This is a genomic window from Oryzobacter faecalis (assembly GCF_046764005.1).
GTDB lineage: Bacteria > Actinomycetota > Actinomycetes > Actinomycetales > Dermatophilaceae > Oryzobacter > Oryzobacter faecalis.
On the sequence record NZ_JBKOFW010000009.1, the window covers coordinates 1 to 111,936 of the forward strand.

The window sequence follows — 111,936 nt, forward strand, 5'->3', positions numbered from 1 at the left end:
GAGGAGGTCGGCGGCGTCGATCGCGACGTGACCCGGGGCGCGGACGACCTCGGTGATCGTGCCGTCCTCGGCCCACTGCGCCTCGACCGCCGCCAACGCCGCGATCGCGCCGTCCTGCACCCCGGCCGCGGCGTTGGCCACCGCCTGCGCGGCCGCGACGACACCGGTGAGCTCCTCACGGCCGCTCGGGAGGGCGGCGACCGCAGCGAGTCGGCTGGACATCGAGGCGAGGAGCGCGGCCACGTCATCGCCGACGGGTGTGCCCATGACGTCGGCGCCCTGCCCGTGTGGACTGTGCATGGCTCCCCCTTCCCCCGTGGGTCGAGCCTACCCGTTCAATACAGTTCGCACAAGTGTTCGAAGGCACGAATGTGGAAGAACGGCAACGGCTTTCGCGCGGTGACGGAGGCGGTGACCCTGTTCGGGCGACGTCCAGAGGAGGCGACCAGCACCCGACCCGCACCGCGCAACGGTGAAGCCCGCACCCAGCATCCGCAGTGCCCGCCAAGCCGACGCGTCGACAGGCGCTGAGCCGCGCCCTGCGAGCGGCGCGGGCGAGACCGGCTCGACGTGGAAGCCCCTCGGGATGATCGGAAAGACCACCTGGGGCGCAGATCCCCAGGTGGCTGGGACGACCCGTCCCATGGCCCACGACGACGCAGCCGGTGCAAGGGCGGTCGCACCCGCCGGTAGACTCCTCATCCCGTGGCACTCACCATCGGAATCGTCGGGCTCCCCAACGTCGGCAAGTCGACGATGTTCAACGCCCTGACCAAGAACAACGTCCTCGCCGCGAACTACCCGTTCGCGACGATCGACCCCAACGTGGGCGTCGTGCCGCTGCCGGACGAGCGCCTCGGCCGGCTCGCCGAGATCTTCTCCTCCGAGAAGGTGCTGCCCGCGACGGTGTCCTTCGTCGACATCGCGGGCATCGTGCGCGGTGCGTCGGAGGGCGAGGGGCTGGGCAACAAGTTCCTCGCGAACATCCGTGAGGCGGACGCCATCTGCCAGGTCGTCCGCGCCTTCGAGGACGGTGACGTCGTCCACGTCGACGGCGCCGTCTCGCCCGAGTCCGACATGGAGACGATCCACACCGAGCTGATCCTCGCCGACCTGCAGACCCTCGAGAAGGCCGTCGCCCGGCTCGAGAAGGAGGCGAGGATCAAGAAGGAGTCCAAGCCGCTCCTCGACAACGCCCTCGCCGCGCAGAAGGTGCTGGAGGAGGGCCGCACCCTCTACGCCGCCGGTGAGGCCGCGGGCGTCGACCTCTCCCTCGCCGCCGGCCTCGGGCTGCTGACGACCAAGCCGTTCATCTACGTGTTCAACCTCGACGAGGACCAGCTCGCCGACGCAGACCTCCACGCGCGGCTCGCCGCCCTCGTGGCCCCGGCCGACGCGGTCTTCCTCAACGCCAAGCTCGAGATGGACCTGATGGAGATGTCGCCCGAGGACGCCCTCGAGATGCTCCAGTCCTTCGGTGCCGAGGAGTCCGGCCTGGACCAGCTGGCACGCGTCGGTTTCCACACCCTCGGGCTGCAGACCTACCTCACGGCCGGCCCGAAGGAGTCGCGCGCCTGGACGATCCGCCAGGGGTGGACCGCCCCGCAGGCGGCGGGCGTCATCCACACCGACTTCCAGCGCGGCTTCATCAAGGCCGAGATCGTCTCCTTCTCCGATCTCGACGAGCACGGCTCGATGGCCGCCGCCCGGGCCGCCGGCAAGGTGCGCATGGAGGGCAAGGACTACGTCATGCAGGACGGCGACGTCGTCGAGTTCCGCTTCAATGTCTAGCGTCGACGTGATCCGCCAGTAGGCGTTGAGGATTGCTGGTCCTCGGCGTCGAGCTGGTCCGCAGACGGTCCGCACGCCTCGTCGAGGCGCTCGCTCTTCGGCCGGGCACTGCTCGCTCCAGTCGGTGGCACGCTGGTGTCGTGGCCCTTCCCGGGACCGAACACGTCGACATCGTCGAGGTGCGGCCACCGTGGGACGGTGTCGGCGAGCACACCCGGTTTCCGATCGCGCGGCTGCGCTACGCGCCGTCGACAGGCCGATGGGCGACCTACTGGCGGGACCGCAACCTGAAGTTCCATCCGGCGATGCGAGTCGGCCGGAGTAGGTGATGGCGACACGGTGAACGCGACCTGACCACGGGCCTCGTGCCGCGTGTACGAGATCCTCAGCGGACACGGTCGGCTGCGCGCTGGGCTTGTCCGCTTGACCGACAGGCCGGCTGAAGCGTTTGGGACTGCTGAAGGTCTGGTTGTCACTTCCGGTGTGGTGTTTCAGGCCGCGTGAGCGGCACGGTTGATGGTCTCAAACTCGATCGGGGTGAGCTTGCCGAGGGCGCGTTGCCGGCGCCGTCGGTGGTAGGTGCGCTCAGTCCAGGTGACGATCGCGAGGCGAAGCTGGTCGCGGGTCTCCCAGCGGCGGGCGTTGAGGACGTTCTTCTGAAGCAGCGAGAAGAACGACTCCATGGCGGCGTTGTCGGCCGAGGAGGCGACCCGGCCCATCGACCCGCGTAGCCCGTGGCGGTGTAGCGCGGCGACGTAGGGCCGGGAGCGGAACTGCGATCCTCGGTCGGCGTGGACCACGCACCCGGGCACCTGGTCACGGCCGCGGCGGGCGATGGCCATCTCCAGGGCGTCGACCGCGAGGTGGAACCTCGGGTCGTCCCGGTGCACCTCGTACGCGGCGTTGGTGGCGTACGCGTCGACCAGGTCCCGCTCGCTGACCGGGGCGGCGCGCCAGGAGTAGAACGCCTGCCGGGAGAACCCGAGCAGCCCGCAGGTCACCGCGACGGGAATCCCGTCGGCGGCAAGGTCCAGGACCAGCGGGTAGGTCATCTTGGGGACTGACCCAGCCTCAGGTTCGCCTGGGACAGGTACGCCGCGGCCCGGCGCAGCACCTCGTTCTCCTGCTCCAGCAGCCGGATCTTGCGCCGGGCCTCTGTCAGCTCGGCGTTCTCGGCAGCGGTCGTGCCAGGACGGACACCATCCTCGACGTCGGCCTGGCGCAGCCAGTTCCGCAAACACGACTCGGAGATCCCGACGTCATGAGCGACCCGAGCGATCGGAGCCTCGCCCTTACGGGCCACCGCGACCACGTCGTCACGGAACTCCTTGGGGTGGGGTGCGGGCATATCGACATCCTCCCAGCGGGGCCCCTTCGGCCCCACAGATCAGGTGTCAATCGAACCTTCAGCAGTCCCAAACCACGAGTTCTGTGACTTGCTGACTCGTGTCGCGTCGCGCCGGGATACTGATTCCCCCAGGCCCGCATCCTGTGGAGGACGCAGCGGGATGGTCCGAGTGTGCCTCGTGGACACGAGGCGGTCAGGGAGGCAGCCATGACGTACGAGGAGATCGAACGCTCGGTGAGCGGCCACTACGGGTGGTCGGACCTGATGGAGACCATCGAGGACGAGATCCGGCGGCACGGGATCGATCCGCCGGAGGTGACGGTTGCCCAGCTGGCTCCGGTGGACAACTATCACTGGCTTCGGCTCGCCGGCACCCTGGCCCTGGCCGATGCCGCAGCCATCGGTGGTGGGGAGCGCGTGCTGGATGTCGGTGGCGGCATCGGCGGCCCGGCACGTCAGCTGGCGTCACGCGTCGGGTGTCACGTCACGGTGCTGGATCTGACGCCGGAGTACTGCGTCGTGGGTGAACGGCTCACCGAATGGACGGGTCTCACCGAGCTGGTCACCTTCGTGCACGGCAGTGCCCTTGATCTGCCCTTCCCCGATGGAGGCTTCGATGTGCTGTGGACCCAGCACGCCACGATGAACATCCCCGACAAGCCGCGCCTGTACAGCGAGATCGCCCGTGTCGTCCGGCCCGGTGGTCGGTTCGCGATGTTCGACGTCCTGGCCGGGCCCCATCAGCCCATTCACTTTCCCGTGCCGTGGGCGAGTGACCAGACCTGCAGCTTCCTGCTCTCGCCGGAGCAGACCCGAGGCCTGATCTCCGACGTCGGGTTCCGCGAGATCACCTGGGCGACGGATGAGGACCCGGAGCTCCATGCGGCGCTCGCGAAGCCCGATCCGCTCGGCGAGCCGGAGTCGGCTGGCGACGGTCTCAACCCAGGCCTCCTCAACGGGCCCGAAGGGCCTCGGATGGCGGAGAACGTGCAGCGGAACATGGAGGAAGGCCGCATCTGCTTCGCCATGGGCGTCTTCGAGCGTCTGTAGCCGGTCAGGACGGCGCGCCGCAGTTCGTCGATCTCGCGGTGGCGGTGGTCGGCCAGGAGGAGGCTGCCCCTTGTCAGCCAGGCGTTCGATGTCCCTCCCGGCGAAGGGCGGGAAGGTGAGCAGACGCTCTGCCCACCCGGGACGTTCGTCCACGTGCCGCGTGCCACCCCGCACACCTTCAGGGTGGTCTCTCCTGGGCCCGGGAAGAAGCTCAACCTCTTCTCGCCCGCCGCGATGACCGACTTCTTCGAGGCGTCGGCCGACGCGGAGACGACCGGCTCCGCGACCCCGGAACTGCTGGACCAGATCGCGCCTCGACGTCAGATGGAGGTTGTCGGGCCGGTGCCTGACACGTACCTCTGAGTGAGCTGGCTCGTGGGCCGCCCGCTGGGAGGTCCGTCGTCGACCACGTCGTTGGCGCGAGCCCACGTCTGCGGCTCGTCGCGCTGAGGGCTTGACTGCCGAGCCTCGCAGTCACCGGTCGGCCGCCTCCGCGCAGGCTCAGCCGGTGATGTCGCCGGAAGAGCCGTACGTCGTGTCGTGCCAGGTGCCGTTGGTTGCGCTGGTGGCGTGGAACTCCTGCCACGTGCTGTTGACGTTGGTGATGGGCGAGAAGTACATGCCGGGCGATGGCCGCGGCCCGGTGCAGGTGCCGTCCGCCTGGCACTGCCAGTCGAAGTCCGCGACGTGGCCGCTCAGCGGGTACTGCGGGTTGAACTCGCCGGTCAGGCGGAGGATCCGCAGGCCGTGGAACGTGCCGGTGAGTCCAGCGCTGATGGTTCCTGTGCCGCCCGGGCTGACGCCTGCGAAGCTGGTCCACGTGCCGTCGTACTCGATCCGGAAGCAGTAGTGCTTCTGACCGATCTTCCACACCTGGACGTGCTGGAGGTACGTGTCGAGAGCCCAGACGTGGCCGTCGGTGGCGAAGTCCGCCACGTTCCTGTTGCCGATGGTCACGTCGTACAACGTCGGCCGGTCCGTCGGGCACGAGTCCAGCTCGGTGGGCATCGCCGACGCTCGGGGGGTGCCGACGGCCAGCAGGCCGACGCAGAGAGTCAAAGCCGTGAGAATCCGGCGCATGGCGCCACCTCCGCCTTGTGCGTGTGCCACGGCCGACGACGTCGGGTGCCGAGATCGACCGGACAGCCACTGAACAGTATGCGCGTGGGCCCCGCATGCTGTCGATCGTCCCGGGCTGGAGATCGCGCCCGCATCGGCCGCCGCCGAGAGCCATGGTGGGGGGACCTGGCTCAGGGTGCGGGTGTGACGTTCTGGTTCAGGCTGAAGACGTTGTGCGGGTCGTACCGGGCCTTCACGGCGCCGAGCCGCGCAAGGCGGTCGCCGAACGCAGCCGGCACGTAGGCGCCGTCCGCGTCGGGTTCGTAGTTGACGTAGCCCCCGCGCGAGTGCGGCTCGAGTGCGGCGGCGGTGTCGCGAGCCCAGGCAACGCAACGCTCCTGATCGGCCGGGTCGGTCCAGTTGGCCGCGATGAGGATGTCGTACTTCGCGTCGCGATGAGCGAAGGCTCCGTCACCTGCCGCGATCGCGCCACCCATGTGCTCCACGATGAGTTCGAGAGCGGGCGGCGCCTGGATGTCGCTGGCCCGGTCGACCAGGACGTCGATGACGGTTTCGGTGAGGTCGTCGAGGAAGCACGATCGCCAGTAGTGGTACTGACCGCGCGGGTATCCCGCGTCCATCCTGCTCTGCTGCTCGGTGTACGTCAGCGGCCCGAGGCCGTCGAGCAGCGGCTCGCCGATCGCCGCTGTAAGGGGGTCGAGCAGGCGGGCGCCCTCGGCCGGGTCGCCCGCGTAACAGGCGGCCACCGCGGCCACCGGCGTGCCGTCGGGGCCATCCGTCATGGCTGTGTACGTCGTCAGCTCCTCAGGAGCTCCTCGGGTCAGCTCCCGGTAGGCCTCGAGGACGGCGCGCCGGTGCTCGCGAGCGAACATCACGCCCCCTCCGTAGACCGTCGGACCGACCGGATGCAGCCGGTACTCGAACGAGGTGACGATGCCGAAGTTGCCTCCCCCGCCCTTGAGCGCCCAGAAGAGATCCGGGTTCTCGTCCGCGCTCGCGGTGACGAGGCGGCCATCGGCGGTGACCAGCTCGACGGTGAGCAGGTTGTCGCAGGCGAGCCCGTGCTTGCGCATCAGCCACCCGATCCCACCGCCCAGCGTCAGCCCGGCGATCCCGGTCGTGCTCACGACCCCGAGCGTCGTCGCGAGGCCGTGCTCCTGGGTCGCTCGGTCCAGCTCGGCCCCCGTGGCCCCCGGCTCGGCGCGCGCGACACGTGCGTCCGGATCGGCGCTCACCGTGCGCATCAGGCCGAGGTCGATGAGCAGACCGTCGTCGCAGGTCGAGAAGCCGGCGACGCTGTGCCCGCCCCCGCGCACTGCGACCGTGAGGTCGTGGTTCACCGCGAAGCCCAGGGCTCGCTGCACGTCGGCCACGTCGGCGCAGCGGGCGATCAGCGCCGGCCGCCGGTCGACGGTCCCGTTCCACACCCGCCGTGCCTCGTCGAACCCCGTCTCGCCGGGCATCAGCACCTGGCCGCGCATGGCCTCGCGCAGCCCGCGGATGTCCGCGCCGGCAACTCCCCTGGTCTCAGACACGCTCTTGACCACCACGCCACCTCCGGCTCGCTCCTGTGACAACTTCGACGCGCTGCATGCGGTCGAACGGGTAGCCGCCGCGCCGGCTGACCTCGAGCACGTCGTCCTCCTCGCCGGCCTCGACCAGTGTCAGCACGACCTCGTCGGCCGGGACCCAGGTCGAGCTCACCACGCGGATCGGGCTCCCGTCGCGCGTCAGCTCTCCCGCGGCGCGGCACAGGTGCTCCTCCGCCGCCTCGACGTCGGCCCGCCCGACACCGGGCCAGTATCGCTCCATCAGGAAGGTCCTCTGCCGTGCGGGATCCATGTGGAGACGGTAGGCGGGGGAGGGCGCGCCGTAATCCGGCAACTCCCTCGATGCTCACGGTCCGGCTGCGCTCGGGGCCGAGGCCGGCCCACGCCGGACCGACAGCCTTGCCACCAGCTCCGCGCGGGAGCGGACGTCCAGCTTCCGGTAGGAACGAGAGAGGTTCGCCTCGACCGTCTTCCTGCTCAGGGACAGCGAGGCGGCGATCTCCCGGTTGGTGCATCCCTGCGCGACCAGCTGCGCTATCCGCTGCTCGACCGGGGTGAGGTCCAGCTGGGCTGCCGACCGCACCCCGAGGCGCGCGATCTCCGAGCGCGCCCGCTCGGCCCACAGGGTGGCACCGCGGTCCTCGAAGAGGGCCAGCGCCTCCTCGAGGGTCTCGCGGGCGACCCCTCGGCGTCTCATCCTGCGCTGGACGACGCCGCGGGTCAGGAGCGTCCGGCCCAGCTCGAGGGGCATCCGCAGCCGCTCATGTGCGGCCAGCGCCCGTTCGAGGGTCGCGTCCGCCTCGTCGAGGTCGTTCCTCGCCGCCTGGACCAGCGCCCGGCACCGGGCGCCGGTGGCCGTCGTCCAGGCTCGTTGGGTCGCTCGGGCGACCGCGTCCATCCACTCCGCGAGGTCCTCGGCCCGGGCCAGCTCCCCCAGTGCGACGAGGACCTCGATCTCGTCGGGGACCACGTGGCAGTCACCGAACTCCCGGTTCCAGCGGGGCCGCATCAGATCGGTCGCCTCGCCCAGAAGGCTCTGGGCGGCTTCGTGGTTGCCGAGCGACAGTTCGGCGAACCCGAGGACGTGCAGGTTCTGCATCCGGAAGACCACGTCCTCCGCGCGCCGCGCTTCCGCCAGACCGGCCTCAGCCAGGGTCCGGGCATGGTCGAGGTCGCCGAGGCATGCGCGCGCCATCGCCTCGACGTACAGAGGCGCGCGCGGTTGGTCGAGGTGCTGTCGTAGCTGGAGGCTCTTCTGGGCGTGCTCGATCGCGGCGGTCCACTCTCCTGCCCACAGATCGAGCTCGGCCAGATGGAACTGGTGCGTCGATGCCGAGTGGAGGTCGCCGGTCTCCATGGTGTCGTCGAGCAGGAGGGTGAGGAGCGCCCGGGCCTCGTCATGTCCGTCGTTGTCCATGACGACCTTGGCCAGGTGGCTGCGCGGGGAGGACGCCCCGGCCGAGCCGTCGAGTGAGATCGCGCGCTCGAACAGGTCGCGGCGTAGGCCGCCGCCGCCGCAGTACGTCCAGTGGGCCAGCTCTGCGAGGGCCATGCCCAGTACCTGGTCGTCGCCGCTGCGTTCCGCGAGCTCGACGCCGAGTCCGGCATGGTGCTCGGCCGCTGGAACGTCGCCGAGGAAGTAGGAGATCGCGCCTCTGGTCCGGTGGATTCGGCTGGCAACGGCCGCATCCGTGCCGGCATCCTGGAGCGCTCGGTCGCACAGCGCGATGCCTTGGCCCAGCGGCGTGGAGAGCTCTGCCAGCCACCGCAGAGCTTCGGCCCGTCCCGGGCCGGCGGGCGCATCGACGAGCGCGCGTTCGAAGAGGGTCCGGGCGCGCGCGCGGTCACCTGCGGCCATCGCGTACGCGCCAGCCGCCGTCGCCCGGCGGAAGGACGCCTCGAGATCGCCTGCGGGGGTGAACTCCAGGGCACGCTGCGCAAAGGTGGCCGCCACGTCCGTGGCGCCCCTGCTGGCCGCGCGGGCGGACGCGTCGTCGAGTGCAGCGGCCAGTGCCTCGTCGGGTTCGGGTGAGGTGAGGGCGAGGTGCCGGGCCCGCTCCTCGGGGTCACGGACAGCATCGGCCAGCTCCCGATGCACCATCCGCCGCTCCGCGGCCGTGGCCGCGTCGTACACCGTGGCAGCCATCAGCGGATGGCTGAACCGCACCGTCCCGTCGCTGGAGTCGATGACTCCGGCCAGCTCCGCCCGGGCGAGGTGGCGCTCGACCGGGCGGCCCAACGCCTGCTGCAGCTCCTGAACGCTCGGCGCCGCCATCGCCGCCGTGAGGAGCAGCACCTGCCGAGTGCCCTCGGGCAGGTCTTCCAGGCGGCTGCGGATCAGGTCACCCAAGCGCTGCGGCACAGGGAGGTGCCCCACATCCCCGACCCTGCCGCGATCGACCAACGCTCGCGCGAGCTCGAGGCTGAAGAGCGGGTTGCCCCCCGACGTCTCATAGACCCGCATCAGTACCGGCCGCGCGAGCGTGACGCCGAGCCGAGCGTGCACGAGCTGGTACGTCGCGCCCAGCGACATCGGCGGGACCGCGAGCCGAGTGACCAGGAGGTGCTCGAGGAGCACGTCAGCCAGCCGGTCCCGACGTCGGGTGACGATGACCGTGATCGGCTCGGAGGTGAGGCGCCGAAGCGCGAAGGCGAGTGCCTCCCTGCTTGGTACGTCGAGCCAGTGAGAATCATCGATGGCGATGAGTGTGGGTGCCGCGCGAGCGAGCTGGCGGAGGACGGCCAACAGGGCGACGGCGACGGCTCCGTGACCGACCGCCGCGTCGGACGACCTGCGCATCAGGGCAGCTTCGAGCGCCCAACGCTGGGGTTCCGGCAGGTCAGCCGGGATCTCGTCCGCCCACGAGTCCAGGAGGTCGATCAGGCCCCCGAAGCCGATCGCGGCCTCACTCTCGGTGGGCTGGCAGGTCAGCACCCGGTACCCACGGTCCTCGGCCGCACGTACGGCCTCGCGCCATAGCCAGGACTTGCCGATGCCGGCCTCGCCCTCGATGAGGAGAGCGGTCGCACGATCACCGGCCGCGTCCAGGAACGCGCTGATGGACGCGAGTTCCGACTCGCGCCCCACCGTGCCCTGCGCGGAAGCCATGACACCGCCGATTGTGGTCGTCCCGAACGGGTTGGAGCAACCGTCCTCAGGGCCGGGACCGGCGGCGCGGCCTCCACGCCGCCGCCATCATGGGGCCAGGTCAGCCGCTAGCCTCACGGGATGATCGCGGACGAGGACACGAGACAAGCGGTCGTCGAGCTGGTCGCTCTCACCTACCGGGCGATGTCGACACCGGGCTCCGACGTCGCCACCCTGTTCGGTGCGGCGGACATCGCCATCGCCGGGTCCGGGCAGGGCGAGCTGTGGACCGGGCCGGAAGAGGTCGTGGGCGCTGCGACGGTGGTCTCCTCCTGGGGCCTGCAGTGGACGCCCGAACGCACGACGGTGTGGCGGCGAGGTGAGGTCGCGTGGGCCCAGATCCTCGGGACGGTCCACGTCGTTCGGGACGACACCGACGAGGTCGTCCCCTACTGGACCACCGGGGTCTTCGGCCTCGGTGACGACGGCTGGCACTGGCTCTACTGGGGAGGTTCGGAGCCGCAGGAGCACGCCAAGGTCTGACCGACCTCTCCGCCCAGGCGGAAACTCGTCGCCAAGGCCGTCGTCCTCCGCCGGGGCGAGCCCCACCCGGGTCGTTGACGCCGACGTCGGCGCCGGAGGATGCTGAGGGGCTGCAAGGGGTTGCTCCGGGTGAGAGCAGGATCTGATGGCTGATGTCACTGTCGTCGTGTCGACCACGGAGGCCGCGGTGCCGACGATGCCGCGTCGCACGGTGGAGGTGACGTACACCCGGACGGTCAAGGACAGCGAGGGAGCCAGCCGGCAGCCCACGACGGTCCTCGATGTCGCCCTCGCCGACCTCGACGAGAAGGCGGCGGCCACGGTCGTCCTCGAGGAGGCCGACACCAAGAGCCCCCTCGCCGTTCGGATCCTCACCGGGACCGGCGCGGTCCGGCTCCTGCGCACCGTCGACCCGACGCTGCCCGACAAGGTCGAGGTCGCCCTGACGAAGGAGGACCTCAAGCTCCTCACCCAGCCCGAGATGGTCGCCGACGTGCAGGACCAGCCGGTCCTGCGCAGGGCCCGGCTCGTGCCGGTGAGCGCGGTCCCCGTGCGCTTCGCGACCTCCGAGCTTCGCGTGGCGACCTTCCCGAAGGCCGACTGGACCGCCCTGGGGCTGGCCGCCCTCTTCTCCCTCCAACAGCCGCAGACCACCTCGGTCGAGGCCGCCCCCGCCGCCGTCCCCGGGCTCGCCGGCCTCACCTGGGCTCCCGTCGTCGTCGGCGTCGACGGCGGCTTCGTCACGGCGCTGCCGCGGGACGCCGGGAACCACTGGCTGTGGTGGCTCACCGACGGTTCGAACGTCGCGCTCGGGGCGGTCGCCGACGACCTCGGCACGGACCGGGCGGACGAGCTCGCCCTCCCGCTGCCGCCCTTCGCCGCGGCGCCGACCGGCGACCCCGGGCCCGGGCGCACACCGTTCGCCACGGGTGACCGCGAGCTCGCTGACAACCCGGACGTGTACGGGGAGGACCCCGGCGCCTTCTGCTCCCCGTTCTCCAGCCCCGAGCGCATCCTCGGCGAGCGCGCCTTCAACGTCATCCTGCGGGCCGAGCAGCCGGCCATCAGCTCGGAGCCGACGCGCCGCTTCCCGTCGTTCCCGGTGATCGACTACGACCCGACGGTGCTCGACGCCCGCGAGGGGCGCGAGAAGCCCACCATCGCCCGGCGCAGCATCGTCGACGCCGCATCGCGGATCCCGCTCGAGCAGCTGGCCGACCTCGGCAACGCCCTCGCGCGCCCGTCCCTCCCCGCGGCCTACCTCGACCTCGTGAAGAAGACGCCGCGCGGGCGACGGGTCGTCGACGCCGACAACCCGCTCGACTGGGAGGGCGACTCCTCGCGCTACCAGGCGGCCACCGTCGCGCGTGGCCACATCCTCGAGTACCGGATGCGGTGGCGGTCCAACGGGTACTCGTTGGGCACCGTGGCGCACACCCTCACCCTCGCTCCGCGCCAGGTGCGACGGATCCAGAAGATCGAGTTCGAGCGCCTCGAGCGCACGCGCCGGGCGGAGTCGACCCAGCTCGTCGACGAGGTCGCCGACGAGGTCTCGCGCAACCGCACCTACCAGGACACCGTCGAGGCGAGCCTGTCCGAGTGGGCGAAGGGCGAGTCGTCGTCGAGGACGTCGGCGGGCGCCGGGGGCTTCGGGTTCGCCGTCCCGGGCTTCGTCGCTGGCGGTGGCGGCGGGCACTCGCGGGCCTCGAGCTCGTCGTCGCAGTCGGGGGGACGGGAGACGAGGGCGGCCGAGGAGCAGCGCCTGCGCGACACCATCCGCCGCTTCGCCGACTCGCGGCGCCGGCTCGACAGCGTCGTCGTCACCGAGGTGAGCCAGGAGGAGACGGTCACCGGCACGGTCGAGGTCGTCCGCAACGCCAACTACGCGCACTCGCTGACCGTCATCTACTACCAGATCCTGCGCCACCTCAAGCTGGAGACCGCGTTCGCCGGCGTGCGCGAGTGCGTCTTCGTGCCGTTCGCGATCAAGCCCTTCACGCTCGCGCGCGCCTACCGCTGGCGCGAGTCGATCCGCAAGGGGCTGCGCGACCGGCAGTACTCCACGGCGCTGACCTACCTGCGCGACGTCTGGACCAACTTCACCGACTCGCCCATCCCGGCTGGGTCGCGGGCCGACCAGCGGGTGCGTGCCGTCAGGGGGTCGATGACGATCCAGCTGGGGATCGAGCGACCCCAGGTCGCCTTCGACGTCTTCGACGACGTGCCGTGGGCGCCGCTGCGCCCCTTCCTCGGCTCGCCGGCCCTGTCGATCTTCTCGCGGCTGCGCGAGCTCGCCGACAACGCCCGGGACGCGTGGTTCCAGGCCGAGCAGGCCCCCCGCATCGCCGCCGGCTGGGTCGACACGCTCACCCTCACCGCCGGCACCGAGCCGCTCGCGGCCGACTTCACCATCGCCTCGCGCTACCGGTTCAACAGCTCGGTCCGCGTCGACTTCAGCGCGCGGATCCCCGCCGGGACGGTGCTCACCCGGCGCAAGCTCAGCGACCTGCGGGTCGTCGCCACGCGCCGGCTCACACCCGGCTCCGTGGCGAACGTGACCTCGCTCAGCTACACCTACGACACCGACCACTTCCGCCGCAGCGTCACCGTGCCCACCGGCGTCCAAGACCTCGTCTCGGCCGAGACGGGGGCGGTCGACCCCGGCGGCGCCACCGCCTCCCAGCCGCCCGACGAGTGGGAGCTCAAGGACGAGCGCGCCGAGATGGTCAAGGCCGTCCAGGCGCTCCTCGGCCACCTCAACGAGCACGTCGAGTACTACGACAAGTGGGTCCTGTGGGACATGGACCGCGACCGCGTCTTCATGATCATCGACGGCGCCGTCATCCCCGGCACCAACGGCCTGAGCGTGGCGTCGGTCGTCGAGCGCGACCCCGTCGCGATCATCGGCAACTCGATGGTGTTCCAGGTGTCGGCCGGCGCCTTCCTCGGGCTCGACGGGCTCGACGACCCGCAGAAGCTCTACGCCTGGTACGCCGACCGGAACGCGCGCAGCGAGCCGATGCACGTGGCGCTGCCCACCGACGGGCTCTACGCCCAGACGATCATGGACCCCTGCGTCGCGCTCGAGGAGCACTACGGCGACCTCGACTGGGTCCTCTCCGACACCGAGCCCGAGCTCGGCGAGCTCGACCCCTCGCTCCTCATGTCGCGCCGCAGCGAGCCGATGGCGACCGCGCCGACGGCGTTCCCGCAGACCATCATCAGCCTCCAGAACGCCCCCGACGCCCCGGCACCGTCGGGGCTCGCCGGCGCGCTTGGCGCGGTCCAGAACGCCGGGGCCTTCCGCGACATGGCCGGCCTCGCCGGGACCCAGGCCAACGCGGCCGCGGGGCTGCAGACGGCAGCCAGCCTCGCGACCTCCTTCGGGCAGCAGGCGGCCGCGCTCAAGCTGGCCGAGATGCAGGCCAACACCCAGAAGACCAAGGAGGCCAACCAGAAGCTGGCGACCGTCAAGAAGGCCGCCGACGGCAAGCTCGTCGAGCCCGCGAAGGCCAAGGAGGAGGCCGGCAAGATCCTCGAGGACCTCACCGCGACGTCCTCGATGCCGGTCTTCGGCGGAGGCCCGGGCGGCGGGTTCGGCGGGATCCTCGACATGATCAAGGCCGCCGCCGTGACGCCGGGGAGCGACCTGACCGCCACGCCCGACGGCCTCAAGGTCGCCCTCGGCGGAGGCGGCGGCACCCAGGCGGCGGCCGGGGCCGCCCAGCTGCTGTCCTTCGGGACCCTCCCGAGCAGCGCCGCCGGGCTGCTCCCGGGTGGGGTCGGGGCACTCGCCGGGCTCATCCCCGGGGTCGGCGACGTCCTCGACCTGGTCCAGGACTGGATGGCGAAGGTCGAGACGTTCAAGCGCGAGGTCGCGGCGGTCGCCCGCCAGGAGCTGGCGGCCTGGAACGGGCGGCCCGAGAGCGACCCGGCGGTCCTGGCCTTCCTCGAGGCCTACGGCCGGGCCGGCAACACCGCCAACCCCCAGTCGTGGGCGGCCAGTGCCGCGGCCGACACGACGGCCTGGAGCGCCGGGTTCATCTCGTTCTGCGTCCAGCAGGCAGCCCTCACCGCCGGGATCCCCGGGGACCCGTTCCGGCGCAACACCCTCCACGCCGTCTACGTGCACGCGGCGAAGCAGAACCGCGTCGCCAGGGCGTTCGCGAACCCGTTCTGGCTGTACCGGATCGGTGAGGTCAAGCCCGAGGTCGGCGACCTCCTCTGCAAGAACCGGCCGGGGAGCAACGCCGTGACGTTCGAGAACCTCCAGGGCAACGAGGCCAGCCACGTCGACGTCGTCACCGAGGTCGTCAGCGACCAGCAGCTGCTCTCGTGCGGCGGGAACCGGGGCGGCGGCGGGCTGACGGTCGTCGAGGCCCCGGTCGCCCTCGTCGACGGCTTCGTGACCGCGGCGTCCGCCAACCAGGCGGCCGGTCCCTACTTCGGGATCCTGCGCGTGCGGACCAGCCCGCTCGAAGGGCTGACCCTGCCGTGACCGACCCTGCCGTGACCGCACGATGAGGACGCCGTGCTCGACGCCGAGCTGACCATCGTCGGGCCCGACGGGCCGATCCGCGGCGGTCCCGGGGCGCGGTCGGCGACCGGCGCCATCCCCGTCATCGAGGTGCGGCACACCCTCGTGTCACCTCGGGACGTCCAGACCGGGCAGGCCACCGGCAAGCGCCGGCACGAGCCGATCACCGTCGTCAAGGAGGTCGACCGGTCCAGCCCGGTCCTCATCCACGCGTGGGTGCGCAACGACGTGCTGCCCACGTGGAAGCTCGACGTCCTCGCCACCGACCAGTTCGGCCGTCGCCGACCCGCCTACACGATCGAGCTGCGCGGCGCGGCGGTGTCGCAGGTCGCCCTCACCACGCCGGACGCCCCGGGCCTCCCGCACGAGGCGGTGTCCTTCGTCTACCAGGCCATCACGTGGACGTTCCACGACGGGAGGACGTCGGCGACCGACGACTGGATGACGCCGGTCTGAGCCGCGCGGAGGGCGTGGGAACGGCGCGGGGACGGCTCAGTGGAGCTGACCGCGGATCTCACCACCCGGGAGGTCGCCCGGTCCGGGGGGTGTCGACGGGTTGCCGTCGTTCGTGTGCACGTTGACGTAGGCGTTTCCCGCGTCGATCGCGTCGACGAGGGACTGCAGCGGCTGGCCGGCCAGCGGGCCGACGAGGTTCGCGGCGGTGATGGTCCCGGTGGCGATGACGCCGTTGCTGGTCCCCCCGCCGGGCGCCGCGGGGCCGAACAGGAACGCGACGACGGGTCCGTTGACGCCGGCGGGCGCGAGGTGGATGTGGGCGGCGACGACGTTGTCGACGTTGGCGACGACGAGCCGGTGGCTGATCGCGGTGCCGTCGGCGGACAGCTGGAAGACGGCCGAGCCCCTCCCCGGCGACGGCTGGGCGGGCACCTCCTGGGAGCCGGACAGCTGGGCAGTCCAGGTGTCTGCGGCCTGCGCCGGGGCCGCGGTGACCACGGCGAGCAGGCCGGCCACGAGGGCCGTGAGGGCGGTTCTGGGCGTCATGGCGTTCCTCCGATCCCGGGCCGGGGCGACCCTCTCGCCATGGTGCGCCCGCTCCTCGGAGGCCGTCAACGAACGCCTCCGGGAACGCTCAGCCCGGTCGCGCCCGGGGGTCGCCGGCGTCGCGTGCGGTTCGCCCGTGAGGGACGACATGGTGACGGCGGGATACCCCAGGAGGATGATGGGGGCATGGCCGACAACGTGGTCACCACCTCACCCGAGACCGCCACCGGCACCGAGGTGCAAGGGTCCGAGTGGTCGGCGGGGCCCCGCGGTGCGGACGGCGCGGTCGTCGCCGCGCTCCACGGCTCGCCGGCCGACGAGCCGGTCACCGACTGGGCGGCGGACGAGGCCGTCCGCCTGGGTGCGCCCCTGCGCCTGCTCTCGGTCGTCGACCCCGGCTTCCAGCTCATGCCGTACGAGGCCCTCGTCACCGCGACGCCCAGCCTCGCGCACCAGATCGAGGAAGGGGCGCGCGTCCTCCTCGACCGGGCCGCCGCCCGCGCCCGCGAACGCCACCCCGCGCTCGACGTCGCCGTCGCGGTGGTCTGGGGGTCGCCGGCCGCGTCGGTGCTCGACGCGGCGAGGGGGGCGGCGCGCGTCGTCGTCGGCGCCCCGCACAAGAACCAGCTCGAGCGGGTGCTGCTGGGGTCGGTCGCGCTCCCCGTGGTGGCGCACGCCGAGTGCACCGCGGTCGTCGTGCCGGCCGGCACGACGGTGCGCCCGGTGCGGCGGCTCGTCGTCGGCGTCGACGGGAGCGAGCGGAGCGCACGGGCCGTCGAGGTGGCCCTCGAGACCGCTGCCGCGTGCGGGGCCGAGGTCACCTGCGTCGTCGGTTGGCACGTCGAGGTCCAGGACGGCGTGGTCGTCACCGAGCGCGGCTCGGACCGGTGGGCCGCCGTGGAGAAACGTCACCTCGCGCGCGGTCGCGCGGTCGTCGACCCTGCTGCCGCCCGTCACCCGGACGTCGCGGTCGACGTCGTCGTGCGGCAGGGGGCGCCCTCGCGCGTCCTGCTCGACGCGTGTTCCGAGCTGGGTGCCGACGCGCTCGTCGTCGCCAGTCGCGGGGTGGGTGGGTTCCGGGGGCTGCTCCTGGGATCGGTGTCGCGCCGCGTGATCGAGAAGGCGAACAGGGTCGTCATCGTCGCCCGCTGAGCCGTACGGCGGCCCCCGTCACGAGGAGAAGGGCCACCCCTGCACCATGCCCGGCGCGCGGCCCGGCTCGATGTAGTACTCGCGGCCGAACATCGCCGCGAACGCCTCGTCGGGCATGGCGAGCATCATCCCCACGTCGCTCGTCTGGCTCGCGTGCGCCTCGAGGGCCTTGCGCTTGGTGCCGAGCCACGGCGCGACGTCGACGTCCCAGTGGATGGCGGCCTCCGGTTCGCCGAGCGGGTTGCCGTCGTCCATGGGGCTGTCGGGGTCCCAGTCCTCGGCGCCGGGTGCGCCGGCCGCCCGGGCGGCCTCGTTGGACCGGCGCAACGCGTCACGGTTCATCGTCGACTCGAGGACACGAGGCCGCCGGGCCGCCAGCTCGGCACCGCGGTGGAGGACGTGGTGCACCTTGACATGGTCGGGATGGCCGTAGCCGCCGTGCCAGTCGTAGCCGACGACGACGTCGGCGTCCTCCTCGTCGACGACCCTCGCGAACCGGGCGGCCGCCTCGTCGAGATCGGCTGCGGTGAAGGCGCTCTCGGCCGTGTTCTGCTCCCAGCCGGACATGCCGGAGTCGGCGTAGCCGAGCCAGGCGACGCGGTGCGTGCCGATGACCTCGGCGGAGCGTGCCGCCTCGGCGCGGCGCCGGTCGACCGTCGTCTCGCCCTCGGCGAGGTCGTCGGGGGCCTCTCCGTGGTCGCCGTTGGTGGCGAAGACGGCGACGACGCGGTGGCCCTCCTCGACGAGCCGGGTCATCGAGCCGGAGGTCTGCGAGGCCTCGTCGTCGGGGTGGGCGTGCAGGAAGACGATGGTCGACACGGGCCCCATCATGCCCACCGGCTCCGACACCGGCGCCGGCGCGGGACCCCGCGAGAACCCGTGCGCCGCGAGACCCCACACGGGCGGGCGCGGTCCCTACGGTGTTCCGTGGCCCGGCAGGCGTCGGGGTGCAGGGGCAGAACAGGGAGGAACACGCCATGGGTCTCCACGACGTCGTGGACCAGGGAACCGTCGACCACGACACGGTCCCACCCGCCCGCAAGGGTCTGCTCGTCGCCGCGGGGGTGCTCCTCGCCATCCCCGTCGTCGCGCTCATGTGGGTCGACAGCTACAGCCGGGTCGAGCCGAGGCTCGGGGCCTTCCCGTTCTTCATCTGGTACCAGTTCCTGTGGGTGTTCCTGTGCTCGGCGATGACGTACGCGGCCTACCGCCTCGTCCTCGCGGCACGGCCCCACCGGCCGATGACCGGTGATGACGGCGGTGCCGACGGCGCCTCCGCCCGCGCGGACGGTCGCACCGGGGGTGAGCGCTGATGGGCGGCATCAACGGCGTCGCCCTCGCCGTCCTCGTCCTGCTGTTCGCGCTCGTCACCGTCATGGGTTTCCTCGCCACCCGCTGGCGGCGCCCGGCGAGCATGGAGTCGCTCGACGAATGGGGCCTCGGCGGACGGTCGTTCGGCACCTGGGTGACCTGGTTCCTCCTCGGCGGTGACCTGTACACGGCGTACACGTTCGTCGCCGTCCCCGCGGCGATGTTCGCCCTCGGGTCGGTGTCCGGCTTCTTCGCCGTGCCCTACACGATCGTGCTCTACCCCATCATCTTCGTCTTCATGGGCCGGCTCTGGTCGGTCAGCCACCGGCACGGGTACGTGACGACCGCCGACTTCGTGCGGGGCCGGTTCGGTTCTCGCTCACTGTCGCTCGCAGTGGCGGTCACCGGCTTCCTCGCGACGATGCCGTACATCGCGCTCCAGCTCGTCGGCATCCAGGCGGTCCTCGAGGTCGTCGGGCTCGGCGGCGGCGACAACATCATCGCCAAGGACCTCCCGCTCTTCATCGCCTTCGCCCTGCTCGCGGCGTACACGTACTCGAGCGGCCTGCGCGCGCCGGCGGTCATCGCGTTCGTCAAGGACACGCTGATCTACCTCGTCATCATCGTCGCGATCATCTACCTGCCGGCGAAGGTCGGTGGCTGGGACGCGGTCTTCGGTGCGGCCGAGCAGAAGATGGCGACCCCGAACCCCGTGGACGGCAAGCCGACCGGCGCGTTCGTCCCCGGGGAGATGCAGCACTGGGCCTACGCGACGCTCGGTCTCGGGTCCGCCCTCGCGCTGTTCATGTACCCGCATTCGATCACGGCCAGCCTGTCCGCCTCGACGCGGAACACGGTGCGGCGCAACGCCGCCATCCTCCCCGCGTACAGCTTCATCCTCGGGCTGCTCGCCCTCCTCGGGTGGGTCGCGATCGCCGCGGGCACCAAGCCGATCGGCCTCGACGGCAAGCCGAACCCGCAGCTCGTCATCCCCCAGCTGTTCGAGGACGCGTTCCCCTCGTGGTTCGCCGGGGTGGCGTTCGCGGCCATCGCCATCGGTGCGCTCGTCCCTGCGGCGATCATGTCGATCGCGGCGGCGAACACCTTCACCCGCAACATCTACAAGGAGTGGATCAAGCCGGAGGCCACCCCGAAGGAGGAGGCGAGGGTCTCCAAGCTCGTCTCGCTCGTCGTCAAGGCGTTCGCGCTCGTGTTCGTCCTCGCACTCGACAAGCAGAACGCGATCAACTTCCAGCTCCTCGGCGGCATCTGGATCCTGCAGACCTTCCCCGCCGTGGTCCTCGGCCTCTACACGCGCTGGCTGCACCGGTGGGCGCTGCTCGCCGGCTGGGCCGTCGGCATGGTCTACGGCACCTGGGAGGCGTGGAACGTCGCGAACCCGCGGGCCGGCATCAACCACTTCGGCGGTTCGCTCGCGCAGCTGCCGGTCATCGGGCAGCTCGGCTACATCGCCATGACGGCCTTCGTCGTCAACCTCGTCGTCGCCGTCGCGCTGACGTTCGTGCTCCGCGCGACGAGGACCCCGGAGGGCGAGGACGAGACGATCCGTGGCGACTACTTCGCCGACGCCGGCGACCCGCGGGTCGAGAAGGTGCCCGAGCCGGTGCACCAGGGGACGCCGAACCCCTAGGCCCGACCGCGACGACGCCGGGGTGGCGGAGGTTGGCAGGATGGCCCCATGACCTCCGCCGCACCGCCGCCCCGGCTCGTCGAGCTCGCTCATGCCCACGGCGTCGCGACGGAGTATTGGGACTGGCTGGGGGAGCACGTCACGGTCTCGGCCGACGCCATCCGCGCGGTCCTCACGGCCCTCGGCGTGGAGGCTGGTGACGACGCGGCCGTCGAGACCGCCCTCGAGGGGGTCGACCTCGCCCCCTGGCGGCGCACCCTGCCGCCCACGGTCGTCACGCGCGAGGGGTGGACGCCGTGGGTCCACGTGCACGTCGCGGCGGGGTCCGCGGTCGCGCTCGAGGTCGTCCTCGAGGACGGCTCGAGCCGCCGCGTGCCGCAGGTCGAGCACCTGGTCGAGCCGCGCGAGGTCGACGGACGGCTCGTGGGGGAGGCGACCTTCGCGCTGCCGGGCGACCTGCCGCTCGGGTGGCACCGGCTCCTCGCCACCGCGGACGACCCCGTCGACGCGGCGACCACCGAGGCCGTGCTCGTCGTCACCCCGCAGCGGCTCGAGCCTCCGCAGGCGATCGCCCACGGACGCGTCGTGGGCCTGCAGACCCAGCTGTACCAGGTGCGCTCGGCGGAGTCGTGGGGCATCGGCGACCTGCGCGACCTCACCGACCTCGCGACGTGGGCGGCGTCCGAGCACGGCGCCGACTTCGTCCTCATCAACCCGCTGCACGCCGCCGCGCCCGTGCTGCCGGTCGAGCCCTCGCCCTACCTGCCGACCACCCGCCGCTTCGTCAGTCCCCTGTACCTGCGGGTGGAGGACGTCCCCGAGCTCGCGCGCCTCGGCGACACCGCCCGCGCTCGCGTGGCCGCGCTGGGGGAGCAGGCGCATGCGCTGGACGCCGCCGACTACATCGACCGCGACACCGCGTGGACCCTGAAGAAGGAGGCGCTGCGGCTCGTCTTCGACGCCGGGCTCGCACCCCAGCGTGCCGCGTCCTTCGAGGAGTTCTGCACGCGCGAGGGGGACGGCCTCACGACGTTCGCCACGTGGTGCGCCCTCGCCGAGGCGGAGGGCCTGCCGTGGACCGAGTGGCCCACCGGGCTCCAGGACCCCTCGAGCGCCGACGTGGCGGCGTTCCGCGAGGCGCACGCCGAGGACGTCGGCTTCCACCGGTGGCTGCAGTGGCTGCTCGAGCAGCAGCTGGGCGCGACCCAGCACGAGGCGCGGGCCGCCGGGATGGCCCTGGGCATCGTCCACGACCTCGCCGTGGGGGTGCACCCGCTCGGTGCCGACGCGTGGGGGCTGGGGGACGCCCTCGCCCGCGGGGTCACCGTGGGCGCGCCGCCCGACCAGTTCAACCAGCTCGGTCAGGACTGGAGCCAGCCGCCGTGGCGCCCCGACCGGCTCGCCGAGCTCGGCTACGGGCCGTTCCGGGACATGGTCCGCACGGTCCTGCGCGACTCCGGCGGCATCCGGGTCGACCACATCATCGGGCTGTTCCGCCTCTGGTGGATCCCGGCCGGGGGCACGCCCGCCGACGGCACCTACGTCCACTACGACCACGAGGCGCTGCTCGGCATCCTCGCCCTCGAGGCACAGCGGGCCGGCGCCGTCGTCATCGGCGAGGACCTCGGCGTCGTCGCCCCGCACGTGCGCGAGGACATGCGCGAGCGCGGGCTCGTCGGCACCTCCATCCTGTGGTTCGAGTGGGAGGACGACCGCCCCAAGCCGCCGGAGCACTACCGCGAGCTGTGCCTGTCGACCGTGACCACCCACGACCTGCCGCCGTCGGCCGGATACCTCTCGCTCGAGCACGTCGCCGTCCGCGAGCAGCTGGGCCTGCTGACCCGGTCGGTCGAGGAGGAGCGGGCGCACGAGCTGGCCTCCATCGGCAAGCTGCGCTCCGCGTGCGTCGAGCGCGGGCTGCTCGACCCGGACACCGCGGACGCCGGGGGCACCGACGCGGTCGTCGAGGCGCTGCACCGCTGGATGGCGCTGACGCCGAGCCGGATGCTCGCGGTGTCGCTGGCCGACGTCGTCGGTGACCTGCGCGCGGTCAACCAGCCGGGCACGCACGAGGAGTACCCGAACTGGCGGGTCCCGCTGTCGGGCCCCGACGGCTCGGTCGTGTCACTGGAGGACGTCAAGCGGGCGCCCCTCGCGGGCCGCCTCTTCGCCGCCCTGCGCGGTGACCCCCCGCCGGCCCCCTGAGCTCCGGGCCGTGGGGAGCCCGGTCAGGCGGATGGCACGGGCAACCGTCCCCGCGAGCGGCTCCCACCGGTGACGACGGCGGCGAAGCGCTCGGCGAGGGTGCGCCAGCCCCGGAGCGGCTCCCGGGCGGCGGTGACCTCGGCGAGCAGGACCTCCTGGTCGGGGGTCAGGCCGTCGGGGGAGTCCCAGCGCAGCCAGGCACCGAACACCTCGGGCGAGGTCTCCGGGTGGAACTGCACGCCCCACGCCCTCGGGCCGAACCGCAGCGCCTGTGGCCGTCCGTCGGGCAGCGTCGCGAGGACGACGGCCCCCGGCGGCGGCTGCGCCACGACGTCGTCGTTGTAGTGCACCGCGCCCCGCCCGTCGAAGCCCGACAGGAGGGGGTCCTCGTGCCCGGCCGCGGTCAGCGCCACCGGGACGACCCCGACGGTGCGCCCCGACGGGTTCCGCTCGACCCGTCCCCCGAGCGCCACCGCCGACAGCTGGTGCCCGAGGCAGACCCCCAGCGTCGGGAGCTCCCGGGAGACGGCCTCAGCGACGAGGGCGCGGGTCGCGGCGAGCCACGGCGCGACGGCGTCGTCGCAGGCGCCCATCGCCCCACCGAGGACGACGAGCCCGTGGTGCCGGGCCTCGTCCAGCCGCGGGGGGAGGGCCTCGCCGAGGTCGCCCCGGACGATGTCGAGGGTGAGGCCGAGGTCGGTCCACCACTCGCCGAGCCACGCCACGGGGGCGTCGGGTTCGTGCTGGACGACGAGGAGTCGCGACGCGGTCATGCGCCCATGGTGCCTCAGCCGACCTGGGTGCCGACGAGGGCGCCGATGCCGTAGGTGACCACCATCGCGATGAAGCCGCCGGCGACGACCCGCACGGTCGCCCGCCGCGCGTCGGCCTCGCCGAGGCGCGCGCTGAGCCAGCCGGTCGCGGCGAGGGCGAGGACGACGGCGACGACCGTCACCGGCACCCGCCACGACAGGGGCGGCAGGACGATGGCGAGCAGCGGCAGCAGCGCCCCCACGGTGAACGAGGCCATCGACGCCCAGGCGGCGTGCCACGGGTTCGTCAGGTGCTCGGGGTCGATGCCGAGCTCGGCCTCGGCGTGCGCGGCGAGGGCGTCGTGCGCGGTGAGCTCGACCGCGACGCGCTGGGCGAGGTCGGGGGAGAGGCCCTTCTCCGCGTAGATCGCCGCGAGCTCGGCGAGCTCGGCCTCCGGCTCCTCGGCGAGCTCGCGGACCTCCTTGGCGATGAGGGCGCGCTCGGAGTCGCGCTGGGTGCTCACCGACACGTACTCGCCGACGCCCATGCTCAGCGCGCCCGCCGCCAGGCCCGCGACCCCGGCGGCGAGCACCGGGCCCCGCGAGGGCGTGGCCGCCGCGACGCCGACGACGAGGCCGGCCGTCGAGACGATGCCGTCGTTCGCGCCGAGCACGGCGGCGCGCAGCCAGTTGAGGCGGCTCGCGAAGCCCTGCTCGTGGGCCTCGCCGTGGTCCGGGACCGTGGCCGGGGCGGCAGCAGTCGGGTCAGCCACCGGGGGTGGCTCCCTCGGCCCGTGCGGCTGCGGAGATGCGGTGCGCCAGCTCGATGTCGAGCTGGGTGATGCCGCCCGCGTCATGGGTCGTGAGCAGCCACGACGTCGTCCGCCACCGGATGTCGATGTCGGGGTGGTGGTTCATCTGCTCGGCCTCGTCGGCGGCGGCGACCACGAGGCGGACCGCGGCCGGGAAGTCGGGCGCCTCGAGCGTGGCGACGATCGCGTCGCCCTCGCGCCGCCAGCCCGGCAGCCCCTCGAGCTGGGTGGTGACCTCGTCGTCGGTGAGGAGTCGGCTCATGCGCGCCATCATCCTCCACGGGCTCCGGCCGCGGCACCTGAGGCGAACCTCACCACCGCGGCCCCACCCGCGGGCGCGGGCCTACAGCGCCTCGGTGACCGAGGCCGGCCCCATGAGGGAGTCGCCGTCACCCGTGGTGTCGACCTGCTCGACCGCCACCGCCTCGACGTCGTGCGGCGTCAGCTCGCCGCGCTCGATCTGCTCCGCCCAGTGGCAGGCGACCCGGTGGCCGGCCGGCATCCCCGGCAGGTCGAGGACGCGCAGCTGCGGCCGCTCGTCGTCGCACCGCGTCGGCTGCCGCCACGGGCAGCGGGTGTGGAAGCGGCACCCGGGCGGCGGGTTCGACGGCGAGGGGAGGTCGCCGGTGAGCAGGATCTGCTCACGCGTGTCCTCGACGGCCGGGTCGGGGACCGGCACGGCCGACAGCAGGGCCCGCGTGTACGGGTGCAGCGGCTGGGCGTAGAGGTCGTCGGCCGTGGCCTCCTCGACGAGCCCGCCGAGGTACATGACACCGATGCGGTCGCTGATGTGGCGGACCACCGCGAGGTCGTGGGCGACGACGAGGTAGGTGAGGGCGAACTCGTCCTGCAGCTCCTCGAGCAGGTTGATGACCTGCGCCTGGACCGAGACGTCGAGGGCGGAGACCGGTTCGTCGGCGACGATGAGCTTCGGCTCGACCGCCAGGGCCCGGGCGATGCCGATGCGCTGGCGCTGGCCGCCGGAGAACTCGTGCGGGTACTTCGTGAGGGCGGCGGCGGGCAGCCCGACCGCCGCGAGCAGCTCGCGCAGCCGCTTCTTCGTGGCGGCGTCGTCGTCGGCCAGACCGTGCGCCCGCATGCCCTCGACGAGGAGCGACTCGACCGACTGGCGCGGGTCGAGGCTGCTCATCGGGTCCTGGAAGACCATCTGGAAGTCCTTGCGCCGGGTGCGCAGCTCCTCGCCCTTGAGCGAGGCGATGTCGGTGCCGTCGATCGTCACCGAGCCCTCGGTCGGGGGCTCGAGGTTGAGGATCGCCTTGCCGAGGGTCGACTTGCCGCAGCCGGACTCGCCGACGAGGCCGTAGGTCTCCCCGCGCCGGATCTGCAGGTCGACGCCGTCGACCGCGTAGACGTGCCCGACGACCTTGTCGAAGATGACGCCGCGCTTGATCGGGAAGTGCACCTTGACGCCGCGGACGTCGACGAGGACGTCCGGGTCCTGCTCGGGCGCCGGGGCCTCGGCCGGGGCGGTGGTCTCGGTCATCGGGTCGCCTCCACGGGGTTGAAGCAGCGCAGGGCGCGGCGGTAGGACTCCTCCAGCTCGGGCGTTCGCTGCGTGCAGGTCTCGATGCGGTTGAAGCACCGTGGCGCGAACGCACACGCGTCGGCCCACGGCAGGTTGTCGGCGACCGAGCCCGGGATGGGCGTGAGCCGTTCACCGCGGGGTGCGTCGAGCCGCGGGATGGAGCCGAGCAGGCCCGCGGTGTACGGGTGTCGCGGGTCGGCGAACAGCTCGTGGCGGTCGCCGCGCTCGACGATCCGTCCGCCGTAGAGGACGTTGACCTCGTCGCACAGCCCCGCGACGACGCCGAGGTCGTGCGTGATCATCACGAGCGCGGTCCCGGTCTCGACGACGAGCTCCTTGAGCAGGGCGAGGATCTGGGCCTGGATCGTCACGTCGAGGGCCGTCGTCGGCTCGTCGGCGATGAGGAGGCGCGGGGCGCAGGCCAGCGCCATCGCGATGAGGGCGCGCTGGCGCATGCCCCCCGACATCTGGTGCGGGTAGTCCTTGAGCCGGCGGTCGGGGTCGGGGATGCCGACCCGCTGGAGCAGGTCGCGCGCGACCGGCCGGGCCGCCTTGCGCGACATCCCGCGGTGCCGCTCGAGCACCTCGGTGACCTGCAGCCCCACCGGGACCACGGGGTTCAGCGACGACAGGGGGTCCTGGAAGATCATCGCGATGTCGCGGCCGCGGCGGTCGCGCATGTCGTCCTGGCCGAGCGAGAGCAGGTTGGTGCCCTCGAAGGACGCCTCGCCCTCGACGGTGTTGCCGCGCCGGGGCAGCAGCCCCATGATCGCGAGCGAGGTGACCGACTTGCCGCAGCCGGACTCGCCGACGAGGCCGACGGTCTGGCCGGGGCGGACGTCGAAGCTGACGCCGTCGACCGCGCGGAAGGGCTGCTCGCCGCGCCGCTGGAAGGTGACCCGGAGGTCGCGGACGGACAGCAGCGGCTCGTCGCCGCGGGACGTGCCGGGGGGTGTGGTCGCCGTGGCGGTCATCGGTGCGTCACCTCCTGCTCTTGGGGTCGAGGGCCTCGCGCAGCGACTCGCCCATGAGGGTGAAGCCGAGCGCGACGACGATGATGCACAGCGCCGGGTAGTAGGCGAGGTGCGGGTGGTCGTAGATGAACTGCTGCGAGGCGCCGAGCATCTGGCCCCACTCGGGGTCGCGGTCGTCGGGGTTGCCGAGGCCGAGGAAGGACAGCGCGGCGGCGTCGATGATGGCCGTCGCGAGGACGAGGGTCGCCTGGACGATGACCGGCCCGAGCGAGTTCGGCAGCATGTGCCGGAACACGATGGCGCGGGGCCTGACCCCGAGGGCACGGGCCGCGAGCACGTGGTCGCTGTAGCGCTGGGCCAGCATCGACCCGCGCAGGAGCCGGGCGAAGATCGGTACCTGCACCACCGAGACGGCGATGATGACCGTCCACTGGCTCGGCCGGCTCGCGAGGGCCGCGAGCGAGAAGGCCAGGAGCAGCGAGGGGATGGAGAGCAGGACGTCGACGACGCGCATCACGAGCGAGTCGACCCAGCCGCCGAAGGCGCCCGACAGGATGCCGAGGACGAGGCCGCCGGCGAGGCCGAGCAGGGTCGCGAGCACACCGACGATGAGCGTCTGGCGGCTGCCGACGAGGAGCCGGGAGAACAGGTCGCGCCCCTTGTTGTCGGCCCCGAGCGGGAAGCCCGGCTCCGGCCCGGGGACCGGGTTGCTCTGCTGGCGGACCTTCTCGATGAGCAGGCCCTCGCTCGGGTCGTGCGGGGCGATGAACGGCGAGACCACCGCGAGGATCACGAAGGCCACGGTGATCGCGAGCCCGAGGAGGAACACGGGGTTGCGGCGCAGCCGCTGCCACGCGCTGGCGATGAGGGAGACGCCGGGGGCCTCGTCGATGGTGCCGGCGTCGGCGACCGCGACGCCGCCGGCGGTGGCCGCGAGGTCGTCGATGCGCTGCTTGCGCCGGTTCATGGGGTTCGCGGGGCTCATCGGGTCCTCACCCTCGGGTCGATGACGGCGTAGGAGATGTCGACGAGCAGGTTGACGACGACGTAGATGCCGGCCGAGGCCAGGATCAGGACCTGGAGCACCGGGAAGTCCTTGTTGGAGAACGACTGGTACATGGCGCTGCCGAGGCCGGGGAAGTTGAACACCGACTCGGTGAGCACCGCCCCCGCCAGGAGACCGCCGACCTGGAGGCCGATCGTCGTGACGACCGGGAGGAGGGCGTTGCGCATGACGTGGCGGGCCCGGATGACGCGCGCGGTGAGGCCCTTGGCCTCGGCGGTGCGCACGTAGTCCTCGTCGAGGACGTCGAGGACGGACGCCCGGGCGATGCGGAAGATCACCGCGAACGGGATCGTCGCCAGCGTCACCGCGGGCAGGACGAGGTGCTTGAGGGCGTCCGCGGAGCAGTCGAGCTCGCGGGTCAGCAGCCCGTCGAGGACGAAGAAGTTCGTGACACGCGTGCAGTTCAGCCCGGGGTCCTGTCGGCCCGAGACGGGGAAGATGTTGTGCTCGACGGCGAGCTGGTACTTCAGCACGAAGGCGAGGAAGAAGACGGGGACGGCGACGCCGATGAGGGAGAGGATGACGAGGCCGCTGTCCCACGCCGAGTTGCGCCGCTTCGCGGCGAGGTAGCCGAGCGGGATCGCGAGGACGAGCGCGATGAGGAGGGCGCCGACGCTCAGCTCGATCGTCGCCGGCAGCCGCGTCAGGAAGATCTCGAAGGCGTCGCGGCCGGGGAGCACGGCGGTCGAGGCGCCGAACTCGCCATTGGCGGCCCGCTGCACGAACTTCGCGTACTGGACCCAGATCGGCTGGTCCAGGCCGAGCGCCCTCGTGAGCGCCTCGCGGTTGGCCGGGGTGGCCCGCTCCCCGAGCAGTGCCGAGACGGTGCCGCCGGGGAGGGCCTTGAGCCAGAGGAAGAGGAGCAGGGACAGCACGACCACCACTCCCACCATCTGGAAGAGGCGTCTGATGATGAATCTCGCCACGGTGTGGGTGCTCCTGGTTCGGGGCTGGACGGCGATGGCCGCCTCGGACCCTAACGGTCCGAGGCGGCCACCGGGAACTTCGCTGACTGTGACCGGTCGAGGCGTGAGCCTCAGGTGGTCACTTGCCGCTGACCGTCACCTGGTCGAACATCTCGGCGGTCAGCGGGCTGGCCACGAGGCCCTGCACGCCACCGCTGGTGACGAGCGCCGGCGGGGAGTGGCTGACCGGGATGCCCGGCAGGTACTCCTCGGCGATCTGCTGGTTGATCTTCTGGTACGCGGCCTCACGCTCGCCCTCGTCGACGATCGCGTCGGCCTTCTTCAGCTCCTCCGAGAGGGTCTTGCCCCACGGGTAGAGCTTGGTGCCGAAGTCGTTGGCCTCGAGGTTGCTGAAGAACGTGCCGAGGAAGTTGTCGGCAGCGTTGTAGTCACCGGTCCAGCCGAGCAGCCACGCGTCGAACTTGCCGGCGCTGGCGTCGTCGAGGTAGCCACCGTTCCACGGCTTGCTGACGACCTCGACCTTGATGCCGGCGGCCTCGAGGTCCTTCTTGAAGGCCTCGTGGATCTTCTGGGGGTCCGGCATGTACGGACGCGACACCTCGGTCGGGAACGCGAACTGCAGGGTCATCCCCTCGGCGCCGGCCTCCTTGAGGAGCGACTTGGCCTTCTCCACGTCGTACGGGTACGGCTGGAGCGAGGTGTTGTAGCCGGCGACGGCCTCGGGCATGAACTGCGAGGCCACCTTGGCGCCCTCGGGCAGCTGGGTCTTGACCATCTGCTCGCGGTTGGTCGCGTGGGCGATCGCCTGGCGGACCCGGAGGTCCTTGAGCTTGTCGTTCTTCGACGCGTTCAGGCCCAGGTAGAGGATGTTGAAGGCGGGCCGGATCTCGACCTTGTTGCCGGCGTCCTCGAGGCCCTTCCAGTCGACCGGGTTCGGCAGGTCGTAGCCGTCGATGGAGCCCGCCTGGAGCTCCTGGCGACGGGTCGACTCGTCGGGGATGATCTTGAAGACGAGCTTGGCCGTCTTCGGCTTCTCGCCGTAGTACTGGTCGTTCGCGACGAGCGTGACCGTCTTGTTGGCCTCGTCGTACTTGTCGAGCTTGTACGGGCCGATGCCGACCGGGGCGGTCGAGTACGCCGGGTAGGTGAAGCCCTCGCCGGCGGCCTGGACGTTGTTGGCGTCCCCGGCCTCGAGCGCCTTGGGGGACTGCATCGAGAAGGAGTCGAGCGAGAGGATCGTCGGGAAGCTCGAGGTCGCGCGCGTGATCGTGATCGTCGCGGTCGACTCGTCCTTGGCCTGGCAGCTCTTGTAGAGCGAGTCCGCCGGCTTGTCGCTGAAGCTGCCGAAGAAGTAGCCCCAGTACTCGGCGGCCGTCTGGCCGGCGCCCTTCTGCTCGAACATGCGCGTCATGTTGTAGCAGACGGCCTCGGCGTTGAACGGCTCGCCGTCGGAGAACTTCACGCCCTGGCGGAGCTTGAAGTCCCACGTGAGGCCGTCCTCGGACGGGGTCCAGCTCTCGGCGAGCTCCGGCTGCACGTCGGCGGTGCCGGGCTTGACGCCGAGCAGGCCCTGGTGGATCTGCCGCGTGACGCGGAAGGTCTCACCGTCCGTGGCGTAGAAGGGGTCGAACAGCTTGGGGGCGCCTGCGGCGCCGAAGGTGAACGTGTCCTTGGTCGTGCCGGCCGAGCCGGACGCGCCGCTGCCGGAGTCGCGATCGGACTGCGCGCAGGCCGTCACGGTGAGGGCGGCGGCCGCCATGAGGGCGACCGGCACCTTCCGCTGGAGCTTCATCGATAAACCTCGCTTGGGTGTGCGAACGCTCGAGACGACCGGGTCGGACGCCCGAGGACTGGTGCCGAGTCGGCGCGGGCGAGCCGCACCATCCACCGACAAGGCGGGACCATAACGGCAAAACTGCGCCGGTTGCCGCTCCGAACAGCATGGTTATGCAGTTGAGACCCGCCGTCGCCGAACGCCCGGCGGCCGGCACCCGTTACACCGGATTCGGTCGTGGGCGCAAGACCTGAGAGACTGGTGGGCATGTCTGCCTCCCGCCGCGACGACCTCCGCAACGTCGCCATCGTCGCCCACGTCGACCACGGAAAGACCACCCTCGTCGACAAGATGCTGTGGCAGTCGGGGGCGTTCGGTGAGCACCAGCACGTCGACGAGCGGGCCATGGACAGCGGCGACCTCGAGCGCGAGAAGGGCATCACCATCCTCGCGAAGAACACCGCCGTCCGGTACGCCGGCAAGGCCGCGACCGACGCCGGGCTCGCCGACGGCATGACGATCAACATCATCGACACCCCCGGTCACGCCGACTTCGGCGGCGAGGTCGAGCGCGGCCTGTCGATGGTCGACGGCGTCGTGCTCCTCGTCGACGCGAGCGAGGGGCCGCTCCCGCAGACCCGGTTCGTGCTCCGCAAGGCGCTCGCCGCCCAGATGCCCGTCGTGCTCTGCATCAACAAGGTCGACCGCCCCGACGCCCGCATCAGCGAGGTCGTCGACGAGGTCTACGAGCTGTTCATGGACCTCCTCGTCGACGCCGAGCACCACCAGGACCAGCTCGAGTTCCCGATCGTCTACGCGTCGGCCAAGGCGGGCATCGCCTCGCTGACCCGCCCGGCCGACGGTGCCCTGCCCGACGGCACCGACCTCGAGCCGCTGTTCCGCACGATCATCGAGACGATCCCGGCGCCCTCCTTCGACGCGGACGCGCCGCTCCAGGCCCACGTGACCAACCTCGACGCCTCGAACTTCCTCGGCCGCCTCGCCCTGCTCCGCGTCCACAACGGGACGATCCGCAAGGGCCAGCAGGTCGCGTGGTGCCGCAAGGACGGCTCGGTCGAGCGGGTGAAGATCACCGAGCTGCTCATGACCGAGGCGCTCGAGCGCCGCCCCGCCGACTCCGCCGGGCCGGGCGACATCATCGCCGTGGCCGGTATCCCCGACATCACCATCGGCGAGACCCTCGCCGACCCCGACGACCCGCGCCCGCTGCCGCTCATCACGGTCGACGAGCCGGCGATCTCGATGACGATCGGCATCAACACCTCGCCGATGGCCGGCCGGGTCAAGGGCGCCAAGGTCACCGCTCGGCTCGTCAAGGACCGCCTCGACCGCGAGCTCGTCGGCAACGTGTCGATGCGCGTGCTGCCCACCGAGCGTCCCGACGCCTGGGAGGTCCAGGGCCGCGGCGAGCTCGCGCTCGCGATCCTCGTCGAGCAGATGCGCCGCGAGGGCTACGAGCTGACCGTCGGCAAGCCCGTCGTCGTGACCCGCGAGGTCGACGGCAAGGTCCACGAGCCGGTCGAGCGCCTCACCATCGACACCCCCGAGGAGTACCTCGGCGCCATCACCCAGCTGCTCGCCGCCCGCAAGGGCCGCATGGAGCAGATGACGAACCACGGCACCGGCTGGGTCCGGATGGAGTACCTCGTCCCCTCGCGCGGGCTCATCGGCTTCCGCACCCAGTTCCTCACCGACACCCGCGGCACCGGCATCGCCCACCACGTCTTCGAGGGCTACGAGCCGTGGGTCGGCGAGATCTCCACGCGGATCAGCGGATCGCTCGTCGCCGACCGCGCCGGCGCGGCCACCGCCTACGCGATGATGAACCTGCAGGAGCGCGGCACCTTGTTCATCCCCCCGACGACCGAGGTCTACGAGGGGATGATCGTGGGCGAGAACTCCCGCGTCGACGACATGGACGTCAACATCACCAAGGAGAAGAAGCTGACCAACGTCCGCTCCGCCGGTGCCGACGTCCTCGAGCGGCTCGCCCCGCCGCGGGCGCTCTCCCTCGAGCAGTCGCTCGAGTTCTGCCGTGAGGACGAGTGCGTCGAGGTCACGCCCGAGGCCGTCCGCATCCGCAAGGTCGAGCTCGACCAGACCCTGCGCGCCCGCACCGCCGCGCGGGCCCGGAGGAGCTGAACGCTGACGTGCGCCTGAGGAAGTCCACGCCCCGGTCCACCCCGGACCCCGCCCCCGAGGCCACCCCTGCGCCGCCCGGGGCCGCCACGCGCGCGAGCCGCCACGGCGGTGAGAAGCGCGCCGCCGGGACCCGCGCCGCCGGGACCCGCCCCGCCGGGACCCGCGGCGCCCGCCCCGCGGCGGGAGCCGCGCCGGGCGGTGCACGTCGACCGGCCGCCGAGGGCACGACCCGCGCCGGCCGCCGGGCGGCGCGTCGTCGCCGTCCGCGGGCGCTCACGGTCGCGCTGGCGGTCGTGGGAGTGCTCGTGCTGACCCTCGGTGCGCTCCTCGGGACCCGGTTCCTCGGCAGCGGGTCCGGCCAGGCGCCCGAGACCGCCGCGGCGACCTCGGCCGTCGGCGACCGCGTCGACACCGACGGCGGCACCCTGCACGCGCTGACCCTCGGCCCCGTCGCGACGTGGGACCCGCAGCGGATCGCCTCGCGCGACGACATGGCCTTCGCGGGCCGCGTCTTCGCCCGCACCCTCACCGCGTACGCCCCGAGCACCGACCCGAGCCGGCAGTCCCGCCTCGTCGGTGACCTCGCCACCGACACCGGCACCCCGGGCAAGGACCTGCGCACCTGGTCGTTCACCCTCCGCGACGGGCTGAAGTGGCAGGACGGCAGCCCGCTGACCTGCGCCGACGTCGCGTACGGCATCTCGCGGACCTTCGCCACCGACGTCATCGCCGGCGGCCCCACCGACGCCCTCGCCGTCCTCGCCATCCCGCGCCAGATGGACGGCACGAGCACCTACCCCGGGCCCTACGGCACCGGCGAGGCCGCGGTCAAGGCCCAGGCGATCTTCGACAAGGCGGTCACCTGCAAGGGGCAGACGATCACCTTCACGCTCAGCTCGCCGCTCAGCGACTTCAACGAGCTCGTCAGCCAGCCCGCCTTCGGCCCGGTGAAGAAGTCCGAGGACCGCCGCGAGGCCGGCGGCTACGACGTCTTCTCCGCCGGCCCGTACACGCTCGAGGGCACCTGGTCCGCCGGCGAGGGCGGCACCTTCGTCCGCAACCCGCACTGGAGCCGGGCGAGCGACCCCGTGCGCCGCGCGCACCCGGACGTCATCCGCTTCCAGGAGGGCCTGGACACCCAGGCGGTGGCCCAGCAGGTCATGGCCGACGGGGACACCGGCCGCTACGCCGTGGCGCTGGGGTCCGCGCCGCCCGCCATCCAGCAGCACATCACCGCGGTGCAGAGCCTGCAGGAGCGCTCGGTCAACCCGCTGACCGGTGTCGTCGACTACCTCGTCCCCAACACCCGCAGCGAGGTGTTCAAGAGCGAGCTGGTCCGCCAGGCCCTCGCCGCGGCGACCAACCGCGACGCCTACGTCACCGCCATCGGCGGGGCGACGGCCGCGCAGCCGACCCGTTCGCTCATCCCCGCGTCCCTCCCGGCCGCGCACGAGGCCGACCCGATCGGCACCGGCACGAAGGGTGACGCCGAGCGCGCCAAGGCCCTCCTCCTCGAGGCGAAGAAGACCGGCCCGGTGCCGTTCACCGTCGCCTACCGCTCGAACCCCACGAGCGACAAGGCGATGGCGGCCCTCGTGGCGGGCTGGCGCCTCGCCGGCTTCGAGCCGACCGCGAAGCCGATCACCGACGACTACTTCTCGCAGATCAGCGACCCGAAGGCCGCCACCGAGATCGACGTCTTCTGGTCGAACTGGGCCCCGGCCTGGGCCTCGGCCTCGACCGTCCTGCCGCCGCTGTTCGACAGCTCGATCAACATCACCAAGACCGGGCCGGGCCGCGACTACGGCTACTGGGCCGACCCCAAGGTCAACGCCCGGATGGCGGAGATCCAGGCCATCGCCGACCGTGCCGAGCGCGAGGCGGCGTGGGCGGAGCTCGACGCGTCCCTCCTCCAGCGCGGGGCCTACATCGGGCTCGCGGAGCGGCGGGCGCTCTACGTCTCCGGCTCCGACGTCCGCAACCTGTCGGCCAACGCGGTCAACGGCGGTGTCGTCGAGTTCGCCGACATCGCGGTGGCCCCGTGACGGGCCTCCTCGACGGCGTCGAGGTCGAGGGGAGGGCAGCCCGCCTGCTCTTCGTCCACGCCCACCCCGACGACGAGACCCTCGCCACCGGCGTCGCCATCGCCCACCACGTCGCCCGCGGCGACGACGTCCACGTCCTCACGTGCACGCTCGGTGAGGAGGGCGAGGTCATCCCTGCCGCGCTGGCGCACCTCGAGGGCGCCGAGGGTGACCCCCTCGCGGGGCACCGTCTCGAGGAGCTGCGCGGGGCGCTGGCCGTCCTCGGCGCCACCTCGCACCTGCTCGGCCCGGGCCCCGACGGGTCGCCCACCCGCTGGCGGGACTCGGGCATGGCCGGCTCGCCCGCGTCGCGCCACCCGCGCGCGTGGACCCGTGCCGACCTCGCCGACGCCGCGGCCGCGGTGCGCGGCGTCATCGACGAGGTCGCCCCCGACGTCGTCGTCACGTACGACGCCACCGGCGGGTACGGCCACCCCGACCACGTCCGCACCCACGAGGCCACCTGCCACGCGGTCGCCACCGCGGCCGCGCCGCCCGTGCTCTACGGCACGCTGACCCCGCGGTCCTGGGTCGCCGAGGACCGCGCCTGGCTCGCCGCGAACGCCCCCGCCGGCGACCTCGTCGTCCCCGGCCCCGACGACCCCGTGGCCACCTCCGTCGTCCCCGACGACGCCGTGACGCACCGCGTCGTCGACCCGGTCGTCGTCGCCACCCAGGCCGAGGCGCTGCGCCACCACGGGACGCAGGTCGTCGTGGGGGAGGGGTGGTACGCCTTGTCCAACCACGTCGTGTCGCGGCTCGCCGGCCGCGAGGGCTACGCCCGGCTCGACCCGTCGACCGGCCGACCCGTCAGCGAGGGGACACCGTGACCGCCGAGCAGTCTCCCGAACCCCTCGACCCGGCCGTGTTCCGGCAGGCGATGGGCCGTCTCGTCAGCGGCGTCAGCGTCCTCACCACGGTCGCCGGGGGGCACGACCACGCGATGACCGCCGACACCCTGACCTCGGTGTCGCTCGACCCCCTCCTCGTCCTCGTCTGCGCCGAGACCGAGGCCCGCTGGTACGGGGCCGTGCTCGAGGCCGGGACCTTCGGGGTCAGCGTGCTCGCCGCCGACCAGCGCCCGCTCTCGGAGTGGTTCGCCACCCGGGGCCGCCCCCTCCACGGCCAGCTGGACCGCGCGCCCCACCGGCGCGGCGAGGCCACCGGCAACGCGCTCCTCGACGGCGCGCTCATGCACCTCGAGTGCCGCACGACCGACGTGCACCCGGCCGGGGACCATGCGATCGTCGTCGCAGAGGTCCTCGCCATCGACCTGCCCGACACCGTGGGGCCAGGCCTGGTCCACTTCCGAGGACGCTACGGGAGCATCGCATGACCCTCGACAGCCTGCGCGACGACCTCGAGTGGGAGGAGCCCGAGGCGCCGACGCGCCCCCGCTGGCCGCTCTTCGCCGGCCTCGCCCTCCTGCTCCTCGCCGTCGTCTACGTCGCCGCCGCCGCCCTGCTCGGTGACCGCGTGCCGCGGGGGACGACCGTCGCCGGCGTCGCGCTCGGGGGCCAGGGCGCCGACGCGGCTCGCGACACCCTCGCCGCCGAGGTCGCCACCGCCACGGGCACGCCGCTCGTGCTGACCTCCAGTGCCGGGAAGGTCGAGGTGGCCCCGACGGACGTCGGCCTCTCCGTCGACGTCGACGCGACGGTCGACGAGCTCGTCGGCTTCTCGCTCGTGCCCACGGACGTCTGGCGCCACGTCGCGGGTGGCGGCGTCGAGCCGGCGGTCGTGCGCGTCGACGAGGCCAAGCTCTCGGCGGCGGTCGAGGGCGCCCGCGGCGAGCTCGACGCCGAGCCCGCCGAGGGCTCGATCTCCATCGCCGGGGGCGCCGTCGCCGTCAAGGAGCCCGTCGCGGGGACCCGCACCGACACGGCGGGGACCCTCGAGGAGGTCCGGGCGCGCTGGCCCGGCGCGACGACCGTCGCCGTGGCTGCCGAGACCCTCCCCACGAAGGTCTCGGTCGACGAGCTCGCCCGCGTGCGAACCGAGTTCGCCGACATCGCGGTCTCCGGGCCCGTCACGGTGTCGGCCGGCGGGAAGTCGTTCCCGCTGACGCCGAAGGAGTTCGCGTCCGCGGTCGTCCTCACGCCCGACGCCTCCGGGGCGATCACGCCGCGCCCGGACCCGAAGGAGCTCGCCAAGGTCGTCCACGCCGCGGCGAAGAAGGCCGAGGTCGAGGTCGAGGCGAAGGACGCCGTCGTGACGTTCTCCGGCCGCACCCCGTCGGTCAAGCCCCACGTCACCGGGCTCGCGCTCGACGACGCGTCACTGACCGCCGAGGTGTGGAAGGCCATCGGCGGGACCCAGAAGGCCGCGGAGGTCAGGACCACGGTCACCCAGCCGGCCTTCACGACCGACATCGCGAAGAAGACTCTCCCCAAGGAGCGGATCTCCTCGTTCACGACCTACTTCCAGGCCGGCCAGGCACGCGTCCACAACATCAAGCTGGCCTCGCGCATCATCAACGGCACGTACATCCCGCCGGGCCAGAAGTTCAGCATGAACGCGATCCTCGGCCAGCGGACCCCGGAGAAGGGCTACGTCAAGGCCGGGATCATCCGGGGCGGGCGGGCCGCCGAGAACTACGGCGGCGGCATCAGCCAGGTCTCGACGACGATCTTCAACGCCGCGTTCTTCTCCGGCATGAAGCTCGACGCGTGGACGCCGCACTACTACTACATCTCGCGCTACCCCGAGGGTCGCGAGGCGACGATCTCGTGGCCGGACCTGCACAACATCTTCACGAACGTCACGGACGGCGGCGTGCACATGCAGGTCTCGACGACGGACACTTCGATCACCGTGACCTTCTGGGGCACGAAGAAGTGGGACATCGAGGCGACGAAGAGCCCGCGGCGCAACATCGTCCAGCCGAAGAAGTACAGCGACGACGACCCCGAGTGCATCACCCAGAAGCCGGTGGTCGGCTTCACCGTCGACGTGGGACGGATCTTCAGGCAGGGCGGCTCGGTCGTCAAGCGCGAGACCTACACGACGACGTACCGCCCCGAGGACGACGTCACCTGCACCCACCCCGACGCCAAGTGAGGCTCAGCCCGGGCTCCGGGCGACGTTGACGTACACGTGGTGCCGCTCGAAGCCGTGGCGCTCGTACAGCGCGAGGGCGGGGGCGTTGACCTCGTCGGTCTGCAGGTGGAGCGACCGCAGGCCGCGCGCGGCCGCCTCGCGCGCCAGGGCCCGCAGGACGAGGGACGCGGTGCCGCGGCGCCGGGCCGCAGGCGCGACCCACATCGCGGCGATCCCACCCCAGGCGTCGCTGATGCCGAGGCGCCCCACGCCGACGACCGTGTGGTCCTCGTCCCGCGCCGTCGCGAAGACCTGCGCGGGTGACCCGGTGAGGATGGCGCGCGCAGCCTCCTCGTCGACCTCGCGGTACGAGCGGTAGGCATCAAGCCAGGCGTCGTCGAGCCCGTCAGCGAGCGCGACCTCCGGGGGGTGGTGGTTCGGATCTGGCTGCGGGACAGCGAGATCCGCGACAGTGACGGTGGCGGCCGTGAGCGTCAGCGTGGGCCGGCGGAGGTGGTACCCGCGGGCCAGGGCCTCGACCGTGACGGGGTCGGCGGCGGGGTCCGACCCCCACAGGGACGCGACCGTGAGGTTCGCCGGGAGTCCCCGCTCGGCGTACCAGCGCTCCACCGCCGCGAGGGCGTCGGGCAGCGGGAGGCCGGGGTCGCCCGTCGTCACGACCGAGTTGGCGCGCTGGGTGAACCCGCGCGACGCTCGCAGCAGCCAGCCGCCGAGGCGCGCGGTCTCCATCGCCGGCCACGCCCCGACCATGACGCGCTGGAGGTCCTCGACCGACAGGGCGCGGTGCGGGGCCCCGCGGCGCGACGGGCGGGGTGGGACGACCTTGAGCACGGTGACGTCGGCGCGTGCGACCCGGACCTCGCCCCGCCGCGTCGCGACGGTCAGGCCGGTGGTGTCTGCGCCCACGAGGTCGCCCACGACGTCGGTGAGCGAGGCCCCGGAGACGGGGTCGGGAGAGGGGAGCCGGTGGCGCACGACGACCCGCGACCCGACCGGCGGGTCACGATCCGGCCCGCCCTCCCGCGCGTCCATGGCCCGCATAGTATGGGCGACATGACGTACGTGATCGCGCAGCCCTGTGTGGACCTCAAGGACAAGGCCTGCATCGAGGAGTGCCCCGTCGACTGCATCTACGAGGGCGAGCGCAGTCTCTACATCCACCCCGACGAGTGCGTCGACTGCGGTGCGTGCGAGCCGGTGTGCCCGGTCGAGGCGATCTACTACGAGGACGACGTCCCCGAGCAGTGGGCCGAGTACTACAAGGCCAACGTCGAGTTCTTCGACGACCTCGGCAGCCCGGGCGGGGCCGCGAAGCTCGGCGTCATCGCCAAGGACCACCCGATCATCGCCGACCTGCCCCCGCAGGAGCACGACGAGTAAGGACCCGGTGACGGCGGTGCTCCGGCTCCCCGACTTCCCCTGGGACTCGCTCGCTCCCCTCAAGGAGCGGGCGAGTGCCTTTGCCGACGCGGACCTGCCCGGCGCGTCCGGGCGCGGCATCGTCGACCTCTCCGTGGGCACGCCCGTCGACGCCACGCCCCAGGTCGTCCGCGACGCCCTCGCCTCGGCCTCCGACGCCCCCGGCTACCCCCTGACGTACGGAACGGCCGACCTGCGCGAGGCGGTCGCCGCCTGGTTCGCCGCCCGCCGGGGCGTCCCCGACGTCGACCCCTCAGGGGTGCTGCCGACCATCGGGTCCAAGGAGCTCGTGGCCTGGCTCCCGGTGCTCCTCGGCCTCGGCCCGGGCGACGTCGTGGGGTTCCCCCGCGTCGCGTACCCCACCTACGACGTCGGCGCCCGGCTCGCCGGCGCGACACCGCTGCCCGTCGACTCGCTGACCTCGCTGGGTCCGCCCACTGCCGCGACGACGCCGAAGCTGTTGTGGCTCAACACCCCCGGCAACCCCACGGGCAAGGTCCTCGGGGTCGAGCACCTCGCGAAGGTGGTGGTCTGGGCGCGGGAGCACGGGGTCGTCGTCGCGTCCGACGAGTGCTACGCCGAGCTCGACTGGCGTCCGCGCGAGGCGGGCTCGACCGAGCCGCCGACCACGCCGTCGATCCTGGACCCCCGGGTCACCGGCGGCTCGCACGAGGGGCTGCTGTGCGTGTACTCGCTGTCGAAGCAGTCCAACCTCGCCGGGTACCGCGCGGCCTTCGTCGTCGGCGACCCGGCGGTCGTCGGCCGCGTCCTCGAGGTCCGCAAGCACGCCGGGATGATCGTGCCGTGGCCCGTCCAGCGGGCGCTGCTCGCGGCGCTCGGCGACGTCGCCCACGTCGAGGAGCAGAAGGCCCGGTACGCCGCCCGGCGCGCCGTCCTCCTCCCGGCGGTCGAGGCGTTCGGGCTGCGCGTCGACGACTCCGAGGCCGGCCTGTACCTGTGGGCCACGGCGGGTGAGGACGGCCGGGAGACCCTCGCCCGGCTGGCCGAGGTCGGCGTCCTCGCGGCGCCGGGCGACTTCTACGGCGCCGCGGGCCGCCGCCACGTGCGGATCGCGCTGACCGCCCCGGACGAGCGCATCGCCGCGGCCGCGACCCGGCTGGAACGGGCCGCGGGGCGGTAGGGCGCACCCCCACCGCGGTTTCTCGCCGCGGAATCCTCAGGGGTAGGGTCGACAGGAACTTGTGCCCGACGCGAAGGATCAACGACATGACCGACGGTGCCACCCTCTCCGCGGAGGGCAAGCAGCTCGACCTCAAGCTCGTCCGGGCGACCGAGGGCAACAGCGGCTACGACATCTCCAAGCTGCTGAAGGAGACCGGCAACGTCACCCTCGACGGTGGCTTCACGAACACCGCCAGCTGCACGAGCGCCATCACCTACATCGACGGCGACCAGGGCATCCTGCGCTACCGCGGGTACCCGATCGAGCAGCTGGCCCAGAGCTCGACCTTCCTCGAGACCTCGTACCTGCTCATCTACGGCGAGCTCCCCTCCGCCGACGAGCTCGCGGCCTTCGAGGACAAGGTCCGCCAGCACACGATGCTCCACGAGGACCTCAAGGGGTTCTTCCAGGGCTTCCCCCGTGACGCGCACCCGATGCCGGTGCTCTCCTCGGCGGTCTCGGCGCTGTCGACCTTCTACCAGGACAGCCTCGACCCGTTCGACAAGCAGCAGGTCGAGATCTCCACGATCCGCCTCCTGGCGAAGCTGCCGACCATCGCGGCCTACGCGTACAAGAAGTCGATCGGGCAGCCGTTCCTCTACCCGGACAACAACCTCAGCCTCATCGAGAACTTCCTGCGGATGACCTTCGGCGTCCCGGCCACCGACTACGAGATCGACCCCGACCTCGTGCGCGCCGTCGACCTCCTGCTCATCCTGCACGCCGACCACGAGCAGAACTGCTCGACCTCCACGGTGCGGCTCGTCGGCTCCTCGCAGGCGAACCTGTTCGCCTCGGTCTCGGCCGGCATCAACGCCCTCTTCGGCCCGCTGCACGGCGGGGCGAACCAGGCCGTCCTCGAGATGCTCGAGCGGATCCAGAACGCCGAGTACTCCACCGACGAGTTCATGACGAAGGTCAAGAACAAGGAGGACGGCGTCCGGCTCATGGGCTTCGGGCACCGGGTCTACAAGAACTACGACCCGCGCGCGGCCATCATCAAGGACACGGCCCACGACATCCTCGCGAAGACGTCCGGCGGTGACCAGCTGCTCGAGATCGCGATGCGCCTGGAGGAGATCGCCCTGGCCGACGACTACTTCGTCGAGCGCAGGCTCTACCCCAACGTCGACTTCTACACGGGCATCATCTACAAGTCGATGGGCTTCCCGACGCGGATGTTCACCGTGCTGTTCGCCCTCGGCCGCCTCCCCGGCTGGATCGCCCAGTGGCGGGAGATGATCGAGGACCCCACGACGAAGATCGGCCGCCCCCGACAGGTGTACACCGGCCACGGCGAGCGCGACTACCTCGCCATCGACGAGCGCTGACGGCCGGCTCGTCAGGCGAGCCGGATGAGGACGCTGCGCGCGTCGGGCTCGCCCGCGGACGAGCCGGTCCCGACGGACTGCCAGCCGAGGGAGGCCTCGTCCATCGAGCGCTCCCACCGGGACAGGTCGGTCCGCACCTCGACGGCGCCGGTGTCGACGGCGCGGGCCACGGCCCACGAGGCGACGGCCCAGGCCGCGTCGTCGGAGTCGGTGCTCACGAGGACCTGCCGTTCGCCCGTCACCACGCCGGTGAGGCCGAAGTCCTTCTCGACGAGGGCGAGGAGCTCGTCGGCGTCACCGGGCCCCTCGGGGTCCCCCAGGGCGCAGCCGATGCCGCCCGGGGTCTGGCCGCTGAGGACCGAGGCGGTCACCCGGGCCTGGGCCTCGTGCTGGGCGTACGCCTCGCCGGCGGCGGAGCGCTGGACCTCCTGCGCCGCCTCGGCGATGTCCATGTCGGTGTACCCCTCGACCTTGACCAGCGCGTCGTAGAACTTGTTCGTCGAGTACTCGGGGTCGAGGATCTGCTCGGCCGAGCCCCACCCCTGGCTGGGCCGCTGCTGGAACAGGCCGAGGGAGTCGCGGTCGCCGAAGCGGACGTTGCGGACCTTCGACTCCTGCATCGCCGTCGCGATGGCGATCGTCGCCGCCCGCGGTGGCAGGCCCCGCTTGACCGCGATCGCCGTGATGGCCGCGGCGTTGCTCGCCTGGTCGGGAGCCCACTCGAACGTCTGGTCCGCCGCCGTGACCCGGCACGACTCCCCGGACACGAGCCGGGTGAGGTGGCGGATGCCGACGTAGCCGGCCGTCCCGACGACGCCGACGAGGACCACCGTGAGGAGGCCGCCGATGCGGCGTTGGCGGCGCGAGCGGGGCGCCGTCTCGGCGAGCGTCAGGGCGCCACGGGCGGTGCGGGGCATCAGGGGTCGGGATCCGTTCAGTCGTTGGCGTGGAGCGCGGAGTTGAGGACGATGCCGTGGCCGTCGCGGGGGCGTGCCTCGACCGTGCCGGTCACCGAGTTGCGCAGGAAGAGCAGGTTGCCCTGCCCGGACAGCTCGCGGGCCTTGGCGACCGTCCCGTCGGGGAGGGTGACCTTGGTGCCGGCGGTGAGGTAGAGGCCGGCCTCGACGACGCAGTCGTCACCGAGGGCGATCCCGAGCCCGGACTCGGCTCCGAGCAGGCAACGCTCGCCGATGCTGACGCGTTCCGTGCCGCCGCCGCTCAGCGTGCCCATGGTGCTCGCGCCGCCCCCGATGTCGGACCCGTCGCCGACGACGACGCCCTGACTGATGCGTCCCTCGACCATGCTCGAGCCCAGCGTCCCGGCGTTGTAGTTGACGAAGCCCTCGTGCATCACCGTGGTGCCGCTGGCGAGGTGGGCGCCGAGCCGCACCCGGTCGGCGTCGGCGATGCGGACCCCGCTCGGCACGACGTAGTCGACCATCCGGGGGAACTTGTCGACGCCGAGCACCTGCACCGCGCCGCGCGCACGGAGCCGGGCGCGGGTCAGCTCGAAGCCCTCGACGGCGCACGGGCCCTCGGTGGTCCACACGACGTTGGGCAGCACGCCGAAGATGCCGTCGAGGTTGATGCTGTTCGGCGGGGTGAGCCGGTGGCTGAGCAGGTGGAGGCGCAGGTAGGCGTCCTCGGTGCTCGCCGGGGCGGCGTCGAGGTCGACCTCGACGGTGGCGGTCGTCCTCGTGACGCGGCGGGCCTCGTCGGTGCCGACGAGGGCGTCGAGCTCGGCCGGCACGCTGCTGCCGTCGCGTGCCCCGAGGGCCGGGGCGGGGTACCAGGCGTCGAGGACGGTGCCGTCGTCGGTCGTCGAGAGGAGGCCGTGACCCCAGGCGGTGCGCGTCATGGCGGTCAGCCTACGGGGGCCGCGGGACCCCGGAGCACGCGGCGGAGGCCGCGGCGGAGCGTGCGGCCGGGCGCAACTAGGGTGGCGTGCATGTCCTCCGCTGCCTCCGCCACACCCTCGCCCGGGGCCACGCTCGACCTCACCGTCGACGCGACGACGCTGACCGCGGCGATCTGCGACATCGAGTCGGTGAGCCTGGGGGAGGAGGCCCTCGCGGACGCCATCGAGTCGACCCTCGCGGCGCTGCCCCACCTGACCCTGACCCGGGTCGGCAACACCGTCGTCGCGCGCACCGACCTCGGGCGGGCGGAACGGGTCGTCCTCGCCGGCCACATCGACACCGTCCCTCTCACCGTCGACCCCCCGAACCTGCCGACGAAGCGGGTCACGGGCGGCGACGGCGAGGTGCTCTGGGGTCGCGGCACCGTCGACATGAAGGGCGGCGTCGCCGTCATGCTCCGCGTCGCCCAGGAGGTCCGCGAGCCGAGCCGCGACATCACCTTCGTCTTCTACGAGGGCGAGGAGATCGACTCTCAGTACAACGGCCTGCTCCACGTCGAGCAGCAGCGGCGCGACCTCATCGACGACGCCGACTTCGCCGTCCTCCTCGAGCCCACCGACGGCCGGGTCGAGGGCGGGTGCAAGGGAACCCTGCGCGCCGAGGTCACGACGAAGGGCATCGCCAGCCACAGTGCCCGGCCGTGGAAGGGGCACAACGCCATCCACGAGGCCGCCGAGGTCCTGGCCCGCCTCACCGCGTACGAGCCGCAGACCCGTGAGGTCGACGGCCTCGAGTTCCGCGAGGCGCTCAACGCCGTCCTCGTCAGCGGCGGGATCGCCGGCAACGTCATCCCCGACCGGTGCACCGTCACGGTCAACTACCGGTACGCGCCGGACCTCTCCGCGGAGGATGCCGAGGCCCACGTGCGCCAGGTCTTCACCGGGTTCGACGTCGACGTCGTCGACAACGCCGCCGGCGCCAGGCCCGGGCTGCACCTGCCGGCCGCGCAGGCCTTCGTCGAGGCGCTCGGGCTGCCCGTCGAGGCCAAGCAGGGCTGGACCGACGTCGCCCGCTTCAGCGCGATGGGCGTGCCGGCCGTGAACTTCGGCCCCGGCGACCCCAACCTCGCGCACATGGACGACGAGCAGTGCCCCGTCGCGCAGTACGGCCTCTGCGAGGACGCGCTGACCCGCTGGCTCTCCTGAACGGCGGGGGCAACGGGCCCGCGGGATAGCGTGGCGCCGTGGACGAGACCCCAGACCTCAGCACCCCTCCGGCGGAGCGCGAGTACCACCAGGGACCGGTCGTCATGCGGGGCAAGAAGGTGCCCGGCTCGACGACCGACCAGCGGCTGCTCGACAGCCGCGGCTCGGCGGACTGGGTGCACACCGACCCGTGGCGGGTCATGCGGATCCAGTCCGAGTTCGTCACGGGGTTCGGCGCCCTCGCCGAGCTCGGCCCGGCGGTCAGCGTCTTCGGCTCCGCGCGCACGCGGCCCGACGACCCCACGTACGAGCTCGGCACCCGGCTGGGCGCGGCCCTCGTCGCGGCGGGGTACGCCGTCATCACCGGGGGAGGGCCCGGGGCGATGGAGGCCGCCAACCGCGGCGCCCTCGACGCCGGCGGCACGAGCGTCGGCCTGGGCATCGAGCTGCCCTTCGAGGCCGGCCTCAACGAGTACGTCGACCTCGGGGTCAACTTCCGCTACTTCTTCGCCCGCAAGACGATGTTCGTCAAGTACGCCTCCGGGTTCATCGTCCTGCCCGGCGGGTTCGGCACGCTCGACGAGCTGTTCGAGGCCGTCACCCTCGTCCAGACCCAGAAGGTGACGAGCTTCCCCATCGTCCTGCTCGGTACCGGCTACTGGGGTGGGCTCCTCGACTGGCTCAGGGCCACGGCTCGCACCGTAGGGACGGTCAACGAGGCCGACCTCGCCCTGCTCACCCTCACCGACGACGTCGAGGAGGCCGTGGCCGCCATCGTGGCCGCCGACGGGTCGGCCCGCGGGGGGCTGCGCGGGGTCCCGCGCCCCGAGGACCCGCTTCCCTGAGGGTTTGCTGAGGGAAGGGTGCCGCCGAGCGCTCGGCTGGGCCTGTTCAGGGCCATGACCTCGGTGTTTGAATCCGCCGATCGGGTGATGACAGATCGAGGAGCAGGCAGATGAGGGCACGACGATCCGGCACGATCCTCCTGGCAGCGATGGCCCTGGCGATCCCCATGGGTTCCGCAGCCGCGCACGACGACGTCGTGTACGTCGACGACGGGGTCCTCGACTCCGGCAAGGAGACCCACGGGCACCATGCCCAGCACGGGGGCGACGAGGGCCACCTGCCCCCCGTGAGCACCAACGTCGACGTCATCGGCAACCTCGACCTCTTCGCGGGGGCCGAGGAGCCCGGACGCGTCGCCGACGTCTCGGCCTACGGGAACTACGCGTACCTCACGGCGTTCTGGGAGCCCGAGTGCGACCGCGGCGGGGTCTACGTCGTGGACATCTCGGACCCCGCGGCCCCCAAGAAGGTCTCGCTCATCCCGAGCCACCGCGGCACGTTCAGCGGTGAGGGTTCGCAGGTGATCCACCTCGAGACCCCGTTCTTCAGCGGCGAGGTCCTCGCCTACCAGAACGAGATCTGCCCCGGCGAGACCAAGGGCGTCGGCGGCATCACCCTCGTCGACGTCACGGACCCGACGAAGCCCAAGAAGCTCGTCGAGGGAGCCGGCGACTTCTCGGTCAACGGCAAGGCGCAGACCAAGGCGAACGAGACCCACTCGGTGCGGATGTGGACGCAGGGGTCCAAGGCCTACGCCGTCCTCGTCGACGACCTCGAGGACACCGACGTCGACATCCTCGACATCACCAACCCGTCCAAGCCCCGCCTGATCTCGGAGACCTCGCTCGACACCCAGACGGCCCAGCCGCCGGGCGCGGTCCACGGTGACGCGGTCTTCCTCCACGACATGGTCGTCGAGACGGTCGACGGAGTGCCGACGATGCTCGTCTCCTACTGGGACGGCGGCTACGCCAAGCTCGACGTGAGCAACCCCGCGGCTCCGGTCTTCCTCGACGACACCGACTTCGCCGCGGCCGACCCCGTGCGGCTCGAGGTCGCCGGTCAGACGATCTCCCCCGAGGGCAACGCCCACCAGGCCGAGTTCACGCGCGACCGGGAGCACTTCATCGCCACCGACGAGGACTTCGACCCCTACCGGGTGACCGCGACGATGGAGGACGGCACCGAGTTCACGGCCATCCAGGGCTCCGACGTCCCGGCCATCGACCCGGACACCAGCCTCTCGGGTCCGACGACCTTCGTCGGCCTGGCCTGCGACCCCGCCGCCGTCCCGGCGGCTCCCTCCACCACGAGCATCGCCGTCATCGAGCGCGGGGTCTGCGACTTCACGACGAAGGTGCAGAACGTGGAGGGCAAGGGATACGCAGGGGCCGTCGTCTTCAACAGGACCGGCGTCGACGGCTGCGACACCCTCGTCTCGATGCTCGTCGAGGCCGGTATCCCGGCGGTCTTCGTCTCGCGGACCGACGGCTTCCGCATCCTCACCGGGGGCGTCCCGGCGGGCTACACCTGCGACGCCAGCGGCGCGGGCACCGCGATCCCGACCGCGGTCGGGGCGGCCGGCCAGGACGTCGACATCAAGGCGGTGTTCGACGGCTGGGGCTACGTCCACCTGTACGACACCGACACGATGCAGGCGCTCGACGAGTACTGGGTCCCCGAGAGCCAGGACCCGGCGTACGCGAGCGGCTTCGGTGACCTGTCGGTCCACGAGGTCGCGACCGACCCCGACGCCGACCTCGCGTACATCTCCTACTACGCAGCGGGCTTCCGCGTGGTCAGCTACGCCGGCGGCACCCTCCAGGAGGTCGGCGCCTTCATCGACGAGGGCGGCAACAACTTCTGGGGCGTCGAGGTGCACCAGCACCCCAACGGCCAGAAGTACGTCCTCGCCTCCGACCGCGACAGCGGGCTCTACCTCCTGCAGTACACCGGCGGCTGACCGCCGGCCGGGCCGAACCGGGCCGGGGTGGGCGAGGAGCCCACCCCGGCCCGGCTCGTAGGATCGGCCCGTGGTCCCGCTCGTCCTCCTCGCGCTCGTCGCCGTCGCCCTCGTCCTGACGGTGCTCGGCGTCGCGAGCGGGCGGGTGCCGGCCGACCCGCTCGCCGAGCCGGTCCGCTCGACCCCCGACCACGGCCTGCCCGAGGACCCGAGCGCCGCCGACATCGACGCGGTGCGCTTCGACACCGCGCTGCGCGGGTACCGGATGGAGGACGTCGACCGCCGCCTCGTCGCCCTGCGCGACGACCTGCGCGAGCGGGAGCAGACCCTCGCCGACCTCCGCCGTCGCGAGGGCTGACCCGTGGCGTTCACCGTGACCCGTCAGACCCCGCTCGCGCCGGACCGGGCCTTCGCCGCCGTGTCCGACCTCGCCGAGCACACCCGGCACGTCCCGTTCACCGACGTCGCCGTCCCCGAGCGCGGGCTCGCCCTCGGCGCCGAGGTCGTCGCGTGGACCCGCCTCGGCCCGCTCCGGGCCGCCGACCGGATGCTCGTCACCGCCCTCGACCCCGGGCGCCGGGTCCGCGTCGTCAAGACCGGGCGCTGGCTGCGGGGCTGGGCCGACATCGAGGTCGTCGCCGACCCGTCGGCACCGGGCGCCACCACCGTGTCCTGGCGCGAGGAGCTCTGGCTGCCCGGTCTGCGCACCCTGACCCGTCCGCTCGGTGACCGGCTGGGGGCCGTCCTGTTCGGGCGTCTCGTCGACGGGCTGCTCCGGCGGGCCGAGGCCGAGGCCGTGCGACCCGCGGGACCGGAGGGGGCGTCGTGACCTGGGCCGTCCTCCTCGCCCTCCTCGGCGTCGCCGTCGTCGCGACGGTCGCCTGGGCCCTCGGCCGGCCACGGCCTGCCGCCGCGGACGCGCCCCCGCCGGACCCGGACACCTTCCGTCCGCAGCTGCGCGGCTACCGGATGGAGCAGGTCGACGCGGTCGTCGACCGCCTCGAGGCGCGCGTCGCCCAGCACGACCGCGCCATCGCCGCCCTGCGCGGAGAGGTGCCGCCCCCGGCCGAGGGGACCCGGGTGGCGGCCGAGGAGCCGCCCCCTGAAGGCGGTCCGGCAGCCGCCCGCCACACCTCGGCTGCCGGACGCCCCGCGCGTGACGCCGCCCGGCCGCTGCCCCTGCGCCGATCCGACCTCCTCGCCCCGCTCGCCTACCTGCTGACCGCGGTGTGGGTGATGTCCGGGCTCCTCGCCGCGCCGCGCACCGGCCACCTCTCGCAGGGCGTGCAGGACCAGCAGGCGTTCGAGTGGTACTTCGGCGCCACCGCGCACAACCTCGTGACGTTCTCGAACCCGCTCTTCAGCGACCTGCAGAACTACCCCGAGGGCGTCAACCTCATGGCGAACGCCTCGGTCCTCGGCCTCGGGGTCCCGCTGGCGCCGGTCACCCTGCTGGCCGGGCCGCAGTGGACCTTCATCCTCGTCGAGCTGCTCGGCCTCGCCCTCACCGCGACCGCCTGGTTCTGGCTGTTCCGTCGCCACCTCGCCGTGCACCCGCTGGCCGCGGCCCTCGGCGCCGGGTTCGCCGGCTTCGCCCCCGGCCTCGTGAGCCACGCGAACGGCCACCCCAACTTCGTCGCCCAGTTCCTCGTCCCCCTCATCCTCGACCGCCTGCTACGCCTCGCCGGCCCCGGAGGGCGGACCCTGCGCGACGGCGTCGTGCTCGGCCTCCTCGTCGTCTGGCAGGTGTTCATCGGTGAGGAGGTGCTCCTCCTCACCGCGCTCGGGGTCCTCGTCGGCGGCCTGGTCCTCCTCGCCCACGGACGTGTCGAGTGGCGGCGCTTCCTCCCCGGCGTCGGGCTCGGCGCAGCGCTGGCCGGCGTCCTCGTCGCGTTCCCCCTGTGGTGGCAGTTCGCCGGCCCGCGCAGCTACGGCTCGATCTGGCACCCACCGGCCGGAAACGACCTCACCCAGCTGTGGGGGAGGGCCACCCGCAGCCTGGGCGCCGACCCGTGGGCCTCGGCCGCGGTGTCGATGAACCGCACCGAGGAGAACTCCTTCTTCGGGATCCCGCTGCTCGTCGCCGCGCTGCTCGTCAGCGTCGTCCTCTGGCGCCGCGTGGAGGTCCGGGCCCTCGCCGTCGTCGTCGTCGTCGCGTGCTGGCTCTCCCTCGGCGAGGAGGTCACGGTCGCCGGTGAGCCGACCGGCGTCCCCGGGCCGTGGGCGCTGCTCGAGCGTCTCCCCGTCGTCGAGAACGTCCTGCCCACCCGCCTGACGCTCATCGCCGTGCCGGCCCTCGGCGCCCTCCTGGCGCTCGGGACCGAGCAGGTCCGCCGCCGGGTCGCGCGGGCCGGGGGAGGGCGCGGTGCCGGCCTCGCCGTCGCCGGGGCGGCCGCCGCGCTCGTCCTGCTGCCCGTCGTCCCGACGCCCCTCGTCGTCGAGCCGCGCGCCCCGATGCCCCAGTTCTTCCGCGACGGGTCGTGGCGGGAGTGGGTCGACGAGGGCGGCTCGGTCCTCGCGGCGCCGCCGCCCTGGGTCGCCGACACGCGGGCCCTGGAGTGGCAGGCCGAGGCGCGGTGGGGGTTCCCCGTCGTCGCCGGCTACTTCGTCGGCCCCGACCCCTCTCCCGAGCGCACGGGCCAGTACGGCGCGACACCCACCGCCTTCACCCAGTGGCTCGGCGAGATCACGACGTCCAACGTCGCGCGGCGGGCCTCCGACGGCGAGGTCGAGACCTTCGAGGAGCACCTGCGTGCCGGCCGCGTCGACGCCGTCGTCCTCCCCGAGGCCCGCCCCGAGGCCGCGGCCCTCCTCCGCTCCCTCACCGACGTGCTCGGTGAGCCCACGGTGCACACCGGAGGGGTGTACCTCTGGGACGTGAGGACGGTGACCGATGGCGCTGGCTGAGGTCGAGCACGCGGAGACGGTGCGGCTGAACCCGCTGACGTCGGCGGGGCGGCACGCCATCGGCGCGCGCGCCCTCCGCCACCCGGTGCTCACCGTGCTCGCCGTGTACGCGGTCTCGCGGGTCGTCTCGCTGGCCGCCGTGTGGGCCGCCGCGCAGTGGTTCCAGAACCCCGCCGGCGTCGGCCACGCCGACCCGAACATCGGCGACATGTTCGGCCTCTGGGACGGGGTCTGGTACGAGCGCATCGTCCGCGACGGCTACCCCGTGCCCCTGCCCGTCGACGCCGACAACGGTCGGATCACCTACAGCGCGTGGGCGTTCTACCCGCTCTACCCCTACCTCGTGAAGGGCCTCATGCTCGTCACGGGGATGGGGTTCACCCTCGCGGGCGGCGTCCTCAACGTCGTGCTCGGCGGGGGCGCGGCGGTCCTCATCTGGGCCCTGCTGCGCAGCGGCGTCCACGCCGACCGGCAGCCCCAGCGCGAGCGCCTTGCCCTCGTCGCCGCCTGCCTGTGGTGCTTCTACCCGACGACCGCGGTGATGCTCAAGCCGTACACCGAGGCGCTCGCCGTCCTCCTCGTCGCGCTCGCCCTCCTCCTCCTCGTCCGGCGCAGCTACCTGTGGGTCGCCGTGGTCTCCGTCCCCCTGGGGTTCACCCGCGGCGTCGCGCCGGCCCTCGGCGCCGCCGCCCTCATCCACCTGGTCGTCCGCTGGCGCGAGGACCGCGCGGCCGGGGTGCGCCCGCTCGAGGGCCAGCGGGCCAGCGCCGTCGTCATGCTCGGGATGCTCGGCCTCAGCGGCATCGCCTGGCCGGTCGTGGCCGGCCTCGCCACGGGGGTGCCGACGGCGTTCTTCGACGTCCAGGCGGCCTGGGGCCAGCGACCCGACAAGGGCCCGTTCGTCCTGTGGCTGGAGTGGGCGTGGGACGGCAAGGGGCTGTTCGGGGTCCTCGTGCTCCTCGCCCTCGTCGGCACCTACATCGCGCTCGTCCTCGGCCGGCACGGCCGCTGGATCTCCATCGAGGCCCGCGCGTGGGCGCTCGCGTACCCGCTCTACCTCTTCGCGGTGGTCCGACCCATCACGAGCATGTGGCGCTTCCTCCTCCTCGACGTGCCGCTCGCGGCGCTCCTCGCGTCGGTCGCGATGCGCACGGCGAACGGGCAGTCGGTGGTGCCGCACTGGCGGCGACGGGTCGGCGTCGTCCTCCTCGTCCTCCTCGGCGGGCTCGTGTGGTGGACCTGCGCGCTGCTCGTCTACACCCCGTGGGGGTCCTTCCCGCCCTGACCGGCCCAGATTTCGTCCTGTCGCACGGCTACGGGATAATGGACGCCTGAACCGGCGGTACGGCGCCGGTCGCGAACGCGGCGCACCTCGGGAGTGACCGCGACGAGGGAAGGATTTCAGCCATGGCGGCAATGAAGCCGAGGACGGGCGACGGCCCGCTCGAGGTCACCAAGGAAGGTCGCGGCATCGTGCTGCGCATGCCCCTCGAGGGCGGCGGCCGGCTCGTCGTCGAGATGACCCCGGACGAGGTGCGCGCGCTCGGCGAGGCCATCGACAACTGCGAGGGCCTGAACTGACCTCTCCGCCCTGACTGCCCGAGGCCCCCGCCGATGCCGGTGGGGGCCTCGTCGCGTCACGGGCTAGGGTCGCCGGGTGCCCCGCGACGACGCCATCCTCGACCCCCGTACCTCCGCCTGGTCGGTGACGACCGGTCTCGAGGACGCCCTCGCGGCGATCCCGCCCCGGTCCGCCGAGGACGCCGTGCTCGTCGTCCCGGTGGGGGAGGACGCGGCCGCCACCCTCGCGCCCCTCACCGCGCTCGGGCTCGACGCCGACCTCGTCGTCGCCACCCACGAGCCGTCCTCCACCGCCGGTGCCGTCACCACCGTGCCGCTCGCGCCGGGCGCGCACCCGGTGCGCCGCATCGTCCTCGTGGGCTCCGGTGACGGGTCGCCCCGCGCGTGGCGGACCGCCGGGGCCGCGGTCGGCCGGGCAACGCGCGGGCGCGGCCGTGTCGTCCACGCCGTCGGCGACGTCGCCGGCTCCGACGGGCTCCCCGCGTGGGTCGAGTCCGTCGTCCTCGCCTCGTGGACGACACCCCGCTGGCGCAGCGACGGCGCGCAGGCCGGTGCCGTGCCGGCCCGGGAGGTCGTCGTCACCGGCACCGACGCGTCGGCAGCGGTCGAGCACGCCGTCGTCCGCGCCCGGGCCCAGCTCGTCGCGCGCGGCCTGGCACACACCCCCTCCAACACGAAGAACCCCGCCTGGATGGCGCGCCAGGCCCGCGTCGTGGCCCGCGGCGCCGGGCTCGACGTCACCGTGTGGGACGAGCGGTCCCTGCGGCGCGACGGGTTCGGCGGCCTCCTGGCCGTCGGCGGCGGCTCGGCCACCCCGCCGCGGCTCGTCCGGCTCGACCACGAGCCCGTCGGCGCGACGGCCACGACCCCGCGCGTCGTCCTCGTCGGCAAGGGCATCACGTTCGACACCGGTGGCCTGCAGGTCAAGCCGGCCGACGGCATGCTCGGCATGAAGACCGACATGTCCGGGTCAGCGGTCGTCCTCGCGGTCCTCGCGGCCTGCCGCGCCCTCGACGTCCGGGTCCGGGTCACCGGGCTGCTCGCCCTCGCCGAGAACGCCGTCGACGGTGCGTCCTACCGTCCCGGCGACGTCGTGACCCACTACGGCGGGACCACGGTGGAGATCGGCAACACCGACGCCGAGGGCCGCATCGTGCTGGCCGACGCCCTCGCCTACGCCGACGCCGAGCTCGACCCGACCTGGCTCGTCGATGTCGCCACCCTCACCGGCGCCGCCCGCATCGCGCTCGGCCGCGTCGCCGCGCCGGTCTTCGCGAACGACGACGCCCTGCGTGACGCGCTCGTGGACGCCGGCACCTCGACTGGTGAGACGCTGTGGCCGATGCCGTTGTCCGACACCTACCGTCGAGCTCTCGACTCCGACGTCGCCGACCTCACCCACATCGCTCCCGGTGTGGGGGGCGGAGCGGTGACGGCGGCCCTCTTCCTCCGCGAGTTCGTCGGGGCACGCCGCTGGGCGCACCTCGACATCGCGGGAACGGGCCGCTCGGACGTCGACGCGGGCACCGACGCCAAGGGGGCGACCGGGTTCGGGACGAGACTGTTGCTGCGGTGGCTGGAGGAGATGCGCTGATGAACGCGGGTTACGGACTGACGGTGCGGTGGTCCCTGGAGGACGCCCCGGACGACGCCCCGGACCAGCTGCGCGAGTACGTCGTCGGGACCTCGATCGCGCGCTTCATGTTCCTCGACGGCCTCGCCTTCAAGGTGTGGCGGATGCGCGAGGGCGAGTGGTTCGAGGGCACCTACGTCTTCGACAGCGAGCAGGAGCGCCAGGTCTTCCGTGACGGGTTCGAGCAGGGCGCGGCGCAGGCGCCGGGGAGCGCCATCATCGGGTCGGCGCCCACCGACATCGAGGAGTGGGAGGTCGTCGCGATCGCCGAGGGCCCGGCCGGCTTCCGCCGGGGCGCGGGCCCGTCGGTCAGCTAGGGGTCAGCGCTTCACGGCCGCCAGGAGGCCGTCGCTGACGGGCAGCAGCGCCGGCACGAGGCCGTCGTGGTCGCGCAGGGCCTTGCCGAGGTCGCGCAGGGTCGTCGTCGTCGCATCGCGCGCGGCGGGGTCGGCGACCTGGTCCTGCCAGAGCATGTTGTCGAGGACGAGCACCCCTCCGGGACGCAGCAGCCGGACCCCGTGCTCGACGTACTCGGGGTAGGCCTCCTTGTCGGCGTCGACGAGGACGAGGTCGTACGCGCCGTCCGTCATCCGGGGCAGGACCTCGCTCGCCCGGCCGGTGATGACGCGGGTGCGCTGCGGCGCGTGGCCCGCCTCGGCGTACGCCTGCTTCGCCAGCCGCTGGTGCTCGGCGGAGACGTCGATGGTCGTGAGCACGCCGTCCTCGGGCATCCCGGACAGCAGCCAGAGCCCCGACGTGCCGGCCCCGGTGCCCACCTCGACGACGTGCCGGGCCTGGACGGCGGCCGCGAGGAGGCGCAGCACGGCTCCGGCCCCGGTGCCGACGGGGGACGCCGCACCGGTCTCGAGCCCGCGGCGGCGCGCGGCCTCCACGACCTCGGGCTCGGGCACGAACTCCTCGGCGTAGGACCAGCTGGCCGGCTTGAGGGTGCTCATGCCCCACACCCTAGGACGCCCGGGCGCCGGGGTCGGCGTCCCACACCGCTCCCAGCCGACGTTCAGGGAAACCGGGAACAATTCACGGGCACGACGCGTATCGATGGGTGACATGAGCAGCCTGGTGAGGGACGAACCGATGACGACGACGGACGCCGCGGTGCGCGGCGACGCCACCGGCTGGGTGCCGCCCACGTGGGAGGAGGTCGTCGAACAGCACTCCGCACGGGTCTTCCGGCTCGCCTACCGCCTCACCGGCAACGTCCACGATGCAGAGGACCTCACCCAGGACGTCTTCGTCCGGGTCTTCCGCTCGTTGCACACCTACCAGCCCGGCACCTTCGAGGGCTGGCTGCACCGCATCACGACGAACGTCTTCCTCGACAAGATGCGCCGAAAGCAGCGGATCCGCTTCGACGCGCTCTCCGACGAGTCCGCGGCCCGGCTGCCCGGGCGTGGCCCGAGCCCCGAGCAGGCCTACCACGACGGCCACTTCGACGACGACGTCCAGCGCGCCCTCGACGCCCTCTCACCCGACTTCCGCGCGGCCGTCGTCCTCTGCGACATCGAGGGCCTGTCCTACGAGGAGGTCGCGGCGACCCTCGGCATCAAGCTGGGGACCGTGCGCTCCCGCATCCACCGCGGCCGCGCGCAGCTGCGCGAGGCCCTCGCCCACCGGGCGCCCCAGCCCGCGACGACGCCGGCGCGCGCCCCGCGCGGCCGGATCGTGCGCCGCCCCGCCGCAGGAACGGTATGAGCCTCACGCCACGGGTCCGCTGCCTGGGAGGTGAGCTGAGCGAGTACGTCGCCGGCCGCCTCCCCGCGGAGCGCCAGTGGGAGTGGGACCGGCACCTCGTCGCGTGCCGGGTCTGCGCACACGCCGTCGAGTCCGAGCGCCGCATCCGCGCGGCGTTCGCCGACGGACCGACGATGCCCGGTGACCTGCGGGTCACCCTCCTCGCGCTCGGCAGCTCGCTCGCGGCGGACACCCCGACCCGCCCGGCCGCCGCCGCTCCGCGGCCGCTCGCCCTCCTGGCGCCCAGCGCCCCGCCATGCCACCGCAGCCCGCTGCGCGCGACCGTCGTCGCCGCGGCAGCGGCGGGGGTGTCGGCGGCCGCTGCCTGGAGCCTCACGGTCCTCGGCACGCCCGCCCCGGTGCGCCCGGGCCTCACGACGACGTCGACCCCCGCCGTCCAGCCCGCAGCGCCCACGACGGCCTTCGTCACCGCGGGCCTCGAGGTCCGCGGCGGTCCGGCCCGACCCGCCACCGCCACGGTCGCGACCCAGCGGGCACAATCGGCGCCATGACGAGCGACGACCAGCACGGACGCGACGAGTGGCGCCCGTGGGGCGGGCGCGGCGACGAGCCGACCCAGGAGGTCCCCACGCGCGAGGAGCCGCTCTGGGCCCGGCTCGGCGGCGGTGAGCAGCAGCGCGAGGAGGCGGGCGCCGACCGCGGCGCCGTGCCGACCCAGCCGGTGCCCCACACGGCCGCCCCGGCCCCGGGTCCGGCGTACGCCCCCTACCAGCAGTCGCCGCAGGGCTGGCCGGTCAGCACGCCCCCGGAGCGTCCCGCGCGCCGCGGTCCCGGCTGGGGCGCCCTCCTCGGCGTCTCCGTGGCGGTGGCCCTCGTCGCCGGGCTGTTCGGCGGCATCGGTGGGGCCCTGCTCGCCGACCGCCGGGACGAGCGCACCCCGGCCGCGGCCCTCCCGAGCCCCGGTGCCGGGGCGACCGAGCGGCCTCGCGGGTCGATCGCCAACATCGCCGCCACCGTGACGCCGAGCGTGGTCACCCTCAAGGTCGAGGGCGCCGAGGGCCAGGGCACCGGGTCGGGCTGGGTCTACGACGACCGGGGCCACCTCGTGACGAACAACCACGTCGTGGCGTCGGCTGCGGAGGGCGGGAAGATCACCGTCGTCCTCGCCAACGGCACCGAGCTGCCGGGGACGATCGTCGGTCGGGACCGGTCCTACGACCTCGCCGTCGTCAAGGTCGAGCGCACCGACCTCGCCCCGCTCACCCTCGGCTCCTCCGACGACGTCGTCGTCGGTGACGAGGTCATCGCCGTCGGCGCGCCCCTCGGCCTGGACTCCACCGTGACGAGCGGCATCGTCAGCGCCCTCAACCGGCCGGTGACCCCCGGCGAGGCCGACGACCAGTCGTTCATCAACGCCATCCAGACCGACGCCGCGATCAACCCGGGCAACTCGGGCGGGCCGCTCCTCGACATGCAGGGACGCGTCATCGGCGTCAACAGCGCCATCGCCCGAGCCCCCGGCTCCTCGGTCAGCGGCCAGAGCGGCAACATCGGGGTCGGCTTCGCCATCCCGAGCGCCCAGGTGAAGACGACCGTCGACCAGCTCATCACGACGGGCAAGTCGGTCCACCCGGTCATCGGGGTCTTCCTCGACTCCGAGCACGAGGGCGAGGGTGTGCGGATCGCCGACGAGGGGCCCAACGGGCAGCCGGCCCTCACCCCGGGCGGCCCGGCGGAGAAGGCCGGGCTGCGCCCCGGCGACGTCGTCGTGAAGTTCGAGGGCAAGCCGGTGACCGACCAGGGCGAGTTCATCGTCGCCATCCGCTCCCGGGCGGTCGGCGACGAGGTGACGCTGACCATCCGTCGCGGCGGGGACGAGCGGGATGTCACGATGGTCCTCCAAGGGTCGCAGGACTGACCCCACCCGCACCTCCCGGCGACGTCGGGGCCACGGAAGGACGGTGTCGACGCGGTGTTCGGCGTCAACGGCTGGGAGATCGTGCTCCTCGCGCTCATCGCGGTCTTCGTCCTCGGTCCCGAGCGGCTGCCGGAGTACGCCGCCAAGCTGGCCCGCGGCATCCGCAAGCTGCGCGTCATGGCCGAGGGGGCCAAGGGACAGCTGCGTGACCAGCTGGGACCGGAGTACGAGGACATCAACTGGCGCCAGTACGACCCGCGGCAGTACGACCCGCGGCGGATCGTGCGCGAGGCCCTCGTCGAGCCGCTCGACGACGCCTTCTCACCGGTGCGGGACGAGATCGGCGGGGTCCGCGACGCCGCGCGCCTCAAGGGCCGCGAAGGCGGGGGTGACGGCACCGGAACCGACACCGGCGCGGAGGACCACGGCGACCCCGCGACGCCACACCTGTCGCCGACGCCCTCGGCGCGCGACTGGGACCCCAGCCGCCCCACGCCCTACGACGTCGACGCCACCTAGGGACTACCGGCCGGCGGGGGTCAGGCCGAGCGAGCGACCGGCGAGGCCGCGGGCGCGCGACGCGAGCCCCTTGGCGATGCCGCGCAGCGCGACGGCCGACGGGGTGTCGGGCTCGCCGAGGACGACCGGCATCCCCTGGTCGGCCCCGATGCGCAGGCTCGTGTCGAGGGGGATCTGGCCGAGCAGCGGCACCTCGGCGCCGATCGAGCGGGTCAGCGACTCGGCGACCTCACGACCTCCGCCGGAGCCGAAGATCTCCTGGCGCGTCCCGTCCGGCAGCTCGAGCCAGCTCATGTTCTCGATGACGCCCGCCAGGCGCTGGTGGGTCTGCAGCGCGATCGACCCGGCGCGCTCGGCGACCTCGGCGGCGGCCTGCTGCGGGGTGGTGACGACGAGGATCTCGGCGCCCGGGATGAGCTGCGCCACCGAGATGGCGATGTCGCCGGTGCCGGGCGGGAGGTCGAGGAGGAGGACGTCGAGGTCGCCCCAGAAGACGTCGGCGAGGAACTGCTGGAGGGCGCGGTGCAGCATCGGCCCGCGCCACACGACCGGCTGGTTCCCGGGGACGAACATGCCGATCGAGATGACCTTCACGTCGTGGCTGACCGGGGGCAGGATCATGTCGTCGACCTGCGTGGGCCGGCCCTCGACACCGAGCATCCGCGGGATCGAGAAGCCGTAGATGTCGGCGTCGACGACACCCACCGAGAGGCCCTGCTGGGCGAGGGCCGCGGCGAGGTTGGCGGTGACCGAGCTCTTGCCCACGCCGCCCTTGCCCGACGCGACGGCGTACACGCGGGTCAGCGACCCGGCCCGCGCGAACGGCACCTCGCGCTCGGCGACCCCGCCGCGCAGCTTCGTCTTCAGCTCGGCGCGCTGGTCGTCGGACATGACCCCGAGGGTCACGGTGACGCCGGTGACGCCCTCGACCTTCGACAGCGCTGCGGTCGTGTCGCCCGTCAGCTTGTCCTTGAGCGGGCAGGCGGCCACCGTGAGCAAGATCGTCACCGTGACGTGGCCGTCGTCGTCGCACACGACCGACTCGACCATGCCGAGCTCGGTGACGGGCTTGCGGATCTCGGGGTCGATGACCGTCTCGAGGGCAGCGTGGAGGGCGTCGGGACCAACCTGGGGCATGGCCCCAGTCTAGGTCGCGCGGTCGGTGCTCCCGTCCGCGGCCGTGACGGACACGACGTCGGTGCCCTCGAGGTCCTCCTTGCGCACGAGGACCAGGCCCCGCTGCTCGAGCTCGTCGAGCAGGTCACGCAGCTCGGAGCGCACGAAGTCGCGCGTCGCGGTGTCGCGCATCGCGATGCGGAGCGCGGCGACCTCGCGGGTGAGGAACTCGGTGTCGGCGAGGTTGCGCTCGTCGCGGGCGCGGTCCTGCTCGAGCGAGACGCGGTCGCGGTCGGCCTGCCGGTTCTGCGCGAGGAGGATGAGCGGCGCCGCGTACGAGGCCTGCAGGCTGAGCATCAGGGTGAGGAAGATGAAGGCGTAGGGGTCGAAGCGGAAGCCGGCCGGCGCGGTGGTGTTCCAGACGACCCAGACGACGACGAACACCGTCATCGCGATGAGGAAGTACGGCGTGCCCATGAAGCGCGCGAACTTCTCCGAGACGACCCCGAAGGTCTCCTCGGTGAGGACGCTCGGCATGCTCCAGCGTCGACCTCCCTCGCGGGGCTGGTCGATGCGGGCCCGGCGCTCGCGCTCAGCCACCGCCGGCCACCCCCTGCGGTGCCACGACGTCGTGGCGCTCCTCGCGCCAGTCGTCGGGCAGGATGTGGTCGAGGACGTCGTCGACGGTGACCGCGCCGAGCAGGTGGCCCTCGTCGTCGACGACGGGCAGCCCCACGAGGTCGTAGGTCGCGAGCATCCGGGTGACCTGGCCGAGGGTGGCGTCCGGGGGCAGCGGGTCGACGTCCTTGTCGAGGATGCCGCCGATCGGGTTGTGCGGCGGCTCGCGGAGCAGCCGCTGGATGTGGACCATCCCGAGGTACTTGCCGGTGGGCGTCTCGAGCGGGGAGCGGCAGACGAAGACGGTGCAGGCGAGGGCGGTCGAGAGCTCCTGGCGCCGGACGACGGCGAGGGCCTCGGCGATGGAGGCCTCGGGGCCGAGGATGACCGGCTCGGTCGTCATGAGGCCACCGGCGGTGTTCTCGTCGTAGGTGAGAAGGCGGCGCAGGTCGGCCGCCTCGTCGGCGTCCATCTTCTGGAGCAGCTCCTCCTGCCGGTCCTTGGGCAGCTCGGCGAGGAGGTCGGCGGCGTCGTCGGGCTCCATCGCCTCGAGGACGTCCGCCGCGCGACCGACCTCCAGGCCGGCGATGATCTCGACCTGGTCGTCCTCGGGCAGCTCCTCGATGACGTCGGCCAGGCGGTCGTCGTCGAGCGCGGCGGCGACCTCCGCCCGGCGCTGGGGCGTGAGGTCGTGGATGACCTCGGCGAGGTCGGCGGGCTTGAGGTCCTCGTACGCCTCGAGGAGGCGGGCCGCGCTCTGGCCCCCGGAGGTGTCGCGCAGCCCCGTGACGTCCTCGATGGCGACGAGGAGGGTCTCACCGCGGCGCCGGCCGAGGCGGGGGAGGCCGCTGCGGGGGCGGCCGTAGCCGGTGCGCACGTAGGCGCGGGCGACGCTCCAGCCGCGTGACCCGCTCTGCTCGATGCCGATGTCCTCGACCGTGGCGTCGACGACCACGCCCTCCTCGGTGCGGACCCGGACGGGCCGCTCGAAGAGCTCGGCGACGACGAGGGTCTCGTTGCCGCGCTGCTCGAAGCGGCGCATGTTGACCAGGCCGGTCGTGATGACCTGGCCGCCCTCGACCGAGGTGACCCGCGTCATCGGCACGAAGACGCGGCGCCGGCCGGCGACCTCGACGACGAGGCCGATGACGCGGGGGCGGCTCCGCGCGACGTTGAAGGTGACGACGACGTCGCGGACGCGACCGACCTGGTCACCGAGCGGGTCGAAGACGTTGAGCTCGGTCAGTCGGCCGACGAAGGCGCGGGTCGGCGTGCTCACCCCGACAGGCTATCGGGGCGGGAGCGCCGCGCCCGGGACCTCCCGTGCCAGTGCCACGGCCGCCAGGTCGCCGTCGTCGAACCCGCCGGGTGGACGGGCGCGGCGCCCGAGGCGTCGGTGTACGCGCCGGGCCCCTCGACGAGGCGGCCGTGGGGGGTGATGACGTGGATCGTGCACGACGCGGCCCAGCGCCGGGCGACGTCGCCCGTGGCGTTGAGCCGCTCGGGGCGCAGCACCTCGACGGCGTCGTCCCAGCCCTCGTGCTCCGGCGTCAGCTCGCGCGCCGACGCGTGGACGGCGAGCAGGCGACCTCCGGAGTCCTTGCTGCGGAAGAGGACCTCGACCTCGTCGGGCAGCCACGGCAGGGACTGCTCACCGGGCCCCGACACGACGTACGCGGCCGGGCCGGTGCCCCGCTCGTCGCCGTCGTCGTGCCAGACGAACCACACGGGGTGCGTGCCGCCGTCGGGGACGCGCACCCACAGCACCCCCGACTTGCTCGCCGCCTCGTGGACGAGCCGCGTGACGTCGACCGGCCGCGCCATCACGGTCGTCGGCTCCGTGGCGGGCTCGGTGGGCGCCTCCTCGGTCATGGCCCGACTCTCCCACACGCGGCGAGCAGCAGGTCGGGGTGCGCGCGGCGTCGGTCACACCGTGACGTGGCTCATGCGACCGGCCCTCGCGCCGCTGCTAGCGTCCGCGGCATGCGCAGCGCCAAGGACTTCTTCGCCCCGCTCGCGGTGGGGGCCCCGACGCCGCTCCGCGAGGTCCCGGCGAGACCGAGCCGGATGATCCACTTCTTCGACCCGAGCAACCCGAAGATGGCGGCGAAGGTCCCGCAGCTCGTCGGCACCGTCGACGTCCTCCTCGGCAACCTCGAGGACGCCGTCAGGGCCGAGAACAAGGAGGCCGCCCGCGCCGGCCTCGTCGAGATCGCCCGGGCCACCGACCTCGGTGAGCACACCCAGCTCTGGACCCGCGTCAACGCCCTCGACAGCCCGTGGGCGCTCGACGACCTGACGACGCTCGTCTCCGAGGTGGGGGAGAAGCTCGACGTCGTCATGGTGCCGAAGGTCCAGGGGCCCGAGGACATCCACTACGTGGACCGCCTCCTCGCGCAGCTCGAGGCCAGGGCGGGTCTGACGCGGCCGATCCTCGTCCACGCCATCCTCGAGACCGCCCGCGGCGTCGCGAACGTCGAGCAGGTCGCGGGGGCCAGCCCGCGGATGCAGGGCATCAGCCTCGGCCCCGCCGACCTCGCCGCCGACCGGCGGATGAAGACGACGCGCGTCGGGGGCGGGCACCCGGGCTACCTCGTCCGCCAGGACCCCGTGGGCGGCGACGTCGCGGGCGACCGCACCGTGTACCAGCAGGACCTCTGGCACTACACGATCGCCCGGATGGTCGACGCCTGCGCGATGCACGGGATCTTCCCGTACTACGGGCCGTTCGGGGACATCGCCGACACGGTCGCCTGCGAGGACCAGTTCCGCAACGCCTTCCTCCTCGGGTGCGTCGGCGCGTGGTCGCTGCACCCGGCGCAGATCGCCATCGCCAAGAAGGTCTTCAGCCCGAGCGCCGAGGACGTCGCGCACGCCCGTCGGGTCAAGGACGCCATGGGCGACGGCACCGGCGCCGTGATGCTCGACGGGAAGATGGAGGACGACGCGAGCCTCAAGCAGTGCCTCGTCGTCCTCGAGCTCGCCGAACGCCTGTCGGCCAACGATCCCGAGCTCGCCGAGCTCTACGCGGGCGCGGGGGAGGAGCGGGCGTGAGCGACGTCCTGAGGCCGCGCCGCTCGGTCCTCTACATGCCGGCGAGCAACGAGCGCGCCCTCGAGAAGGCGAAGGCCCTGCCGGTCGACGCCCTCATCCTCGACCTCGAGGACGCGGTGGGCCCCGACCACAAGGAGGTGGCGCGCGAGAACGCCTGTGCGGCAGTCCGGTCCGGGGAGTACGGGCACCGCGAGCTGACGATCCGCGTCAACGGCGCCGGAACGCGGTGGCACGACGACGACCTCGCGGACGCCTGCGCCGCCGGGCCGGACGCGGTCGTCGTCCCGAAGGTCGGCTCGGCGGACGAGGTCCGCGACCTCGTCGCCGCGATGGAGCGGTCCGGGGCCCCGGACCGAACCCGCCTCTGGGCGATGGTCGAGACCCCGCGAGCGGTCCTCGACGCCGCGGAGATCGCCGCGGCCTCCGACCGCCTCGCCGTGCTCGTCCTCGGCACCAACGACCTCGTCAAGGAGCTCGGCGTCCGCAGCGTCCCGGGACGTCAGCCGCTCCTCACCTCGCTCTCGCTCGTCGTCCTCGCGGCCCGGGCCGCCGGGGTTGCCGTCCTCGACGGCGTCTGGAACGACGTCCGCGACCTCGACGGGTTCGAGGCCGAGTGCCGCCAGGGCCGCGACCTCGGCTTCGACGGCAAGACCCTCGTGCACCCCGGACAGGTCGAGCCCTGCAACGCCGCCTTCGCCCCCTCCGTGGAGGAGGTCGCGCAGGCGCGCGGCGTCCTCGAGGCCTGGGAGGACGCCGACGGCGCGGGCGTCGTCGTCCACGAGGGACGGATGGTCGAGCTGCTCCACGTCGAGTCGGCGCGCAAGGTGCTCGCGCTCGACGAGGCGGTCCGCGCCCACGGCTGAGGGGGCGGACGACCAACGATTCGGTCACGACGAGCGCGTCGGGTTGTGACCCGGGGCGTCGTGTCGTCTCATGGATCCGGCCCGTGCTCTCGGGCGGGCTGTGCGGACGGCAGGAGCGGACATGGGGCGGACGGCGACACGGCGTCGCGCGGCGACGGGCGTGGCCACGCTCGCCGCTGCCGCGCTCCTGGCGGGGTGCGGGTACGCGCCGGAGTGGAGCCCCGCGGGCGCCGGCGACACCGCCGCGACGACCCCGCCCGCCGCCGCGGGCGACCCCACGTGGGAGCCGCCGGTCGTCGCCGACCCGACCACGAGCCCGATCCCCACGCCCAGCGCGACCCCGACGCCCAGCGCGACCGCGACCGCGAAGCCCACACCGTCCCCAACCGCCACCCCGAAGCCCCGCACCTCGCTGCGCTACGGCGACAAGGGCGAGAAGGTCCTCGCGCTCCAGAAGCGACTCTCCGCGCTCGGCTACTGGCTCGGCACGCCCGACGGCTCCTTCGGGTCGCTGACCCAGCAGGCGGTCTTCGCCCTCCAGAAGGCCGCCGGTCTCTCGCGCGACGGCGTCGTCGGACCGCGCACCAAGAAGGCCCTCGACGCCGGGGTGCGGCCGAGGGCGCGGATCGCGAACGGGGTCGAGATCGACCTCGACCGCCAGCTCCTCCTCGTCGTCCGCGACGGGCGGGTGCGCACCATCCTCAACACCTCGACGGGCAACGGCGAGGAGTACACGACGACGCGGGGCACCCGCGCCCTCGCCACGACGCCGAAGGGCGACTACACCGTCTACCGGGCCGTCGACGGCCCACTGACCAACTCCCTCGGCGAGCTGTGGCGACCCCGCTTCTTCAACCGGGGGATCGCGGTCCACGGGTCACCGAACATCCCGCCGTACCCGGCCTCGCACGGCTGCGCGCGCCTGAGCAACGCCGCGATCAACATGATCTGGGCCAAGGACCTCATGCCGATCGGCAGCCGCGTCCTCGTCCACTGAGAGCCCCCGGAGAGCGGACTCAGCCCCTGTCGTCGACCGTCACCACCATGTCGTCGAACCGCGCCGCGGCGCCCTGGCCGAACAGCCGCTCCGACATCGGTACCGAGACACTCAGCTCCGGGGCGTCGGGGTGCTGGAAGGGGAACGCGTCGAGCAGGCTGAACAGGCCGTGCCCGATCGCGAGGGAGTCCACCTGGTCGCCGAGCGCCTCGCCGGGCCCGATGGACGGGTAGATCCCGGTGTAGGCGACCCGCTGGACGTCGAGCGGGACCCCGACCTTCCCGACTCGAGCGACCCGCCGGCCGTCGAGGACGTAGTCGACGTAGGAGGATCCGGCGTCCCGGAAGAAGGTCATCGACACCCGGTGCGGCCCGGGCGTGATCGGCACCTCCTTGACGATCTGCGTGTACATCGTGTCGCGCGTCCCACCGTCCGGGGAGCCGGTGACGGTGGCCGGGAGCCGCTCGATGAGCGCGAAGGCCGTGCTGCCGGAGACGAACCAGTCGAAGAGCTGGCCGGTCCGGAAGTCGATCATGTGCAGGGTCGCCCCGGCCTGCTGGCCCTCCAGCGCGAGCCCCTGCCACGGTTCGGACGTCGCGGCACAGTCCGGGTCGTCGGCGCAGCCGGGCGGTCCGTAGACCCCGTGGATGACGCGGCCGCCCGGCTCGGTGCCGACCGTGCGAGCGTCGATGGTCACGGAGAAGGTCACCGACCCCTTCTCGGGCACGGGGAACTGCTGGGTGCTCACCGCGAGGTACTTGATGTGGTCGAAGACGCTGAAGTCGGCGCCGGTGCGGAACGGCAGCGCCGACACCGAGAACGTCGAGCCGTCGTGCACCCGGGTGTCCTCGACGGCCATCTCTCCGGGGCCGAAGGAGTTGACCCAGCGCGCGGAGTACTCGGAGGCGGAGCCGAACGAGTCGTAGACCGTCGTCGTCACCGTCCGCTTGCCGGCCTCCGCCGGAGCAGCGACGACGGCGCTCGCGGCCACGAGGACCAGGGCTGCGGTGCCGACGAACCTTCGGGATGCGGTGCGCATGGCGGGCCCTCCCTGCCCGACCAGCGGGCTCGACACGGGGACCCGTCAACTCTTCCCGGGGTGGCGGCGGACGACAATGGCCTGATCGAGGGGTCTGCGCGGCCGGCCGATGGCCCGACCTGACCACGGCCGAGGAGCGCCGTTCCGGGCAACTGCTGGTCCTGGGCGGCCGTCGTCGGCCAGACTCGGCCCGTGACCGCTGGAGCCACCGGGCCCGCGAGCAGGGCGACCCGGGGGTCTGCAGGACGTCACCGGCAGGCGGGCCGGCGGCGTGCGAGGGCCCTCGTCATCCTGCCCGCGCTCGTCGTCGTGCTCGTGGGCATCCTCGTCGCCCTCCTCCTCACCCGCGGTGACGCGTCGGGGATCATCGCCACCGGCTGCTCGGGCGACGCCTCGCTGCGGATCAGCGCGTCCGGTCCGGTCGCGGCCGTGCTCGGTGACCTCGCCGACGACTTCGACGCCTGGGCCGAGGACGTCGAGGGCATCCCGTGCACGTCGACCGAGATCACCTCGGCGTCGCCGCAGGAGTTCTCGACCGCGCTCGGCCGGGCCCTCGACGGCGACACCGAGGACGCCCCGACGACGTGGGTGCCCGACTCCTCGCTCTGGGCCACCGTGCTCGCCCGCGACCCGCGCCTCGCCAGGGCCCTGCCGCGCACCTACCCGGTCGTCGCCGCGAGCCCGGTGGTCTTCGCGGCGCCGCGGCCGATGGCCGAGGCGCTCGGCTGGCCCGACGAGCAGCCGAGCTGGGAGCGGCTCAGCGTCCTCGCCAACGACCCCCGGGGCTGGGCCGCCGCAGGGCACCCCGAGTGGGGGCGCCTCCGCCTCGAGTGGCCCAACGCCCTCACCTCGACCGCCGGGCTCGGCTCGACGGTCGCCGTCTACCGTGACCTCGCGACCGGGGTCGACGCCACCGACGACCTGCGCCGGCGCCTCGTCACCGCGCACAACGCGGTCGGTGGCTCCACCGGAGACCTGTCCGTGGCCCTCGGGAGGCTTCGCGACGTCTCCGCCACCGACGCCGCGGCCCTCAAGGACCTGCCGCTCGTCCCCGCGACCGAGCAGGAGGTCGTCCGGTTCAACGCCGCGAAGCCCGCCGTCGAGGTGGCCGCCATCTACCCACCCGAGGGCTGGGTCGTCAGCGAGGTTCCGGTCCTCGGGCTGCGCGGCGACTGGGTCTCCGACGAGCAGCGCGCGGCCTCCGAGGCCTTCGCCGACTACGTCGTGCGCGGGACGGCCCAGAGGGCCCTCCAGCAGGCCGGCTGGCGTGCCGCGCGCCTCGGCGCGGTCGCCACCGCCGCGGCCGGCGTCGTCGCGACCGAGCCGCGGTACACCCCGGCCCAGCCGAGCCAGGACGTCATCGCCCGCACGCTGCAGAACTGGACCGCCCTGGACCGGCGCGGGTCGGTCCTCGTCGTCCTCGACACGTCCGGGTCGATGAAGGAGGAGGTCGGCACGACCGGGCAGAGCCGCCTCGACGTCGCGAAGTCGGCGGTGCTGTCCTCGCTGCCGTTCTTCGCCGACGAGGCGTCGGTGGGCCTGTGGACCTTCTCGCGCGCCGACCGCGGGCGCGACTGGGTCGAGGTCGTGCCGCTCGGCCGCCTCGACCGCAAGGTCGGCGCCGGAACGGCCCGTGACGGCATCGCGACGGCCGTCCCGCGCATCGCGGCCGCCGGGGACACCGCCCTCCACGACACGACCCTCGCCGCGGTCGCCGCCGTCCGCGCGGGGTGGCAGCCCGGACCCAACACGGTCGTCCTCATCAGCGACGGCAAGAACGAGGACCCCGGCAGCCCGGACCTGCCGACCACCCTCAAGCGGCTCGTCGACGACGCCGACCCGAGCCGTCCGGTCGAGGTCGTGACGATCGCCCTCGGCTCCTCGGCCGACGCACGTGCCCTGCGCAACATCGCGACGACGACGAAGGGCGCGGCGTACACCGCCGACCAGCCGGAGGACCTCGAGTCGGTGTTCCTGGCCGCCCTCACCGGCTGAGCGGGCTCACTCCCCGGGGTAGGTGACCCCGAGCTGGCGGCGGACCTCGTCCATGGTCGCCATGACCCGCCGCGTGGCGTCCCACGGCACGGACCACGTCTCCTGCCGACCCTCCGCGAGGGCACGAGCGACCTCGGCCACCTGGTGGCGGAACCCGTGCTCCGTGACCGTCGGCACCCACTCGTCGAGGACGGTGCCGTCCGGGGCCACGAGGTGCACCGACGCCCCGGACCCGTAGAAGCTGCCGCCGCCGGACAGCTCGAGCCGCGCCCGCGTGCCGACGACCGTCGCCGGGCACGCGGTGGCCGCGCCCATCGAGCACCAGAGGTGGGCGATGCCGCCACGGGGTCCGCGGGCGGTCACGGTCGTCGTGACGTCGACCCCGAGGTCGCTGAGCGTCCCGGAGGCGCGCACGGCGTCCAGGCCCCCGAGCACGTGGTCCGCGAAGGCCACGGGGTAGACGCCGAGGTCGAGGAGGGCGCCGCCGGCGAGGTCGGGGGAGGAGAGCCGCTCGGGGCCGTCGGGCCAGAGCAGCTGGGCGTGCTCGGCCTCGACGAGGAGGACGTCGCCGAGCGTGCCGTCCTCGACCGTGCGGCGGACGACGTCGTAGGAGGGGAGGTAACGGCTCCACATCGCCTCGGCGGCGAGCAGCCCTTCGGCGTCGGCCGCCGCCAGCACCTCCTCGGCCTCGGCGAGGTTGCGCGTGAACGCCTTCTCGACGAGCACCGGCTTGCCGGCCGCGAGGGCGAGGAGGGCGTGGGCGTGGTGCTCGCTGTGCGGGCTCGCGACGTAGACCGCCTCGACCCCCTCGTCGGCGACGAGGTCCTCGTACGACCCGTACGACCGCTCGACGCCGTGGCGCCCGGCGAAGGCCGCGGCGCGCTCGGCCGAGCGCGAGCCGACGGCGACGACCATCGAGCGGGTCCCGGCCCGGACGGCGCCGGCGAAGGTCGAGGCGATGCCGCCGGGGCCGAGGACGCCCCACCGCACGGGCGGAGCCTGCATCGGGTCCGGGACCTGGGGCGCGCTGAGGGTGGGGGCCATGGGTCGAGCCTAGGACCGATGCGGCCGGGGCCGCGTGGGTCGCGGCTCACCGGAAAATGGCCACGTCGGGGTCTGGTGGACTGCACAGCGAGCCCCTAGGCTCCCCGGCAGCCCGGAGGATCTCCGGCTCGTCAGAAGGGACACTCGATGGACCGCTCAGCACAGTCACCGCGAGGGAGGGCGACGGCGCTGACCGCGGTCGCCGGACTCGCCCTGTCCGCCCTGTCCGTCGGCGCCGCCATGGCGGCGCCCGCGGCGGCGAAGCCCCCCAGCGCCAAGGTGTGCGACACCCGCGCCAACGTCACCTACCAGAACCTGCTCGACTGCGTGACCCTCGCGGGCGTGCGCGAGCACCAGCAGGCCCTCCAGGCGATCGCCGACGCGAACGGTGGCAACCGCGCCGCGGGCACCGCCGGCTACGAGGCCAGTGTCGAGTACGTCGTCCAGACCCTCGAGGCCGCCGGCTGGGACGTCTCCATCGACGAGTTCCCCTACACCTACGTCGGGCCGTCCACCCTCCGGCAGCTCTCGCCCGTGACCGGTGACTACCCGACGGGGCCCTTCACCGGCACCGGGTACGGCGAGGTGACGGCCGGGGTGACCGCGGTCGACATCAACCTCGTGCCGCCCCGGGCGAGCACGAGCGGCTGCGAGGCGGCCGACTTCGCCGGGTTCCCCGCCGGCAACATCGCGCTCATCCAGCGCGGCACGTGCCCGTTCGCCGACAAGGCGATCAACGCCGAGGCCGCCGGCGCCTCCGCGGTCGTCATCTTCAACCAGGGCAACTCGCCCGACCGTGAGGGCCTCATCATCGGCACCCTCGGTGGCAACGACATCGTCGACATCCCCGTGGTCGGTGGCAGCTTCGCGAACGGCGTCGCCCTGTCCCAGCCCGGCTCGACCGCGTACGTCAAGGTGCCGCAGCCGGAGTCGCGGCCGCAGAAGAACGTCCTCGCCGAGCTGCCGGGCGAGAACGACGACAACGTCGTCATGGCCGGAGCCCACCTCGACTCCGTCCCTGCCGGCCCCGGCATCAACGACAACGGCAGCGGCTCGGCGGCGCTGCTCGAGATCGCCCAGCAGATCAAGAAGCTCGAGCCGGTCAACACCATCCGCCTCGCCTGGTGGGGTGCCGAGGAGAGCGGCCTCATCGGGTCGCGCGAGTACGTCACGGAGCTGTCGGACGCCGAGAAGGAGCGCATCGCGCTCTACCTGAACTTCGACATGGTCGGCTCGCCGAACTACGTCTTCATGGTCTACGACGGCAACCAGTCGAGCTGGCCGGCACCCGCCGGTATCCCGATCCCCGCCGGGTCGACGCAGATCGAGTCGCTCTTCGAGAGCCTCTACACGAAGATGGGCCAGCCGTACGACGACGCCCAGTTCAGCGGTCGCAGCGACTACCAGGCCTTCATCCTCGACGACATCCCGTCCGGCGGCCTGTTCACCGGGGCCGAGGTCGTCAAGACGGCCCAGCAGGCCTCGATCTGGGGCGGCACCGCGGGTCAGCAGTACGACCCGTGCTACCACCTCGCCTGCGACACGTACGCCAACAACAGCAACGAGGCCCTCGAGGTCAACTCCGACGTCATCGCCGCGGCCGTCCTCACCTACGCCTACTCCACGGAGTCGGTCAACGGTGTCGTCGGCGAGCCGGTGCCCGGCGGCTGGGTGCTGCCCGCGCCCGCCGGTCCGCAGAAGACGGTCAACAACCCCGGTGGTGGCGGGCTCTCGCCCGACCACGACCACGACCACGAGCCGCACGACCTCGACTGAGGTCGGCCGGCGGACGGTCCGGGGCGGGAGTGCCGATGGCGCTCCCGCCCCGCGGCGTGTCCGGGTCCTGCGCCGCCGGCTCAGAACCGGGTCGTCGCCTCGGCGACGAGGTCACCGACCAGCTCGCCGGCGTCGACGTCGAGGCCCCTGCGGTTGAACCAGGTGACCATCGTCGTCGCGTCGCGCTCCAGGAAGTCGAACCCCTGCGGGTTGCCGATGACGTCGACGACCTGCGGCCAGTCGATGAGCACGAGCCGCTCCTCGTGGACGAGCACGTTGTAGGGCGACAGGTCACCGTGGGTCCACCCGTGGTGGGCGAGGGTGAGCATCGCCGACCGCAGCTGCTCGAACAGCTCGGCGAGCAGCTCCGGCTCGGGCCGGGTCGACACGAGCCGCGGTGCCGCGACGGGGGTCGGGCCGTCCGTGGTCCCGACGAACTCCATGAGCATCTCGCTCGCGTCGAGCTGCACCGGGTAGGGGACGGGCAGCCCGAGCTCGTGGAGGCGACCGAGGGCGTCGAACTCCGCGGACGCCCACTGGCCGGCGATGACGAGCTTGCCGAAGTCGGTGCGCCGCGTCATCGCCCGCATCTCGCGGCTCTTGCGGACCCGGCGTCCCTCGAGGTAGCCGGCATCGCGGTGGAAGAGGCGGTGGTCGCCGCTGCGGTAGCGCTTGGCGGCCATGACCGTCATCCGATCGGTGCCCGGGACCCAGCGTCGGACGACGTGGACGTCGGCCTCCTTGCCGGTCTTGAGCACGCCGAGGTCGGACTCGACGGCCCCGAGGTCGGTGATGACCCAGTCGGGCCGGGGCCTCGGTCCGTGGGTCGCCCCGTCCCAGGAGGACCAGCGGTCCCCCTCGGGTGGGGCGTCAGGGGAGGTGTCGACGGAGAAGAGGGTCTGCTTCTGCGGCAGGTGGAAGGGCTGGTGTGCCACGGGTGTGCTCCAGGTCGGTGAAGGGGGTGGGGGGCTGCGGGCAGCCCGGGACGGTCGTCGACATCACGGCCCTCCTTCATCGGTCCGGTCAGGTGGTGGCAGCGGCGGGTGCCGGTGCGGCTCGGGACAGCGTCGCCCACGGGCGGGCGGGCGCGCCACCGGATTTAGCCGGTCAGGCGCTCGACCCGGGCGAGGACCGGCTCGGTCGGGAACAGCGTGATGAGCGCGTCGACCGGGAGGTGGTCGGTGCCGGCCACGGCGGTGACCCGGTGGTCGCGCAGCAGCAGCGCCAGCGCGAGGAGCGCCTCGACCATCGAGAAGTGCTGGCCGATGCAGGCGCGCGGTCCGCCGCCGAACGGCATCCACGCGTACCGGTGGCGGTGGGCGGCCGCCTCGGCCTCGGGCGAGAAGCGCCCCGGGTCGAAGGTCAGCGGGTCGTCCCAGAAGTCCGGGTGCCGGTGGATGGTCCACGGGACGAGGACGACGGTCGTCCCCGCGCGCACCGGGTGGCCGAGGACCTCGTCGTCGCGCACGACCAGCCGGCTGACGAAAGGCGCCGACGGGTAGAGGCGCATCGTCTCCCGCAGCACCGCGGTCGTGAGGGGCAGCGACGCGGTGGCGGACGCCGTGGGCCGGTCGTGCCCGATGACGTCGCGGATCTCGGCGCGCACGGCGTCCTGGACGGCGGGGTGCCGCCCGAGCAGGTGCAGCGCGAAGGTCAGGGCCGTGGACGTCGTCTCGTGGCCGGCGAGGAGGAAGACGAGCACCTGGTCGCGCACCTCCGTGTCGGAGAGGTGCTCGTCGCCGTCGCGGGCCGCGAGGAGGCGGCTCAGGAGGTCGGTGCCGTCGCCGGCTCCGTGGGTCGCAGTCCTGCGGCGCGCCGCGACCATCGCGTCGCAGACGCCGAACAGGTCGGCCTGCGCCGCGCGGCCGCGGCGCACCCGGGGCGTGGGCACCGACGTCGGCAGCCGGACCACGCCGACGCCGCGCCGGACGACGGTGTCGGACACGACGGGGAACGAGGACCGGACGTGCGGGATCACCGTGTCGGCCGACTCCCCGAACAGCGCGCGCACGACGACGCGCAACGCCAGCTCCTGCATCCAGCGGCCGAGGTCGACGACGCCCCCCACGTCCCCCCGGTCCGCGACGACCCGCTCGATCTCGTCGACCATGAGGGCCCCGTAGCCGTCGACGGCGACCTTCGTGAAGACCGGCTGGACGAAGCGCTTCTGCCGCGTCCAGTCGTCCCCCTCGGCCGTGAGCAGTCCGTGGCCGAGCCAGCGGCCGACCTCCTCGTAGACGGGGTCCTGCTTGGCGAAGGCCTGGAACGAGCTCCCGGACAGCACCCGGGCGGCCGCCTCCGGGTGGTGGAGCATCCAGATCTCCCGGTCCAGCCGCGGCGGCCCGAGGACGGTGCGGACGACGTCGCCGTGGGCGCGCCACATGCCCTCGGCGTAGCCGACCATGTTGCGGCGCATCTCGAGGACGGGGCGCAGCCGTCCGCCGACGACCGGCGGGAGGGTGCCGGCGGCGGGTCGTGGGCCGCGGGTGACGGAGGTCACCCGGCCATGATCGGTGCAGGCAGCGGACGCTGTCGAGGGGTGTGGGGACTCACATCGCCGCCCCGTTCTGCGCGTCGCGGGCCGGCGGCATACTGCGACGAGCCAAGCACCCCACCGAAGGCGGCGATCGCGCGTGTCCCGACTCCAGACCACGGACGGCCTCACCGAGGAGCAGGTCGAGCTCGTCAAGCTCGTCCGCGAGTTCGTCGACGAGCAGATCCTCCCGGTGGCCACCGAGCTCGAGCACCGCGACGAGTACCCGACCGACATCGTCGAGGGCATGAAGGAGATGGGGATCTTCGGGCTGATGATCCCCGAGGAGTACGGCGGCCTCGGCGAGTCACTGCTCACCTATGCGCTCGTCGTGGAGGAGATCGCCCGAGGGTGGATGTCGGTGAGCGGCATCATCAACACCCACTTCATCGTCGCCTACATGATCCTCCAGCACGGCACCGACGAGCAGAAGCAGCGCTACCTGCCCCGGATGGCGACCGGCGAGGTGCGCGGTGCGTTCTCGATGTCCGAGCCGGGCCTGGGGTCGGACGTCGCCGCCATCCGCACCAAGGCGGTCAGGGAGGGCGAGGAGTGGGTCATCACCGGCCAGAAGATGTGGCTGACGAACGGCGGCTCGGCCAACCTCGTCGCCGTCCTCGTGCGCACCGACCTCGGCGAGAGCGACAGCCCGTACAGGAACATGACGACCTTCCTCGTCGACAAGGAGCCCGGCTTCGGCGAGACGGCGCAGGGCATCACCGTCCCGGGCAAGATCGAGAAGATGGGCTACAAGGGCGTTGACACGACCGAGCTCCTCCTCGAGGGGCACCGCGCGCCGGAGGCGCAGGTCCTCGGCGGGGTCCCCGGCAAGGGCTTCTACCAGATGATGGACGGGGTCGAGGTGGGCCGCGTCAACGTGGCGGCCCGCGCGTGCGGCCTGTCGCGGCGGGCGTTCGAGCTCGGCATCGCGTACGCCCAGCAGCGCGAGACCTTCGGCAAGAAGATCGCCGAGCACCAGGGCATCCTGTTCCGCCTCGCCGACATGGCGACCAAGCTCGAGGCGAGCCACCAGATGATGGTCAAGGCGGCCCGGCTCAAGGACGCCGGCGCCCGAAACGACCTCGAGGCCGGGATGGCGAAGTACCTCGCTGCCGAGAACTGCGCCGACGTCGTCGAGCAGAGCTTCCGCATCCACGGCGGCTACGGGTACTCCAAGGAGTACGAGATCGAGCGGCTCTACCGCGAGGCGCCGATGCTCCTCATCGGCGAGGGGACGGCCGAGATCCAGAAGATGATCATCGGCCGTCGCCTCCTCGAGGACTACAAGGCCCGTCAGTAGGTCGGGGCGGGCGGCTCACCGAGGAACTGCTCGTAGGTGTGCCACCCCGCGTCGCGGTACGCCTTCGCGAGCGGGAGCCCGACGTACCGGAAGTGCCACGGCTCGAACCCCATCCCGGTGACCGACGTCCGGCCCTTCTCGTAGCGCAGGAGGTAGCCGAACCGCCACGAGTTCCTCGCGAGCCAGACGCCCTGCGGGGTCTCGTCGATGCAGTCGTTGATCGTGCAGTTCGAGCGGCCGATGGGCAGCAGGTCGACGGCGAGCCCGGTCTGGTGCTCGCTGTAGCCCGGGCGCATGTACCAGGTGTCGGTCCAGGTGCGCCCCTTGAGGGCGAGGTACTTGTCGTAGAGCGCCTTCTGGGTCTCGTACGAGCGGTAGGCGGTGTCGATGCCGAACCGGCCCGCGCCCTCGGAGTTCGACGCCGCGGCCATCCGGGACAGGGCCGCCGCGGCGTCGCTGCGCAGCCTGTGGCCGTTGGCGTAGGGCATCGACGGGACGACGAGGCCGCTCGGCGCGTACGTCCTCGGGGAGATGGCGTTGCGCTTGTTGACGAGGACCCACAGGCTCGACGCGCTGTCGATGCTGCGGCACGCCTCGAGCCGCCCGGCGAGCACCCGGACGACGGCCTCGCCGCCGAGGAGCGTGACGCGGGTGACCGCGGGGCCGGTGAGCGCGGGGCGCACGGCCGCCGGGACGCAGTAGGGGACCGTGTAGTACAGCGGCCGCCGCTGGTGGCCGGCGAGCGGGGCGCCGGCGAACGCGTCGACGAGGCCGTAGCCGTCGGCGAGGTAGGCCGTGCCGGCCGTCATCGACGGCCAGGCGAGGGCGTTGACCTTGGCCGAGGTGTCGTAGCGGTCGGAACCGGACGCGCGCGTCACGTTGCCCGACCCGAGGAGGGCGGCGAGGTCGGCGCCGATCCCGGCCGAGACCGCCCCGGTGCCGCCGACGATCGTCACCGAGCCGACCCCGAGGTCGCGCAGCAAGGTGGCGTCGGCGGGGTCGAGGTCTGCCTTGGTGCCCTGGACGACGAGCAGCGGGGCCCGGTGGCCGGCAGCGGCGATCGCCCCGGCGACGGCGTCGGAGTGGCTGGTGCCGGTGACGACCCACGCCCGGGACGCCGAGGTGAACGCGGTGCGGTTGACCGCGCGCGAGGTCGACATGCGGCTGTCCCCGCTGACCCGCGTCACCGTGGGGGCGTAGCGGGCCGCAGCGCTCGCCACGGCCGGTGAGAGGGTCGAGGTGTTGCCCACGACGATGATCCGCGACGGGTTGAGCCGGTCGAGCTCGGCGGCGACGACCGACGGGATGCCGTCGGGCCGGGTGAGGAGCATGGCCCCGCCGCGGGCGGTGGCGCCCGGGATCGACGAGTAGCCGTCGACCATCGAGGTGCCGCTCACGAGGTGGACGACGGGGGCGGTGGAGCCCGTGGGGAAGGCGGCCTTGGACGCCGCGACCGAGGTGGCGTACCGGTCGGCGCCGGCCAGCCGCGAGATCGCGGGGGCCGCGACCGTGGGGACCCCGGCCGTGGTGGCCGCGGGCGCGGGGGCTGCCGCGAGGGCGGCCACCGCGGCAGCCGCCGTGAGGACGGCGGTGGCGGTCAGGGGTGCGTGCCGGCGGGGGCTCATGCCCCGGCATCGTAGGCACTTCGCGGCAGGGCCGCCCGGCGAGCGCGGCGTGTCCCGGCCCTCGGTCGCCCGGCGGTGGGTCGTCAGTAGGTCGGGGCGGCGGGGCGGCCGAGGAAGTCCTCGAGGGTGTGCCAGCCGCCGTCGTGGTAGGCCCGGGCGAGCTCCTTGCCGACGTAGCGGAAGTGCCACGGCTCGAACCCGACCCCGGTCGTCCCGGTGTACCCGCGCTCGTAGCGCAGGATGAAGCCGTAGCGCCACGAGTTCCTCGCGAGCCAGACGCCCTGCGGGGTCTCGTCGATGCAGTCGTTGATCGTGCAGTTCGAGCGGCCGATGGGCAGCAGGTCGACGGCGAGCCCGGTCTGGTGCTCGCTGTACCCCGGCCGCAGGTACCACCGGTCGGTCCACGTCCGTCCCCTGCGTGCGAGGTACTTGTCGTAGAGCGCGTCCTGGGTCTCTCGGGAGCGGAAGGCCGTGTCGATGCCGAGGGTCCCGGCCCCGGCCACGCGCGAGCCCGCGGCCATCGCGGCGAGGGCTTCGGCGGCGTCCTCCGCCAACCGGTGGCCGCCGTTGTGGTCCATCGGCACGACCTCGAGGTCGTCGGGCACGAAACCCTTGGGGGACAGACCGTTCCGCTTGTTGACGAGCACCCACGCGCTCGTCGGGTCCTCGGTGCTGCGGCAGGGGACGAGGCCGTCCACGAGGCTGCGCACCGATCGTTCGCCGCCGACGACGGTGACGTCGGCGACGGTCGGTGCGAGGACGCCGTCGCGGCTCGCCCCGGGGAGGCAGTGGGGGAACGACCAGTAGAGCGGGGCCGCCGCGTGGCCGGCGAGGACCGATCCCGTGAAGGCGTCGGTGGACCGCGCGGGGTTGACGACGACGGCCGCCGCTGCGGTCGCCCCGTCCCACGCGCGCTCGTGCACCCGCGCCGCCAGGACGAAGCGGTCGGCGCCCTCCACCCGGCGGACCCCACCGGCGCCGAGGGCCGCGGTGAGGCCGGTCGCGACCCCCTCCGCGACCGTTCCGGTGCCCCCGACGACCGTGGCCTGCGCGACCCCGAGCGCGCGGAGCAGGTCGGCGTCGGCCGCGGGCAGGCTGCGGGCGCCCTCGCCGACGACGACGAGCGGCGCCCGCCGGGCGGCTGCCGTCGCCGCCGCGGCCGCGAGGTCGGTCGTGCGCTCCGCCGAGACGACCCAGGCGGCCGCCGACGTGGTGAACGCCGCCCGCGTCACGGCGCGCGCCGCGACGACCGGGTCGTCCTCGTCGACCCGGGTGACGGGGGCGACGCGCCGGGCGGCGTCCTCGACGCGGGAGGACACGGCATCCTCGTCGCCGACGACGACCACCTCGTCGGGCCCGAGGCGCGCGAGCTCCTTCGCCGTGCCGGACGGGAGGCGGTCTCCGGGGGTGAGGAGGACGGCCCCGCCGCGTGCTGCCGCCCCGGGGACGGCGGCCCAGCCGAGCGCGAGCTCGTCGTCGGCCACGAGGTACACGACCGTCGCGGTGCCCTGCCTCGGGACGGCCGTCCGCGCGGCCGTCGCCGAGAGGGCGAAGCGGTCGCCGGCCCGGACGCGGCGCACGGTCGGCGTGTCTCCTGCCCGGGGCCCCGGCGCCGTCGTGGGCGTCGGGCTGGGGGTGGGCGACGGGCTCGGGGACGTCGGAACGGCGGTGGGCGAGGTCGTCCGCGGCGCCGCCCGGCGCTCGTCCTCCTCGCTCCCCGCGACGAGCGCGACCCCGCCGCCGGCCAGCGCCGCGGCCGCGACACCGGCGGCGACGAGGACGGCGGCGCGAGGCATCGAGCCAGCATCCCCGATCGGCCGGGCGGACGCACCCCACGGCCCGGAGGGCGGTCGGCAGCCACCCGGCCGGCGTCCGGTCCCGCCTGCGACAATGGCCCCATGAGCAACCAGCCGATGCGCCCGGGCCTTCGCGCGGCCCTGTCGCTCGAGTACCCGATGTCCCTCTCCGTCTACGACAGCTACGAGGACGCCCAGAAGGCCGTCGACTACCTCTCCGACCACGAGTTCCCGGTCCAGGACGTCCTCATCGTCGGGACCGACCTGAAGCAGCTCGAGCGGGTCACCGGCCGGCTCACGCGCGGTCGGGTCCTCGGCGCCGGCGCGCTGTCGGGCATGTGGCTCGGCCTGTTCATCGGGACGATCTTCGCCCTCTTCGACCCCAGCGGCTTCAACGTCCTCAGCATCGTCGGGACCGTCGCCTTCGGCGCCGTCTTCGGGATGGTGTGGGCGTGGGTCGGGTACGCGCTCGCGCGCGGCCAGCGTGACTTCACCTCGGTGAGCCACGTCGTCGCGAACAAGTACGAGGTGCTCGTCGAGCACAAGCACGTCCAGCGCGGCCGCGAGCTGCTCACCCAGATGGACCCCATGCGAGCCGCCCAGGAGCAGGTCCGCCGGGCCCAGGAGGCCGAGCGCACCCGCGGCACCGACTCCGGGACCGTCACCCCGCCACAGCAGCCGTAGCCCGCTGGGCGGGACCCTGCGGGCGGCGGTCCGGGCCACCGAGGTGGTCCTTCCGGGCCAGTGACAGGCCACGACGGGTCGCGGCAGACTTCTGGGTGGCCCCCACGGGGCGCCGGCCCAGAGGGGAGTTGCCGTGTCCTCAGCTGCCGATCCTCCTGGCCGGGCCGCCACCTCCGACGACCCGGAGTGGCTCGCCGCGCGCCTGTCGGAGGCGCAGGAGCAGCTCGCGGCCTCGAACGAGGTCCTGTCCGTGCTCGCGCGGGCGTCGTCGTCGGAGGAGCAGGTCTTCCAGGCGGTCGTCGACAACGCGCGCCGGCTCTGCGACGCCGACGTCGCCCAGATCAACCTCGCCGAAGGTGGTTCCTATCGCCTCGTCAGCCACACCGGGCACCACCCCGAGTTCGTGGCGTTCGCCCGTGACCATCCGGTGCCGGGGAACCGCGCGACACTCATCGGGCGGGTGGGCCTGGACCGCCGGACGCAGCAGATCGCGGACGTCCTCGCCGACCCGGACTATCACCTCCCGGAGTTCCAGAGGATCGGTCGATACCGCTCGATCATCGGCGCGCCCATGGTCGTCGACGACGAGGTCGTCGGCGTGCTGTCCGTGTGGCGCACGGAGGTCCGGCCCTTCGACGACGACGTGGCGGCCCTCCTGACCACCTTCGCTGCCCAGGCCGCTCTCGCCGTCCGCACCGTGCAGCTCTTCTCCGCCCTCGAGGTCCAGCGGGCCGGGCTGGCGCGCAAGGTCGAGGAGATGCAGGCGCTCGCCGAGATCGGCGACGCCATCAGCGAGATCAACCTCGACCACGACGAGGTGCTGACGACCATCGTCGAGAACGCGGTCTCCCTCGCGGGAGCGGACGGCGGCTCGCTCATGGACTACGACGAGGAGACCCGGCTGTTCCGCGTCCGGGCCGCGTGGGGGACCCAGCCGGCCGTGCTCGAGCGGCTCCAGCAGGTGAGGATCCACGTCGACGAGACGTTCGTGGGACGCGCTGCCCTCGCCGGTACACCCCTCCAGCTCCCCGACCTCACCGAGGTCGGGCGGGACCCGCACCTGGAGATCCTCCACGCGGCGGGGTGGCGCTCGCTCGTCGCGATCCCGCTCGCCCGGTCCGACCGGATCGTGGGCATCCTCGTCGTGCGGCGGCTCACGACCGGGACGTTCTCCGACGAGACCTGCTCGATGCTCCTCGCCTTCGCGTCGCAGTCGGCCGTGGCCCTGACCAACCTGCGCCTCTACCAGCAGCTCGACCAGCAGCGGCGTGAGCTCGAGGAGTCGAGCCGGCACAAGTCGGAGTTCCTGGCGAGCATGTCGCACGAGCTGCGGACCCCGCTCAACGCCGTCATCGGGTTCTCCGAGGTGCTGCTGGAGCAGATGTTCGGCGAGCTCAACGACAAGCAGGCCGAGTACGTCCACGACATCCGTGACGCCGGCAAGCACCTCCTCGACCTGCTCAACGACGTGCTCGACCTGTCGAAGGTCGAGGCCGGGCGCATGGAGCTGGAGGTGCGCACCTTCGCCCCGGCGGACGCCGTCCACGGCGTCCTCGCCCTCCTGCGCGAGCGGGCCGAGCGCGAGGGGATCCGTCTGGTCGGGGACCTCTCCGCCGCACCGCGTGTCATGCGCGCCGACGAGCTGCGGCTGAAGCAGGTGCTCCTCAACCTCGTCGGCAACGCCGTGAAGTTCACCCCGGCGGGGGGCTCGGTCACGGTGACCGTGCGACGGGACGGCACCGCCGTCGTCATCGGTGTCACGGACACCGGTGTCGGGGTCGCCGAGGACGACCGCGAGCGGATCTTCGACTCCTTCCAGCAGGGGTCGCGCTCGACGTCGCAGGTCGAGGGCACCGGGCTGGGCCTGACGCTGACGCGCAGGATCGTCGAGCTGCACGGCGGCGAGGTGCGGCTGCGCAGCGAGGTGGGCGTGGGCAGCACGTTCGAGGTCGTCTTCCCGGACCAGCCGGAGGACGACGAGCCGCTGCCGACGCGGCTCGAGGAGGTCCTCGACGACCCGCGCCCGACGGTCGTCGTGATCGAGGACGACCCGAGCTCGTCCGAGCTCGTCCAGCTGCACCTGGGCGCCGCGGGGCTGCGACCGGTCGCCGTCCCCAGCGGCGAGGAGGGCCTGGAGGCCGTGCGGGCCCTGCGACCCACCGCGGTCGTCCTCGACATCCACCTGCCGGGGATGGACGGCTGGGACGTGCTCGCCGAGATCAAGGCTGACCCCGCCCTCGCGGCCACCCCGGTCGTCGTCGTCTCCGTCCTGCCCGAGCGCGGACGCGGGTTCGCCCTCGGCGCGGCCGACTACCTCGTCAAGCCGGTGCGCCGGGAGGAGCTGCTGGGTGCCGTGTGGCGCGCGGTGTCGGACGGTCCGGACCACCGGGACGACCACCGCAGCATCGTCGTCGTCGACGACGATCCCGCCGCGCTCGAGCTGATCCGCGCGACCCTCGAACCGCACGGCTGGACGGTCACGACCACGCAGTCCGGGGCCGAGGCGCTCGAGGTGGTCCGCGAGGCCGTGCCGTCCGTCGTCCTCGTCGACCTCCTCATGCCCGGGGTCGACGGGTTCACCGTCGTCGACATGCTGCGGGCCGACCCGGAGCATGCCGCGACGCCGGTGGTCGTCCTCACCTCGAAGGCCCTCACGGCGCGGGACCGCGAGCGGTTGCAGGGGCGGATCGAGTTCGTCGCCTCGAAGGGGCAGCTCGAGCTCGACTGGCTGGCGGGTCGGCTCGCGCAGGTGGCGGTGGCGGGCCGCCGCGGGGCGGGGGGCTCGGGATGAGCGAGGGCAGGGTGCTGCTCGTCGAGGACAACGCGCGCAACCTCAAGCTGGCGCGGGACGTCCTCGAGTACGCGGGGTTCCTCGTCGTCGCCGTCACCACGGCGGAGGACGCCCTCGACGTCGTGCACGACGCCAGCCCCGACGTCGTCCTCATGGACCTCCAGCTCCCCGGGATCGACGGGCACACCGCCCTCGCGCGCCTGCGGAGCGACCCGCGGACCGCGGGCGTCCCCGTCGTCGCCGTGAGCGCCCTGGCGATGGTGGCGGACCGCGAGCGGGCCCTCGCGGCCGGCTTCGACGGCTACATCGAGAAGCCGATCGACGTGCGGGCCTTCCCCGGACAGGTCCGGTCGCACGTGCGCGGACAGGCCGACCCGTGACCGCGCAGGACGCGGGCCTCGTCCTCGTCGTCGACGACCTGGCCCAGAACCAGCGGCTCCTCGACGCGATGCTGTCGCCGCGCGGCTACGACGTGCGCTGCGTGGCCTCCGGTGAGGCGGCGCTGGAGGCCCTCGCGCGCGAGCCCCTGCCCGACGTCGTCCTCCTCGACGTCATGATGCCGGGCCTCGACGGGTTCGAGACCTGCCGGCGGATCCGCGAGGACGAGCGCACGCGCTTCGTGCCGGTCGTCATGGTGACCGCGAGCGGGGCGGCCGAGAAGGTGCGGGCCCTCGAGGCCGGGGCCGACGACTTCCTGACCAAGCCCGTCGACCACCCCGAGCTCCTCGCGCGGGTGCGCTCCCTCGTGCGGCTCAAGCGCTACCACGACACGGTCGAGGCGCAGGCGCGCGACCTCGCCGAGTGGAACGAGCGGCTCGAGGCCCGGGTGGGCGAGCAGGTGGCCGAGCTCGAGCGGCTGGGCCGCCTGCGCCGCTTCCTCTCGCCGCAGGTCGCGCAGGTCGTCGTCGACGGCGGCGACGACTCCTTCCTGCGCAGCCACCGGCGCGAGATCACCTCGGTGTTCACGGACCTGCGGGGCTTCACCTCGTTCGCCGAGCGGGCCGAGCCCGAGGAGATCATGGACGTCCTCGGGGCCTACCACGCGGCGCTCGGCGAGCTCGTGTTCCGGTACGAGGGCACGCTCGAGCACTTCGCCGGCGACGGCATGCTCGTCTTCTTCAACGACCCGGTGCCGTGCGACGACGCGCCCGACCGCGCCGTGCGGATGGCCGTGGAGATGCGCACCGCGGTCGAGGCGCTCGCCGAGGGGTGGCGGCGCCACGGGCACGACCTCGGGTTCGGGGTGGGCATCGCCCAGGGCTACGCGACCCTGGGCCGGGTCGGCTTCCCCGGGCGCTACGACTACGCCGCGATCGGCACCGTCACCAACGTCGCCGCGCGGCTGTGCGCGGTCGCGGCCCCGGGCCAGGTGCTCGTCACGCAGCGGGTGCTCGACGGCGTCACGGGGCCGGCGCTCACCCGCTCCCTCGGGGCCGTCGACCTCAAGGGCATCAGCCGCCGCGTCGAGGTCCACGAGGTCCTCGACGTCGACCTCGTCCGACCGGAGGCCGCAGGATGACCGGACCCACGACAGCCCCGCGACGGCTCGGCGACCTCGACGAGGACGCCCGCAACGCCGAGTTCGACCGCCTCCAGGTCCTCATGCCGGAGGTCTGGCGCGGGATGCGGCGCGACGACCCCCGCGAGTCGGTGGTCGTCGTCCCCTCGATGACGGTCGACCGCGTCGTCGAGGGCACGGGCGGCACGATGAGCCAGGCGCTCGAGGAGCGCTTCCTGTTCCTCCTCCTGCTGCTGCGCCAGCCGCGCCTGCGGATGGTCTACGTGACCTCGCAGCCGATCGACCCCATGGTCGTCGAGTACTACCTCTCCCTCCTGCCCGGCGTCATCCCGAGCCACGCGAGGGCCCGGCTGCACCTCGTGTCGGTCGGTGACGACGGCCCGGACTCGCTGACGCACAAGCTCCTCGCCCGGCCCCGCGTCCTCGAGGAGATCCGCGCCCTGGTGCCGGATCCGGCTCTCTCGCACCTGATCCCGTACACCACGACGGCCGCCGAGCGGGACCTCGCCATCGTCCTGGGCATCCCGATGTACGGCGCCGACCCCCGGCTGTTCGAGCTCGGCACGAAGACGGGCTGCCGCCGCGTCTTCGGGCGGGCGGGCGTGCGCCATCCCTCCGGCCGTGAGGACCTGCGCAGCCGTGAGGAGGTCGTCGACGCGCTCGTCGCGCTCCACGCCGGTGGCGCGCGCGCCGCGATGGTCAAGCTCAACGAGGGGGTCTCCGGGCGCGGCAACGCCGTCGTCGACCTCGAGGGGCTGCCGGCCCCCGGGTCCCCGGGGATCGCCGAGGCGGTCGCCGCACGGGTGGCGGTCATGGCGCTCGAGGACGAGCGGATCGACGTCGACACCTTCCTCGCCAAGCTCGCCCAGAAGGCGGGGATCGTCGAGGAGCGGGTCACCGGGGACGAGCTCCGCAGCCCGAGCGTGCAGCTGCGGGTCACGCCGCTCGGGGAGGTCGAGGTCCTCTCGACCCACGACCAGCTGCTCGGCGGACCCAGCGGCCAGTCCTACCTCGGCTGCCGGTTCCCGGCCGACCCGGCGTACGCCGCCCTCATCACGGCCGACGCGGAGCGGATCGCCGCGGTGCTGGCCGCCGAGGGGGTGCTGGGGCGCTTCGCGGTCGACTTCGTCACCGTCCGCCGCGGCGAGGAGTGGGAGGCGCACGCCATCGAGGTCAACGTCCGCAGGGGCGGCACGACCCATCCCTTCCTCACCCTGCAGTTCCTCACCGACGGTCGGTACGACCCCGCGTCCGCGGCCTTCGTCACCCCGTCCGGCGACGAGCGGCACCTCGTCGCGACCGACCACCTCGAGGACCCCAGGCTCAAGGGACTGCGGCTGCTCGACCTCTTCGACCTGGTCGCGCGGTCGGGCCTGCACTTCGACCCCTCCCGCCAGACGGGCGTCGTCTTCCACATGATGACTGCCCTGACCACCCACGGCCGGGTCGGGATGACGGCGATCGCCGCCACCCCGGAGGCGGCCCAGGAGCTCTACGAGGAGGCCGAGAGGGTCCTCCTCGAGAGCTCCGAGGCCGCCCTGCGCGACGCGACGCTCCCCTCCTGAACGCCGCCTCGCGCCTCACGGGGCCATCGACCCCGCGTGCAGCAGGGCCTCGATGACGACCTCGCGCCACGAGCGGGCGGTCCGGGCCGTGCGGCAGGACGCGCCGCCGCAGCGGCACTCCCAGACCCAGCGCCCGTGCTGGCGCCGGACCGACGGGTGGTGGTGGGCGGTGTCGTGGGGGTGGCGGGTCCGCATCGTGGGCTCCTCGGGTCGTCGGGTCCCTGCCACGGTGCCGCCGGCACGCGCCCGGGTCTGTGCCCGCGCGGACGCTGCGAGTGTCTCGGGGATGACACGGCGCCGCTCCGGGTGCTCCACTGTCGAGGTGGAGATCGACCTGCTCGGCGGGGTCCCGGACCCGGCCCGGCGTGCCCTGCTCGCGGCCGCCGTGCGGCGCCGGTTCGAGCGCGGTGAGGTGGTCTTCCACGAGGGAGACCTCGCCGACACCGTGCACTGGGTCGTCGAGGGCCGCGTCGCCTCGCGCCGCACCACGCCCTCCGGGGACACGGTGATCCTGGCCGTCGTCGGCCCCGGCGAGCTCGTGGGGGAGATGGCGCTGCTCTCGCCGCGCGCCCGGCGCACGACGGCGGTCGTCGCCCTCGAGCCGGCCGTGACGATGGCGGTCGGGTTCGGCGACGTCGACCGCCTGCGCCGCCGGCACCCCGACCTCGACCGGCTGCTCCTCGACCTCCTCGCCCACCGGGTGCGCCGCCTGTCCGACCACCTGCTCGACGCCCTCCACGTCCCGGCCGGACAACGTGTCGTGCGGCGCCTCGCCGAGCTCGGCGCGACGTACGGGGCTGGCTCGTCGGGGGAGGTGGTCGTCCGCCTGACGCAGAGCGAGATCGGCGAGCTCGCGGGGTCGTCGCGGCCGGTGACGAACCAGGTCCTGCGCCGGCTCGAGGAGGATGGTCTGGTCCGGCTCGGCCGGGGTGCGGTCACGCTCCTCGACCCGGCGGGCCTGGTGCGCCGCGCGGCCTCCTGACCGCAGGCGCCCGCACGCCGACGGGTGGCACCCGTGCTCCCGACCCGTCGGACCGGCGCGGCGCTATCGTCGGCGGATGGACAGCCCCTCGGCCACGGCCGCGGCCCTCGAGCCGCTCGAGACGACCTTCTCCTCCGTCCTGTGCGTCGTGGCGCACCCCGACGACATCGAGTACGGGACGGCCGCCGCCGTGCACCGCTGGGTCGGCGAGGGCGCCACGGTGCGCTACTTCCTCCTCACCCGTGGTGAGGCCGGCATCGACACGATGGACCCCGCGGGGGCCGGGCCGGCGCGCGAGGCCGAGGAGCGGGAGAGCGCCCGGCGCGTGGGGGTGGAGGACGTCGCGTTCGGGGACCACCCGGACGGGGCGATCGAGTACGGGGTGGCGCTGCGCCGCGACATCACCCGCGCGATCCGCCGGACCCGCCCCGACCTCGTCGTCGCGCAGACGTGGGACCTGCGGTTCGCCGGCGGGATGGTCAACCAGGCCGACCACCGGGCCGTCGGCCTGGCCACCCTCGACGCCGTCGCCGACGCGGGCAACCGCTGGCTGCACCGCGACCTCGACGCCGAGGGGCTCCAGCCGTGGGGTGGCGTCACGGCGGTCGCCGTCGCCGGGTCACCGACGCCGACGCACTTCGTCGACGTGTCGGGTGAGCACTTCGAGGCCGCCGTGCACTCGCTCGAGGCGCACGAGGCGTACAACTCGGTGCTGCCGGAGGACTTCCCGAAGCCTCGCGCGCTGCTCCAGATGATCCTCGGGGGAGGCGGGGAGCGGGTCGGGGTCGAGCACGCCGCCCTCTTCGACGTCATCCGCCGCGGCTGACGCTCCTCAGGCGTTCGCGCAGGTCAGCGACCCTGCAGCCGGGCCACCCACGCCTCGACGTCGTCGGCGCTGCGCGGCATCGAGGCCGAGAGGTTCTCGCACCCGTCCTCGGTGACGACGACGTCGTCCTCGATGCGGATGCCGATGCCGCGGAACCGCTCGGGCGCCTTGAGGTCGTCGGCCTTGAAGTAGAGCCCGGGCTCGACGGTGAGGACCATGCCCGGTGCCAGCTCGGCGTCCATGTACTCCTCGCGGGTGGCGAGGGAGCAGTCGTGGACGTCGAGGCCGAGGTGGTGGGAGGTGCCGTGGACCATCCAGCGGCGGTGGTACTGGCCGTGCTCCTTGTCGAGCGTGGCCTCGACGTCGATGCCCTCGGGCAGCAGGCCCCACCCGTGCAGGTGCTCGGCGATGACGCGGATGGCGGCGGCGTGCACGTCGGAGAACCTGTTCCCGGGCTTCACCGCGGCGATGCCGGCCTCCTGCGCGGCGTACACGGCCTCGTAGACCTCGCGCTGGGCGTCGGTGAAGGTGCCGTCGACGGGCAGGGTGCGCGTGATGTCGGCGGTGTACAGGCTGTCGACCTCGACCCCGGCGTCGATGAGGACGAGCTCTCCCTCGCGGACCTCGCCGGTGTTCCGGACCCAGTGCAGGGTGTTGGCGTGGTCGCCGGCGGCGCAGATCGAGTCGTAGCCGACCCCGTTGCCGCCGTGCCGGGCGTACAGGCCGAACGTCCCCTCGAGCCACCGCTCCCCGCGGCCCCTGGCCACGGCCTCGGGCAGCGCGGCGACCATCGCCTCGAAGCCGACCTCGGTCGCGTCGACGGCGGCCCGCAGCTGCTCGACCTCGTACGCGTCCTTGACCATCCGCAGGTGGGAGATGGTGTGGGCGAGGGCGTCGTCGGACTCGACGAGTGTCTCCTCGGCGGCGCCGTTCTCGACCCGGGTGGTGTCGAGGCGGGCCGTGAGCTCCTTGTCGGCGTCGCGGACGACGCGCACGGTGACCTCGCCGGCGTCCTTGGCGACGGCGGCGTCGAGCTCGTCGATGTGCCGCCCGGTGATCCCCAGCTCGACCTCGAGGTCCTCGATGGTGGGGCGCGCGCCCACCCAGAACTCGCCGTAGCGGGCGTCGGCGAAGAACTCGTCGGTGTCGCGGTCGGCGAGGGGGCGGAAGTACAGGACGGCCTCGTGGCCGGTGTCCTCGCCGTCGTCGCCCACGATCGGCTCGAGGACGAGCACGGCGTCGGGCTCGCGGTCGGCGCCGAGGCCGGTGAGCCACGCGAACGCCGTGTGCGGGCGGAAGACGTAGTCGGTGTCGTTGCTGCGGACCTTGAGCCCACCGGCCGGGATGACGAGGCGCTGCCTGGGGTAGGCGGCGCTCAGGACCTCCCGGCGGGCAGCCGCCCAGGGAGCGGAAGGGGCCTGCTCGGTGGCGGTCGGGCGTCGCGGGGCCCAGTCCTCGCGCACGAACGCGCGGAACTCGTCGGTGGTCGCCCGGGCGCGGTTGTCGGCCTGCTTCTGCTCTTCACTCACCCCGCCATGCTGCCACGGGAGGGGTGTGAGACCGACCACGCCCTGACCCGCTCGGTTTGCGATCGCGTCGCCGATCTGGTCAGACTGGACGGATGGGCAGGCACAGTGCACCGCGTCGTCGGGGACCGATCATGGTCACCGGGACGGCCGCAGGACTCCTGACCGCGACCGGTCTCGTCGTGGGCTTCTCCCCCGAGCTGGGCACCCACGGGCTGGACCGTCCTCCGACCGCACGGGCGGCCGAGCCGATCGACCTGACGTCGACCACGCCGACCTCCACCCCCAGCTCCACGCCGTCGACGACCCCCTCCCCGGAGGAGACGGCGACAACCCGGGCGCGGTCCACGGACGGCACGGCCTCGCGGAGCTCGACGCGCACGAGCGCGCCGACGACCGAGGCGGAGCCCACGCCGACCCCCACCGAGACGGCGAAGAACTCCCCGAACCCCAACTCGACGAAGAAGCCGGGCAACGGCGGCGGTGGTGCCGACTCGAGCACCGCGTCGGCGACCACCTCCACGGACGAGACGACCGAGGACCCGGGCCTGCTCGCCGGGACGATCGGCTCCCTCCCGATCCTGCCGTGACCGACGAGGGGACGCTGGCCGATCGCCTGCGTGCCCACTTCGGCCACCGCGACCACCTCTACGGCGTCCTCCTCGCGGAGCTGGCCGACGACTGGGACGCCGGCGGCCTCGCTCGCGAGCTCTTCGAGGGGTGGGAGGACGCCCCGGCCCGCCAGTTCCCCCAGCTCCGACTCCTCGCCGGGCTGTTCCGCATCGTGCTGCGCGGCGACGCCCCCCACCTCGAGGGCTACTACCCCTGCCTGGGCGGCGACCTGGACGCCGAGGACGCCTGGGCGGCGGTGCGCCCCGTCCTCGCCGCCCACGTGGTCGAGCTGCACGAGGCGCTCTCCGAGGCGCCCCAGACCAACGAGCCGGCACGGACCGCGGGGCTGCTCGTCGGCCTCGCCGAGGCGGTTCGATCGAGCGGGCTGCGGCGGGTCCGGCTCCTCGAGCCGGGGGCGTCGGCCGGGCTCGGCCTCCTCGTCGACGGGTACCGCTTCGTCGGCGACGACTGGGCCGCAGGCCCGCAGGACAGCCCGTTCGTCGTCGAGGGCTGCGGCCTCCCGGGCTTCCGTCCCGAGCGGTTCGAGGTCGTGGGGCGGCGCGGCTGCGACCTCGCCCCCGTCGACGCCACGACCGCCGAGGGCGCCGCGTACCTCACCTCCTTCGTGTGGCCGTGGCACCTCGACCGGCACCGCAGGCTGGCGGCCGCGCTGGACGTCGCCGGCCGGCTCCGCCCGGCCGTCGACGCCGCCGGGGCCGCGTCCTGGGTGTCCGAGCAGCTCGCGGCACCGACGGCCGACGACGTCCTGACGGTGGTCTGGCACTCGGTGACCCGCCTCTACTGGCCCGCGGAGGAGACGGCCGCGACGGAGGCGGCGATCGACGCGGCCCGGAGCCGGATGCCGCTCGCGCACGTCGCGTACGAGCACCCGCTCCCCGAGGGGTCCGGCGCTCCGGTCGGGATGCCGCTCGTCGAGGTGGACGGCCGCGTGGTCGCGGAGGGCGACCACCACGGCCCGCCCCTACGCTGGCCCCGATGACCGAGCCCGCCCGCCCACCGCGACCCCCACGCCCGCCGCGCAGCCGCGCCGAGGCCCGGCTGGTCCAGCGGCCCTCGCCGGCCGTCATCGCCCGCCGCCGCCTCGTCGTCGGCGGTGGCGCCGTCCTCGGCCTCGGCGCCCTCGGCTACGGCGTCTCGGAGCTCGTGGGCGGGGATGCCGCGACGTCGGCGGCGCCGTCGCCCAGGGCGACAGGGTCCTCGGCCACCGGTTCCGCGACGCCCACTGCCTCGCCGGCGGCGTCGCCGTCCCCGTCGCCGTCGACGCCCACCGCCGCGGCCGTCGTGGAGGCGCCCCGGCTCACCGCCCGCCTCGAGGACTACCTCGACGAGCGGCGCGGGACCCTCGGGCTCCAGCTCGTGGACCTCGACCGCAACCAGGTCTTCCGCTTCCGGGCCGAGCCCGGGCTGTGCTACAGCACGATCAAGGTCCTCATCCTCACGACGGTGCTGCGGCTGGGCCAGGAGGACGGCAAGCAGCTCAGCGAGCGCCAGCGCGGGCTCGCCGAGCGGATGATCACGCGCAGCGACAACGCGGCCACCGAGACCCTCCTCGCCCAGGTCGGCCGCCCGGAGGTCGAGCGCGTCGCCGGCCTGGTCGGGATGAAGGAGACCGAGATCGACACCGGCTGGTGGGGGCACTGGCGCACCGTGCCGGGCGACCTCGACACCATGGTGTCGGCCGTGCTGTCCAGCGACGCCGTCCTCGACGGCGCTCGCCGCGCGACGGCCCGGTTCATGATGGCCGACGTCGTCGACGAGCAGCGGTGGGGCGTCTTCGCGCCCGAGGGCGACGACGTGTACGTCGCCGGCAAGAACGGCTGGGGCCCGATGCCCGACGGGTACCACCTCAACACGACGGGCTGGGTCGTGGGGGAGGGGCGCGAGTACGTCCTCGGCGTGCTCTCGACGAGCCCGCGCGGGTTCCGGTACGGCCGTGAGACGATCTCGTCGGTCGCGCGTCTGTGCCACGACGCGCTCGGGGAGGAGCTGGCATGAGGGAGGAAGCCCGCGCGGGTGAGGCGTCCGCGACGGCCGGACGGCGCGCACTGGTCCTCGGGGGGACGGTGGGCCTCGGCCTCGGAGCGCTGGGCCTGTGGTCCGCGGCGCCGGCGTCCGCCCTCGTCGACCCCGGAGCCCGCCGCATCTGGTCGCCGTCCCTCGACCGCGGTGACCCCGTGTCGTCGGCCGGCCCGCGCGGCGTCCTCGTCCGGGCCCACGACACCCGGGCCGAGCTGACCGCCGCCCTCGACCGGTACATGGCCACCCGCGTCGGGGTCGCCGGGCTGTCGGTGCGCGACAACCGCAACGGGCGGTCCTACGCCTGGCGCCCCCGGACCGCCCAGACGCACAGCGCCATCAAGGTGCTGATCCTCGTGGCCACGCTCAAGGTCGCCCAGGACCGCGGGCGCGAGCTGACGGCCACACAGAAGGCGCAGTGCTCCCGGATGATCCGCTACTCCGACAACGACGCCACCGACGCGCTGATGGTGGCCGTCGGCGCCCCGTACTGCCAGCGCGTCGCGAACGCCCTCGGGATGACGAGCACGACGGTGTTGGGCGGCACCGGTTTCCGCTCGGCCACGTGGTGGGGACACTCGACCTCGACGACCCGCGACCTCCTCGTCCTCGAGGACTCGCTGCTGCGCACGAGCTACCTGACGCACTCGCGGCGGGCCTACGCGCGCGGGCTCATGGCGTCGGTGACCTCGACCCAGACGTGGGGGCTCGGTGACGGGCTGCCGTCCGACGTCCACGTCGAGCTGAAGAACGGGTGGGGCCCGCGCACCGACGGCTACCGGCTCAACGGGCTCGGCCACGTCAACGGCCGCGGCCGCAGCTACCAGATGTCGTTCCTGTCGACGACCAAGGGCGGCTACTCGTACGGGCAGACGACCGTGAACCGGTTGTCCCGCATCGTGTTCGACGAGCTCGCGTACCCGCTGAACTGAGGTCGCCCGGCCGGGGGCGGCTACTCGACGTCCACCCAGTCGAGGGTGCGTTCGACCGCCTTGCGCCACCCCGCGTAGCCGTCGCGGCGCTGCTCGTCGGTCCAGCGCGGCTCCCAGCGCTCGTCCTCCGACCACTTGGCGCGCAGCTCGTCGGTGTCCTGCCAGAAGCCGGTCGCGAGGCCGGCGGCGTAGGCCGCGCCGAGGGCGGTGGTCTCCGGGACGGTCGGCTTGGACACGGGGACGCCGAGGATGTCGGCCTGCAGCTGCATGCACAGCCGGTTCGCCGTGATGCCGCCGTCGACCTTGAGCGTCGTCAGCTCGACACCGGAGTCGGCGGCCATCGCGTCGACGACGTCCTTGCTCTGGTAGCAGATCGCCTCGAGGGTGGCGCGGGCGAGGTGGGCGTTGGTGTTGAACCGGGAGAGCCCGACGATGGCGCCGCGCGCGTCGCTGCGCCAGTACGGCGCGAAGAGCCCGCTGAACGCCGGGACGAAGTAGACCCCGCCGGTGTCCTCGACCTGGGCGGCGAGCGTCTCGACCTCCGACGCCCCGCTGATGATGCCGAGCTGGTCGCGCAGCCACTGGACCGCGCTGCCCGTCACGGCGATCGAGCCCTCCAGCGCGTAGACCGGCTTCGCGTCGCCGAGCTGGTAGGCGACGGTGGTGAGCAGGCCGTTCTCGCTGCGGACGAGCTCCTCGCCGGTGTTGAGCAGGAGGAAGTTGCCGGTGCCGTAGGTGTTCTTCGCCTCGCCCTTGGCGAAGCACACCTGGCCGACGGTCGCGGCCTGCTGGTCGCCGAGGACCCCGGCGATGGGCACCGGGGTGCGCCCGCGCCCTCCGGTCGTCGTGCCGAAGGCCTCGGGGTGGCTGCTCGGGTGGATCGTGGGCAGCATCTCGCGCGGGATGCCGAAGAAGCCGAGCAGCTCGTCGTCCCAGTCGAGCGTCGTGAGGTCCATGAGCATCGTGCGGCTGGCGTTCGTGACGTCGGTGACGTGGAGGCCGCCGTCGGGGCCGCCGGTGAGGTTCCAGACGACCCAGGTGTCGGGGGTGCCGAAGAGGGCGTCGCCGCGCTCGGCGGCCTCGCGGGCCCCCTCGACGTTCTCGAGGACCCACTGCACCTTGCCGGCGCTGAAGTACGTCGCCGGCGGCAGGCCGGCCTTGTGGCGGATGACGTCGCCGCGGCCGTCGGCGTCGAGGGCCTTGGCGATCGAGTCGGTGCGGGTGTCCTGCCAGACGATGGCGTTGTGGAGCGGGCGTCCGGTGCGCCGGTCCCAGACGATGGCCGTCTCGCGCTGGTTGGTGATGCCGATGGCGTGCAGGTCGGCACCGGTGAGGCCCGCCCTCGTGAGGGCGCTGCCGATGACGGTCTGGGTCCGGTCCCAGATCTCCAGCGGGTTGTGCTCGACCCACCCGGCGCGGGGGAGGACCTGCTCGTGCTCGAGCTGGTGGCTCGCCACGGGAGCCCCGTCGTGGTCGAACACGATGAACCGCGTGCTCGTCGTGCCCTGGTCGACCGCGCCGATGAAGTCACCCATGCCCGCAGCGTATTCGTCCGACCCACGACGGTCGTGCCCGCTCGGGACGGTCGTCTCAGGCCGTGATGTGCGGACAGCGCCGTCACCGAACCTCCGGTCGGACCCCCGATATCGGGCGCCCGACCGGAGGTTCGGTGACATCGGCGGCCCGTCCGCCTCGTCATCCACAGGGCGAGGTGGTCAGGGACCCCGTCCACAGATCGCACGCGCCTCTCGCCACCCACGGGTCACCCGGCCAGCCTCGCAGGATGGATGACCGGCTGCTTCGCACCGCGCGATCGCTCGGCGGTGTCTTCTGTTCGGGTGATGCGCACCGCGTGGGGCTCGACGACCAGGAGGTCGACCGCCTCGTCGGTCGCGGTGAGGTCGTCCGGGTGCGGCGGGGCACCTTCGTCGTCGCCGAGGCGCTGCGCCGGGCGAGCCCCGAGGTGGCTTTCTCCCTGAGGGTGCGGGCCGTCCTCAGGGCGCGCGGCGAGAACGTCGCGGCGAGCCACCAGTCGGCACTGGCCCTCCACCGACTGCCGTTGCATCGTGTCGACCTCGCTCGAATCGACCTCGTCGCCGACGTGCCGCGGTGCCGCACCAAGGCGGGCGTCACGACGCATCCGGACCGCGAGGTCAGGGTCGAGACCGTGGACGGATGGCGCGCCGTCTGCGCCAGCAGCGCGCTGGTGCAGGTCGCAGCCGCGAGCGGCCTGGCATCCGGCGTGGTCGCGATGGACGCAGCGCTGCACCGCGGGGTCTGCTCACGGTCGGAGCTGGCGGCGGCGGCGGCGTCGTTGCCCCTGCGTGGGGCCGGAGCAGCCTTGCGCGCCGTGGCGCGCGTCGACCCGTCGAGCGAGTCGGTGGGCGAGACCCTGACCAGGCTCCTGCTCGGCGACCTCGGCCTCGCGCCCAGGTCCCAGGTCGAGATCCGTGATGCCCTGGGCGTCCTCGTCGGTCGGGCCGACTTCGTCGTCGGCGAGTGGGTGGTGGTCGAGTTCGACGGAGCCGTCAAGTACGCGGGCGCGGACGGGCGGGAGGCACTGGTCGCCGAGAAGCGTCGCGAGTCGCGACTGGTCGAGCTCGGGTTCGAGGTCGTCCGCCTGACCTGGGCCGACCTCGACGACCCGACCGAGGTCCTGCGGCGGATCCGCGCAGCCCGGGCCCGGGTGCTCCTGCGGCACTCCTCGTGAGCAGACCGTCCCGGGACCCCGTCTGCCACCGAACCTCCGTCGTGCCACCCGATATCGGGCGTCCGAACGGAGGTTCGGTGGCGGACGGGGGAGGTCGGCGCCGTCATGGCGCAGATCCGGTGTGGGGAAGGGCACGCCGTGGCGGGCTGCTCATCGGTGGCCGGGCACGGGAGGATGGCCGGACCACGCCGATCGAAGGAGACATGACGTGCAGTTCGGGCGGAGCTACGAGGAGTTCGAGGTCGGGGCGACCTACAAGCACTGGCCCGGCAAGACGGTCACCGAGTACGACGACCACCTGTTCTGCCTCCTGACGATGAACCACCACCCCCTGCACCTCGACAGCCACTACGCGCAGGAGTCCACGCAGTTCGGCAGGAACGTCGTCGTCGGCAACTACGTCTACTCGATCCTGCTCGGGATGTCGGTCCCGGACGTCAGCGGCAAAGCCATCGCGAACCTGGAGATCGAGAGCCTGCGCCACGTCGCGCCCACCTTCCACGGCGACACCCTCTACGGCGAGACGACCGTCCTGGACAAGTGGGAGAGCACGAGCAAGGACGACCGGGGTGTGGTCCACGTCGAGACGATCGGCTACAACCAGGACGGCACGGTCGTGTGCATCTTCCGCCGCAAGGTCATGGTCCCGAAGGAGAGCCACCTCGCGGCCCGCGGGGGCGAGCAGCCCGGGCGCCCGACGCCGGTGCCCGACCGCAGCTGGCCCGGCCCGGCCGCCGCCACGGACCCCGCCTCCTGAGGTCCCGCCGCGCCGGGGGGACGCGGACGGGGCCCACTACGCTGGCGAGGTGCCGATCGACCTCCACACGCACTCCAGCGCGAGCGACGGGACCGAGGCCCCGGCCCTCGTCGTCGAGCGGGCCGCGGAGGCCGGCATCGACACCATCGCCCTCACCGACCACGACACGACGATGGGGTGGGACGAGGCGGCCGCAACCGCGCGCCGGTTGGGGGTCACCCTGGTGCGCGGCATCGAGGTCAGCTGCACCCGTGGCTGGCAGAGCATCCACCTGCTCGCCTACCTCCCCGACGACCGGCACCCCGACCTCGTCGCCGAGCTCGAGCGCGCCCGCGACAGCCGGGACCACCGCCTGGACCGCATGGTCGAGAAGATGGCGCGCGACGGCATCCCGGTCACGGTCGAGGCCGTGCGCGCGGAGGTCGAGGACGGTGCGACGGTCGGGCGCCCGCACATCGCGGACGCCCTCGTGACCTCCGGTGTCGTCGGCCACCGCGACGAGGCGTTCGCCCGGTGGCTCGGCAACGACAGCCCCTACTACGTGCCCCACTACGCCCCCGACCCCGTGCGTGCCGTCGAGATCGTGCGGGCCGCCGGCGGTGTGCCCGTCATCGCGCACGCCTGGTCCGGCACGCGGGGGCGGGTCGTGTCCGACCGCGTCATCCGCGAGATGGCGGACGCGGGGATGGCCGGCATCGAGGTGCACCACCGCGACCACGACGAGGACGCCGTCGCCCATCTGGGCGCGCTCGCCCGCCGCCTCCGGCTCCTGGCGACGGGCAGCAGCGACTACCACGGCGAGGGCAAGCTCAACCGGCTCGGCGAGCACACGACCGACCCCGACGTGCTCGCCGCCATCGAGGACCTCGCGAGCGGGACCGAGGTGGTCCGGCCGTGAGCTGGTTCGACGTCGCGCTGTTCACCTCGACCTTCGTGACGCTCATCGTCATCCTCGACCCGCCGGGCGCCATCCCGATCTTCCTCGCGCTGACCGGACCGCTCCCGCCGGCGCAGAAGGCCGCGGCCGCGCGGCGGGCCTCGCTCGTCGCGCTCGGCGTCATCGCCTCGTTCGCGGTCTTCGGGCAGCGGATCCTGGACTACCTGCACATCTCGCTGCCGGCCCTGCAGGCGAGCGGTGGCCTGCTGCTCCTCATCGTCGCGCTCCAGCTGCTGACCGGGGCCGAGTCCGAGCAGCACGCGGATGCCGGGGTCAACGTCGCGCTCGTGCCGCTCGGCACCCCGCTGCTGGCGGGCCCGGGCGCCATCGTCGCGACGATGCTCGCGGTGCAGGGCGCGGAGGACGCCGGGGGAGTGGTCGCCGTCGGCACGGCCCTCGTCGCGGCGCTGCTCGTCGTCTTCCTGACGTTCCGGTTCGCGAGCCCGCTCGCCCGGGTCCTCAAGGACAGCGGCATCGTCCTGCTGAGCCGGATCGCCGGCCTGCTGCTGTCGGCGATCGCCGTGCAGATGGTCGCCGACGCGGTGCGTGCCTTCGCCGCCGGCGAGGGCTAGCCGAGCTCGTCGAGGACGGCCGGCAGCACCTCGTGCATGTCGCCGATGACCGCGTAGTCGGCCTTGGTGACCATCGGGGCGTCGGGGTCGGTGTTGACGGCGATGATCGTCTTGCTCGACGCGCAGCCGGCCCAGTGCTGGATGGCGCCGGAGATGCCGCAGGCGATGTACAGGTCGGGCGCGATCCGCGAGCCGGTCTGGCCGACCTGCTCGTGGTGGGGCCGCCAGCCGAGCGAGGTGACGACGCGCGAGACGCCCACCGCGCCGCCGAGGCGCGCCGCGAGCCTCTCGACGTCACCGAACCCGTCGGGCCCGCCGGCGCCGCGGCCGCCGCCGACGACGACCCGCGCGGACGTCAGCCCGGAGGCGTCGCCGGACTCGCGGTTCTCGGTGCGCACGACCTGGGCGCGCAGGTCCTTGGGGCCGACGGTCACCGTGAGCGGGGAGACGGTCGCCGCACCGGGCGAGGCCGCGGCCGAGGGCTCGACCGCGTGCCCGGCCATCGACATCAGGCGCACGCGCGAGTCGACCGTGGCGCGCTCGAGCGCGGCGCCGCCGACGACCTGTCGCTGCACCACGAGCGGCGTCAGCGACTCGACCGAGACGACGTTGGCGGCCATCCGCAGGTTGCGCCGGGCCGCGACGTGCGCGAGCACCTCGTTGCCCCGGCCCGTGCCGGGCGCGACGACGAGGTCGGCCCGGGCGGCCCGCCCGGCGGCCTCGACGACCGCAGCCCAGGCGGCCGCGGCGTACCGGGACAACGCGGGGTCGTCGGCGGTGTGGACGACGGCCACGCCGGACTCGGCGCAGTCGGCGACGAGGGGGTCGGGGGCGGGACCCACGACGACGGCGTGGAGGTCGCCCGCGCCGAGCCCGCGGGCGAAGGTCAGGGCCTCGCGGGAGACGAGCGACGCGCGCCCCTCCTCGACCTCGACGAGCACGAGGACGCTCATCGCGACACCACCCCCAGCTCACGCAGGACCCCGACGAGGGCGGGCGCCGCGGCGGCACCCTCCCCGAGGACGGTCACCTGGCTCGGCGGCGCCTCGGGCACCGTGAGCGCCTCGCGCCCCGACCCGACGGGGCTCCCGGTCCACGCGATGGTCTCGACGGGCGCCTTCTTCGCGCGCATCCGGCCCATGACACTCGGGTAGCGCGGCGCCACGCCGCCCTCCATGACGGTGACGACCGCGGGCAGCTCGACGTCGAACACCTCGGTGCCGTCGGGTCCCTCACCGCGCAGGGTGGCCCGGCCGGAGGAGACCTCGACCGTCTGGATGCCGGCCACCACGGGGCGGTCGAGCAGGTACGCGAGCCGGACCCCGACCTGGAAGTCGCCGGTGTCGGCGGCGTCGTTGCCGAGGAGGACGAGGTCGTACGTCGTTCCCGCCTCCGCACGGGACGCCACGGCCGCGGCGATGGCGGACGCCACGTCGGCCGGGCCCAGCAGGTCGGCGTCGGCCTCGACGAGGATCCCGTCGGTGGCGCCGACCGCGATGCCGGCCCGCACCTGCTCCAGGCTGTCCTCGGAGCCCACCGACAGCACGGTGACGACGCCGTCGGTGCCCTCGGTGAGGGACACGGCGAGGGCGACCGCGGCCTCCTCGTGGGCGCTCGTCGTGTAGCCGGCGTACCGTCCGTCGACGCGCATCCCGTCGGCGGTGAGGACGACCTCGCCGGTGGGGTCGGGGACCCGCTTGACGCAGACGAGGACGTTGGTCACGCGAGCCCCCGGATGCGAGCGTTCTCCGGGTCGAAGAGTGGCGTCGCGTCGACCGCGGCGACCGTGACCGGGTAGAGCTCCTCCATGTACGACACGGCGAGCTGGTTGCCCACCGTGGCCTCCGACGGTGGCAGGAACGCCATGAGGACGTGCTTGCCCAGGCTCGGGGCCGACCCGGCGGTCGTGACGTACGGGTGGCGGCCGTGGCCGTCGGTGAGGGTGCCGCCGTCGCGGGTGAGGATCGGCTCACCGCCGAGCATGTAGCGCTTCACGCCGCTCGCGGAGGTGTGGTCGTCGACGGTGAGCGAGCAGAGGACGGCCCGGGGCGCCTCGGCGGCCTGGGCGACGACGGCCTCCTTGCCGATGAAGTCCTGCTCCTTCCACCTGGCCCGGGACATGCCGGTCTCCATGAGGGTGCGCTCGGTGTCGAGCTCGTACCCGTAGGCGCGGTAGCCCTTCTCGATGCGGCCGGTCGTGCCGTAGACGCCGATGCCGACGGGCACCATCCCGAGGGGGGTCCCGACCTCGAGGAGGCGGTCCCACAGGGCCGCACCGGACTCCATCGGGGTGTAGAGCTCCCAGCCGTACTCGCCGACGTACGAGATGCGCGACGCGAGGACGTGGAGGGAGCCGACCTCGATCTCGCGGCAGGTGCCGAACGGGAAGCCCTGGTGCGAGACGTCGGCGTCGGTGACGGCGGACAGGATCTCGCGCGCCTTCGGGCCCCAGAGGCCGATGGTCGTCCACGCGGAGGTGAGGTCGACGACGACCGCGCCACCGTCCTCGGGCATGCGGTCGGAGAACCACTTCTTGTCGGCCATGCCGTGCGCGCCGCCGGTGACGACCCGGAAGCGGTCGTGCGCCAGGCGCATGACGGTGAGGTCGGATCGGAAGCCGCCCGTCTCGTCGAGGACCGGGGTGTAGACGACGCGGCCGATCCGCACGTCGGCCTGCGCGACGATGATCCGCTGCACGGCCTCGAGCGCCCGGGGACCGATGACGTCGAAGATCGCGAACGCGGACAGGTCGACGAGGCCGGCGGTCTCGCGCATCTGGAGGTGCTCGGCGTTGATGATCGGGCTCCACCAGCGCGCGTCCCACTCGTGCTCGCGCGGCATCGTCGCCTCGGGGCCGAACGTGTCGACCAGCGCGGCGTTCGAGGCGTACCAGTGCGGGCGCTCCCAGCCGGCGGTCTCGTAGAAGACCGCGCCGAGCTCCTTCTGGGAGGCGTGCATCGGGGCGAGCCGCACGCCCCGGTCGCTCTCGTACTGCTCGGAGGGGTGGACGATCCCGTAGGTCTTCTGGAACGACTCGCCCGTGCGCGCCTTGACGTGCGCGCGGGTCCGCTGGTGGGGGTGGAACCGGGCGATGTCGGAGTGGCCGAGGTCGATCTCGGGGTTGCCGTGCGTCATCCACTCGGCGACGGCGCGTGCAGTGCCCGGGCCCTCCTTGATCCACACGGCGGCGGCCGACCAGAGGCCCTTGACCTCGGGGGTCTCCCCGAGGATCGGGAAGCCGTCCGGGGTCAGTGACAGCAGCCCGTTGATGGCGTAGCGGATCTCGGCGCGCTCGTCGCCGAGGAGCTCGGGCATCAGCTCGAGGGCCTGCTCGAGCTGGGGGTCGAAGTCGTCCTCGGTGAAGGGCAGCTCGGTGGGCGAGAGCTTGCTCTGCTCGATCGAGGGGATGTCCTCGGGGTCCCAGAGGATCGCGCGGTGGGCGTAGGAGCCGACCTCCATGTCCGAGCCGTGCTGGCGCTCGTAGCAGAAGGTGTCCATGTCGCGCACGATCGGGAAGCTGATCTCGCCGGGCTTCTCGGCGAGCACCTCGCAGGGGCCGACCGAGATCATCTGGTGCACGGCCGGGGTGAGCGGGATGTGGGCCCCCGCCATGCGCGCGATCTTCGGGCTCCACACGCCGCAGCAGATGACGACCGTCTCGGCCTCGATGCGCCCCTGGTTCGTCTCCACCGCGCGGATCCGGCCGTCGACCACCTCCATGCCGGTGACCTCGACGTTCGGGACGGTGGTCAGCGCACCCTTGTCGATGGCGCGGTCGCGCATGATCGTCCCCGCGCGCAGGCTGTCGACGACGCCGACCGTGGGGAACCACGCCGCGCCGACGATGACGTCCTTGTCGAGGAAGGGCACCTTCTCGGCGACCTGCTCGGGGGTGACGAGCTCGGCGGGGATGCCCCACGCCTTGGCGCTGCTCATCCGGCGCCGCAGCTCCTCCATCCGCTCCTCGGTGCGTGCCACCTCGAACCCACCGGACTCGGTGAAGACGCCGAGCTCCTTGTACTGGCGCATCGAGTCGAGGGTGATGTCGGCGAACTCGCGCGAGTGGTCGACGGGGAAGATGAAGTTGCTCGCGTGGCCGGTGGAGCCGCCGGGGTTCGGCAGGGGGCCCTTGTCGAGCTGGACGATGTCGGTCCAGCCGAGCTCGGCGAGGTGGTACGCGAGCCCGTTCCCGACGATGCCGGCCCCGATGACGACGCAGCGGGCGGAGGCGGGGAGAGCGGCCATCGTGGGTCCTTCCAGTGGTGCGTATAGCGCAACGCGATGCTTCATGTGCAACGCGAGGTCCAGTCTGGCAGAAGCGCCGGGTGGTGCCAACACCTCGCACGGGCGCGCTGCCCGGGTCCCGACAGGCGGACCCGGGCGGCGCGCGTCGTGCCGGGGAGGGGGTCAGGTCAGCCAGGCGTCGACCTTGTCCTTGTTCTCCTCGATCCACTTCTTGGCGGCGTCCTCGGGCGACATCTTGTCGACCGCGATGTACTTCGCCACCGTGTTCTGGTCCTCGTTGGACCACTGGAACTTCTTGACGAACGCCACCCCGTCGTCGTCGGTCTGGGCGGCCCACTTCGTGCTGAGGATCTTCTTCAGCACGGTGTCGGGGTAGTCGCAGGCCACCTTGGCCGGGTCGTCCTGACAGCCCTCGGTGTACGGCGGCAGCTTGACGGCCTGCAGCGGCACGTCGGCGAAGAGGTACTGGGGCTCCCAGAAGTAGCCGATGAGCCACTCCTTGTTCGCCTCGGCCTTCTTGAACGCCTCGAGCGAGGCGGCCTCGCCGCCGGAGAAGACGACCTTGAAGTTCAGGCCGAGGTTCTTGATGATCGCCTCGTCGAACTGGACGTACGACGGGTCGGACCCGAGGAACTGGCCCTTGCCGCCGGACTCCGACGTCTTGAACTTGTCGGCGTACTTGTTGAGGTTCTTGTAGTCCAGGACGTCGGGGTTCTCCTTGGCCAGCCACGGCGGGACGTACCAGTGGATGATCCCCTTGTTGCCGTTGGGGCCGCCGTCGATCGCGGACCCGTCGCCGCCCTTGTCGGCGAAGAACTTCTTCTCGAGGTCGGGGTGGCCCCAGTCCTCGATGACGACGTCGACCTCGCCGGTGCCGAAGCCCTGCCAGGAGACGTCCTCCTTGAGGTCCTTGTAGGTCACCGTGCAGCCGAGCCGGCTCTTGGCGACCTCACCGACGACGTAGGCGCTCGCCTCGTAGCTGACCCAGGGGTTGACGGCCATGTTGATCGTGCCGCAGTTCTTGCTCGCGGCCGAGCTGGCCTGGGCCTTGTTCGACTCGGTCTGGGCGTCGATGTCGCCGCTGCCGCACGCCGCCGTGGCGAGCGCGACGGCGGCGACCGCGGCGGCGGACGTCATCGTCCTCAATGTGATCCTCTGCATGTGCGCTCCTCACGCGGATTTTCGGTGGATGGTGCTGACAGGGTCGGTGGGGGTCAGAAGGGCTTGGGGAACCGCAGCCACTGCATCTCCTTGGGGGCGGGTGACGCGGCGCGGCGGGCGATGCGGTCGAGCATGATGCCGAGCAGGACGATCGTGATGCCGGCGGCGGCCCCCTTGCCCCACTCCTCGCTGCGGGAGAAGCCGATGACGACGTCGTAGCCGAGGGCGCCGGCGCCGACCATCCCGGCGATGACGGCCATGGCGAGGACGAAGAGCAGGCCCTGGTTGGCGGCGAGCACGAGCGAGGGCTTGGCCATCGGCAGCTGCACCTGGCGGATCTGCTGCATGGTCGTCGCGCCGGTCGAGCGCACGGCCTCCATCGTCGTCGGCGACACGCCCTTGACGCCGTCGGCGACGAGCTTGATCGCCACCGGGGCCGCGTAGGCGAGGGCGGCGACGATGCCGGTGAAGCGCGAGGGCCCGAAGAGGACGAGCACCGGCACGAGGTAGACGAACGCAGGGATGGTCTGCCCGGCGTCGAGGATCGGCCGGACGGCGAGGTCGACCGACCGGCGCCGCGCCATCGCGACACCCACGACGACGGCGAGCACCATGCACAGCGCCGTCGCGACGAGGGTCATCGCGAGGGTGATCATCGCGTTGTGCCACAGGCCGAAGTACCAGATGCCGACGAGGCAGGGAACCGTGACGAGCAGCGCCCGGTACCCCCCGATGACGAGGGCGATGAGCGCGATCCCGGCGAAGGCCAGCCACCACGGGGACTCGGCGAGGAAGGACTGCAGCGGGTTGAGCAGGCCGTAGGTGATGCCGTCCTTGAGGGCGCTCGTCGCGGGGGAGATCGCCGTCGTGAACGAGTCGACCGCGCCGTCGGTGGCCTCGGCGATCCTCCGCCCCAGCCCGAGGTCGGCCCACTCCGCCGCCCAGAACTGCTCGCGCGAGAGGTAGACGGCGACGAGGGCGACGAGACCGCCGGCCCCGAGGACGATCCGGTGGGTCCGCGGGGCCAGGCCCTCGCCGCGGGCCACGGCGTCGCCCCGCTCGCTGGCGGCGGTCGTCATCCGGTCGAGCATGATCGCCGTCGCGACGATGAGCAGGCCGGGGATGAGGGCGGTGCCGACGTCGTTGATCCGCAGCCCGGCGAGGACCGGCTGGCCCAGCCCGGGGCCGTCGACGAAGGAGGCGATCGTCGCCATCGACAGCGCGGCCATCGTCGTCTGGTTGAGGCCGACGATGATCGTCCGCTTGGCGAGCGGGAGCTGGACGCGCAGCAGCCGCTGCCACCTCGTCTGGCCGAGGGAGTTCGTCACCTCGATCATCGCCGGGTCGACCGCGCGGATGCCGTGGGCGCTGATCCGGATGAGCGGGGGCGCGGCGTACAGGACGGTGCACACGACGGCGGACGAGGCGCCGATGCCGAAGAACAGCACGATCGGGAGCAGGTAGACGAAGGTCGGCATCGTCTGGAGCAGGTCGAGCACCGGCTCGATGACCTGGTTGGCGCGCTTCTTGGTGCCCGCGAGGATGCCGAGGGGGAGGCCGATGAGGAGGCTGATGGCGACGGAGATGCCGACGATGATGAGCAGGTCCATCGAGTCGGTCCAGAAGCCGAGGACGCCGTAGGAGAGGAACGTCCCGAGGACGAGCAGGGCGATCCGCCAGTTCGCGACGGCGTACCCCACCCAGGTGGCCACGGCCGTGACGCCGAGCCACCCGACGTGCGGGACGGGCCGCGGCTCGGCGGGGACCGACACCAGTCGCTGGAGCCACCCCACGAAGGAGCGGAACAGGTCGGCGATCGCGCCGGTCAGCTGCATCACCGGGTTGGAGTCGCGCCCGGCGAGCATCGTGTCGCGGAACGCGGTGAGCGAGTTCATCACCGGCGTCTTGTCCCGGCCGCCGAGCTCGAGGGTGCTGGTGCCCTTCGTCGCGAGCCAGACGAGGAACCAGAGCACCAGCACGGCCGCGACCGGCTGCCAGCGGGGCGTGGGCTCCTCGATGACGGGCGGTGGCTGCTCCTCGCGGGCGGCCGAGGTCCGCGGTCGTTCCGGCGCGGCGGTCGTCATCACTGCTCCTCGACGACGACGACGCGCAGGATGTCCTCGTCGTCGACGACGCCGATGAAGGTGCCGTTCTCGTCGACGACGCGCACCGGGCCCTGGTGGGCGAGGACCGCCCGGGCGGCCTCCCGGACGATCGTCGTGTCGCGCAGCGTCGGTGCGCCCACGCCCTCCTCGGGCGACGCGGGCTCGCGCATGACCCACTTGAGGGTGAGGACGTGCGACTTGGGCACCTCGGCGACGAAGTCGCGCACGTAGTCGTCGGCCGGGGCGCCGATGATCTCGTCGGGCGCCCCGATCTGCACGATCTCGCCGTCGCGCATGATGAGGATCCGGTCGCCGAGCTTGAGGGCCTCGTCGAGGTCGTGGGTGATGAAGACCATCGTCTTGCCGACCTCGTGGTGCAGCCGGATGACCTCCTTCTGCATGTCGCGGCGGATCAGCGGGTCGAGGGCGCTGAACGGCTCGTCGAACATCAGCACGCTCGGGTCGTTGGCCAGCGCCCGGGCGAGGCCGACGCGCTGCTGCATGCCACCGGAGAGCTGGTCGGGGAAGTTCTGCTCGTACCCGGACAGCCCGACGAGGTCGACCATCTCCTGCGCCCGTGCCCGGCGGCCGGCCTTGTCCTCGCCGCGGATCTCGAGGCCGAAGGCGATGTTGTCGATGACCTTGCGGTGGGGGAGCAGGCCGAAGTGCTGGAAAACCATGGAGATCCGCCGGCGCCGGATGTCGCGCAGCGCCTCCTCGTTCATCGCGGTCAGGTCGGTGCCGTCGAGGAGGACCGTGCCGGCCGTGGGCTCGATGAGCCGGGTGAGGAGGCGCACGAGGGTGGACTTGCCCGACCCCGACAGGCCCATGACGACGAACACCTCCCCGGGGGCGACGTCGAACGAGACGTCGCGGACCCCGATGACGTGGCCGCTCTTGGCCTGCAGCTCCTTGCGGGAGAGCCGGAGGTCGGGCGTGCCGACGAGCTTCTCGGCCCCGGGCCCGAAGACCTTCCACAGGCCGCGGACCGAGAGGGCGGGCGTGCCCGTGCCGGCGACCGGTGCCGGCGCGCTGGGGGTGCTGACGGTGGTGTCGGTCGAGGTCATGGCGGGCCCTTCTTCGTCAGTCCGTGCTCGTGACCGCTGGGGTCGGGGGGTCGAGCGGTGAGCCGGCGCGGTGGCTGTACCAGGGCGCGTCGGAGGGAGGGAGCGGGGTGGCGCCGGCGATGAGGTCGGCCGCCTTCTCGGCGAGCATGACGACGGGGGCGTAGATGTTGCCGTTCGTCACGTAGGGCATCGCGCTCGCGTCGACGACCCGCAGGCCCTGCGTGCCGTGGACGCCCATCGTCATGGGGTCGAGGACGGAGAGGTCGTCGACGCCCATCCGCGCGGTGCAGCTGGGGTGGAGCGCGGTCTCGGCGTCCTCGCGGACCCAGTCGAGGATCTCCTCGTCGGTCTCGACCTTGGGTCCGGGGCTGATCTCGCCGGCGTTGTACGGGGCCATGGCCGGCTGGCCCAGGATGTGCCGGGCGACACGGACGGCCTCGACCCACTCGCGCTGGTCCTGCTCGGTTGACAGGTAGTTGAACAGCAGCGCGGGCTTCATCCGGGGGTCGCTGCTCCTGATGCGGACGTGGCCGCGGGCGTCGGAGTACATCGGGCCGATGTGCACCTGGTAGCCGTGGCCCTCGACCGGGCTGGTGCCGTCGTAGCGGATGGCGATCGGCAGGAAGTGGAACATGAGGTTGGGGTAGTCGACGTCGTCGTTGCTGCGGACGAACCCGCCGCCCTCGAAGTGGTTCGTGGCGCCCAGACCCTTGCGGAAGAACAGCCAGTCGGCGGCGAGCTTGGGGCGGTTGCGCCACCTCAGCCCGGGGGCGATGGAGACGGGCAGCCTGCTGGCGTACTGGATGTAGACCTCGAGGTGGTCCTGGAGGTGCTCGCCGACGCCCCTGACGCCCGCCACCACGTCGATGCCGAGGGGGCGGAGCAGGTCGGGGTCGCCGACGCCGCTCAGCTGGAGCAGCTGCGGGGTGTTGATCGCGCCGCCGCAGAGGACGACCTCGTTCGCGCGCACCGTGTGCCGGCGGCCGGCGGTCGTGTACTCGACCCCGACGGCCCGGGTGCCCTCGAAGAGCACCCTCGTCGTGTACGCCAGGGTGCGCACGGTGAGGTTCGGGCGGTCCATGACCGGGTGCAGGTAGGCCCGCGCGGCCGACAGGCGCCGCCCGCGGTGGACGTTGCGGTCGAACTTCGCGAAGCCCTCCTGCCGGTAGCCGTTGACGTCCGGGGTGCGGGGGTAGCCGGCCTCGACGGTGGCGTCGAAGAAGGCACCGAAGAGGGGGTTGGTGGCGGGGCCCCGCTCGAGGACGAGGGGCCCGTCGCCGCCGCGCCAGGTGTCGGCCCCGGCGAGGCAGGTCTCCATCCGCTTGAAGTAGGGCAGGCAGTGGGCGTAGTCCCACGTCTCCATGCCGGGGTCGGCGGCCCAGCGCTCGTAGTCCATGGGGTTGCCGCGCTGGAAGATCATCCCGTTGATCGAGCTCGACCCGCCGAGGACCTTGCCGCGCGCGTGGTAGATCCGCCGCCCGTTCATGTGCGGCTCTGGCTCGGACTCGTACTTCCAGTCGTAGAACCGGCTCCCGATGGGGAACGGCAGCGCCGCGGGCATGTGGATGAAGGGGTCGAGCTTGAGGTCGCTGCGACCGGCCTCGAGGACGAGGACGCTCGTGCCGGGGTCGGCGGACAGCCGGTTGGCGATGACGCAGCCGGCGCTGCCCCCTCCGACGACGACGACGTCGACGCGGTCTGGGGTGGGCCCGAGGGTCGGCTTCTTCACTCCCACCACCCCGAGGGGGCCGGGGCGGTGTTCCGCCACACGTGCTTGGTCTCCTGGTACTCCTCGAGGCCGACCCGACCGAGCTCGCGGCCGGTCCCGGACTGCTTGTAGCCGCCCCACTCGGCCTGGGCGACGTAGGGGTGGAAGTCGTTGATCCACACGGTGCCCATGCGCAGCCGTGCCGCGACCCGGTCGGCCTTCGCGTCGTCGCCGGTCCAGACGGCGCCGGCGAGCCCGTAGATCGAGTCGTTGGCGATGGCGACGGCCTCGTCCTCGGTCGTGAACGTCTCGACGGTGAGGACGGGGCCGAAGGACTCGTCCTGGACGACGCTCATCTCGGTGGTGCAGCGGTCGAACACGGTGGGCAGGTAGTAGAAGCCGTCCGCGAGGGCGGGGTCGTCGGGTCGCCGTCCGCCGCACCGGAGCCGGGCGCCCTCCTCGAGGCCGCGCGCGACGTAGGCTTCGACCTTGGCGAGGTGGGCGGCGCTCGTGAGGGACCCCGTCTGGGCCTTCTCGTCGAAGGGGAGCCCGGGGCGGATCAGCCGGGCCCGCTCGACGAGGTCGTCGACGAAGGACTCGGCGATGCCGGCCTCGACGACGAGCCGCGCGCCGGCGGAGCAGACCTGGCCGGAGTGGAGGAAGACGGCCGTGAGCGCGTTGTCGAGGGCGGCCTCGCGGTCGGCGTCGGCGAAGACGATGTTGGGGTTCTTGCCCCCGAGCTCGAGGGCGACCTTCTTCACGGTTCCGGCGCCGGCGGCCATGAGGTGCTTGCCGACGGCGAGGCTGCCGGTGAACGACACGAGGTCGACACGCGGGTCGGCGGACAGCGGTGCGCCGCAACCGGGTCCGGTGCCGAGGACGAGGTTCGCCACTCCTGCCGGGAGGCCTGCCTCCTCGAGGGCCCGGACGAGGGCGATCGTCGAGTGCGGCGTGATCTCGCTGGGCTTGAGGACGAAGGTGTTGCCCGCGAGGAGGCAGGGCGCGACCTTCCAGCTGGCCTGCAGGAGCGGGTAGTTCCACGGCGTGATGAGGGCGCAGACGCCGACGGGTTCACGGACGACCCGGCTGACGACGTCCGCACGGCCGAGGTCGACCGTGCGGTCACCGAGGTCGTCGGCCTCGGCGCCCACCGTCGCGTAGTGGCGGAACACGCTGACGACGTCGGCGACGTCGTACTCGCTCTCGACGAGGCGCTTCCCGGTGTCGAGCGACTCCCAGCGGGCGATGTCCGCGGTGTCGCGCTCGAGGAGGTCGGCGACCCGGTCGAGGAGGGCGGCGCGTTCGCGGACCGGGGTCGTGGGCCACGGGCCCTCGTCGAACGCTCGGCGGGCCGCGGCGATCGCGGCGAGCGTGTCGGTGTCGGTGGCCTCGGCCACCGTGCCCACAGGGGAGCCGTCGGCCGGGCACGTGATGGATCGCGTGCCACCCGCGGCCGCGGCGACCCACTGACCGCCGAGGAAGAGCTCCGTCACGGACCACCTCCGACGTGTTGCACGATGTGCAACGCCTTGTGTACTGCGCAACAGCATCGCGCCCACCGGATCAGGGGTCAAGCACCTGCGCCAAACCGTGACCCAGCGGTCGTGAGCCGATTCTCAGCGGTCGGCCGGTCGGTGCGCGAGGCGCCCGCTGATCTCCGCCGTCGCGGCCCGCAGGAGGGGGGTGATCTCCTCGATGCGGGCCTCGCCGAAGCGGAACGAGGGGCCCGAGACGCTGACCGACGCGACGACGTCGCCGTGGGCGTCGCGCACCGGTGCGGCGACGGCCGTCAGACCGACGTCGAGCTCGTCGGCCGCGAGGGCGACGCCGTGCGTGCGGACCTCGGCGAGCTGGGCGTCGAGGATCGTCCGGTCGGTGATGGTCTGCGGGGTGTAGGGGACGAGCTCGCCGAGCACGCGGCCGAGCTCGGGCTCGACGAGCTCGCTGACGAGCACCTTGCCGTTGCTCGTGGCGTGGATCGGGATGTGCTGCCCGACCCAGTTGTAGGACGACAGGCTCGACGCCCCCGACACCTGGTCGACGTAGAGGGCCGCCCCACCGGACAGGACCGCGAGGTTCACGGTCTCGCCCGTCTCCGACGCGAGGCGGCGGCACACCGGCCGCGCCTCCTGGACGAGGTCGAGCCGGGCGCTCGTGGCGCCGGCGAGCTTGAGGATGCCGACCCCCAGCCGGTACCGGCCCCGCTCCTCGACCTGCTCGACGAGCCGGCGCCGCTCGAGGGCCGCGACGAGCCGGCTCGCGGTGGACTTGTGGACGCCGAGCTCGCGGGCCAGCTGGGTGACCCCGGCGGCCCCGTGCACCGCGAGGAGCTCGAGGATCGTCACCGCGCGGTCCACGGACTGCACGGTGCCCGACGCGTCCCGACTGGTGGTGCGCATGGCGGAACGGTATCGGGTCGGCCCCGGCATCCGTCTAGCGTGGTCGGCATGTCCGGCACCACCGCTCCCACCGAGGTCGTCCTCGTCCTCTCCTGCCCCGACCGCCGGGGCATCGTCGCGGCCGTCTCGGCCCTGCTCTTCGAGCACGGCGCGAACATCGAGGAGTCCCAGCAGTTCGACGACGTCCGCACCGACCACTTCTTCATGCGGATCCGCTTCTCCGTCGAGATCGGGGGACCGTCCCTCGAGGACTGGCGGGCGCTCTTCGCGCCGGTGGCCGGGTCGTACGGGATGGAGTGGACGATGCGCGGGGCGGCGACCCCGCTGCGGACCCTGCTCATGGTCAGCCGCTTCGGGCACTGCCTCAACGACCTGCTCTTCCGGTGGCGCAGCGGCCAGCTGGCGATGGAGGTCCCGGCGGTCGTCTCGAACCACCGGGACCTCGAGCCGCTCGCGGCGTCCTACGGTGTGCCGTTCGTGCACGTCCCCATCACGGCCGGGACGAAGCCGCAGGCCGAGGCCGTGCTGCGTGAGCTCGTGGAGCAGCACGACATCGAGCTCGTCGTGCTGGCGCGCTACATGCAGGTGCTCTCCGACGACCTCACCCGCGAGCTGTCGGGACGCGTCATCAACATCCACCACTCGTTCCTGCCCTCGTTCAAGGGCGCCAAGCCGTACCACCAGGCGTTCGCGCGCGGGGTCAAGCTCGTCGGCGCGACGGCGCACTACGTGACGGCCGACCTCGACGAGGGGCCGATCATCGAGCAGGACGTCGTGCGGGTCGACCACCGGATGACGGCCGAGGACCTCGTGCGGGCGGGTGAGGAGGTCGAGTCGCGGGTGCTGGCGCGCGCGGTGCGGTGGCACTGCGAGTCCCGGGTGCTCCCCAACGGCGACCGCACCGTCGTCTTCAGCTGACGTCGGCGCCCGGTCCCGCCCGCCTGACACGTCGCAGCCGCCCCTCCGCGGCCACGACGGTGGTCAGGCGTGGCGCGGCGTGTGGCGCGCGGCGCGGTGCTGGAGCCCGGGCAGCATCAGGCGCAACAACCGGACGCGCGAGGTGCGGGGCTGGTCGCCCGACCGCTCGACGCGGCGGCGGTGCTCCCGCGGGGTCAGGGCGGCGGCGACGCCCGGCGTGATCATGTGCATGACCGGGAGGAGCCTGCTCGCGCGTCCCTGATACGTCGCGGTCGCCCAGGGCCTGTGGAAAAGCCTGCGGCGGGGTCGCCCGATCCGGGCAGGCTGCCGGCATGAGCTTCGAGCACCTGCCCGAGAACTGGGCCAGCCTCCCCCTCGACACCCCCGGCCTCGCTGCCGACGTCGCCGACCTCGTCGTCGGTCACGCCGACCGGATGGGCGGGTGCGTCGGCCTCGTCCTCACCGGTCCCGGCCGCACGATGGGCCAGCCGTGCGTGGTCAACGACGTCACCGACGACTGCGACCCGGCCGAGTTCGCCCCGTTCCTCGGGCAGCTCGCCGACATGGTCGCCGACGGTGGGGGAGGAGTGCTCTTCGTGCGCGGCCGCCCGGGCTCGGTGCTGCTGACCGACGTCGACCGCCGCTGGCACCAGGTCGCCCTCGACGCCTGCCGGGAGGGTGGGGTGCCCCTCCTCGGGGCCTTCCTCGCCACCCCGGCGACCGTACGGGCGTTCCCCGCGCCCGTGGAGCCGGCCGACCTCGCGTCCTGACCGGCCCCCGTGCGCCATCGAGCTCCTGGCGCCTGCCCGCTGACGTCAGGAGCGCGCGGCGGTGACCCGGTACCTCAACCGGAACGGGAGCTTCGCGACGACTGCGGCGACCTTGGCGTCACGCCCGACGAGGTACCGCGGCCGCGGGTTCCGGGCCGTCAGCGCCCGCGCGATGACGGCGGCCACGGCGGAGGGCGGCAGCCCCCGTGCCGCCGAGCGCTCGGCATCGGCGCGGATGCGGGCGATCTGAGCGCCGTAGCGGCGGGACGCCTCCGGCGGCGCCTCCGCGAGCAGCTCCTCGCCCAGCAGTCGGCCGGTCTCCCAGATGGAGGTGGCGACCGCTCCGGGCTCGACCAGCACGACGCGCACGCCGGACGGGGCGAGCTCGGCGCGCAGGGTGTCGCTCAGCCCGAGGAGGCCGAACTTGGAGGCGTGGTAGGCCCCGAGCATCGGCAGGGCGAGGCGGTCGGCGATCGACCCGACGACGATGATGCGCCCCCGCGTCGTGCGCAGCGCCGGAAGGGCAGCCTGGATGACGGCCAGCTGACCGACGAGGTTCACCTCGAGCTGGTGACGCAGCTGGTCGAGGGGGAGGTGCTCCAGGGGTGCCGGGACCGCCGTGCCGGCATTGTCGACGAGCCCGACGAGCCGCCCCTGGGACACGACCTCGGCGCCGAGGGCCTCGACCTCCGCGGCAACCGTGACGTCACACCGCCGCACCGTGACCGCGGGTCCGTGGGCCGAGGCCACTCGCTGCGCGTCGGCGTCTGAGCGCACCGTCGCCCACACGTGGAACCCGCGCTGGACGAGCGCGGTCACGGTCGCCGCGCCGATGCCGCGCGAGGCGCCGGTCACGAGGACCGAGCCGGTCGTCGTCATCCCGAACGACCTCTGCACGGCGATGACTCGCCACCACGCACTCGACCCACCTCCGCGGACGCCCGGCCTCGGTCGATGCCACCGTAGGTCACCGGACGGGGGTGCGACCACGGGCCGGCTCCGGGCCCGCTCGAGGAGGGGCCGGGGTGCTCGTCGTGCGACCGCGACACTGGTGATCCCGAATCCGTTCTGCTGCAGGCGAACACGATGCTGGTGGGCTTGTCGGTCGAACGTGAGTTCGATATCATGGGGTATGGATCGGGGGAGCATCGAGAGCCGGGTCGCGGCCCTGCGCCGGGAGTGCGCGGCGCTCGCGCGCGAGGTCGCGGCCTCCGGTCGCGGGCTCGGTGCGGATGAGGCGTTCGAGCTCGCCGGTGCCGCGCAGGGGCTGGCGAACAGCGCCGACGGTCTGGTCGGGGTGCTGGCGGCGTGGGGTGCGCGGGTCGAGACGGCCCTGACCTCGCACGGGCCGGTGCAGCGGGTGCACCCGGTCGGTTTCGTCGACGCGATGGCGGCCACCGAGCTGGCGCTGGCGGCCGGTGTCACCGATGGGGTCGCCGGGCGCAAGGTCGCTCTCGGGGCGGGGCTGGGTGAGCGGTTCCCGCTGGTGCGTGACCTCGTCCTGGCCGGGGACGTCGCGGCGCCGACGGCGCACAAGGTCCTCGACGCGTGCGCCGGGCTCGATGTCGACGCGTGCGCGCGGGTCGACGCGCAGGTCGCGCCCCGGCTGGGCGCGTGCGACCCGGCCCGGGTGACCTCGGCGGTGCGGCAGGTGGCCCAGCGGGTCGCCGCCGCCCAGGTCACCGCGCAGGCGCGGCGGGCCCGGCGGGGACGGACGGTGGAGGTCCGCCCCGGCGACGACGGGCTCACGTCGTGGTGGGCGCTGCTGCCCGCCGCGACCAGTGCCGCCGCCTGGGCCGCGGTCGACCAGCTCGC

General features: G+C 73.0%; 100 protein-coding genes and 1 pseudogene. 57 read left to right on the top strand and 44 right to left on the bottom strand.

The features are described from left to right. On the bottom strand, positions 1–300 hold a 300-nt coding region (locus ACK8HX_RS14735; protein WP_411941479.1), incomplete at its 3' end, for a hypothetical protein. A 405-nt stretch (positions 301–705) separates the two neighbouring features. On the opposite strand from ACK8HX_RS14735, the gene ychF reads away from it, so the two are divergent. Continuing rightward, positions 706–1,791: a redox-regulated ATPase YchF gene (gene ychF, locus ACK8HX_RS14740; protein WP_411941480.1), complete on the top strand. Its 1,086-nt coding sequence runs from the start codon at positions 706–708 to the stop codon at positions 1,789–1,791. A 140-nt stretch (positions 1,792–1,931) separates the two neighbouring features. Beyond that, positions 1,932–2,120: a DUF3024 domain-containing protein gene (locus ACK8HX_RS14745; protein WP_459349937.1), complete on the top strand. Its 189-nt coding sequence runs from the start codon at positions 1,932–1,934 to the stop codon at positions 2,118–2,120. A gap of 162 nt (positions 2,121–2,282) precedes the next feature. Here ACK8HX_RS14745 and ACK8HX_RS14750 read toward each other — a convergent pair. Then, positions 2,283–3,139: pseudogene (locus tag ACK8HX_RS14750) on the bottom strand (transposase). Between the two features lie 207 nt (positions 3,140–3,346). Between ACK8HX_RS14750 and ACK8HX_RS14755 the strand changes: the two are divergent. Together ACK8HX_RS14755 and ACK8HX_RS14760 are read left to right on the top strand one after the other, a co-directional pair. Further along, positions 3,347–4,189, top strand: a complete 843-nt coding sequence (locus ACK8HX_RS14755) for a class I SAM-dependent methyltransferase (RefSeq protein WP_411941481.1) — start codon at positions 3,347–3,349, stop codon at positions 4,187–4,189. Positions 4,190–4,372: 183 nt separating this feature from the next. Continuing rightward, on the top strand, positions 4,373–4,552 hold the full coding sequence (locus ACK8HX_RS14760) for a hypothetical protein (RefSeq protein ID WP_411941482.1): 180 nt from the start codon (positions 4,373–4,375) through the stop codon (positions 4,550–4,552). A 138-nt stretch (positions 4,553–4,690) separates the two neighbouring features. Here ACK8HX_RS14760 and ACK8HX_RS14765 read toward each other — a convergent pair whose 3' ends face one another. The 4 genes from ACK8HX_RS14765 to ACK8HX_RS14780 form a co-directional block, all read right to left on the bottom strand. After that, positions 4,691–5,269: a hypothetical protein gene (locus ACK8HX_RS14765; RefSeq protein ID WP_411941483.1), complete on the bottom strand. Its 579-nt coding sequence runs from the start codon at positions 5,267–5,269 to the stop codon at positions 4,691–4,693. Between the two features lie 170 nt (positions 5,270–5,439). Further along, positions 5,440–6,819 carry an FAD-binding oxidoreductase gene (locus ACK8HX_RS14770; protein ID WP_411941484.1) on the bottom strand — a complete coding sequence of 460 codons (1,380 nt, stop codon included), beginning with the start codon at positions 6,817–6,819 and terminating at the stop codon, positions 5,440–5,442. After that, positions 6,797–7,081, bottom strand: a complete 285-nt coding sequence (locus ACK8HX_RS14775; protein ID WP_411941485.1) for a hypothetical protein — start codon at positions 7,079–7,081, stop codon at positions 6,797–6,799. The genes ACK8HX_RS14770 and ACK8HX_RS14775 overlap by 23 nt, the downstream gene beginning before the upstream one ends. Positions 7,082–7,165: 84 nt before the next feature. Next, positions 7,166–9,928, bottom strand: coding sequence for a helix-turn-helix transcriptional regulator (locus ACK8HX_RS14780; RefSeq protein WP_411941486.1), 2,763 nt, complete (start codon positions 9,926–9,928; stop codon positions 7,166–7,168). Positions 9,929–10,048: 120 nt separating this feature from the next. Here ACK8HX_RS14780 and ACK8HX_RS14785 point away from each other — a divergent pair, with 120 nt between their 5' ends. From ACK8HX_RS14785 to tssD, 3 genes are all read left to right on the top strand, one after another. Further along, positions 10,049–10,450: a nuclear transport factor 2 family protein gene (locus ACK8HX_RS14785; RefSeq protein WP_411941487.1), complete on the top strand. Its 402-nt coding sequence runs from the start codon at positions 10,049–10,051 to the stop codon at positions 10,448–10,450. Between the two features lie 145 nt (positions 10,451–10,595). Further along, positions 10,596–14,948: a DUF2272 domain-containing protein gene (locus ACK8HX_RS14790; RefSeq protein WP_411941488.1), complete on the top strand. Its 4,353-nt coding sequence runs from the start codon at positions 10,596–10,598 to the stop codon at positions 14,946–14,948. A gap of 33 nt (positions 14,949–14,981) precedes the next feature. Next, positions 14,982–15,443: a type VI secretion system tube protein TssD gene (gene tssD / locus ACK8HX_RS14795; protein ID WP_411941489.1), complete on the top strand. Its 462-nt coding sequence runs from the start codon at positions 14,982–14,984 to the stop codon at positions 15,441–15,443. A gap of 36 nt (positions 15,444–15,479) precedes the next feature. On the opposite strand, the gene ACK8HX_RS14800 is transcribed toward tssD, so the two are convergent. Then, positions 15,480–15,989 carry a CHRD domain-containing protein gene (locus ACK8HX_RS14800; RefSeq protein WP_411941490.1) on the bottom strand — a complete coding sequence of 170 codons (510 nt, stop codon included), beginning with the start codon at positions 15,987–15,989 and terminating at the stop codon, positions 15,480–15,482. A gap of 186 nt (positions 15,990–16,175) precedes the next feature. Here ACK8HX_RS14800 and ACK8HX_RS14805 point away from each other — a divergent pair, with 186 nt between their 5' ends. Next, the gene (locus ACK8HX_RS14805) at positions 16,176–17,141 is read left to right on the top strand and encodes a universal stress protein (protein WP_411941491.1); all 966 of its coding nucleotides are present in this window, start codon (positions 16,176–16,178) and stop codon (positions 17,139–17,141) included. Between the two features lie 18 nt (positions 17,142–17,159). Here the strand turns inward: ACK8HX_RS14805 and ACK8HX_RS14810 are convergent, their stop codons facing one another. Beyond that, positions 17,160–17,960 carry a PIG-L family deacetylase gene (locus ACK8HX_RS14810; RefSeq protein WP_411941492.1) on the bottom strand — a complete coding sequence of 267 codons (801 nt, stop codon included), beginning with the start codon at positions 17,958–17,960 and terminating at the stop codon, positions 17,160–17,162. A 158-nt stretch (positions 17,961–18,118) separates the two neighbouring features. On the opposite strand from ACK8HX_RS14810, the gene ACK8HX_RS14815 reads away from it, so the two are divergent. Genes ACK8HX_RS14815 through malQ form a run of 3 tightly spaced genes read left to right on the top strand, consistent with a single transcriptional unit; the run spans position 18,119 to position 22,308 of the window. Beyond that, positions 18,119–18,454, top strand: coding sequence for a DUF3311 domain-containing protein (locus ACK8HX_RS14815; RefSeq protein ID WP_411941493.1), 336 nt, complete (start codon positions 18,119–18,121; stop codon positions 18,452–18,454). Continuing rightward, positions 18,454–20,103, top strand: a complete 1,650-nt coding sequence (gene mctP / locus ACK8HX_RS14820; RefSeq protein ID WP_411941494.1) for a monocarboxylate uptake permease MctP — start codon at positions 18,454–18,456, stop codon at positions 20,101–20,103. The genes ACK8HX_RS14815 and mctP overlap by 1 nt, the downstream gene beginning before the upstream one ends. Before the next feature lie 48 nt (positions 20,104–20,151). Beyond that, positions 20,152–22,308: a 4-alpha-glucanotransferase gene (gene malQ / locus ACK8HX_RS14825; protein WP_411941495.1), complete on the top strand. Its 2,157-nt coding sequence runs from the start codon at positions 20,152–20,154 to the stop codon at positions 22,306–22,308. Positions 22,309–22,331: 23 nt separating this feature from the next. Here the strand turns inward: malQ and ACK8HX_RS14830 are convergent, their stop codons facing one another. The 8 genes from ACK8HX_RS14830 to ACK8HX_RS14865 form a co-directional block, all read right to left on the bottom strand. Further along, a complete protein-coding gene (locus tag ACK8HX_RS14830; RefSeq protein ID WP_411941496.1) occupies positions 22,332–23,081 on the bottom strand; it encodes a type 1 glutamine amidotransferase in 750 nt (249 codons plus the stop codon). Between the two features lie 14 nt (positions 23,082–23,095). After that, the gene (locus tag ACK8HX_RS14835) at positions 23,096–23,833 is read right to left on the bottom strand and encodes a VIT1/CCC1 transporter family protein (protein ID WP_411941497.1); all 738 of its coding nucleotides are present in this window, start codon (positions 23,831–23,833) and stop codon (positions 23,096–23,098) included. After that, a complete protein-coding gene (locus ACK8HX_RS14840; protein WP_411941498.1) occupies positions 23,826–24,134 on the bottom strand; it encodes a 4a-hydroxytetrahydrobiopterin dehydratase in 309 nt (102 codons plus the stop codon). Before ACK8HX_RS14840 ends, ACK8HX_RS14835 begins: the two co-directional genes overlap by 8 nt. 81 nt (positions 24,135–24,215) lie before the next feature. Next, positions 24,216–25,376 carry an ABC transporter ATP-binding protein gene (locus ACK8HX_RS14845; protein WP_411941499.1) on the bottom strand — a complete coding sequence of 387 codons (1,161 nt, stop codon included), beginning with the start codon at positions 25,374–25,376 and terminating at the stop codon, positions 24,216–24,218. Then, positions 25,373–26,392: an ABC transporter ATP-binding protein gene (locus tag ACK8HX_RS14850; protein ID WP_411941500.1), complete on the bottom strand. Its 1,020-nt coding sequence runs from the start codon at positions 26,390–26,392 to the stop codon at positions 25,373–25,375. Before ACK8HX_RS14850 ends, ACK8HX_RS14845 begins: the two co-directional genes overlap by 4 nt. A gap of 7 nt (positions 26,393–26,399) precedes the next feature. Further along, on the bottom strand, positions 26,400–27,377 hold the full coding sequence (locus ACK8HX_RS14855) for an ABC transporter permease (protein WP_411941501.1): 978 nt from the start codon (positions 27,375–27,377) through the stop codon (positions 26,400–26,402). After that, a complete protein-coding gene (locus ACK8HX_RS14860; RefSeq protein ID WP_411941502.1) occupies positions 27,374–28,384 on the bottom strand; it encodes an ABC transporter permease in 1,011 nt (336 codons plus the stop codon). Before ACK8HX_RS14860 ends, ACK8HX_RS14855 begins: the two co-directional genes overlap by 4 nt. Positions 28,385–28,502: 118 nt before the next feature. Continuing rightward, positions 28,503–30,176: an ABC transporter substrate-binding protein gene (locus ACK8HX_RS14865; RefSeq protein ID WP_411941503.1), complete on the bottom strand. Its 1,674-nt coding sequence runs from the start codon at positions 30,174–30,176 to the stop codon at positions 28,503–28,505. A 249-nt stretch (positions 30,177–30,425) separates the two neighbouring features. Between ACK8HX_RS14865 and typA the strand changes: the two genes are divergently transcribed. Genes typA through ACK8HX_RS14890 form a run of 5 tightly spaced genes read left to right on the top strand, consistent with a single transcriptional unit; the run spans position 30,426 to position 37,465 of the window. Then, a complete protein-coding gene (typA, locus tag ACK8HX_RS14870; protein WP_411941504.1) occupies positions 30,426–32,321 on the top strand; it encodes a translational GTPase TypA in 1,896 nt (631 codons plus the stop codon). Between the two features lie 8 nt (positions 32,322–32,329). After that, positions 32,330–34,366, top strand: a complete 2,037-nt coding sequence (locus ACK8HX_RS14875; protein WP_411941505.1) for an ABC transporter substrate-binding protein — start codon at positions 32,330–32,332, stop codon at positions 34,364–34,366. Continuing rightward, on the top strand, positions 34,363–35,235 hold the full coding sequence (gene mshB / locus ACK8HX_RS14880) for an N-acetyl-1-D-myo-inositol-2-amino-2-deoxy-alpha-D-glucopyranoside deacetylase (protein ID WP_411941506.1): 873 nt from the start codon (positions 34,363–34,365) through the stop codon (positions 35,233–35,235). The genes ACK8HX_RS14875 and mshB overlap by 4 nt, the downstream gene beginning before the upstream one ends. Then, positions 35,232–35,741, top strand: a complete 510-nt coding sequence (locus ACK8HX_RS14885) for a flavin reductase family protein (RefSeq protein WP_411941507.1) — start codon at positions 35,232–35,234, stop codon at positions 35,739–35,741. Before mshB ends, ACK8HX_RS14885 begins: the two co-directional genes overlap by 4 nt. Next, positions 35,738–37,465: a VanW family protein gene (locus ACK8HX_RS14890; RefSeq protein ID WP_411941508.1), complete on the top strand. Its 1,728-nt coding sequence runs from the start codon at positions 35,738–35,740 to the stop codon at positions 37,463–37,465. Before ACK8HX_RS14885 ends, ACK8HX_RS14890 begins: the two co-directional genes overlap by 4 nt. A gap of 3 nt (positions 37,466–37,468) precedes the next feature. On the opposite strand, the gene ACK8HX_RS14895 is transcribed toward ACK8HX_RS14890, so the two are convergent. Continuing rightward, positions 37,469–38,497, bottom strand: a complete 1,029-nt coding sequence (locus tag ACK8HX_RS14895) for a GNAT family N-acetyltransferase (protein WP_411941509.1) — start codon at positions 38,495–38,497, stop codon at positions 37,469–37,471. Positions 38,498–38,518: 21 nt separating this feature from the next. Between ACK8HX_RS14895 and fdxA the strand changes: the two genes are divergently transcribed. The 3 genes from fdxA to ACK8HX_RS14910 all read left to right on the top strand — a co-directional run bounded on the left by fdxA (position 38,519) and on the right by ACK8HX_RS14910 (position 41,398). Continuing rightward, positions 38,519–38,845 (top strand): ferredoxin, encoded by a 327-nt coding sequence (gene fdxA, locus ACK8HX_RS14900; protein WP_166118274.1) that lies wholly within the window; start codon positions 38,519–38,521, stop codon positions 38,843–38,845. A gap of 7 nt (positions 38,846–38,852) precedes the next feature. Then, complete coding sequence (gene dapC, locus ACK8HX_RS14905; RefSeq protein WP_411941510.1) at positions 38,853–40,025, top strand: succinyldiaminopimelate transaminase; 1,173 nt, start codon at positions 38,853–38,855, stop codon at positions 40,023–40,025. Positions 40,026–40,111: 86 nt separating this feature from the next. Then, entirely contained in the window at positions 40,112–41,398 is a 1,287-nt protein-coding gene (locus tag ACK8HX_RS14910; protein ID WP_411941511.1) for a citrate synthase, read from the top strand. Between the two features lie 11 nt (positions 41,399–41,409). On the opposite strand, the gene ACK8HX_RS14915 is transcribed toward ACK8HX_RS14910, so the two are convergent. Together ACK8HX_RS14915 and dapD are read right to left on the bottom strand one after the other, a co-directional pair. Continuing rightward, complete coding sequence (locus tag ACK8HX_RS14915) at positions 41,410–42,315, bottom strand: hypothetical protein (protein WP_411941512.1); 906 nt, start codon at positions 42,313–42,315, stop codon at positions 41,410–41,412. 17 nt (positions 42,316–42,332) lie between these two features. Then, the gene (gene dapD / locus ACK8HX_RS14920) at positions 42,333–43,256 is read right to left on the bottom strand and encodes a 2,3,4,5-tetrahydropyridine-2,6-dicarboxylate N-succinyltransferase (RefSeq protein ID WP_411941513.1); all 924 of its coding nucleotides are present in this window, start codon (positions 43,254–43,256) and stop codon (positions 42,333–42,335) included. A 90-nt stretch (positions 43,257–43,346) separates the two neighbouring features. Here dapD and dapE point away from each other — a divergent pair, with 90 nt between their 5' ends. From dapE to ACK8HX_RS14970, 10 genes are all read left to right on the top strand, one after another. Beyond that, positions 43,347–44,462 carry a succinyl-diaminopimelate desuccinylase gene (gene dapE, locus ACK8HX_RS14925; RefSeq protein ID WP_411941514.1) on the top strand — a complete coding sequence of 372 codons (1,116 nt, stop codon included), beginning with the start codon at positions 43,347–43,349 and terminating at the stop codon, positions 44,460–44,462. A gap of 104 nt (positions 44,463–44,566) precedes the next feature. Beyond that, entirely contained in the window at positions 44,567–45,307 is a 741-nt protein-coding gene (locus tag ACK8HX_RS14930; protein ID WP_411941576.1) for an LOG family protein, read from the top strand. A gap of 110 nt (positions 45,308–45,417) precedes the next feature. After that, positions 45,418–47,271: a PA domain-containing protein gene (locus ACK8HX_RS14935; protein ID WP_411941515.1), complete on the top strand. Its 1,854-nt coding sequence runs from the start codon at positions 45,418–45,420 to the stop codon at positions 47,269–47,271. Positions 47,272–47,341: 70 nt separating this feature from the next. After that, the gene (locus ACK8HX_RS14940) at positions 47,342–47,629 is read left to right on the top strand and encodes a DivIVA domain-containing protein (RefSeq protein WP_411941516.1); all 288 of its coding nucleotides are present in this window, start codon (positions 47,342–47,344) and stop codon (positions 47,627–47,629) included. A gap of 15 nt (positions 47,630–47,644) precedes the next feature. Then, entirely contained in the window at positions 47,645–48,100 is a 456-nt protein-coding gene (locus tag ACK8HX_RS14945) for an SRPBCC family protein (protein ID WP_411941517.1), read from the top strand. Further along, entirely contained in the window at positions 48,097–50,178 is a 2,082-nt protein-coding gene (locus tag ACK8HX_RS14950) for a DivIVA domain-containing protein (RefSeq protein WP_411941518.1), read from the top strand. The genes ACK8HX_RS14945 and ACK8HX_RS14950 overlap by 4 nt, the downstream gene beginning before the upstream one ends. After that, positions 50,165–51,463: a hypothetical protein gene (locus ACK8HX_RS14955; protein WP_411941519.1), complete on the top strand. Its 1,299-nt coding sequence runs from the start codon at positions 50,165–50,167 to the stop codon at positions 51,461–51,463. Before ACK8HX_RS14950 ends, ACK8HX_RS14955 begins: the two co-directional genes overlap by 14 nt. Positions 51,464–51,585: 122 nt before the next feature. Next, the gene (locus tag ACK8HX_RS14960; RefSeq protein WP_166118302.1) at positions 51,586–51,759 is read left to right on the top strand and encodes a DUF3117 domain-containing protein; all 174 of its coding nucleotides are present in this window, start codon (positions 51,586–51,588) and stop codon (positions 51,757–51,759) included. Positions 51,760–51,835: 76 nt separating this feature from the next. Continuing rightward, the gene (locus ACK8HX_RS14965; RefSeq protein ID WP_411941520.1) at positions 51,836–53,353 is read left to right on the top strand and encodes a leucyl aminopeptidase family protein; all 1,518 of its coding nucleotides are present in this window, start codon (positions 51,836–51,838) and stop codon (positions 53,351–53,353) included. Beyond that, positions 53,353–53,709, top strand: coding sequence for a hypothetical protein (locus ACK8HX_RS14970; RefSeq protein ID WP_411941521.1), 357 nt, complete (start codon positions 53,353–53,355; stop codon positions 53,707–53,709). Before ACK8HX_RS14965 ends, ACK8HX_RS14970 begins: the two co-directional genes overlap by 1 nt. 3 nt (positions 53,710–53,712) lie before the next feature. Here ACK8HX_RS14970 and ACK8HX_RS14975 read toward each other — a convergent pair whose 3' ends face one another. Next, a complete protein-coding gene (locus ACK8HX_RS14975; protein ID WP_411941522.1) occupies positions 53,713–54,348 on the bottom strand; it encodes an O-methyltransferase in 636 nt (211 codons plus the stop codon). 139 nt (positions 54,349–54,487) lie between these two features. Here ACK8HX_RS14975 and sigE point away from each other — a divergent pair, with 139 nt between their 5' ends. Genes sigE through ACK8HX_RS14995 form a run of 4 tightly spaced genes read left to right on the top strand, consistent with a single transcriptional unit; the run spans position 54,488 to position 57,542 of the window. Beyond that, positions 54,488–55,105: an RNA polymerase sigma factor SigE gene (gene sigE, locus ACK8HX_RS14980; RefSeq protein WP_411941523.1), complete on the top strand. Its 618-nt coding sequence runs from the start codon at positions 54,488–54,490 to the stop codon at positions 55,103–55,105. Further along, complete coding sequence (locus ACK8HX_RS14985) at positions 55,102–55,656, top strand: anti-sigma factor family protein (protein ID WP_411941524.1); 555 nt, start codon at positions 55,102–55,104, stop codon at positions 55,654–55,656. Before sigE ends, ACK8HX_RS14985 begins: the two co-directional genes overlap by 4 nt. After that, on the top strand, positions 55,653–57,023 hold the full coding sequence (locus ACK8HX_RS14990) for a S1C family serine protease (protein WP_411941525.1): 1,371 nt from the start codon (positions 55,653–55,655) through the stop codon (positions 57,021–57,023). The genes ACK8HX_RS14985 and ACK8HX_RS14990 overlap by 4 nt, the downstream gene beginning before the upstream one ends. A gap of 54 nt (positions 57,024–57,077) precedes the next feature. Beyond that, the gene (locus tag ACK8HX_RS14995; RefSeq protein ID WP_411941526.1) at positions 57,078–57,542 is read left to right on the top strand and encodes a Sec-independent protein translocase subunit TatB; all 465 of its coding nucleotides are present in this window, start codon (positions 57,078–57,080) and stop codon (positions 57,540–57,542) included. A 3-nt stretch (positions 57,543–57,545) separates the two neighbouring features. Here ACK8HX_RS14995 and ACK8HX_RS15000 read toward each other — a convergent pair whose 3' ends face one another. The 4 genes from ACK8HX_RS15000 to ACK8HX_RS15015 are packed head-to-tail and all read right to left on the bottom strand — an operon-like array spanning position 57,546 to position 61,148. Further along, the gene (locus ACK8HX_RS15000) at positions 57,546–58,679 is read right to left on the bottom strand and encodes an Mrp/NBP35 family ATP-binding protein (RefSeq protein WP_411941527.1); all 1,134 of its coding nucleotides are present in this window, start codon (positions 58,677–58,679) and stop codon (positions 57,546–57,548) included. 9 nt (positions 58,680–58,688) lie between these two features. Next, on the bottom strand, positions 58,689–59,258 hold the full coding sequence (locus tag ACK8HX_RS15005; RefSeq protein ID WP_411941528.1) for a DUF1003 domain-containing protein: 570 nt from the start codon (positions 59,256–59,258) through the stop codon (positions 58,689–58,691). Beyond that, a complete protein-coding gene (locus tag ACK8HX_RS15010; RefSeq protein ID WP_411941529.1) occupies positions 59,251–60,555 on the bottom strand; it encodes a magnesium transporter MgtE N-terminal domain-containing protein in 1,305 nt (434 codons plus the stop codon). The genes ACK8HX_RS15005 and ACK8HX_RS15010 overlap by 8 nt, the downstream gene beginning before the upstream one ends. After that, on the bottom strand, positions 60,552–61,148 hold the full coding sequence (locus ACK8HX_RS15015) for a hypothetical protein (protein ID WP_411941530.1): 597 nt from the start codon (positions 61,146–61,148) through the stop codon (positions 60,552–60,554). The genes ACK8HX_RS15010 and ACK8HX_RS15015 overlap by 4 nt, the downstream gene beginning before the upstream one ends. 111 nt (positions 61,149–61,259) lie before the next feature. Between ACK8HX_RS15015 and ACK8HX_RS15020 the strand changes: the two genes are divergently transcribed. The 3 genes from ACK8HX_RS15020 (at position 61,260) to ACK8HX_RS15030 (ending at position 64,190) form a co-directional block, all read left to right on the top strand. Next, positions 61,260–62,330, top strand: a complete 1,071-nt coding sequence (locus ACK8HX_RS15020) for an HpcH/HpaI aldolase/citrate lyase family protein (protein WP_411941531.1) — start codon at positions 61,260–61,262, stop codon at positions 62,328–62,330. Further along, positions 62,327–63,193 (top strand): HpcH/HpaI aldolase/citrate lyase family protein, encoded by an 867-nt coding sequence (locus ACK8HX_RS15025; protein ID WP_411941532.1) that lies wholly within the window; start codon positions 62,327–62,329, stop codon positions 63,191–63,193. The genes ACK8HX_RS15020 and ACK8HX_RS15025 overlap by 4 nt, the downstream gene beginning before the upstream one ends. A gap of 160 nt (positions 63,194–63,353) precedes the next feature. Next, the gene (locus ACK8HX_RS15030; protein ID WP_411941533.1) at positions 63,354–64,190 is read left to right on the top strand and encodes a L,D-transpeptidase family protein; all 837 of its coding nucleotides are present in this window, start codon (positions 63,354–63,356) and stop codon (positions 64,188–64,190) included. Positions 64,191–64,209: 19 nt separating this feature from the next. Here ACK8HX_RS15030 and ACK8HX_RS15035 read toward each other — a convergent pair whose 3' ends face one another. Further along, positions 64,210–65,229, bottom strand: coding sequence for a DUF6081 family protein (locus ACK8HX_RS15035; RefSeq protein ID WP_411941534.1), 1,020 nt, complete (start codon positions 65,227–65,229; stop codon positions 64,210–64,212). Positions 65,230–65,421: 192 nt separating this feature from the next. Here ACK8HX_RS15035 and ACK8HX_RS15040 point away from each other — a divergent pair, with 192 nt between their 5' ends. After that, complete coding sequence (locus ACK8HX_RS15040) at positions 65,422–67,224, top strand: substrate-binding domain-containing protein (protein ID WP_411941535.1); 1,803 nt, start codon at positions 65,422–65,424, stop codon at positions 67,222–67,224. 6 nt (positions 67,225–67,230) lie between these two features. Here ACK8HX_RS15040 and ACK8HX_RS15045 read toward each other — a convergent pair whose 3' ends face one another. Further along, positions 67,231–68,268 (bottom strand): Gfo/Idh/MocA family protein, encoded by a 1,038-nt coding sequence (locus tag ACK8HX_RS15045; protein WP_411941536.1) that lies wholly within the window; start codon positions 68,266–68,268, stop codon positions 67,231–67,233. A gap of 147 nt (positions 68,269–68,415) precedes the next feature. Between ACK8HX_RS15045 and ACK8HX_RS15050 the strand changes: the two genes are divergently transcribed. Next, the gene (locus ACK8HX_RS15050; RefSeq protein WP_411941537.1) at positions 68,416–70,044 is read left to right on the top strand and encodes a M28 family peptidase; all 1,629 of its coding nucleotides are present in this window, start codon (positions 68,416–68,418) and stop codon (positions 70,042–70,044) included. An 80-nt stretch (positions 70,045–70,124) separates the two neighbouring features. On the opposite strand, the gene ACK8HX_RS15055 is transcribed toward ACK8HX_RS15050, so the two are convergent. Both ACK8HX_RS15055 and ACK8HX_RS15060 read right to left on the bottom strand, forming a co-directional pair. After that, positions 70,125–70,979, bottom strand: coding sequence for a serine protein kinase RIO (locus ACK8HX_RS15055; protein WP_411941538.1), 855 nt, complete (start codon positions 70,977–70,979; stop codon positions 70,125–70,127). A 164-nt stretch (positions 70,980–71,143) separates the two neighbouring features. Next, positions 71,144–72,544 carry a cytochrome P450 gene (locus tag ACK8HX_RS15060; protein WP_411941539.1) on the bottom strand — a complete coding sequence of 467 codons (1,401 nt, stop codon included), beginning with the start codon at positions 72,542–72,544 and terminating at the stop codon, positions 71,144–71,146. Positions 72,545–72,677: 133 nt separating this feature from the next. Between ACK8HX_RS15060 and ACK8HX_RS15065 the strand changes: the two genes are divergently transcribed. Continuing rightward, on the top strand, positions 72,678–73,877 hold the full coding sequence (locus tag ACK8HX_RS15065) for an acyl-CoA dehydrogenase family protein (RefSeq protein ID WP_411941540.1): 1,200 nt from the start codon (positions 72,678–72,680) through the stop codon (positions 73,875–73,877). Here ACK8HX_RS15065 and ACK8HX_RS15070 read toward each other — a convergent pair. Both ACK8HX_RS15070 and ACK8HX_RS15075 read right to left on the bottom strand, forming a co-directional pair. Further along, a complete protein-coding gene (locus ACK8HX_RS15070) occupies positions 73,871–75,502 on the bottom strand; it encodes a D-alanyl-D-alanine carboxypeptidase family protein (protein WP_411941541.1) in 1,632 nt (543 codons plus the stop codon). The genes ACK8HX_RS15065 and ACK8HX_RS15070 overlap by 7 nt on opposite strands. Positions 75,503–75,585: 83 nt before the next feature. Then, positions 75,586–77,298 (bottom strand): D-alanyl-D-alanine carboxypeptidase family protein, encoded by a 1,713-nt coding sequence (locus ACK8HX_RS15075; protein WP_411941542.1) that lies wholly within the window; start codon positions 77,296–77,298, stop codon positions 75,586–75,588. A 102-nt stretch (positions 77,299–77,400) separates the two neighbouring features. Here ACK8HX_RS15075 and ACK8HX_RS15080 point away from each other — a divergent pair, with 102 nt between their 5' ends. The 5 genes from ACK8HX_RS15080 (at position 77,401) to ACK8HX_RS15100 (ending at position 83,857) form a co-directional block, all read left to right on the top strand. Next, positions 77,401–77,982, top strand: coding sequence for a YflT domain-containing protein (locus ACK8HX_RS15080; protein ID WP_411941543.1), 582 nt, complete (start codon positions 77,401–77,403; stop codon positions 77,980–77,982). A 133-nt stretch (positions 77,983–78,115) separates the two neighbouring features. Next, complete coding sequence (locus ACK8HX_RS15085) at positions 78,116–80,773, top strand: response regulator (protein ID WP_411941544.1); 2,658 nt, start codon at positions 78,116–78,118, stop codon at positions 80,771–80,773. After that, on the top strand, positions 80,770–81,153 hold the full coding sequence (locus ACK8HX_RS15090) for a response regulator (protein ID WP_411941545.1): 384 nt from the start codon (positions 80,770–80,772) through the stop codon (positions 81,151–81,153). The genes ACK8HX_RS15085 and ACK8HX_RS15090 overlap by 4 nt, the downstream gene beginning before the upstream one ends. Next, positions 81,150–82,292 (top strand): adenylate/guanylate cyclase domain-containing protein, encoded by a 1,143-nt coding sequence (locus tag ACK8HX_RS15095; RefSeq protein WP_411941546.1) that lies wholly within the window; start codon positions 81,150–81,152, stop codon positions 82,290–82,292. The genes ACK8HX_RS15090 and ACK8HX_RS15095 overlap by 4 nt, the downstream gene beginning before the upstream one ends. Then, a complete protein-coding gene (locus tag ACK8HX_RS15100) occupies positions 82,289–83,857 on the top strand; it encodes a peptide ligase PGM1-related protein (protein ID WP_411941547.1) in 1,569 nt (522 codons plus the stop codon). Before ACK8HX_RS15095 ends, ACK8HX_RS15100 begins: the two co-directional genes overlap by 4 nt. A 15-nt stretch (positions 83,858–83,872) precedes the next feature. On the opposite strand, the gene ACK8HX_RS15105 is transcribed toward ACK8HX_RS15100, so the two are convergent. Next, positions 83,873–84,052, bottom strand: coding sequence for a hypothetical protein (locus tag ACK8HX_RS15105; RefSeq protein ID WP_411941548.1), 180 nt, complete (start codon positions 84,050–84,052; stop codon positions 83,873–83,875). Between the two features lie 127 nt (positions 84,053–84,179). Between ACK8HX_RS15105 and ACK8HX_RS15110 the strand changes: the two genes are divergently transcribed. Further along, positions 84,180–84,839 (top strand): Crp/Fnr family transcriptional regulator, encoded by a 660-nt coding sequence (locus ACK8HX_RS15110; RefSeq protein ID WP_411941549.1) that lies wholly within the window; start codon positions 84,180–84,182, stop codon positions 84,837–84,839. A 76-nt stretch (positions 84,840–84,915) separates the two neighbouring features. After that, positions 84,916–85,665, top strand: a complete 750-nt coding sequence (locus ACK8HX_RS15115; protein ID WP_411941550.1) for a PIG-L deacetylase family protein — start codon at positions 84,916–84,918, stop codon at positions 85,663–85,665. Positions 85,666–85,688: 23 nt separating this feature from the next. On the opposite strand, the gene ACK8HX_RS15120 is transcribed toward ACK8HX_RS15115, so the two are convergent. After that, entirely contained in the window at positions 85,689–87,194 is a 1,506-nt protein-coding gene (locus ACK8HX_RS15120) for an aminopeptidase P family protein (RefSeq protein ID WP_411941551.1), read from the bottom strand. Positions 87,195–87,325: 131 nt separating this feature from the next. Here ACK8HX_RS15120 and ACK8HX_RS15125 point away from each other — a divergent pair, with 131 nt between their 5' ends. Genes ACK8HX_RS15125 through ACK8HX_RS15140 form a run of 4 tightly spaced genes read left to right on the top strand, consistent with a single transcriptional unit; the run spans position 87,326 to position 90,772 of the window. Continuing rightward, positions 87,326–87,781: a hypothetical protein gene (locus tag ACK8HX_RS15125; RefSeq protein ID WP_411941552.1), complete on the top strand. Its 456-nt coding sequence runs from the start codon at positions 87,326–87,328 to the stop codon at positions 87,779–87,781. After that, positions 87,778–88,803: a DUF2332 domain-containing protein gene (locus ACK8HX_RS15130; protein ID WP_411941553.1), complete on the top strand. Its 1,026-nt coding sequence runs from the start codon at positions 87,778–87,780 to the stop codon at positions 88,801–88,803. The genes ACK8HX_RS15125 and ACK8HX_RS15130 overlap by 4 nt, the downstream gene beginning before the upstream one ends. Next, entirely contained in the window at positions 88,800–89,819 is a 1,020-nt protein-coding gene (locus ACK8HX_RS15135) for a serine hydrolase (RefSeq protein ID WP_411941554.1), read from the top strand. The genes ACK8HX_RS15130 and ACK8HX_RS15135 overlap by 4 nt, the downstream gene beginning before the upstream one ends. Then, on the top strand, positions 89,816–90,772 hold the full coding sequence (locus ACK8HX_RS15140; protein WP_411941555.1) for a serine hydrolase: 957 nt from the start codon (positions 89,816–89,818) through the stop codon (positions 90,770–90,772). Before ACK8HX_RS15135 ends, ACK8HX_RS15140 begins: the two co-directional genes overlap by 4 nt. 20 nt (positions 90,773–90,792) lie before the next feature. On the opposite strand, the gene glpK is transcribed toward ACK8HX_RS15140, so the two are convergent. Further along, on the bottom strand, positions 90,793–92,307 hold the full coding sequence (gene glpK / locus ACK8HX_RS15145; protein ID WP_411941556.1) for a glycerol kinase GlpK: 1,515 nt from the start codon (positions 92,305–92,307) through the stop codon (positions 90,793–90,795). A 248-nt stretch (positions 92,308–92,555) separates the two neighbouring features. Here glpK and ACK8HX_RS15150 point away from each other — a divergent pair, with 248 nt between their 5' ends. The 4 genes from ACK8HX_RS15150 (at position 92,556) to ACK8HX_RS15165 (ending at position 95,748) form a co-directional block, all read left to right on the top strand. Further along, a complete protein-coding gene (locus tag ACK8HX_RS15150) occupies positions 92,556–93,482 on the top strand; it encodes a type IV toxin-antitoxin system AbiEi family antitoxin domain-containing protein (RefSeq protein WP_411941557.1) in 927 nt (308 codons plus the stop codon). 208 nt (positions 93,483–93,690) lie between these two features. Then, positions 93,691–94,239 carry a MaoC family dehydratase gene (locus ACK8HX_RS15155; protein ID WP_411941558.1) on the top strand — a complete coding sequence of 183 codons (549 nt, stop codon included), beginning with the start codon at positions 93,691–93,693 and terminating at the stop codon, positions 94,237–94,239. Positions 94,240–94,288: 49 nt separating this feature from the next. Continuing rightward, complete coding sequence (locus ACK8HX_RS15160) at positions 94,289–95,137, top strand: PHP domain-containing protein (protein ID WP_411941559.1); 849 nt, start codon at positions 94,289–94,291, stop codon at positions 95,135–95,137. After that, positions 95,134–95,748, top strand: coding sequence for a MarC family protein (locus ACK8HX_RS15165; RefSeq protein WP_411941560.1), 615 nt, complete (start codon positions 95,134–95,136; stop codon positions 95,746–95,748). The genes ACK8HX_RS15160 and ACK8HX_RS15165 overlap by 4 nt, the downstream gene beginning before the upstream one ends. Here the strand turns inward: ACK8HX_RS15165 and ACK8HX_RS15170 are convergent. The 9 genes from ACK8HX_RS15170 to ACK8HX_RS15210 all read right to left on the bottom strand — a co-directional run bounded on the left by ACK8HX_RS15170 (position 95,745) and on the right by ACK8HX_RS15210 (position 108,433). Then, complete coding sequence (locus ACK8HX_RS15170) at positions 95,745–96,701, bottom strand: electron transfer flavoprotein subunit alpha/FixB family protein (RefSeq protein ID WP_411941561.1); 957 nt, start codon at positions 96,699–96,701, stop codon at positions 95,745–95,747. The genes ACK8HX_RS15165 and ACK8HX_RS15170 overlap by 4 nt on opposite strands. Further along, positions 96,698–97,471: an electron transfer flavoprotein subunit beta/FixA family protein gene (locus ACK8HX_RS15175; RefSeq protein WP_411941562.1), complete on the bottom strand. Its 774-nt coding sequence runs from the start codon at positions 97,469–97,471 to the stop codon at positions 96,698–96,700. The genes ACK8HX_RS15170 and ACK8HX_RS15175 overlap by 4 nt, the downstream gene beginning before the upstream one ends. Further along, a complete protein-coding gene (locus ACK8HX_RS15180) occupies positions 97,468–99,993 on the bottom strand; it encodes a GcvT family protein (RefSeq protein ID WP_411941563.1) in 2,526 nt (841 codons plus the stop codon). Before ACK8HX_RS15180 ends, ACK8HX_RS15175 begins: the two co-directional genes overlap by 4 nt. Positions 99,994–100,155: 162 nt before the next feature. After that, complete coding sequence (locus ACK8HX_RS15185; protein WP_411941564.1) at positions 100,156–101,130, bottom strand: ABC transporter substrate-binding protein; 975 nt, start codon at positions 101,128–101,130, stop codon at positions 100,156–100,158. A gap of 77 nt (positions 101,131–101,207) precedes the next feature. Then, complete coding sequence (locus tag ACK8HX_RS15190; RefSeq protein ID WP_411941565.1) at positions 101,208–103,238, bottom strand: ABC transporter permease; 2,031 nt, start codon at positions 103,236–103,238, stop codon at positions 101,208–101,210. Continuing rightward, on the bottom strand, positions 103,238–104,326 hold the full coding sequence (locus ACK8HX_RS15195) for a quaternary amine ABC transporter ATP-binding protein (protein ID WP_411941566.1): 1,089 nt from the start codon (positions 104,324–104,326) through the stop codon (positions 103,238–103,240). Before ACK8HX_RS15195 ends, ACK8HX_RS15190 begins: the two co-directional genes overlap by 1 nt. Positions 104,327–104,342: 16 nt before the next feature. Further along, positions 104,343–106,055: a choline dehydrogenase gene (betA, locus tag ACK8HX_RS15200; protein WP_411941567.1), complete on the bottom strand. Its 1,713-nt coding sequence runs from the start codon at positions 106,053–106,055 to the stop codon at positions 104,343–104,345. Beyond that, the gene (locus ACK8HX_RS15205; protein ID WP_411941568.1) at positions 106,052–107,527 is read right to left on the bottom strand and encodes an aldehyde dehydrogenase family protein; all 1,476 of its coding nucleotides are present in this window, start codon (positions 107,525–107,527) and stop codon (positions 106,052–106,054) included. Before ACK8HX_RS15205 ends, betA begins: the two co-directional genes overlap by 4 nt. 123 nt (positions 107,528–107,650) lie before the next feature. Then, positions 107,651–108,433 carry an IclR family transcriptional regulator gene (locus tag ACK8HX_RS15210; protein ID WP_411941569.1) on the bottom strand — a complete coding sequence of 261 codons (783 nt, stop codon included), beginning with the start codon at positions 108,431–108,433 and terminating at the stop codon, positions 107,651–107,653. Positions 108,434–108,481: 48 nt separating this feature from the next. Between ACK8HX_RS15210 and purU the strand changes: the two genes are divergently transcribed. Further along, positions 108,482–109,351 (top strand): formyltetrahydrofolate deformylase, encoded by an 870-nt coding sequence (purU, locus tag ACK8HX_RS15215; protein WP_411941570.1) that lies wholly within the window; start codon positions 108,482–108,484, stop codon positions 109,349–109,351. A gap of 63 nt (positions 109,352–109,414) precedes the next feature. Here purU and ACK8HX_RS15220 read toward each other — a convergent pair whose 3' ends face one another. Next, positions 109,415–109,582 carry a hypothetical protein gene (locus tag ACK8HX_RS15220; RefSeq protein ID WP_411941571.1) on the bottom strand — a complete coding sequence of 56 codons (168 nt, stop codon included), beginning with the start codon at positions 109,580–109,582 and terminating at the stop codon, positions 109,415–109,417. A gap of 101 nt (positions 109,583–109,683) precedes the next feature. Here ACK8HX_RS15220 and ACK8HX_RS15225 point away from each other — a divergent pair, with 101 nt between their 5' ends. After that, positions 109,684–110,121, top strand: a complete 438-nt coding sequence (locus ACK8HX_RS15225) for a hypothetical protein (RefSeq protein WP_411941572.1) — start codon at positions 109,684–109,686, stop codon at positions 110,119–110,121. A gap of 45 nt (positions 110,122–110,166) precedes the next feature. Here ACK8HX_RS15225 and ACK8HX_RS15230 read toward each other — a convergent pair whose 3' ends face one another. Further along, positions 110,167–111,000, bottom strand: coding sequence for an SDR family NAD(P)-dependent oxidoreductase (locus tag ACK8HX_RS15230; RefSeq protein WP_411941573.1), 834 nt, complete (start codon positions 110,998–111,000; stop codon positions 110,167–110,169). 253 nt (positions 111,001–111,253) lie between these two features. On the opposite strand from ACK8HX_RS15230, the gene ACK8HX_RS15235 reads away from it, so the two are divergent. After that, positions 111,254–111,936 (top strand): DUF222 domain-containing protein (locus tag ACK8HX_RS15235; RefSeq protein WP_411941574.1); only part of this gene is annotated, 683 nt, incomplete at its 3' end.

Coding starts and splice junctions, on each gene's coding strand:
- ACK8HX_RS14755 (WP_411941481.1), top strand. CDS start 3,347: ATGACGTACGAGGAGATCGAACGCTCGGTGAGCGGCCACTACGGGTGG.
- ACK8HX_RS14765 (WP_411941483.1), bottom strand. CDS start 5,269: ATGCGCCGGATTCTCACGGCTTTGACTCTCTGCGTCGGCCTGCTGGCC.
- ACK8HX_RS14775 (WP_411941485.1), bottom strand. CDS start 7,081: ATGGAGCGATACTGGCCCGGTGTCGGGCGGGCCGACGTCGAGGCGGCG.
- ACK8HX_RS14780 (WP_411941486.1), bottom strand. CDS start 9,928: ATGGCTTCCGCGCAGGGCACGGTGGGGCGCGAGTCGGAACTCGCGTCC.
- ACK8HX_RS14785 (WP_411941487.1), top strand. CDS start 10,049: ATGATCGCGGACGAGGACACGAGACAAGCGGTCGTCGAGCTGGTCGCT.
- ACK8HX_RS14790 (WP_411941488.1), top strand. CDS start 10,596: ATGGCTGATGTCACTGTCGTCGTGTCGACCACGGAGGCCGCGGTGCCG.
- ACK8HX_RS14800 (WP_411941490.1), bottom strand. CDS start 15,989: ATGACGCCCAGAACCGCCCTCACGGCCCTCGTGGCCGGCCTGCTCGCC.
- ACK8HX_RS14805 (WP_411941491.1), top strand. CDS start 16,176: ATGGCCGACAACGTGGTCACCACCTCACCCGAGACCGCCACCGGCACC.
- ACK8HX_RS14815 (WP_411941493.1), top strand. CDS start 18,119: ATGGGTCTCCACGACGTCGTGGACCAGGGAACCGTCGACCACGACACG.
- mctP (WP_411941494.1), top strand. CDS start 18,454: ATGGGCGGCATCAACGGCGTCGCCCTCGCCGTCCTCGTCCTGCTGTTC.
- malQ (WP_411941495.1), top strand. CDS start 20,152: ATGACCTCCGCCGCACCGCCGCCCCGGCTCGTCGAGCTCGCTCATGCC.
- ACK8HX_RS14830 (WP_411941496.1), bottom strand. CDS start 23,081: ATGACCGCGTCGCGACTCCTCGTCGTCCAGCACGAACCCGACGCCCCC.
- ACK8HX_RS14840 (WP_411941498.1), bottom strand. CDS start 24,134: ATGAGCCGACTCCTCACCGACGACGAGGTCACCACCCAGCTCGAGGGG.
- ACK8HX_RS14845 (WP_411941499.1), bottom strand. CDS start 25,376: ATGACCGAGACCACCGCCCCGGCCGAGGCCCCGGCGCCCGAGCAGGAC.
- ACK8HX_RS14850 (WP_411941500.1), bottom strand. CDS start 26,392: ATGACCGCCACGGCGACCACACCCCCCGGCACGTCCCGCGGCGACGAG.
- ACK8HX_RS14855 (WP_411941501.1), bottom strand. CDS start 27,377: ATGAGCCCCGCGAACCCCATGAACCGGCGCAAGCAGCGCATCGACGAC.
- ACK8HX_RS14865 (WP_411941503.1), bottom strand. CDS start 30,176: ATGAAGCTCCAGCGGAAGGTGCCGGTCGCCCTCATGGCGGCCGCCGCC.
- typA (WP_411941504.1), top strand. CDS start 30,426: ATGTCTGCCTCCCGCCGCGACGACCTCCGCAACGTCGCCATCGTCGCC.
- ACK8HX_RS14890 (WP_411941508.1), top strand. CDS start 35,738: ATGACCCTCGACAGCCTGCGCGACGACCTCGAGTGGGAGGAGCCCGAG.
- ACK8HX_RS14895 (WP_411941509.1), bottom strand. CDS start 38,497: ATGGACGCGCGGGAGGGCGGGCCGGATCGTGACCCGCCGGTCGGGTCG.
- fdxA (WP_166118274.1), top strand. CDS start 38,519: ATGACGTACGTGATCGCGCAGCCCTGTGTGGACCTCAAGGACAAGGCC.
- ACK8HX_RS14910 (WP_411941511.1), top strand. CDS start 40,112: ATGACCGACGGTGCCACCCTCTCCGCGGAGGGCAAGCAGCTCGACCTC.
- ACK8HX_RS14915 (WP_411941512.1), bottom strand. CDS start 42,315: ATGCCCCGCACCGCCCGTGGCGCCCTGACGCTCGCCGAGACGGCGCCC.
- dapD (WP_411941513.1), bottom strand. CDS start 43,256: ATGACGCGCACCGCCTGGGGTCACGGCCTCCTCTCGACGACCGACGAC.
- dapE (WP_411941514.1), top strand. CDS start 43,347: ATGTCCTCCGCTGCCTCCGCCACACCCTCGCCCGGGGCCACGCTCGAC.
- ACK8HX_RS14930 (WP_411941576.1), top strand. CDS start 44,567: ATGCGGGGCAAGAAGGTGCCCGGCTCGACGACCGACCAGCGGCTGCTC.
- ACK8HX_RS14935 (WP_411941515.1), top strand. CDS start 45,418: ATGAGGGCACGACGATCCGGCACGATCCTCCTGGCAGCGATGGCCCTG.
- ACK8HX_RS14955 (WP_411941519.1), top strand. CDS start 50,165: ATGGCGCTGGCTGAGGTCGAGCACGCGGAGACGGTGCGGCTGAACCCG.
- ACK8HX_RS14960 (WP_166118302.1), top strand. CDS start 51,586: ATGGCGGCAATGAAGCCGAGGACGGGCGACGGCCCGCTCGAGGTCACC.
- ACK8HX_RS14970 (WP_411941521.1), top strand. CDS start 53,353: ATGAACGCGGGTTACGGACTGACGGTGCGGTGGTCCCTGGAGGACGCC.
- ACK8HX_RS14975 (WP_411941522.1), bottom strand. CDS start 54,348: ATGAGCACCCTCAAGCCGGCCAGCTGGTCCTACGCCGAGGAGTTCGTG.
- sigE (WP_411941523.1), top strand. CDS start 54,488: ATGACGACGACGGACGCCGCGGTGCGCGGCGACGCCACCGGCTGGGTG.
- ACK8HX_RS14985 (WP_411941524.1), top strand. CDS start 55,102: ATGAGCCTCACGCCACGGGTCCGCTGCCTGGGAGGTGAGCTGAGCGAG.
- ACK8HX_RS14990 (WP_411941525.1), top strand. CDS start 55,653: ATGACGAGCGACGACCAGCACGGACGCGACGAGTGGCGCCCGTGGGGC.
- ACK8HX_RS15000 (WP_411941527.1), bottom strand. CDS start 58,679: ATGCCCCAGGTTGGTCCCGACGCCCTCCACGCTGCCCTCGAGACGGTC.
- ACK8HX_RS15015 (WP_411941530.1), bottom strand. CDS start 61,148: ATGACCGAGGAGGCGCCCACCGAGCCCGCCACGGAGCCGACGACCGTG.
- ACK8HX_RS15020 (WP_411941531.1), top strand. CDS start 61,260: ATGCGCAGCGCCAAGGACTTCTTCGCCCCGCTCGCGGTGGGGGCCCCG.
- ACK8HX_RS15035 (WP_411941534.1), bottom strand. CDS start 65,229: ATGCGCACCGCATCCCGAAGGTTCGTCGGCACCGCAGCCCTGGTCCTC.
- ACK8HX_RS15045 (WP_411941536.1), bottom strand. CDS start 68,268: ATGGCCCCCACCCTCAGCGCGCCCCAGGTCCCGGACCCGATGCAGGCT.
- ACK8HX_RS15050 (WP_411941537.1), top strand. CDS start 68,416: ATGGACCGCTCAGCACAGTCACCGCGAGGGAGGGCGACGGCGCTGACC.
- ACK8HX_RS15070 (WP_411941541.1), bottom strand. CDS start 75,502: ATGAGCCCCCGCCGGCACGCACCCCTGACCGCCACCGCCGTCCTCACG.
- ACK8HX_RS15075 (WP_411941542.1), bottom strand. CDS start 77,298: ATGCCTCGCGCCGCCGTCCTCGTCGCCGCCGGTGTCGCGGCCGCGGCG.
- ACK8HX_RS15080 (WP_411941543.1), top strand. CDS start 77,401: ATGAGCAACCAGCCGATGCGCCCGGGCCTTCGCGCGGCCCTGTCGCTC.
- ACK8HX_RS15090 (WP_411941545.1), top strand. CDS start 80,770: ATGAGCGAGGGCAGGGTGCTGCTCGTCGAGGACAACGCGCGCAACCTC.
- ACK8HX_RS15100 (WP_411941547.1), top strand. CDS start 82,289: ATGACCGGACCCACGACAGCCCCGCGACGGCTCGGCGACCTCGACGAG.
- ACK8HX_RS15105 (WP_411941548.1), bottom strand. CDS start 84,052: ATGCGGACCCGCCACCCCCACGACACCGCCCACCACCACCCGTCGGTC.
- ACK8HX_RS15115 (WP_411941550.1), top strand. CDS start 84,916: ATGGACAGCCCCTCGGCCACGGCCGCGGCCCTCGAGCCGCTCGAGACG.
- ACK8HX_RS15125 (WP_411941552.1), top strand. CDS start 87,326: ATGGTCACCGGGACGGCCGCAGGACTCCTGACCGCGACCGGTCTCGTC.
- ACK8HX_RS15135 (WP_411941554.1), top strand. CDS start 88,800: ATGACCGAGCCCGCCCGCCCACCGCGACCCCCACGCCCGCCGCGCAGC.
- ACK8HX_RS15140 (WP_411941555.1), top strand. CDS start 89,816: ATGAGGGAGGAAGCCCGCGCGGGTGAGGCGTCCGCGACGGCCGGACGG.
- glpK (WP_411941556.1), bottom strand. CDS start 92,307: ATGGGTGACTTCATCGGCGCGGTCGACCAGGGCACGACGAGCACGCGG.
- ACK8HX_RS15150 (WP_411941557.1), top strand. CDS start 92,556: ATGGATGACCGGCTGCTTCGCACCGCGCGATCGCTCGGCGGTGTCTTC.
- ACK8HX_RS15170 (WP_411941561.1), bottom strand. CDS start 96,701: ATGAGCGTCCTCGTGCTCGTCGAGGTCGAGGAGGGGCGCGCGTCGCTC.
- ACK8HX_RS15180 (WP_411941563.1), bottom strand. CDS start 99,993: ATGGCCGCTCTCCCCGCCTCCGCCCGCTGCGTCGTCATCGGGGCCGGC.
- ACK8HX_RS15185 (WP_411941564.1), bottom strand. CDS start 101,130: ATGACGTCCGCCGCCGCGGTCGCCGCCGTCGCGCTCGCCACGGCGGCG.
- ACK8HX_RS15190 (WP_411941565.1), bottom strand. CDS start 103,238: ATGACGACCGCCGCGCCGGAACGACCGCGGACCTCGGCCGCCCGCGAG.
- ACK8HX_RS15195 (WP_411941566.1), bottom strand. CDS start 104,326: ATGACCTCGACCGACACCACCGTCAGCACCCCCAGCGCGCCGGCACCG.
- ACK8HX_RS15210 (WP_411941569.1), bottom strand. CDS start 108,433: ATGCGCACCACCAGTCGGGACGCGTCGGGCACCGTGCAGTCCGTGGAC.
- purU (WP_411941570.1), top strand. CDS start 108,482: ATGTCCGGCACCACCGCTCCCACCGAGGTCGTCCTCGTCCTCTCCTGC.
- ACK8HX_RS15220 (WP_411941571.1), bottom strand. CDS start 109,582: ATGCACATGATCACGCCGGGCGTCGCCGCCGCCCTGACCCCGCGGGAG.
- ACK8HX_RS15225 (WP_411941572.1), top strand. CDS start 109,684: ATGAGCTTCGAGCACCTGCCCGAGAACTGGGCCAGCCTCCCCCTCGAC.
- ACK8HX_RS15230 (WP_411941573.1), bottom strand. CDS start 111,000: ATGACGACGACCGGCTCGGTCCTCGTGACCGGCGCCTCGCGCGGCATC.